We start from the raw sequence: 114,003 nt of genomic DNA, 5'->3' as shown, positions 1-114,003 counted from the left end.
CCCAGCTCCAGCCAGGCCCGGCCGGCATCGGCCACCATGACCGCGGGGGTGAGCCAGTACGCCCAGAGCGGCTCGGCCGAGGGCCGGCCCGCCCGGCTGAACTCGGCCGCGTCGTCCAGCGCCCGTTGGCAGGCCGCCTCGTCGCCGAGACTGGCATGGGCCCGGGCCTCGCGGGTGGCCAGCAGCGCCTGGCCGATGCCCATGTTCTCCTGCGCCGACCCCTTGCGGGCGATACGGATCAGCCGCAGCGCCTCCTCCGCCCGGCCGGCCCACCCGGCCCGGTAGCTCATACAGGAGATGATGTACGCGGCGAGCGGCCGGTCACCGGCGGTCCGTGCGGCGCCCAGGGCGGCCACGAAGCGGGAGCTGCTCAGCTCGTCCTGTCCCTGGTCCGCCGTCAGCCAGGCGGTGAGCTGGCCGAGTTCGGCGATGATGCGGTGCAGTTGCCGTCCGGTCGACGCGTCGTAGGAGTACTTGGCGGCCAGCTTTTCCGCCCACTGGAGGTCCTGGAGCGCCCAGTCCAGCACGAGCCCGCTGCTGCCGCTGTCGTCCAGCTGGCGCAGCTGCTGGATTCTGGCGGTCAGCATCTCGACCGCGACCCCGGGAATCTCCTCGCCGTGCGCCCGCGAGGGGGGCGGCAGCGGGTCGTCGGCCACCAGCCAGTCCACCGACGCGGTGAGCGGATCGAGGGCGGCCGGCCGCTGCACGGGCGCGGCGGGGCGCGGCTGAACGGGGCTCCGCCGTTGCGGCGGGACCGCGGACGCGAAGTGCCCGGGCCACAGCGCCTCGACCGTGATCGGCTCACCGAGGTGGTCGGACAGGATCGTCGCGATGATGTACGGCAGCCGGCGCCGCGGGCAGGCGCCCTTCAGCCAGTTGTACGGAGCCTTGCTGCTGATGGTGCCGCTGCCGCACCGCCGGTTGATCTCACGAGCCAGCCGCTCCGGTGGCCAGGACAAGCGCGCCAGGCAGGTCGCTAATACAGAGGTGTCGTTCATCGGCGGAGCACCTCGGCCGCGGCGGCGCCCGATGCTGCGGGAGGGGTGGGCGGGACCGTCGGCTCCGGCGACTGCCGGGGGTGCTCCGGAATCGGATCAGACCGGAGGGGAATCGGGCCGACGATCTGCATAGCCGCCTTCCACGCCCCCCTGCCGACAATTGCCCAGCCATAGTAGGGATTCCCCTGGGCGGGAGGCCGAATCTGTGATGACTGACACAGCTACTGCACACGGTATGCAAGTACAGGATTGAAGCATTAGGTGGCACCCTGGCCTCAGACCCTGTGCAGCTCCCGGGCCGGGCCCGTGTCCCGTACCGCCACCGGGCGCAGCGCCCTCCAGTAGAGCGTGACCCCGACCGCCAGCACGCCGACCGCGAACAGGAAGGGCGTGTCGAACGACCCGCTCACCTGCGCCAGCCAGCCGGTGAGCAGCACACCGCCCGCGGTGGCCGCCGTATTGAGAAAGTTCATCAGCCCGCTGACCGCACCGACCGCGCCCGGCGGTGCGAGCAGTCCGGGCAGCCCCCAGGCGACCGGCGCGGCGATGGCCAGCCCGGCCAGGGAGACGGACATCCAGCAGACCGCGAGGGCGGGTGATCCGGCGCTGCCCGCGGCGCCGATCGTGCCACCGAGCGCGAGTCCGCAGATCAGCACGGTTCTGCGGACCACCCACGGGTCACGGCCCCGGCGGATCAGCCGGTCCACCAGCCAGCCGCCCACGGCGAGTTCGGCCACCGTCGCCACCGCCCACGGAACCATCGAGTAGAAGCCGGACTGCAACAGCCGCACATGGAACTCCCGCTGAAGGAACTCCGGCATCCAGGTCAGCACGATATTGATGGTGTAGCCGTAACAGGCGAAACCACAGGCGACGACCCAGACCCGGCCGGAACGCAGGGCCGTGCGGAACTGCCGCAGCCCGCCCCGGTCGGTGTCCCGCGCCCCGCCCCGGAGGATGAACTCCCGCTCGGCCGGCCCCAGGGAGCGGTACTCGGACGGGTCCCGGTAGCCCCACCACCACACGGCGGTGAACAGCACACTGACCGCGGCGCAGAACAGGAACCCGGCCCGCCAGCCCCACTCGCTCATCACGAAGGCCAGCACCGGGAAGGCCACCATGTTGGCCAGCTTGGTGGCACCGTCGAACAGTGCCGTCGCCATCCCGCGCTCACTGACCGGGAACCACGCCGCGGTGGCCTTGGACGCCCCGACCATCGACGGCCCCTCGGCCACCCCGAGCAGCAGTCGCGCCAGGATGATCGGCCCGACCCCGCCGGCCACCGCGGTCAGCAGGCCCGCGACGGCCCACAGCGCGGAGGCGATCCGGGTGAGCCGCGAGACCCCCAGGAGGTCCACGAGCATGCCGGCGGGTAACTGCACCAGGCAGTACGACCACGTGAACGCCGAGAGCACCACCCCGAGTTGCTGAAGGTCCAGCCCGAATTCGTCGGCGATCGAGGAGCTCGCCACCGATATCGCCGTACGGTCAAGGAAATTGACGACGATACCGCCGGCGAGCAGTCCGCCGATCGCCCAACGGGTACGTCCACGGGGTTCCACGAGCGTGCGCCAGCCTTTCCTGGTGGGGCCTCGGAGCCGATGCCGGGCGGACGCTACTCCAGTCGCCGGGGCGGCAGCCGTCGGGGGTGTCGAGAAAAGGCGGTGGCGCGCCAGGAACGCGCCACCGCACCGCCCGCTCAGGTGTGCGGGCCCGCTGGCCGGCACCCCGAACAATGGCTGAAATTCAGGACCGGGCGCGCACCTGGCGCGCCGTCACGACACCACGTCCCGCAGCGGCTTGCCCTCCAGATGGCCGACGACGTTCTGCACCGCGGCCAGGGCGATGCGGACCAGGGTCTCCCGGGTGACGCCCGCGACGTGCGGGGAGAGCACCACATTCGGGGCCTTGAGTACGCGCAGCGCCGCCGTGGGCGGTTCCGGGTCGAAGACATCGAGCCCGGCCCCGGCGAGGGCGCCCGCCTCCAGGGCGTCGGCCAGGGCGTCCTGGTCGATGAGGGCGCCGCGTGCGGTGTTGATGACGAAGGCGGTGGGCTTGAGGAGGGCGAGGCGTCCGGCGTCCAGGAGGTGGTGGGTCCGGTCGGTGAGCGGGGCGTGCAGGGTGACGTAGTCGGAGGTGCGGAGCAGTGCGTCGAGGTCCAGGTGACGGGCGCCGCCGAGCCGGGCCTCGGTCTCCGGTCCGGCAGACCGCGGTCCCGTATAGACGATGGTCATGTCGAACGCGACGGCGCGGCGGGCCACTTCCTCGCCGATGTGGCCGAGGCCGATGATGCCGAGGGTCTTTCCGGAGAGTTCGGTCAGTGACTGCTGAAGGCGCGGCAGCGCCCAGTCGGCCTCGACCAGCGCCGTGTGGGCCGGGACCAGCTGCTTGGCGAGGGCGAGCATCAGGGCGAAGGTCTGCTCCGCCACATTCTGCTTCTCCGCGCCGCTGGAGCCGATGTTGCAGACCGGGACGCCCCGCTCGCGGGCCGCGTCCAGGTCGACGTAGTCGAAGCCGTGGCTGGCGCACTGGACGAGCTCCAGCTGCGGTGCGGCGGCGAGATGGCCCGCGGTGACCGGACTCAGCCCGGTGATCAGCAGGTGCGCTGCGCGCAGCGCCGCCGGATCCTCGTCGGCCGACTCGACGACGGTGACCCGGGCCCGGCCGGGGAACAGGCCGGCCAGCGCGGCCCCGGCGGCCCGGCCGCCGACATGCGGCGACACGACGGCGAGAACGTTCTTCACGGGCTGCGGGTCCGAGTGCGGCGCGGTGGTCATACGGATTCCTCGATGAGGTCGTCGGCGGTCAGGGTGGCGGGGCTCGCGTGCCCGGACAGCGCGAGGGTGAGATCGAACTCGGCGAGCAGACAGCGCAGGACGTGCTCCACGCCCGCCTGGCCGTCGAGGCCGAGACCGTAGGCGTAGGGCCGCCCCACCAGCACCGACTTCGCGCCCAGGGCGAGCGCCTTGAAGATGTCGTCGCCGGTGCGGATACCGCTGTCGAAGAGGACGGTGAGCCGTCCGGCGGCCGCCTCGACGACCCGGGGCAGTGCGTCGGCGGCGGCGACGGAGCCCGCCACCTGGCGGCCGCCGTGGTTGGAGACGACCACCCCGTCCACCCCGGCCTCGGCCGCCAGCAGCGCGTCATCCGGGTGCAGAATGCCCTTCAGCACGATCGGGCCGTCCCAGTTCTCCCGCAGGAACGCCAGGTCCGGCCAGGTTTTCGCGGGGTCGGCGAACATCCCCACGAAGTGCCGGACCGCCGCGTTCGGGTCCTCGTGGACCGGTTTGGCGAGCCCTGCCTGGAACGCGGGGTCGCTGAAGTAGTTGGCGGTGCCCACACCGTGCAGGAACGGCAGATATGCCTGGTCGAGATCGCGCGGCCGCCAGGCGAGGAGCGGGGTGTCGAGCGTGACGAACAGGGCGGTGTAGCCGGCCGCCTTCGCCCGGTGCAGAAAGCTCCTGGTGACCTCGCGGTCCTTCGCCCAGTACAGCTGGAACCACCGCTCCCCGTCACCCATCGCCTCGGCGACCTCCTCCATAGGCGTGCTGGAGGCGGAGGAGAGGATGTACGGCACGCCCTGGGCCGCGGCGGCCCGGGCGGCGGCGGGCTCGGCGTCCGGGTGCATGATCGACAGCACCCCGACCGGCGCGAGCGCGAGCGGCGCGGGCAGCGCGCGGCCGCACACCTCCACGGACAGATCACGTTCGTGCACATCGCGGAGCATCCGCGGGACGATCCGCCGGCGGTCCAGTGCCGCCCGGTTGGCGACGGCGGTGCTGCTGGTGCCCGCGCTGCCCGCCACATAACCGACCGGGCCGGGCCCGAGCCGCTGCTCGGCGAGCCGCTCCAGCCGGGTCAGATCCGTCGGCAGCCGCGGGACGGTGCCCGTCATGCCGTGAAGGTAGATCTCGTACTGGAAGTCCGCCCAGTGCTTCGCCATCCGTACGTCCCGCCTCTCGTCGCCGATCGTGCGTGCTCCCCGGAGATCCTGGCGACAGTGACAAGTCCCGTCCACCGCGCTGCGCACCACCCGCGGGACCGAGGACCGCCGACCGGCCCCCGCAATCCCCGTATCAGCCCTCCTTGTTGGCCTTGAGCTTCCGCCACACCGTGCTCAGCGCTTCGAGGTCCTGCCGGTCGAGGAGGTCGGTGAAGACCGGGGCCAGGCAGGCGCGCCGGGTGGCGTCGGCCGCCTCGAAGAGCTGGTGGCCTTCGGGGGTCAGGGAGACCTCGACGGAGCGGGCGTCGCGGGCCGACGGGGTGCGGGTGACCAGGCCGCGGCTCTGGAGGGCGTCGACGACGCGGGAGACCTGGCTGCGGCTGAGCATGGTGCTGTTGCCGAGCACCGAGGCCGGCACCGGATCCGGGCTGGAGGCGAGCCAGAGCATCACCTCGAACCAGGAGACCGGCAGGTCATGGGCCTTGCTCAGGGCGCGGTCCACGCGTTCGGTGAGCACGGTTCCGGCCCAGACCAGCCCGTAGAAGGCGTGATCGGCCACGGGCATCTCGGCCTGGGTGAGCTTCCTTTTCGCCATGCGACCAGGCTACCGGTTGCGTGTGCGCACACATAATGTTTAAGGTGTGTGTACACGCACCTAATCAAGCTCCGTACGGCCCGAAAGGCTCCCCATGTCTTCCCCCTCGTCCAAGGTTGTTCTGATCACCGGCACGTCCTCCGGCATCGGGCTGGCCGCCGCGGTGGCCGCGGCGCAGGCCGGCTGGCGGGTGGTGGCGACGCTGCGCGACACCGGCCGCTCCGGTGCGCTGCGCAAGGCGGCCGAGGAAGCGGGCGTGGAGCTCGATGTCCGGCAGCTGGACGTCACCGACGAGCGCTCCGTCGCCGCCGCGGTCGACGGGGTGATCGCCGATCACGGCCGCCTCGACGCCGTGATCAACAACGCGGGTGCCGGACACCTGGGCACCCTCGAAAACGAGAGCGTCGCCGAGGTGCGCGCCGTGATGGAGGTGAACTTCTTCGGCGTGCTCCATGTCTCGAAGGCGACACTGCCGCATCTGCGGGCCACCGGCGGCCGTCTGATCACCGTCACCAGCGTCGGCGGGGTCATCGGACAGCCCTTCAACGAGGCGTACTGCGCGGCCAAGTTCGCCGTCGAGGGCTACATGGAGAGCCTGGCGCCGGTGGCGGCCCGGCTCGGTGTGGCCGTGTCCGTGGTCGAGCCCGGGGCCGTGGCGACGGAGTTCGTGAACAACATCGGGGTCGACCGGGCGGCCGAGGTCGACGCCGCGGGCCCGTACGCGGACGCGTTGAAGGCGTACCTGGACCGCACCGTCGCGCAGTTCGCCAACGGCGCGCAGACTCCTGCCGAGGCCGCCGGGACCGTACTGGAGGCGCTCACCGCGGACCGGCCCGCGTTCCGCCTCCAGACCTCGGACTGGGCGCGCGAGTTCACCGGCGTCAAGCTCACCGACCTGGACGGCTCGGCGGTGGTCGGCCTCACGGGTGGCTGGGTCGGCTGACCGGGCAGGCGGGACCTCGCGCACACGCCGGATGCCGGGCGGGGGCGGGGGATCGGGCGTGCGCCTGACGTATGCGGCCTCCGGGCCCGGCCGGGCTGCTCGTGCGCGGCGGCTGCGGCCGGTGGTACGCGGTGGCTACGCCCGGTCGCGGGAGAGCGCCGGGACGCGCAGCCGGCTCGCGCTCTCGTCGTCGAAGTCCGCGCAGAAGGCGCCGAGGACGTCTTCGAGATGCTCCAGGGAGCGGACGGTGTAGAGGACGGGCTGGTAGCCGGAGATGCGGTACGGGGTGGCGGCCGCGGCGCGGAGGTCCAGGGGGCGGATCGTCCGCCCATCATGAGCGCCGATCTCGCCGTAGGACGACAGCAGGGCGGCGCCGAGGGCCTTGGGGGTGCCCGCCTCGGTGATCAGCCCGTATTCGAGGGTGAACCAGTAGACCCGGCTGAGGATGTCGAGGGCCTCTGCGGTTTCGGTCCGGTTGGCGGCCTGTCCGATGAGCCGGTACAGCCGGGCGAGGCGCGCGCACGACAGATGGACGCCATGCCCGAAGACATCGTGCAGAACGTCCGGTTCGGGCGCGTACAGCGGAACGGCGGGGTGGCGGACGAACTGCACGGCATGGAAGTAGCCGTGCTCCATCGCCCCCAGGAACCGCTCATTGGGCACCACCCCGCCGGCCAGTGTGAAGGCGAATCCGGTGCGCGCGGTGAGGGCGGCGCTGACCTCCGCGTGCTGCGGGATCCGGTCGGCGCGGATGCCCGCATCCTCACCGGCGTCCAGAACCGCACGGCAGGCGTGGGCATGGTGTGCCGGGCCGAGCGCCTGGTGAACCGCCCGCCAGGTGCGGTGCTCGTCCTCGGTGTAGTCGACGGCCGGGTAGGGCGCCCCCACCCGATGGCCTTCGGCCCGTGCGGCCAGGGCATCACGACGGCGCCGGTAGGCCGGGTCGCTGCGGCCGGGGTGCTGGTTCGCGTGCCCCAGCCGGCCGTCGGCGGAGATGGGGGTGTACTGCCACGCCGTGCTCATGTCCGTCACCTTGCTCCGCACCCAGGTGCATCGGGCGCCGTCCGCCGCCCACCGGCGTCTGCGGGGGATCGGGCGGTCGCCCTCACTTTCCTCAGGATCTCATCGAACGGGCCGGACGGCCGGGTGGCGCGCGGCCGACGAGGGGCTGGGTGGTGGACCGCTCGATACCCTTCGCCGCCGGCGCTTGCGCGCGCCCGCGAAGGGGCAATCCGTCGCAGAAATCAGCCTGCCGGGATTCCCGGGGAATTCCCTTTACTGCCGCTGTATTTGATTGTGGCGCGAGGGCGGTGATAATGCGGCGAGATTTCTCGTCATCGGGGCGGTGGCGGTGGCGGTGGCGGTCGGCGCGGCAGCTGTCCTGGTCCGGGGGACCGGCGCCGCAGCGGCTCTGCGACCCGCTCGGAAAGCTGTGTCCCGCATCTATTTTCCCGCTCTCCGTGTGGTCCGGTGCAGGGGCGAAAGGCGGCGGTCGTGTCGCCCGTGCGCTCGCGGTCCGGTGCGGTCGGACAACTCCGAGCGGATATGCCCCGGTTGACGGGTCGGTCGGCGGGGGAGTGGGTAGTGTTACCGCGCGTTACACTTCTGGATTCGAGGCCGAGTGACCGGCCGGTAAAAGGAACGTTCCGGAGTGATACGGAACGAATTGAACTTTTCGGTACTGTCCGGAACGCCCACCGGATGACGGCGGTTCAGAGAGTCAACTCACAACTCGCTTTCATATCGTTGTGACTTTGATTCTTGACGGTAGGGCCGGAGGTGGCGTTCACTTCAGCCGTTCTGGGCCGGTCAGGCGGCCCCTTTGGAGGTACCGGAAATGAATGCAATAATGCGGCGTGCCCTCACCGGCGCAGTGGCGATTTCGCTGGCAGCACCCTTGGCTGCCTGCGGAACCGACCAGAAGGATGCCGGTGCCGGCAAGGACTCCATAGGGTTGCTGCTCCCGGAGAACAAAGCGGCCCGTTATGAGAAGTTCGACCGCCGTATCATTTCCTCGCGCGTGGCCTCTCTTTGCCTCGAATGCGAGGTTGATTACCACAATGCCGAGCAGCAGGTCGACACCCAGAAGAGACAGTTCGACGCGCTGGTGAAGAAGGGCGTCAAGGTCATCATTCTGGACCCGGTCGACGCCGCGGCGGCCAAGAACTGGGTGGACTCGGCCGCCAAGAAGGGCGTCAAGGTCATCGCGTACGACCGGCTCGCCGAGGGCGATGTCGCGGCCTATGTCTCCTACGACAACGAGAAGATCGGCCGGCTCCAGGGGCAGGGGATCCTTGCCGCGCTCGGTTCCCAGGCGGCCGCTTCCGATGTCGTCATGATGAACGGCTCGCCGACCGACCCGAATGCGCCGGCCTACAAGAAGGGCGCCCACGAGGTCCTCGACGACAAGGTGAATAAGATCGTCTTCGAGAAGGACATCCCCGACTGGTCCGCGGCGGCGGCCAAGAAGGAGATGACCGATGTCATCAACGCCCAGGGCGCGACGGGCTTCGACGCGGTCTACTCGGCCAATGACGGTATGGCGGGCGGCATCGCCGCGGCGCTCAAGTCGGCCGGTATCAAGAATGTGCCGGTCGGCGGCCAGGACGCCGAACTCCCCGCGCTACAGCGGGTGGTAGCCGGAACCCAGTACTTCACCATTTACAAGGAAGTCCGGCCGGAGGCCGAAACCGCCGCCGAAATCGCCTTCCGTCTGCTGCGCGGCAAGAGCATCAAGTCCCTGACGACGACCACCGCCGACAGCAAGAGCAAGTCCGGTATCCCCGCCCGGCTGTTCAAGGCCCAGATCGTCACCAAGAAGAATATGAAGAACACCGTGGTGCGCGACGGCGCCGTCCGGACCGACCTGCTCTGCGAGGGCATCACCACCGCCTGCAAGTCCGTCGGCCTGGAGTGACGGCCCCTCATTGAGCGCCCCAAGGGCGGGAAGTGCCTGAAGGTGGCCGGGTGTTGATGCACCGGCCACCGTCGGCACGGCGCTCATCCCCCCGCCCGGCGTTCTCCACCCGGCGTCCCCCGCCCCGGCTCAGCGCGGCCCGGCGCCGCCCACCGCCTCGACCAGCGGCAGCATCCGGTGCGGCACCCGCTCCCGCAGCGCCATCTCCGTACGGGTGCGGACCACGCCCGGCAGGCTGATCAGCCGCTGGATCACATCCTCCAGATGCGCCGCGTCCCGTGCCACCACCCGGGTCAGCAGATCCCCGCCGCCGGTCGTCGAGAACGCCTCGATGATCTGCGGCACCTCCGCCAGCGCGTCGGCCACCTCCTCCAGATGCCCCTGGGTGACCTCGATGTGGATGAACGCGAGGACGGGGTGCCCGAGCGCGGCGGGGGACAGCCGGGGGCTGTAGGCGGTGATCACCCCGTCCCGTTCGAGGCGGTCGAGACGCGCCTGCACGGTGCCCCGGGCGATGCCGAGGAGGCGTGCGTACTCCCGGACGCTGGTGCGCGGCTGCTCCAGCAGCAGCCGCAGGATCTTGGCGTCCAGAGCGTCCACGGCCATGTCAACGGTCTCCTCACGAGTGGCTGAAAAGGAGCCGTCACCCTCGGTCACGCTCCTGCCCATTGGCCTGCTTCTGGCGGCCAGGAGGCCATGAGACTGTACCAATGGCCCAGCATGCACGACCTCTGTTGAGCAACCTGCCGACATGATGCTGTGATGGCCCTGTCGATGGCGCTGCGGACTTCCGCGGCGCCTTTTTCATGCGGGCTTGTCGAAGGGGCGGAAGCTGTGCTGAAGAGGGTGTTCGTGGCTCCGGATCCGGGACTGCTGCGGCTGCGCAGCGCCACCCGGTCCGTCCTCGGCATCGGCCTGGCGGTCACGGTGTGCGCGCTTACCGGCCACTCGCTCGTCGCGACCATCACCGGCGGGCTGGCCGCGCTGCTCGCCCTCTTCACGGTCACCGACGCCACCGTCCGCGGCCAGCTGATCACCACCGCGCTGCTGCCCGCGGTCGGCTTCCCGGTGCTCGCCGTCGCGGCGCTGCTGCACGACCACCCGCTGGGCCGGGACGCGGTCTTCGTCGCCGTCGTGGGCGCGGGCGTCTATGTGCGCCGCTGGGGGCCGCGCGGCCATGCCCTGGGCGTGTTCGCGTTCATGACCTTCTTCGCGACGCAGTTCCTGCACACGGTGCCGGACCAGCTGCCCGAGCTGTACACCGCGGTCACCCTCGCGCTGCTCGCCGCCGCCACCGTCCGCTTCGCCGTGTGGTGCTACGAGCTCCGGCTGCCCCCGGTGGCCGTGCCCGCCCCGCCGAGCGCCCGGGGGCTGGCCCGGACGACCACCCGCCAGGCGATCCAGGCGACCGCCGGCAGCGCCTTCGCCCTCCTCGTCGGCCAGCTGCTCTCCGAGCAGCGGTGGTACTGGGCCGTCGGCGCCACCTGGTGGATCTTCGTGAACACCACCTCGCGCGGCGAGACCCTGGTCCGCGGCTTCCGCCGGGCCCTCGGTACGGTGCTCGGCATCGCTCTCGGCCTCGTCGTCGCCGTCCCGCTGCACGGCGCGCTCGTCCCCACCGTCGCCCTTGTCGCGGTCAGCGTCTTCGGCATCTTCTACACGGCCGCGGTCTCCTACACCTGGATGATGCTCGCGGTGACGCTGATGGCCGGGCTGCTGTACGGGCTCCTGGGGGTGCTCGACCCCGCGCTGCTCACGCTGCGCCTCGCCGAGACCGGCGTGGGGGCGCTCGGCGCGGCGCTGGCCGTGCTCTTCGTGCTGCCCGTCACCACCCACGCCACCACCGACGCCTGGATCCAGCGCGCCCTGCGCTGCGTCCACCGGTGCACCGCCGAGGCCGCCGCCCGCCTCGCCGGCTCCCCGACGGCCGACCCCGCCCCGCACGTCGCCGAGCTCGCGCCGCTGCTGAGCCGGGTACGGCTCTCGCTCGCCCCGCTCGTGCACCCCCTCAGCCCGCTGCGCGCCCGTAAGGAACGGGCCCGTCAGGTGCTCGCGCTGCTCGACGACTGCGCCCGTGAGGTCCGCGGGCTGGCCTCCATCGCCGCCGACCCGGAAGCCTCCCACGACGCCCGGCTCACCGCCGCCTGCCAGCGCGTGGAAGCCGCCGTCGAGGCCCTCACCGCGCCGCGCAGCACCCGCCACCCGGTGGCCGCCGCCGTCGCGCCGTCGCAGCCGCCGGCGGCGGAACCCGCCCTCGTCCATCTGCACGGTCTGGAGCGGGCGCTGGCCGAACTCTCCGCGCCGCTGCGCAGCTCCCCGCGCTCCGAGCTGGTCGACGCCTGACCCGCGGCCCGGCCCCGCGTCCGGACGGCCCGCACCCTTCGCGGCGTCCTGCGCGCCTCCGGAGGGCGTACGGCCCGGGGCCGACGGCGGGAACCGGCCATCGCCCTGGATGCCGCCCCCGCGCCTGTTAGCGTCGCCGCAGCACCTCAACGGGCAGGCGGACGAGAGGCGGACCAGTGGGGACGAGCGCCAACGGCCGACGGGCCTACATCGGATCGTTCACCACGGCCGGCGGCCCCGGCATCACCACCGCGGCCGTCGACCCGGAGTCCGGCGCCCTCACCCCGCTGCACTCCACCGACGTCGTTCCCAACCCCTCCTACCTGGCGCCGAGCCCCGACGGCCGGTACCTCTACGCGGTCAGTGAGACCCCGGACGGCGCCGCGGCCGCCTTCGCCCTCACCCCACGCGGGCCCGAGCTGCTCGCCCCCGCCGTCCCCGTGGAGGGCGCCGACCCCACCCACCTCACCCTGGCCGACGGCCGGCTCGTCACCGCCAACTACAGCTCCGGCAGCGTCAGTACGCTCCGCGTACGGGCCGATGGCACCCTCACCGGCCCCGCCACCGTGCTCACCCACCAGGGCAGCGGCCCGCGGACCGACCGCCAGGAGGGCCCGCACGCCCATGCAGTGCTCCCCGACCCCGGCGGCCGCTGGCTGCTCAGCGTCGACCTCGGCACCGACTCGGTGCGCAGCTGCGCCCTCGGCTCCGGCGACGGGGCGCTGGCCGTACACACCGAGGCGGTCCTGCGGCCCGGCAGCGGCCCGCGGCATCTCGCCTTCCACCCGCGCGGCGACCGTGCCTATGTCGTCAATGAACTCGATCCCACGGTGACGGTCTGCCGCTGGGACGCCGACCGGGGCGTGCTGACGCCGCTGGGGGAGACCGGCCTCCTCCCGGCCGGGGCCGCCACGGAGGGCACCTTCCCCTCCGAACTGGTCATCTCCCGGGACGGCCGGTTCGCCTGGGCCGCCAACCGGGGCCACGACAGCCTCTCGGTGCTCTCCCTCGTTCCGTCCGGCGACACCGCGACGCTCGTCACCACCGTCCCCTGCGGCGGCCATTGGCCCCGTGACCTGGCGCTGCACCCCGACGGGCGGCACCTCTACGCCGCCAACGAGCGCTCCGGCGAGGTCACCTGGTTCACCGTCGACCCGGCGACCGGCATCCCGGCCCGGGGCGGATCCGTGGCGGCACCGGCCGCCTCCTGCGTGGTCTTCGTCTGACCTGTCCGGGGCCGCCTCACCCTTGCGGGAAGGTCCCGCCGAAGTACACCTGGGTCTCGGTGACCCGGCCGTCCCGCACCGTCATCACCTCGACATTGCGATGCCGCTCGCCCGTCGTCAGCTCGTACGCGTACCGGACGAAGACCTGCTCGCCATCGAGGGCCACGGCATCGAGGATCTCCTGCCGCCGGAGCCGGTCCGCCGTGGGAAAGCAGATGTCGAGGAACGCGGCCTTGCCGATGTGATCGTCCTGCGGGCTGGTGAAGACGAAGTCCTCGGCGAGCAACCGGTCCATGGCCGCGCGGTCCTGGGCGAGATAGGCCGCGAAGGCGGCGCGGACGACATCGATGGGCGACATGAATTTCCCTCCTGGGCGGCCCGCTCGCCACGAGGGACGGGCGGTCGGCGCATGGTCTTTACAGGACGTTAGACCTGGCGGGATGCCCTGACCCCTCGGTCGGCGCGTCAGGGGGACGGCAAGTGCCCTGTGCGCGTCTCTCACGGACGTAGGGCCGTCCGCCCGCCCGCACCGCCCCCTTCGCCCTGCGGCGCCGTCTGGCGGGCGTCTGCGCCGCTCGGAGCGGAATCGGACCCCTTGCCTCCGCCCGGACAAGGCGAAGGGCCGCCCCGCGCACTGCGCGCGAGGACGGCCCTTCGGAGAACGGTGTCCGGTCCCTTCGACTAGCGGACCGGAACCCCCTGCGTCTGCGTCGGAAGGGTGATCCCCACCGCCGCCGCGTAGTTCGAGAGCACCAGCCGGCCCACCGTGCCGTAGGCGCCCAGCGCCTCGGCCGACGCGCAGCCGGCTTCCGCCGCGGCCGCCCCCAGCAGGCCGTCGCTGATCTCCGGGCCGATCAGGTACGGGGCCAGCGCCAGCTGCTGCGAACCGGATTCCCGCAGCTGCTCGGCGGTACGGGAGATGGCGCCCTCCTGGTCCAGGGCGGCGGCCAGCACCGGCACCGCGAGCCGCGCGGAGAGCAGCATGCCGGTGATTCCGGCAGCCTGTACGGCCTCCTCGCCGCCCACGGTGGCGAGGATGATGCCGTCCGCGGCCGTGGCGACCGTGAACAGCCGGGCACGGTCGGCCCGCGCCAGACCGGCCTCGGACAGCCGGACGTGCAGCGCCTCGGCGAGCAGCGGGTGCGGGCCGAGGACATCGGTCAGCTCGGCACCGGAGCCGCTGTTCATCATCGCCTGGCGTATCCGGCGCAGCAGGGCGCTGTCCGGTCCGGCCAGCAGCGGCACCACCACGGCGGCGGGGCCGGGGTCGGGCTGTCCGTCGGCGCCCACCCGGTCCTTGTGCTCGGCGGCGGCGTGCGCCAGTACGGCCTCCAGGGACGGGAACTCGTCGTCGCCACCATCGACATAGCCGATCCGGGCGTCGAGGCCCGGGAGTTCGGAGCGGGCGATGCTGGAAACCTCCTCCGCCAGGCTGCGCGAGGCGCCGGACGGAGTGCCGGGTACGGCGAGCACCAGGGCGGGCGCGCCCTCGGGTGCGGCGAGCGGTTCCGGCTTGCGGTGGCGGCCGGACTGCCGCGCACGCGGCATACGTACCGGCAGACCGGGTGCGGCTCCCGGGCTCGGGGAGGCGGCGTCAAAATCGGGCGAGCCAGGTGCGGGCCCAGTGGGGGAACTCATGGCGTCGCATGCTAACGCCTCGGACCACCCCCGCGCGGAGGGAGGGTTCGGTGGAGCGGTATCCGTCCCGATTTATCCCGCGCGTCACCCCGGCGCAGGCCATGTGATCTGCAACAACTTCCGATCCGTGGGCAGCGTCAGACGGTCGCTGGCCAGTGCCGCGGCGATGGTCAGCGCCCCGTCCAGCGGGTTCCCGGCGGCGGCTGTCGTACGGGCCCGCGGTAGCCGCTCGGCGAGTGCCGTACGCAGCGGAGCCAGCAGGGGTTCACCCATGCCGAACAGCCCGCCGGTACAGGCCACCGTGCTGCCGGCGCCCGGCGGGCAGACCGCGGCCGCGGCATCGGCGACATGGCCCGCCGCGGCCCGCAGGATGCCGAGGGCCACCGCGTCGTCCCCGGTGGCGCAGCGGGCGACCTCCGGGGCGAACGAGGCCAGCACGGCGGGCCGGTCGGGGCGCGGGTAGAGCGCGCCGGGCAGCTCCGCGACCGGTCCGAGCACCGCTTCCGCGCGCGCCAGCAGGGCGGCCGAGCCGCCCGGCCGCCCGTCGTACGCGCGCAGTGCGGCCTCCAGCCCGGCGCGGCCGATCCAGGCGCCGCCGCCGCAGTCGCCCAGCAGATGGCCCCAGCCGTCCGCGCGGCGCCAACCGCCTTCCGGGGTCAGGTCGGTGCCCAGTGCGATCATGCCGGTGCCCGCGGCGACCACCGCACCGGGGCGCTGGCCCAGCGCCCCGGCGTACGCGGTGACCGCGTCCGCGGCGAGGGCGACCTGCCGCACCCCGAACGCGGTCGCCAGCGCGCCCGGCAGCCGGGCGCGGAGCTCCTCGCCCAGCGTGGCCATACCGGCCGCCCCCACGCACACCGCGGCGAACCCGTCAGCCCCGGTTTCCCGCGCCAACTCCGCTGCGGCGGGCAGGAGTTGGGACAGCAGATGCTCCGCGTCGAGGCCCGCGGGGCCGGTGCGCACCGGCTCGTCCGAGGCGCGGGTGGCCAGCGGCCGGGCCTCGGCGTCGTCGGCGCGGGCGACGGCGCACCGCAGCCCCGAGCCGCCCGAGTCGACGCCGAGGACATGGCCGGCCCGGAGGGTGTCCGGGCGGCGTCCGGCCGGCTCACCCAAAGCCGCGGGCGTCCTGCTTGAGCGCGGTGTCGACGGTCAGAGCCGTGGCGACCACCAGGCTCAGCAGCGGGTCGGGCAGCTGCTGGTGAATCTGGAGGACGTAGTTGTCCGCGCTCGTGAACATCGTCTTGGCGAGGCCCTCCCAGGTCTTGGTGATCCGGGCGACCTCGGTGTCGGCGTGGTCCACGATGGCGAAGTTCCAGGCGCGCCAGTTCTCCGCCTTGATGGCGCCGATCTGCTGGCCGTTGACCATCATCGCGAAGTTGATCTTCCCGATGGCGTTCTGCTGCACGATCTCGCCGACCGGCGAACCGTCCGGACGCTGCACGATCACCTTGGACTTGATGAACTTCGCGGGCCGGGTCAGCACCAGCTGAGGCTGGCCGTACGCGTCCCGGATCTCCAGCTTGTGGGTCATGTACTGATCGAGGCTGGAAACCACCCGGAGCACCTTCTTGGCCGTGCTCTGGCCGACCTGGACAACCGCGCCCAGGGTGTTGCCGTGCTGGTCGAAGACGCTGTACTCGTTCGTGACCTCGATGAGCTTGGCCTTCTGGTTGACCACCAGCACCGGTTCGGTGAACAGGGTGCCACCACCCGGCCCGCCGGGTGCCACGCCGGCCTGCTGCTGCACCTGCTGCTGCACCGCGGCCGGGTTCCCACCCGGCTGCCCCGCCATCGGCTGCTGTCCGTACGGCTGCTGCATCGGCTGACCGGGCATCGGCTGGCCAGGCATGGGCTGGCCAGGCATGGGCTGGCCGGGCGCCTGCTGCGGGTGGCCGTAGCCCTGGCCGTGCGGCGCGCCGCCCTGCTGCGGACCCGGATACGGCGCCTGGCCCGGTGCCTGCGCGGGCTGCTGCGGAGCGAACTGCTGCGGCATCTGCTGCTGCGGGGGCTGGTGGGTGGCCTGCTGCGCGGGCGCCTGCTGAGCCTGTTGGGGGCCGGGCTGTGGTGCCTGGCCCTGGGCGGGCGCCGCGGCCTGTTGTCCCGGGTGGGTGTGCTCCGTCCACTGGGACCCGTCCCACCAGCGAAGTTGGTGGGGGGTGCCCTGCGGGTCGGCATACCAACCCGCAGGGATGTTCGCATTCGTCATGCGGGGCACACTATCGCCCGGGGTCAGGGCAGCCTCCAGTCGACGGGCTGGGCGCCCTGCCGCACCAGGAGCTCGTTCACCCGACTGAACGGCCGTGAGCCGAAGAAGCCCCGGTCGGCGGACATGGGGGAGGGGTGGGCGGACTCGACGGCCGGCAGCTCGCCGAGCAGTGGCCGCAGATTGCGGGCGTCGCGCCCCCACAGCACCGACACCAGCGGGCGCCCACGCGCCACCAGCGCCCGGATGGCCTGCTCGGTGACCTCTTCCCAGCCCTTGCCGCGGTGCGCGGCGGGCTTGCGGGGGGCCGTGGTCAGCGCCCTGTTCAGCAGCAGTACGCCCTGGCGGGTCCACGGCGTGAGATCGCCGTTCGAAGGGCGGGGGAGTCCGAGGTCGGAGTGCAGCTCGCGGAAGATGTTCTCCAGGCTTCCGGGCAACGGGCGGACGTCCGGTGCCACGGAGAAGCTGAGTCCGACCGCATGCCCGGGGGTGGGGTAGGGGTCCTGTCCCACGATGAGGACCCGGACCTCGTCGAAGGGCTGTTGGAAGGCGCGCAGCACATGGTTGCCGGCCGGGAGATAGGTGCGTCCCGCGGCGATCTCCGCCCGCAGGAAGTCACCCATCGCGGCGATCCGTCCGGCGACCGGCTCAAGTGCCTTGGCCCAGCCCGGTTCGACAATGTCTTGGAGAGGTTGTGCAGCCACGGGATCACCCTACTGGCCGCGGCCCCCTCCTCTTCAACCGATGGCCCGAGCCCGGCCGCCCGGAGCGGCGGGACACCCCAACTGCCCTGCCCCACCGCTCCGTTACCCGGTGCTCCGGCCCTCTCCCCGCCCTCCATGCTCCCCCTCAGGCAACAGCGGCCGCCCGTACGCACAGCACATCCGGCAGATGGGAGGCGAGCTGCTGCCAGCTGTCGCCGTCGTCCGCGCTGGCGTACACCTCGCCGTTGCGGTTGCCGAAATACACCCCCGCGGGGTCGCTGTCGTCGACGGACAGCGCGTCCCTGAGCACCGTGCCGTAGTGGTCCTCGCGCGGCAGGCCCGCGCTGAGCGGCTCCCAGCTCCGGCCGGCGTCGGTGGTGCGGTAGACCCGGCAGCGGTGCTCGGCCGGCACCCGGTCGATATCGGCGGTGATCGGGAAGAGGTAGGCGACATCCCCCGTGCGCGGATGCGCGGCCACCGCGAAACCGAAGTCCGAGGGGAGTCCGCTGCCGATATCCGTCCAGGTCGCGCCCGCGTCATCGCTGCGGTAGACGCCCCAGTGGTTCTGCAGATACAGCCGGTCGCGGTTGACCGGGTCCTGTGCGATCTTGTGGACACACTGGCCGAACTCCGGATGCTGATCCGGCAGGAAGACCGCCTTGACGCCCTTGTTGGAGGGTGCCCAGCTGGCGCCCCCGTCACGGGTACGGAAGACCCCGGCCGCCGAGACGGCGACGGTGACTGCGTCGGCGTCCCGCGGGTCGGTGATCACCGTGTGGACGGCCAGTCCGCCGCCGCCCGGCACCCACTGCTCCCGGCTCGGGTGGTCCCACAGCGCCCGTACCAGCTCGAAGGTCTCGCCGCCGTCCTCGGAGCGGAACAGGCCCCCGGGCTCGGTGCCCGCGTAGACCACATCGGGGGCGGCGGGCCCGGCCGGATGCAGCTGCCACACCCGCTCCAGCGAAGTCCCGGTGTCCGGTGGGTACTTGACCGCGGGTCGGGCGGGCTCGTGCCAGGTTTCACCCAGGTCGTCGGAGTGGAACACCGACGGGCCCCAGTGGGCGCTGTCGGCGCCGGCCAGCAGCCGGGGGGTCGCGCGGCGGGTGTCGATCCCGAGGGAGTACACCGCCTGGGCGGGGAAATGGGGACCGCTCAATTCCCAGTCACCGTGCCGTCGACGGCCGATGAAGAGCCCTTTGCGCGTGCCCACCGCGAGTAGTACGTCAGTCATGCCGGAACACCTCCGGGACGCCGTTGTCTCAGATAGTGGCAAGTCTGCACCCGACCACTGACAATGGCGTCCCGGCAGGCATCCGTGCAGGTCGGACGGTGCGGCACCCGCTCTCGCCCACGGCTGCCGCACGGCCCTTGGACGACTCAGACGGCCGCCCGGTGGTACGGCTGCGGCAACGTGATCTCCGCACCCAGTTCCCGCGCCGCGTGCTGCGCGAAGCTGGGGGAGCGCAGCAGCTCACGGCCGAGCAGCACGGCGTCGGCCTGACCGTCCGCGATGATCTTCTCGGCCTGCCGCGCCTCGGTGATCAGGCCGACCGCGCCCACCGCCAGGCCGCTCTCTTTCCTGACCCGCTCCGCGAACGGCACCTGGTAGCCGGGCCCCGCGGTGATCTTGGCGTCGGGTGCGTTGCCGCCCGAGGAGGTGTCCAGCAGATCGACGCCGTGCTCCCGCAGCTCGCGGGCGAAGCGCACGGTGTCGTCGGCCGTCCAGCCCTCGCGCGCGTCGCTCTCGTCCTCGGTGAGCCAGTCGGTCGCCGAGATCCGGAAGAAGACCGGCAGTTCGTCGGGCCACACCGCCCGTACGGCGTCCACGACCTCCAGCGCGAACCGGGTCCGGTTCTCGTACGAGCCGCCGTACTCGTCGGTGCGCCGGTTGGTGAACGGGGAGAGGAACTCATTGATCAGATAACCGTGCGCACCATGGATCTCGGCCACCTGGAAGCCCGCCGCGAGCGCCCGCCGGGCCGCCGCGCCGAACTGCGCGACGCGCTCCCTGATCTGTGCCACGGACAGTTCCGCCGGCGTCGCGAACCCGTCGTCGAACGGCACCGGGCTCGGCGCGACCGGCTCCCATCCATGCCGCTGACCAGGGAGGATCGGGGCGCCGCGATCGACCCAGGTGCGCTCGGTGGACGCCTTCCGGCCGGCGTGGGCGAGCTGGATGCCCGGAACGGTGCCCTGGGTCTTGAGGAAGTCGGTGATCCGCCGGAACGCCTCGGTCTGGGTGTCGTTCCACAGCCCGAGGTCGTACGGGGTGATGCGCCCCTCGGGGCTCACCGCGGTCGCCTCCGCGAGGATGAGGCCGGTTCCGCCCGTCGCCCGCGCGGCCAGGTGCTGGAAGTGCCAGTCGCCGGGCGCCCCCTCCGCCGGGCCCTCGGGGGCCGCGGAGTACTGGCACATCGGGGCCATCCAGAGGCGGTTCGGGACGGTCAGCGAGCGAAGGGTGATGGGCTCGAACAGTGCGCTCACAGCAGGCTCCTGTACCTGAAGATGAACGGGTACCGGCCGGAACCCGCAGTCATACGATAGTCGTCGTACTACGGTGGATGTCAAACTACGAAGCTCCTCGTACAATGGGCGGGCGGGTCGGTGCGCCAGGCCCTACCGCGTCCCGCAGAACGAATCAGGAGCCGTCATGCCGACCGAAACGACCTCCCCGCGCGCCCCGTCGGGCTCCCGTTCGCTGGAGCATCCGGCCCGTGAGGACATCCGGCTCGCCGAGGTGCTGCATGCGCTCGCCGACCCGATGCGCCTGCGCATCGTCCGCGTCCTGGCGGCCGCCGAGGGCGAGCTGAACTGCGCGGACATCGAACTCCCGGTCAGCAAGTCGACCTGCACCCACCACTTCAGGGTGCTGCGCGAGCACGGCGTCATCCAGCAGCTCTACCGGGGCACGGCCAAGATGAACGGACTGCGCCGGGCCGACCTGGACGAGCTCTTCCCCGGCCTGATCGACGGAGTCCTCCGGGGGGCGGAGCTTCAGGCGAGCCGCCTCGGGGAGGGGTGAGCGGGCGCCAGCCGGTGCGCACCTCAGCGGCGGACGTGCCCGGCCCGCCCGTGTAGTCGGCTCGCCCGCGTGTCGGCCCACCCGCGTGGTCGGCCGGCCGGCCCGCCGGTCAGCTGAGCCGTTCCGCCGCGTGCGCCGCGTCCAACAGCCCTGACCAGTCCGGCAGCTTGACGGTGCCCCGCCCCAGCCCACGCCCCCACTCCGCCTCGGCGGCCTCGATGGCCAGCCAGCCCGGCCAGGTGACCGGCCGCTGCCCCGCCCGGATCAGCGCCGCCACCGGATCGCCGGCCGTGGCGTGCCCCGCCAGCGCGGGGGCGTCCGCCAACAGGGACAGCGCGGTCTCCTTCGCGCACGGCCGGTTCGTGCCGATCACCCCCGTGGGGCCCCGCTTGATCCAGCCCGCCACGTACACACCCGGGAGCGGCGCCCCGTCCCGCAGCACCCGCCCCGCCTCGTGCGGCACGGTTCCCGTCGTCTCGTCGAACGGCAGACCGGGCTGCGGTGTCCCCCGGTAGCCGACCGAACGCAGCACCAACTGCCCCTCGATCTCCTCGAATTCACCGGTGCCCGACACCCCGCCGTGCCCGTCCGGAGCCGTCCGCTCGAACCGGACCGCGCGCACGCCGCCGGCATCCCCCAGGATCTCGACCGGCCGCAGGAAGAACCGCAGATGAATACGGCGGCGACGGTGCGCCGGCGGTGACTCCGGCGCGGTGTCCGGGCGCTGCGGTCCGGCCGCCGGCCGCTCCGCCCAGCCGCGCAGCACCTCGACATTCCGCCGCGCCACCGCGGGCAGCGCGCCCGGGTCCCGGTAGGCCGGGTCCAGGGCCAGCTCCTCGGGTCGTACCCGTACGTCCGTATCCGGAAGGGAGCCCAGCTCCCGTAGCTCCTTGGTGGTGAACTTGGCCTGGGAGGGGCCGCGTCTGCCGACCATCCAGACGTCCTCGACGCGGCTGTCCGCGAGCGCGCTGAGCGGCCCCTGCGGCATGTCGGTCGCGGCGAGTTCGGCGGCGCCACGGGACAGCATCCGCGTGACGTCCACCGCCACATTCCCCACCCCGATCACCAGGGCGGACCTGGCCGCGAGGGTGAAGCGGAGTGCGGCGGCGTCCGGATGCGCGCTGTACCAGGCGACGAACTCGGTCGCCGAATGGCTGCCGGGCAGCTCCTCGCCGGGGATGCCCAGATGCCGGTCGATGGCGGCGCCCACACAGAACACCACCGCATCGAAGATCTCCCGCAACTCCGCGACGCCCAGCCCCGGTGCCCCCACCTCGACGTTCCCCACGAAGTGCGCCCGGGGGTGCTCCAGCACCGTGCGCAGATTGTTCTGCAGCGACTTGATCTTCTCGTGGTCCGGCGCCACGCCGTAGCGCACCAGACCGTACGGGCAGGGCAGGCGGTCCAGGACGTACACCTCGAGGTCCGGTACGGCCTGCTGCTCGATCAGGGACTGGGCGGTGTAGACGCCGCTGGGCCCGGAACCGATCACTGCGACACGAAGCACGAGTGGCCCCTTCCGCGGAATACCCCCAGGATCGCACCGGCAGGCACGCGACGGGAGATGCGCTATCGGGGTTGCTCCCCGTGGGATGAGCGTGCCGCGCTACTGGGCCGGGTGAGCGGGGGGCTAGGTTTTCAATGTGTCGGAAAGTGACTTTTATACCGTTAATCACCGATATGAAGCCCAGGGCGCGCCCTTGGAGTGGCCCACGTGGGAGCTTCAGGCGCACGGCTCCGCCGCGCCCGCTCCCGACCCCGCCGCTCCCGACGATCCGGCCGGCGCCGCCGGTCCCGGGTGTCCGCTGCCCCGGCTCGACCCGTTGGGCCCCTGGTGCAGCGCCCGGCTGACCTTCGCCGACGGCGCCCGGGTCGATGTCCTCGTGACGGTCTCCGACGACCACATCACCGTCGAGGACGTACGGGCCGACCCACCGCTGACCCTCGACGGCCTCGCCGACCTCGCCCGCTGGATCGAGGGCCCCCTCGACGACGCCTTCCGGGCGGCCACCGGGCAGCCACGGAAGACCCGGCCCACACCACGGCAGGCCGGCCCGGCGGACGCCCCACCGGAACGGGCCGGGGGACCGCAGGCCGGGCCGCCACCGGAGCCGGGACGCGGCGCGGCGCCCGAACCGCTGCGGGGCCCGCGGCCGGCGTCACCGCACGGGCCGACACGGCACACCCGGCCCACGGGCGGACCGGCGCCGTCGGGCGAGCCGGAATCGGCACCGAGGGCGGCCGGGGCGGAGACGGCGGCCGGAGCCGCGGAGCGCGCGACGTGTACGACGGGCGAGGCGGCCGGGTCGGGCGCGACGGGAGCGGGGGCGCGGGAAACGGGGTCAACGGGCGCGACGGGGCTCGGCCAGGGTGAGGGCGTAGTGCACCGGACCGCGCCGGAGACCGGCTTCGGCCACCGCGCCGACCCTCGTACTGCCGCGTCCGGCTCACCTGCTGAGCCGAGCTGCGAGCAGGCCGGTGAGCAGCCCGGTGAGCAGCCCGGTGAGCGAGACTCCCGGCGGTCCGCCCCCGCCGAGGCGTCCGTGCCCGCCGCGTCCCCGACGCCCCCCGACGCCGCGGAGCCGTCTCCGTCGTCTTCCTCCGCCCCGCCGGTCGAGCGTGCCCGCTCCGCCGTTCTCGCCCGGACGCGGACCGGTGAGCGTCGCAAGATCGCCGCGGACGCGTACCGGCAGGCGCAGCGGGAGGGGCGCGATCCGGTACTGGCCGTCATGCACGCCACCGGCCGTAACCGCCGAAGGTCGCTGCGGCTGATCGCCGGCGCCCGCGACGAGGGCCTGCTGACGCCCCGTCACAACAAGCGTTAGGGCCTGTCGCCCCGACCTTCGTGGGCCGGCCTGCGGTACGGAACGCCGGACCGCAGGCCCACGGGGGCCGGGGAGGCAGGCCCTGGCGGCGCGGCGTCAGCGCGTCAACTCGGGCCGGCACTCGTCCGGCGGGACCCCCAACTCCCATGCCAGCCCGTACCGGTGGAACAGTTCGGTACGCAGCCGCGCCCGCGGCATGGCCGCTCCCGGCAGCAGCATCGCTACCACCGCTCCCATCAACAGCGCCCGCAGCAACGGGTAGTCGGCATCGGGATCGGACGAGCCGTACGCCATGACCGTCTCCCGCAGCAACTGCGCAAGCCGTTGCTGCTCGGGGCACTGGATGAACCCCTCGGCCGTCAGAATCCCCGCCATATGTGTCCGCATCAGCAACGGATGATCATGCGCCAGCCCCTGGATCGCGTCGATGGCCCGTGCCATCAGCTCCTGCCCCGCCTCCGGTCCGCTCGGCCGCGGGGCGCGCTCCAGCGCCGCCTGTAGCGTGCGATGCATCAGCCGGTGCACGGCGGACTGGAGCAACTGCCGCTTGCCGGGGAAGTAGTAGGAGACCAGCCCCCGCGCGACCCCCGCCTCCCGGGCGATGTCCGCGAGCCGCGTCGCCTCATAGCCGTGCTCGCCCACCAGCTCGACCGTCGCCTGGAGCAGCCGCTCACGGGAGCGCCGCCGCAATTCTTCATTGACCGATGCGCTGCGGGGGGACATCCTGTAACTCCTGCGTTGACTGGTTGGAGGCCAACGAACTCAGTATGACTCCGGATCCCCGCACCTGGAACGGATCCGGTCAAGCTGCCCGATTCGGGCGACGCGGGGGATCGCCCGAACCGGGTGAACGTGAGGCCGGGGACGGCCTCTTGACCTGCGACTACCCAGGTCGAGGGGCCGCCCCCGACTCATGTGGGGGAGGGGCCGGTTTCTCCGGTCTCTGCCGGCGCCTCTGAACGCACCTCACCGAGCCTTGGCCGGCTCTCGTCCGCCTTCTCCAGTGCACTTCCCGAAGTTTCCTGACGGTGCGTCAGGGCAGCGCGGCGGCAGTGTGCGACACGGGGCGGAACGTCCGGAAGGTGCGGGTCAAGCGGCCAGGGCCTGCTGCCCGCCCGCTGCGCGTACACAGGAGCTGAGCGGGTCAGCGTGACGTGGCGAAGGCGGCGCGCAGTGCGGAGCCGCGAGTGATGAACGCGGCGCGGATGACGGGCAGCATGCAGACGACCTGCATCACCGCGTACCACGGAGGGCAGACACCCGGGATCAGATCGACGCCGACGATGGCGATCGGCATGATGACGGCGAGGGTGCTCACGCGCTCGAAGGCCCGTCGGGATCCCCGGGAAGCAGAGACGGTCAACCGGTGGATCAGCACGGCGACTACAGGCAGCAGGACTGCCCGGACCCACATGAACGTGTTCACCGGATGACCGCTGCTGGACACCGCGATGACCGCCAGGAGGGCGACGGCGCTGAGTGCGCCGTAGACCTTGATGCTGTTCTCCGCCGTGCCGAAGGCTGCTTGGGCGCGGGGGTTGTTGAGGAGCGCCGCCGCAGTCGTGTGCTTGTCGGTTTCCCTCGTGTGCTTGTCGGTTTCCATGCTCACCGACGCTATGAAGCGCCCGGCTGACGGGGTATCCGCCTGGACCCACGGGTGGGTGGGGCTAGCCCCACTCCCCGGCCGACCAGGCCCGTAGCGGGCTCCGCGCGGTGCACAGTGGAAGCACCGAACGGAGAGCGAAGGCAGAGACATGAGACAGCTGGGTTCGTGGCCGGCGCGGGCCGCTACGGGGTTCGTCAGGGCGTGCGTCGTGGCGGTGGTCAGCATGCTGGTCCCGTCCGTGTGGGCCGCCGCCGTGGTGCTGGGGATCTGGTGGGGGGCGGGGAACCCGTGGTCGTGGGTGGCGCCGGTCGTCATGGTGTGCGTGGGCACCCTCGCCCTGTCCCGCCCGGTCTGCCGGATGGTTCGCTTTCTCGTCGCGAGGTGGACGGCCACCGTCATCCCCGCCGGATACCGGCAGGCCCCGCCGGTGACGCGGCTGTCCACCGGGTACTGGTGGAACGGCTTCAACTACGAGCGCACCCGCCGCGACGCCCTCATGGACCAGCAGTGGCGGGTCCGGTGGAAGGACCCCGCCAACTGGCGTGATCTGCGGTTCACGGCGATCGTGCCGCTCACCGCTGGCGTGGTCGCGTGCCTGCCGCCGGCGGGCGTGGCAGCGGCGGTCCTCGGGCTCGGCCGGCCGGGGCCCACCGCGGGCCTTGTCGGGGCGCTCGGCCTGGTGGTGGCCCTCGCCTGTGCCCCGTACGCCTGGCGGTGTGTGGGGCCGGTGGCCGTCCGCTTCCTGCGCCCGTCGCCCGCGATGGCGCTGGCGGACCGGGTGGACGAGCTGACCGCCCAACGCGCGGACGCGACGGTCGCCCAGGCCGCCGAGATCCGCCGGATCGAGCGGGACCTGCACGACGGGGCACAGGCCCGCTTGGTCTCCCTCGGGCTCTCCCTGACGACCGCCGAGAAGCTGATGGAAACCGACCCCGCCCAGGCCAAGGCGCTGATGCGGGAAGCGCGGGCCGGTGCCACCGCCTCGCTGACCGAGCTCCGCGAACTGGTCAAGGGAATCAACCCACCCGTGCTGAACGACCGAGGGCTCGTCGATGCCGTGCGCGCTCTTGCCCTGGACAGCCCGCTCGAAGCAGTGGTCAGCGCAGACCTTCAACTCAGCCTGGACCCGCCGATCGAGTCCGCCCTGTACTTCGCCGTCACCGAACTGCTGACCAACGCGGTCAAGCACGCCCATGCGACCCGCGCCCGGATCTCCCTCACCCAGGACGACACCGAAATCGTCATCGATGTCGAAGACAACGGCCGCGGCGGAGCCGGCCTGCGGGCCGACGGCGGACTCGCGGGGCTGCGCCGCCGCCTCGTGGTCTTCGACGGCGCCCTGGAGATCACCAGCCCGGAGGGCGGCCCGACCCGGGTGAGGATGATGGTGCCGTGCGCATCGTTGTAGCCGAAGACCTCTACCTCCTGCGTGACGGGATGGTTCGCCTCATCGAGGCATACGGACACCAGGTGGTGGCGACCGCGGCCACCGGACCCGAGACACTGCACGCGCTGTTGACGTGGCGGCCTGATGTCGCCGTCGTTGACATCCGCATGCCACCGACCCAGTCGGACGAGGGCCTGCGCGCCGCACTTGCCGCCCGCAGCGAACTGCCCGGACTGCCCGTCCTGATCCTGTCCCAGTACGTCGAGCAGCTGTATGCCCGTGAACTCCTGGCCGACGGCTGCGGCGGCATCGGCTACTTGCTCAAGGACAGCGTGTTCGACGCCGATCAGTTCATCGACGCGCTGGAACGCGTCGCCGTCGGCGGGACCGCCATGGATCCGGCCGTCATCGCCAAACTCCTGTCCAGCGGGCCCTCGAACCGACGGCTTGAACGGCTCACCGAACGCGAACACTCCGTGCTCGGCCTCATGGCCGAAGGGCTGTCCAACCAGGCCATCGGCCAACGGCTCTTCCTCAGCGAAAGCGCCATCAGCAAGTACACCACCTCGCTGTTCGGCAAACTCGGCATCACCGATGACGGCAACAGCAACCGCCGCGTCCTCGCCGTTCTCGCCTACCTGAACAAGCCCTGACGTGCCTTGACCCCACCGTCAGTCGCGGCGTTCATGAGCATCCCGTGGCGGGTTTCTGACGTATCCGGGTCATGCTCCGTTCAGCGGCCTCGCCGAGCGCCCGGCCGCTGTGAGCTGTCGAGCGTGGTGAGCCACTGGGCGACGGTGGCGTCGATGAACTCGTCGGTGACCTGGCCACGGTCGAGGAAGAGCCGGGCCAGGACGGGCCCGTAGAGCAGGGTGAACTCGGCGTCGTCGATCTGGACGCCGGAGGGCTCCAGCAGGGTGTTGAGCGACGCGTGCCGGTCCTGGCCGATGCGCACCAGGGCCTGGGCGCTGTCGGGATCGTGATCGGCCTGGGCGGTGACGGCCAGCACCGCGGTGCGGATGGCCGGTTGGCTGATGCCGTCGCGCAGGCTCTTCAGCCAGTTGGTGGCCACGGTGCGGACATCGCTGCCCGGCTCGGGGTAGTTGCCGAGGTCCGGGCCTTCCAGGATCAGGTCGAAGAGCAGCGCGGCGCGGTTGGGCCAGTGCCGGTAGAGGGTCTGGCGGGTGACGTCGGCGCGCTCGGCCAGCAATGCGTACGTCAGCCCGGCCGGTCCGGTACGGGGCAGCAGTTCTCGCGCGACGGTCAGTACGCGGCTGCGGGTGCGTTGGACGCGCGGGTTGCCCGGCGTCGGCCGGCGGCGGTGGAGGGGCTGCTGCATGGAGCCACCCTATCCGCCAATCATACGTGCCGCGTGATTCAAGCCACACCTTGAATCATACGTCGCGTGTGATACAACGGAATCACACGCACTGGATGATTCAAGGTCGGTGCGATTCCCCCTCTCCAGGAAGTGCCTGATGTCCACTGCCATCACCTTCACCGAGTACGGCGGGCCCGAGGTCCTCACGCTGTCCCGGGTCGCCACCCCCGAACCGGGGCCCGGCCAGGTCCGCATCCGCGTGCGGGCCGGCCGCCGTCAACCCGATCGACCTGCGGATTCGCGCCGGGATCAGGCAGGGCGGCACGGCGTGCGGTTCACCGGCATGGACCCGGCCGACCGCCTCCCCGAGGCGCTGCCGGAGCTGGCCGAACTGATCGCCGCCGGTCGGCTCGACGTCCCCGTCTGGCGCGCCTACCCGCTCGCCGAGGCCGCCCGAGCCCACGCCGACCTCGAAGCCCACCGCAACCAGGGCAAGGTCGTTCTCCTCCCCTGAGCGGCCGCCTGGCCGCCCCCCCCACGACCTCTACAGCACAGCTCAGCACAGCTCAGCTCAGCAAACCACCGATAGGAACGTGACATGAAGGCCGCTCAGTTCGCCGGCTACGGCGCACCGGATGTGCTGCACCTCAACGAGGTGGACCGCCCCGCCCCCGGCAAGGGTGACGTCCTGATATCCGTCGAGGCATCAAGCGTGAACGGACTCGACACGATCGTGCGCGCGGGAGGGATGCGGATCGTGACCGGGCGCCGGTTCCCGCTCGGCGTCGGGCTGGACTTCGCCGGTGTCGTCTCCGCGACCGGCGCCGACAGCCGGCAGTACCAGGTCGGAGACCGCGTGTGGGGCACGGTGCAGCCGCTCAAGCGGCACCGCGTCGGCGCGGCCGCCGAATACGTCGTGGTCCCCGCGGACCGCATCGGGCCCGCACCGTCAGGCAGCTCGCCGGTGGAGACCGCGTCCCTGGTCGTCGCGGGAACGACAGCACTGCTCGCGCTACGGGACACGCTGCACCTCACGAAGGGTGAACGCCTCCTGGTACGCGGCGCCGCCGGCGGCGTCGGCACGGCCGCCGTGCAACTCGCCCACGCGATGGGCGCACACGTCACCGCGCTGTGCCGCGACCGCCATGCCGAGGCGCTGCGTGAGCTGGGAGCCGATGAGGTCCTCGACTACGGCACCGCCACCCCGGACCGGCTCGGCCCCTTCGACGCCATCCTGGACACGGTCGGCTCGGACCTGAACTCCTACCGGCGCCGGCTGACGCGCGAGGGCAGGATGGCCACCATCGCCCTCTCGGCCTCCTCCATGGCCGCGATCGCCGCCTCCGGCGTCCACGGCCCCCGCCGCATCCGCACCCTGAGCTCCAACCCTGACACCGCGCTGCTCCGCGACCTGGCCGCCTACGTGACCTCCGGTGAACTGCGCCCGGTCATCGACAAGGTCTTTCCCCTGACGGACATCGCCTCGGCACACCAGGCATTCGAGCGCGGCGGAGTGGTGGGCAAGCAGGTGGTGAGGGTGTCCGGGGAGTAGGCGGACGGGTTCGCGATCCCCGTCGTCTCCGGTCGTGCTCTCGCCGGCGCCTCCTGGTCAACATTGCTGATAGGGCATCAATTGCCTTACGTGGCAGTGACGTTGGACGAGTAGGTGCGGTGTCGGTCGGCTTCGAGGCGGCCCCTCAGCCCGTAGGCCCGCTCCAGTAAGCGTCCTTCCACTCCATGGCGTCGGGGCTGAACTCGACCTCGATTGTGTCGGCGGCGTCGGGCGGCAGGGAGAAGGCGTACTTCCCGATGGCCTCCTTGCCGGGGAGGACGTAGCCGGTGATGACCTTCTGGCGGCCGCTGCCGTCGATGACCAGCTCAGCGGACGCCCCGTCGGCGTCGCTGACTTCGGGGAGGCCGGTGTCCACCTTGACCCGCTCGGTGCCGGTGTTGAGTACCTTCACGATGACCTGGACGGCCTTGTTGCCCTTGGCGTGACCGAGGACGTAGTCGTCGGGGGTGTACGGCTTCGGCTCGGCGACCGTGACCTTGAGCCCGTTCTCGAAGGTGTAGGACTCGCCGAAGGACAGATGGCGGGCCTTTTCCGACGCCGAGGCGGAGGCCTTCACCTCCTTGACCTTGGCGCGCGCGTCGTCGGTGACCTTCTTCACCGCGGTGATGGTGAGGACGGCGCCGCCGGCCGCGGCCAGCAGGCCGATCACGCCCAGGATCACCCCGGCCAGGGCCATGCCCTTGTTCGTCGCCCGGCCGCGGCGTGCGTGACTCAGTCCGACGCCGCCGAAGACCACGGCCAGCAGGGCCGGCAGCCAGGACATCCAGAACAGGATGATGAGCAGGCCGAGGACGAGACCGACGATGCCGAGGACCAGGGCCGTGATGCCCATGCCGTTGCGGGCCTGCGGCGCCGCCGGGGGAACCATCGGGTACGGCTCCCAGCGGGGAGGAGGCGTCGTTCCGGGCGGTGGCGGTCTCCACGGGTCGTGGTCTTCCGGTATCCGGTCGCCGGGCTGCGGGCCGTCGGACGGAGTGGTCATGCGCAGTCCTCGAAGTAGATGAACTGAGGACCTTAGCAGTGGCTTTGCTCATTCATTACGGGATTTCGGACAGGTCCGGACAACCCGTCGGGGGCGGGACCGTGACCGGCCGGGGCGGTCGGCGGGCGAGCTGCCGTCCGACGCGCGACCATGGGACCGGAGACCGATCCAGGGAGCCCTCCATGACCACACCGCGGGACCTGCTGATCGTTGCCATGGACGCGGAGTCCGGTCACGGCCTGGAGCGGGGTGACCTGTCACTCGCGCTCGCGGGAGCCGAACTGATCGACCTTCTGAGCGCTGAGGCCGTCCGGCTGGACGGGGAGCGGATCGTGCCGGGTTACCGGCCGATGCTCCCCGACCGCCTGCTGGACCAGGCCGCGTCCCTCGTCCAGCAGTCGCCGTACGAGTCGGTCGACGACTGGCTGTGGCGCCGGGGGCACGGCCTGGCGGCGGCCTATCTGAGCGTCCTGGAGGACGACGGGGAGGCCACCCGGGAACACCGTCGCTGGCGGCCCTTCGGCGCCGGGCAGACGGTGCTGGCCGATTCGCCCGCCCGCCGCCGGGCGATGGACCGCTGGACCTCGCGGGAGACCGTCCTCACCGCCCTCGCGCGAGCCGCCAGGATCAACGGCGCGGAGACCGGAGGCGAGCCGGCCGAGGTCGACGACGCGGTGTCCACCGTGCTCGCCGCCGTCCATGACGCGGTCACGGAGCTGGAGGCGGAGCGGCAGCGCCGCGCCGTCGAGAAGGCCGCCTTCGACAACATCTGGCGGGGCGACGGCAGCTGACCGCCCCGCGTCGAGCTGCCGCGCTCACCTCTCGATGCGCCGCGCTCAGCTGCTGGCGGCGGCCCGTCGGTCGCGGCGCTGCTTGAGGTGTCCGGCGCCGGCCAGCGCCGCCACCACGACGGCCGTGCCGATGAGCTGCTGACGGCCGTCCGCACTGGCGGCCATGACGGCGAAGACACCGAGAATGGCGGCGAAGGTGAGCCAGGTCAGATAGGGGAAGGCCCACATCCGCACGGAGAGCTGCTCGGGCGCCTCGCGCTCCAGACGGCGGCGCATCTTCAGCTGGGTGAGGCACACGATGGACCAGACGACCAGCACCGAGCAGCCGGCGATGTTCAGCAGCCAGGCGAACACGGTGGTCGGCCAGACGATCCCGGCGATCACGGCCGCGAAGCCGAACACACAGGACGCCAGGACCGCGGCCGCCGGCACGCCCCTGGTGACCTTTGCCAGGAAGCGCGGGCCCTGGCCCCGGCTGACGAGCGAGTACGCCATGCGCGACGAGCCGTAGATATTGGCGTTCATCGCGGAGAGCAGGGCCACCAGCACCACGATCTGCATGATCGTGCCGGCCGCCGGGATGCCGAGCGTGTCGAGCACGGTGACGTACGGGCCGTCCTTGGCGACCTTCGGGTCGTTCCACGGCACCAGGGTGACGACCACAGCCATGGAGCCGATGTAGAAGACGGCGATGCGCCAGACGGCGGTGCGGACGGCGCGGGTCACGTTCCGGCTCGGGTTGTCGGACTCGGCCGCCGCGATGGTGACGGTCTCCAGACCGGCGAACCCGGAAATGGTGGTCAGCAGCCCGGCCGCGAGTCCGGCGACACCGGTCGGGAAGAAGCCGCCGTGGCCGGTGAGATGGCTGGTGCCGGGGGCGTCGCCGAACACCCCGAGAATGCCGAGCGCGCCCAGCACCAGAAACGCGACGATCGTGGTGACCTTGATCGCGGAGAACCAGAACTCGAATTCGCCGAAGTTCTTGACCGCGGTCAGATTGCTGGCGCAGAAGAACACCATGAAGATCGCCACCCAGCCGTAGGCGGGGATGAACGCCACCCAGGTGTGCATGATCGTGCCTGCCGCGGTGGCCTCGGCGGCCACACCGGCGCAGAGCATCAGCCAGTACATCCAGCCGGAGGTCGTCCCCGCCCAGGAGCCGACCTCCTCCTCGGCATGCACCGAGAACGAGCCGGTGGAGGGCCGGGCCGCGGACATCTCGCCGAGCATGCGCATGATCAGCATGACCAGCGCGCCGGTACCCATGAAGAGGAGGACGATGGCCGGCCCGGCCGCGGCGATGCCGACCCCGGAGCCTACGAAGAGCCCCGCGCCGATGACCCCGCCGAGGGCGATCATCGACAGATGGCGCTGCTTGAGGCCGTGCGACAACACGGCCTCGGAGTTCTGCCCGGCCTCCGGGGAGTACTGGGGCGACCGGGTGTTTGTCCGACTCATGGTCGTGCCTGTTCATTGGTGGTGACGTTCGGTGAGCCTGACGAGTGTGGGGGGACGTGTTGCGCGTACGGCGTGAACGCCCGCTATGCGGACAGTTCACTTACCTGTGGTGAAGAGGTCGACACGCAGTGAAGCGGGCCTGCTTCGGGAGGGGCCTGGTGGCGGGGGAAGGGGCGAGGGGGCGAATTGCGCGAGGGCCTCGCGTGATCGAATTCTTCGCGTGCGGAGATGACGCGTTCCGGGTTTTGCCGCAGGGACATCCGGATATGGTTCACCTCACTTGTGGGTGGGGTGACTTGAATTCGGGGGAATCATGACCGTGCCTCTGGGTGTGCCTGCGCATTTTCCTGACGACACCGGTGCCGACACGTTCGTCGCGCAGCTTCCCACGGCGGTGGCTCCCGCGGACCGCGCCTATCTGTCGACCAAGCCGCCCCTGTTCCTGTTACGGGTGCCGGGACACGGCGAGGAGTACGACAGAAGGGTGCGCCGGGTCGTTGAGGCGTTACGCCAACCGCTCGACGACATGGGGAAACTCGTGCCGCACGCCGTGCTGGAAGCCGGGGCCGCGGGCAGCGGTCTGCTGGCCGCGGTGGCGGGGGAGCGGCTCGGTTACGGGATACCCCGGCACCTGACCCCGGACCGTTTTCCGCAATTCTCCCTGCTGCGCGATGTGATCGCGGACGTCATGGAAAACGGAGCCGGGGCCGGAGCGGCCGCCGGCGCCAAGGCGCTGCGTGACCGGGCCTATGAGCAGCGGGTGCGGCGCGGCGGGCTGCCGGCCGTTCTCTGGAAGCTCGGTGGCGGTGAGAGCCCTCCGGCCGCGAGCTTCTACGGCTGGCTGCTCGGCGTTCTCTGGCTGCCGCTCACCCAGACGTTCCCACGCTGGTGGTGGGCGCTCCGCAAGACCCGGGAGCTGGTCCGGCCGATGCGTCTTTCGCCGTTCCGCCGCGCGCGGTGGCTCGGGGCCGAACTCCACGCCGAGCGCGGCAAGGAGAACCTCTTCCGGGTGCTGGACGACATGGCCCAGCGGCAGGTGCTGAGACTGGCGCTCGGCGATGCGCACCCCCAACGGGAGGAGTCGCTCCAGCGGCTGGAGGATCTGCTGGTGCGGGCGCTGCTGGAGGACCTGCGGGTGCCGCAGCCCGGCCGGCTGCTGCCCAGGCGCCGGCGCCGCACCGCCCGGCCCGTGCTGCTGGTGGAGGTGCCCCCGGAGGGAACGGCGGGCGCGGAGCAGGCCGAGCGGTTCCTGCGCGCGTTCCACCGCGCCCGTGCCGCGGCGCAGCCGCCGGGGCCGCTGGTCATCGCGGTGGGCCGGCCCTCGGACGCGCTGCTGGCGGAGCTGGGCGGCCCGGCGGAGAGCAACCTCACGCAGGCCGGACTCCAGCTGACCCAGAAAGACGGCCGCCCGGTCCTGGTGACGTTCCGCGATGAGCCCCTGACCCGGCACGGCCTGCCCATTCCGCAGGTGAACCCGAAGACTTTCAGCACCAGTTGGCAGACCACGACCTCGCTGGTGACGGCCGGCGCGGTGGTAGCCGCAGCCGTGCTCGGCGTATGGGTCGTCGGGGTGGTCCAGGGGCCGCCGGCCCATCCCTGCGTCGGCGGGGACGACTCCGTCGCCGCCTCCGCGCAGGCCGAGCCGGTCGGCGTCCGGCCCAAGGAGTGGTACGACGCCGCCACCGGTGCGATCCGCAAGGAGAACAAGCGGGCCGAGGCCCTCGCCGCGGCCGGCAGCACGGTCCGCACCGTGGTGGCCTTCGAGTCGAACCGGCCGACCACCGAGATCAACACCCGGTTCGACGGCAGCATCCCGGAACTGCGCGGTATCGCCCTGTGGCAGCGGAGGCTGAACGACGAAGCCATTTCCGACGACACCCGGGTGCCGCTGCGAGTGGAAGTACGCAGCACCGGAGAGGAATTCCGGGACGCCGAGCAGGAAGCGCGCAAGCTGGTGGCGGAGCAGAACGACGGCAGCCGTCGCAAGCCCTACGAGCAGGTCATCGGAGTCCTCGGGTACTCCCAGAGCCGGGACGAGACCCGGGCCGCCCTGAAGGTGCTCAGCGCGGCAGGCATCCCCACCGTCGGGACCACGGCCACCGCCGACGAGATGCTGGACGGGGACAACCAGAGCTACTGGCCCTTCGCCCCCGCCAACAGCACGGAGTCCCGGATCGAGGCGGACTTCGCGAGCAGATCCGACATCGTGGCGCGGCGGAACGGGGCGGGCGGCTGCACGACGGCCGCACAGGCCGTCATCGTGCAGAGTCCGGCGGACCTGTACAGCAGAAGCCTGACCGGGAAGTTCAGCCATGACTTCCCGGGAAGTTCGCAGGTGATCAATTTTGCGCAGAACGGCGACTTCCGGCGGGCGCCCGCCGGCACCCCCCGGGTCTCCAGCGCCCACGACCTGGCGGAAACGGTGTGCCGCGCGCTGAAAGCACAGCCGGATTCCATGGTGTTCTGGTCCGCGCGCGCCCGTGACTTCATCGCCTTCATCAACGCGCTGAACGCCCAGGGGACCTGTATCGAGGACGACATCACGGTGCTGGGCGGCAATGAGCTGACGATGGTGGCGCAGACCGGCTCCTTCAGCGACAAACGCTGGCTGCGGCTCTACTACTCGTCACATCGGATGCCGGTCACGGACACCCGGGCCAGTGCGAAGACCCGGGAGTTCGTCGAGGTCTATGACCGTTTCGTGCGCGACACGACGCACGGCGCCGATCCCTGGCGCCAGGACGGCCATGCGGCGGTGGCGTACGACGCCTTCCATGTCCTCTCCCGGGCGGCCGATGTGACGTACCGCGACAAGCACGCCGACCGCCGGTCCATGCTGACCGCGCTCACCAGCGGGATGAGCTTCGACGGGGCGACCGGCTACGTCTCCTACCAGGCGGGCGCCAACGCGGCGCCGGCCGACAAGACGTTTGTGCTCCTGCGGCAGGGCGCCAAGGGGGCAGTGTCCGTGGTCGCCTGCGGTGCCTACCGGCAGGGGCTGACGACCCAGGGGCAGGCCCCGCCGTGCGCCGCCGAGCAGAAACACTGACCTCAGCCGACCGGAACCGTCGTGGCGTGCTTCCGCTCCATGGAGCCCGACCAGGTGCGCCGCGGCGGGCGGCCGACGAACTTGCCGAAGAGCAGTGCCGCCGCGGTGGCCGCGAGGACCCCCGGCACCATCTCGTAGACACCGGACCGGAGCGGCCCGAGGAGCGGGTCGATGTGCTTCCACAGGACGACGGTGGCCGCCCCCGTCAGGATCCCGGCCATCGCCCCGGCCCGTGTCATCCGCGGCCAGTAGAGCGACAGCAGGATCACCGGGCCGAAGGCCGCGCCGAAGCCCGCCCAGGCGTACGCGACGATGTCCAGCACGGCACCGCCGCTGAGTGCGATGACGTAGGCCACCAGGGCGACCACGACCACCGTCGCGCGCGCCGCCAGCACCATGGACGCGTCCGAGGCCTGCCGTTTGACGAACGCCCGGTAGAAGTCCTCGGTGAGGGCCATCGCGGAGACCAGCAGCTGGCTGTCCGCGGTGGACTTGATCGCGGCCAGCACACCGACCAGCAGGATGCCGGCGACCCAGGGATTGACCAACTGGGCGCACAGCGCGATGAAGACGGTCTCCGGGTTGTCCGGCGCCTGGTCGAGCGCGGCGATTCCCACCAGTCCCACGAGCGAGGCGCCCGCCAGACAGACGACCACCCAGCCGACGCCGATCCGGCGGGCCCGGGGTATCTCGCGGGTGCTGCGGATGCTCATGAAGCGGGCCAGGATGTGCGGCTGGCCGAAGTAGCCCAGGCCCCAGGCGAGCAGGGAGATGACCGCCACCGCGCCGAGCGGCCCACCGGACGTCCACCGGCTGCCGTCGAAGCCGGCCTCCGCCCCCATGTCCAGCAGGGCGGGGCTCTTGCGGGTGAGCGCTCCGTGCAGCGCGCCGAAGCCGCCCAGCGCCGCGATGCCGATCGCGGGGAGTGCCACCGCCGCGCAGAACATCACCGTGGCCTGGATCGAGTGCGTCACACTCACCGCACGGAAGCCGCCCAGGACGGTGTAGACGACGATCACCACGGCGAAGACGGTGAGGGCGAACTCGAAGCCGCCGCCGAAGATGCCCTCGAACAGCACGCCCCCGGCCAGGAGTCCGCTCGCCACGTACACGGTGAAGAACACCACGGTGACGGTCGCCGAGACCAGGCGCAGCATTCTGCTGCCGTCCTCGAACCGTTCCTCCAGATACGCCGAGAGCGTCTTGGCGTCGCCGGCCAGCTCGGTGTACGTACGCAGCCGCGGCGCGACCAGAAGCCAGTTGAGATAGGTGCCGATGGCCAGGCCGACGGCGATCCATGAGGCGCCGATCCCGGCCGCGTACACCGCTCCCGGCAGCCCCAGGAACAGCCAGCCGGACATATCACTGGCGCCCGCGGACAGCGCCGCCAGCGGTGCGCTCAGCCGGCGCCCGCCCAGTGCGAAGTCGGAGAAGGTCACGGTGTCCTGATACGTCCAGATGCCCACGGTCACCATGGCGAGCAGGAAGATCCCGAATGTGATCATGACGGGTACGATCAGGGGTGTCACCATTGCTCCCTAGCTGCTGGCACTGCCATCGATGGCACGGGCGCCCGGGGGAGATCTCGTGCGGAGATCCCGGGGCGAGAAGGCTCCGGCGCGAGCAGACGATACGGATCTGCCACCGGGAGCGGCACCCTTTTGACAGATGTCCTTGGTGACCGCAAGCCCCCACCGCCCCCGGTCCCGGCAGACCCGGGGGCGGAACCGCGGCCAGGACCTTATCGCGGGACCCGGACCCGGGTGGCGGTCAACACCCCTTCATTGCATGGGACTTGGCGCATTCCGATGGGGTGCGGACCACTCGCCGGGGCCGGTGCGGCAGGTGTCAGGCGGTCCGGCGGCGGAGCTTCACGGTGTTGTCGGTGCGGGGGTCCGGCTTTCCGTCGTGGCCGGTCCGGAAGCTCGGGTGTTCCTCGCAGCGCAGCAGGTCCCACTCGCCGTCCGGGAGGCCGAGGTCCGCGACGACTTCCTCCGGAGTGGGCAGCGGCACCTCGGAGTCGGGCTCCCAGGCGGGCAGTCCCGCATGGCCCACGATGAGCAGCACACCGCCGGGTGCGACGGCAGCGGCGGCCTTCCGCAGGATGTCCGCGCGCGGCATGGCCTCGCTGGGGGAGTGCAGGAACTGGGCCGTGACGAGAGCGAAGGTGCCTGCCGGGAACGTCGCACCGAGATCGTGTCGCTGCCAGGTGATGCGGTCGGCGACCTCGGCCGCCGCCGCATGTCCGGCCGCCCGGCCGAGGGCGATCCCGGAGATGTCGACGGCGGTGACCTCCCAGCCCCGCTCGGCGAGCCAGATCGCGTCCGCCCCTTCCCCGCATCCCAGGTCCAGTGCGCTGCCCGGGGTGAGGTCGCCGGCCTCCCGGACCAGGGCGGAGTTGGGGCGGCCGCTCCACATCCGGTCGCTTTGCGCGTAGCGGGCGTCCCAGTACTCCTCGTCCGGGACGGTGACGTCATGGGTCATGAGAGTCCTCCTCGGTCCGTGCTCCTCGGTGAGGTGCGGCAGCGCCGTTTTTGTGGCCTGCCGCCCTTGCCGGGATGTTCCGTCCGGGCCGGCGAAAATGACAAGCTTCGTTGCCGTATCGGCAAACGAGGGGGAGAGGCACCCCTAGGGGCCATGGCCGTCGCGGCCGTTTTCGGGAGGCAGCGTCACCCGTACGGCCATAGCGTGAAGAGAGGGCCGAAGACTTCCCCTCGATGGAGCACTGGGGTGATGCGCAATGACCGAGTTCGCAGAGCGCGGGTCGCGGAACGCCGGGAGCCTGGGGCGGACGACCATCGCCGATGGTGTGGTCGCGAAGATCGCCTTCCTGGCGGCCGGTGATGTGGCAGGAGTCCATGCCCTGGGCAGCGGGCTCTCGCGGTCGGTGGGAGCCCTGCGCAAACGCGTACCCGGGGGCGGCACGACCACCACGCACGGTGTCAAGGTCGAAGTCGGCGAGAAACAGGCGGCGGTGGACCTGGACATCGTCGTCGAGTACGGCGAGGTCATCCCCGATGTGGGGCAGGCGGTGCGGGAGAACGTGATCTCCGCGGTGGAGCGGATGACCGGCCTCGAAGTCGTGGAGGTCAATATCGCGGTCAGCGATGTGCGGCTCCCCGAGGAGGAGGAAGCCGAGACGGAACGGGTGGTGTAGCGGCACGGTCCGCGCAGCCGGGCACGGTGCGTCCGGCGGGTCAGCGCGCGGGGGACGAGCCGTCCGCGCCGGGGAACGCGCAGACGGCGATGCCGCGTTCCGCGATGCTGCCCAGGGCCAGGAGATGGTCCGTGCGGCAGACACTGGTGACCATCCGGTACGGAGACCGTACGGCGCGCAGATCCCAGGCGGCGCCGCCGTCGGGGCGGACCGCCAGCACCCGCGCCGTCGGGTGCGGCGGCAGCGAGAGCCGCAGCCGCCTCAGCACCTCCCAGGCCGACCGGCGGACCCCGCGCGGCATACCGTGCAGCCACTCCACAGCGGCTGACCGCGGTCGCGCCAGGGCCACCCAGAACGCGCCGTCGGGGCCGGGGGAGATGTTGTCGGGGTAGCCGGGAAGCCCGTCGGCCAGGGTGTCGGCGGTGCCGGACCGGGGGCCGGTGAGCCGGTAGCGGCTCAGGCGGCGGGCCCCGCTCTCGGCCACGACCAGAAAGGACTCGTCCGGGGCCAGGGCCACGCCATTGGCGAACTGCAGCCCGTCCAGCAGGACTTCGGGGGAGCCGCCGGGCCGCAGACGCAGCAGCTGCCCGGTGCCGGTGTGCTCCAGGAAGTCGCCCAGCCACTCGTCGAGACCGTAACGACGGCTGGAGACGGTGAAGTAGACCGTGCCGTCCGCCGCGGCGGTCACATTGCTGGCGAACCGCAGCGGCCCGCCGGCCACCTCGTCGGCGAGCACCCGGACGGTCCCGTGCCGCGGGTCGACGCACAGCAGACCGCGCCGGGCGTCACAGACCAGCAGCTCACCGCCGGGCAGCGGTTGCAGCCCGAGCGGTCTGCCACCCGTGTGTGCCACGGCCGTTGCCTCGTCCGCCGCACCCGACGCGGAGAGGCGCAGCCGCCAGATCGCACCGTCCGCGGCCCCCGCGAAGAGGGTGCCGTCGGCATCGGCCACCACGTCCTCGGGGCCCTCGATCCCGGGCGCGACGATACGCAGCGCCGGCAGCGTCCGCGGGCCGCCCCGTCCGGCGCGGTCCGTGCGCTGCCCGTCGACGGTCACAGCGTCCCGCGACGCCGGGCGGCCTTGAGGCACCGGGTCATCTCCTCGGCGTACGGCAGCGCCACGCACACGGTGAGACCGAGTTCGGTGCCGGCCACATAGCGGGCGGTGGGGAGTGGCGGGGAGACGGAGCGGTCGGCGGGCCGGCGCCAATGGCGCCATGCGCGGGCGACCGGGCTACGGTGCAGGTCCATCTCTTGCCTCCGGAATGCTGTGGTCGACGGTTCGCGGACACCGCCCGTACCCGCCGCACGGATCATTCACCGGCCAGCCAAGCAGAACCCTCCGCATCCGGCATCCGGGAAATGCCAGGCCGGCCCGGCTGTTACGAGGTGCCGCCCACCCGGGCCACTTCGGGGGTCTCGGTGTCCAGCGGCACCGACCAGGAGCGGACCAGACCCAGCTGGACGGCCTGCCGCGGCAGCACCGCGTCCAGGAGCCAGTCGGCGGCCACCCGGACGCGGTTGCCCGGCATCGCCAGCAGGTGGTAGCCGCGGGTGACCACCCCGGCGAGCGGGCCGGACAGCGGGATGTGCAGCGGGTTCGCGGCGGCCTGGATGCCGCCCAGGTCCACCATGAAGCCCAGGTCATGGTGCTCGTAGGCCCGCGGGGTGCCCTGTCCGCAGGACGCCGCCACATTGCGCGCCGCGACCTTGCCCTGCCGCTGGGCGTGCTGGGCGGTCATCGGCGTCGTCTCGCCGGGGCGGGTCAGGTCGGGCACGGCCGCGGCGTCACCGCAGGCGAACACCCCCGGCAGGCCGGGGACGCCCAGGAACTTGTCGACGCACAGCCGTCCCTTGTCGGTAGGCAGCCCGAAGGACTCGACCAGCGGGTCCGGCCGGACGCCCACACACCAGATCAGGGAGTGGCTGCTGACGAACTCGCCGTCGTCGAGCAGCACCCCGTCCGGGGTCGCCTCCTTGACGGAGGTGCGGGTGCGGACATCGACGCCGCGGGCGCGCAGGACCCGGTCGGCGGTGCGCGACAGCCGCTCGTCGAGCTCGGGCAGCACCCGGTCGGCGAGGTCCAGCAGCAGCCAGCGGGGGCGTGGGCCGTCCCGCAGGCCGGTGTTCTGCCGGACCAGCGAGTCGGTGAACCGCACACCGTGGGCGGTGACTTCGGTCCCGGTGTAGCCGGCGCCCACGACGACGAAGGTGGTCCTGGCGGCCCGCTCGGCCGGGTCCTCGGCCGCGGCGGCCAGCTCGACCTGACGGGTGATGTGGTCGCGGAGGTACAGCGCCTCGGGCATCCCGCGGAAGCCGTGGGCATGCTCGGCGACGCCCGGGACGGGCAGCAGTTTGTTGACGCTGCCGACGGTCACCACCAGCCGGTCGTAGGACAGCGAGCCGTCCCGGTCCTCGGGGTCGGTGTAGGCCACCCGGCGGGCATCGAAGTCCACGTCATGGACCTCACCGAGGACGAGCCGGACGCCCGGCAGGGTCCCGGTGAGCGAGACCGAGATCCGGCGCGGTTCCAGGATTCCGGCCGCCACCTCCGGCAGCAGCGGCACATACAGAAAGTAGTCATGGGGGTTGATGAGCACGATCTCGGCGGCTCCCTTGGCCTGCCGGGAGAGCGTGCGGGCACATTCGTAACCGGCGAAGCCGGCTCCGACGATCACGATCCGAGGACGACGTCGCTTCACGTGGACTCCTGCGGTCGAGGATGGTGCCTGAGCGCCGGGCCGGACAGAGCCACCGTCCGTGCGGGCCGACGGCCGGCGCGGGCACACCGTGGTGTCTTGTCGGCTAACCGGTGGGCGGCCGGGTACACATGGGTCCCCTGTCATTCTGCGGGCGGCCGGCCCTGGGCGGCACGTTGGGGAAGGACGGTGTAGGCCGGGTCCCGCGCGGACGCCAGGCCGGCCGCGAAGACACCGAAGCGGGTGCAGGCCGAGCCGGCGAGCAGCGCCAGACCGGCCGCGGCGGCCGCGCCGCGGGAGCGGTGGCCGGCGAGCGCCGCGGCCGCCGCGCCACCGCCGAGAAGCACTTCGGCGGCGCGCAGCAGCCGCCCCGCCCGCCCCTCCCGGTAGGTCTCCGCCACCATCCCCAGGCGCCGTTCGGCCGCCCGGGTGGCCGCCGCGTCCGCCACGGCCGCCAGCACGGCGGCGCAGCGGGCCGGGGCGCTCTCCCGGGGCGGTGCGACCACCAGCGCCATACCGGCGGCCGCTGCGGTCGCGGAGGCGGCGAAGAGATAGGGCAGTTCGCGGTGCGCGCCGTGCCATGCCGGTACGGCGGTGTCCGCGGCGAGCACGGCGGTATAGGTGGCCACGGCCGGTCCCAGGGCCGCGGCGGCCGCGGTGGCGGCGGCACCGGCCCGGGGCAGCCGCCCGGTGACCGCGCACAGGGCCGCCGCGCCGGCCATCGGCCCGTAGCCGCCGAGCAGCCAGGAGCCGACGCTCATCGGTGAGGTCGGCTTCAGCACGCGCAGCATGTGGGTGAAGCGTGCCGGGCGGCCGAGGTCGTTGATGAGCGCGGCCACGGACAGCGACACCGCCGCCAGGGAGGACACCTTCAGCGAGGTCGCCAGGGTGGTGCGGCCGGTCAGCTGGGCACCGGCGGCGAGCACCGAGCCGGCCCCCGCGAGCCCGCCGAGGAAGAAGTAGCCGGCGATGTCGCGGGCGGCCCAGGACGGGGCCTTGATGACCGGCCGGCCGTAGTAGGAGCGGAACTCCGCCCGGGGGACCATGAGTTCCTCGCCCCTGCGGCGGCGGGTGAGTCCCCGCGCGATGCGCGGTGCCGGGCGCGTCATCGCCGTACCGTCCTTCGCAGCATCGCGGGCAGCGCGAAGGACAGCGCCAGGCCGCTCGCCAACGACAGTGCCGCCGCCCCCGCGTGCCGCCACATGGCGGGCAGGTCCCGGGTGGTGACCACCGGGTCCGGTGGCAGCCCGTAGACCTCGGGTTCGTCGAGCAGCAGGAAGAAGGCCGCGTCACCGCCGACGCCGTCCCCGGGGTCGTGACCGTAGAGCCGGGCCCCGGCCACGCCCGCCGCCTGGAGCTGGCCGACCCGCAGCGCCGCGCGGGCACGCAGTTCGTCCAGCGGACCGAACTGGATCGACTCCGTCGGACATGCCTTGGCGCAGGCCGGCTCCTGCCCGGCGCCGAGCCGGTCGTAGCACAGGGTGCACTTGAAGGCGCGGCCGTCGGAGGGGCGTTGGTCGATGACGCCGTAGGGACAGGCGGGGACGCAGTAGCCGCAGCCGTTGCAGATGTCCTCCTGGACCACGACGGTCCCGAACTCGGTGCGGAAGATCGAGCCGGTCGGGCAGACATCGAGGCAGGCCGCGTGGGTGCAGTGTTTGCAGACGTCGGAGGACATCAGCCAGCGGAGGTCGCCGCCGGCCGGTGCCTCCCCGGCCAGCGGGAGTTCGGTACGGCCCTCGGGCGCGGGGACCGGGGGAGCGGACGGCGGCGCCGACTGCTCGATGAAGGCCACATGGCGCCAGGTGGAGGCGCCGAGGCTCACGGTGTTGTCGTACGACATGCCGGTGAGCGACAGCCCGTCCTCCGGGATCGCGTTCCACTCCTTGCAGGCCACCTCGCACGCCTTGCAGCCGATGCAGACCGAGGTGTCGGTGAAGAACCCCACCCGGGGCGGGGCGCCAGCATGACCGGCGTCCCCGGCCGGGTCGGGTTCCGGGCCGCTGAGCAGGCTGTCGGTCATGACCGCTGGTCCTCTCCGGTGTGCTCGGTGATGCCCGCCCGCCGCCGGTAGTCGGCCACCAGGCGGGGGAGTGCGGGGCCGCGCGGCCGGCGTCCCGGCCGGATGTCGGCCGTGAGGGCCTTGTCCTCCTGGATATGGGAGTTGGGGTCCAGCGCGATGGCGACCAGCTCGTTCGGCGCGTCGCCGGTGACGACCCCGTTGGGCCCCCAGTGGAACGGCAGCCCGATCTGATGCACCGGACGGCCGTGCACGGTCAGGGTCCGCATGCGGTCGGTCACCGCCACCCGCGCCTCGATGGCGTTGCGGGCGGTGATGATGGTGGCCCATCCGGAGTGCTCCAGACCGCGCTCGGCGGCGAGCCGCGGCGACACCTCACAGAACAACTCGGGTTGCAGCTCGGCCAGATAGGGCGTCCAGCGGCTCATTCCGCCCGCCGTGAAGTGCTCGGTGAGCCGGTAGGTGGTCAGCACGTACGGATAGACCCCGGCCCCCGGTTCGTCGCCGCTGGGGTGGTAGCGGTTGCCCTCGCGGACGTAGAGCTGCCGGGTGGGGGAACGCGACCGGCCGGGGTGGAGGGCGCTGGTGAACGGCGAGTCCTGCGGCTCGTAATGGGTGGGCAGCGGTCCGTCGTGGAGCCCGGACGGGGCGTAGAGCCAGCCCTTGCCGTCCGCCTGCATGATGAAGGGGTCGTCGCCGCGCAGGGCGTCGGGGCCGGTCGCCCCGGGCGGCGGCACATGGTCCGGTGCCCGGTCGGGGATGAAGTCCGGGACGTCATGGCCGGTCCAGCGTCCGTGCTCGGCGTCCCACCACACATACGCCTTGCGCGCGCTCCAGGGAGTGCCGTCGGGAGCGGCCGAGGCCCGGTTGTAGAGGATCCGCCGGTTCGCGGGCCAGGACCAGGCCCAGCGTGCGGCGACCCAGTCCTGCTCGGTGTGCGGGGTGCGGCGGGCGGCCTGGTTGACGCCGTCCGCGAAGACCCCGCAGTAGATCCAGCAGCCGCACCGGGTCGAGCCGTCGTCCTTGAGCTCGGTGTATGTGCTCAGCGGCGCCCCGTCGGGGCCGTGCCCGTTGATCTCGGCGAGCACGGCCGCGGCGACCGGCTCCTGGAGCGGCCCCGCCACCGGGTAATCCCAGGTGAGGTCCTGCACCATCCGGTCCATCGGATCGGTGGACGCCGCCAGTTTCTCCTTGATGCGCCGGCCCAGGTGGTACATGAACCACAGATCACTGCGCGCGTCGCCCCGCGGCTCGACGGCGGCGTGGTGCCACTGGAGCCAGCGGTTGGTGTTGGTGAAGGAGCCGGACTTCTCGGTGTGCGAGGCCGCCGGGAGGAAGAACACCTCCGTCCCGATGTCCTCGGTGCGCAGTTCGCCCGTCTCGATCTCGGGACCGTCCTGCCACCACGTCGCCGATTCGATGAGCGAGAAGTCGCGGACCACCAGCCAGTCGAGCCGGGCCATCCCCAGCCGCTGGAGACGGGTGTTGGCGGAGCCGACCGCGGGATTCTCGCCCATCAGGAAGTAGCCCCTGCACACCCCGTCCAGCTGGGCGAGGACGGTGTCGTAGGTGCTGTGCGAACCGGTGAGCCGCGGCAGATGACCGAAGCAGAAGTCATTGGCGGGCGTGGCCGCGTCGCCGTAATACGCCTTCAGCAGACTGACGGTGTACGCCCGCATCTCCCCCCCAGAAGCCCTTGTCGGTACGGCTCGCCGCGACGAAGGTGTCCAGGTCCTGGTGGGTGTGCGCATGCGGCATCGGCAGATAGCCGGGCAGCAGGTTGAACAGGGTGGGGATGTCGCTGGAGCCCTGGATGGAGGCGTGCCCGCGCAGTGCCTGGATGCCGCCTCCGGGGCGGCCGATGTTCCCCAGCAGGAGCTGGAGCACACTGGCCGCCCGGATGTACTGCGAGCCGGTCGAGTGCTGGGTCCAGCCCACCGCGTAGACGAAGGCGCTGGTGCGCTCGCGCCCGGAGTTCTCGGTCAGGGCCCGGCACACCTCCGAGAAGGTCTCGCGCGGCACCCCGCAGGTCCGCTCGACCATCTCCGGTGTGTAGCGGGCGTAGTGCCGCTTGAGGATCTGGTAGACGCAGCGGGGGTGCCGCAGGGTGGGGTCGCTCGGCGCACCGGCGCGGGCCTGCGGACCGCCCGCGCCATGGGTCTCGGCGTGGCCCGGCGGCGGGTGGGAACCGCTCGCGGCGTCCCGCAGACGCCGGTCCCGCAGCTGCTCGACATCGCCCGCCGGGGCCTGGACGTCGGTGCCCTCGTACTGCCAGCTCTCCGGGTCATAGCGGCGCTCCGCCTCGTCCAGACCGGAGAACACACCGTCGAGGTCCTCGGTGTCGCGGAAGTCCTCGCTGACGAGGGTGGCGGCGTTCGTATAGGCGAGGACGTACTCCCGGAAGTCCTTCTCCTCGCTCAGTACGTGATGGATCAGCCCGCCGAGGAAGGCGATGTCGGTGCCCGCCCGGATCGGGACATGCAGGTCGCACAGGGCACTGGTGCGGGTGAAGCGCGGATCGACATGGATGATCTTCGCGCCACGCGCCTTGGCTTCCATGACCCACTGGAAGCCCACCGGATGCGCCTCGGCGAAATTGGAGCCCTCGATGACGATGCAGTCCGCGTGCTGGAGATCCTGCATGAAGGTGGTCGCCCCGCCGCGCCCGAACGAGGTGCCGAGACCGGCGACCGTGGAGCTGTGGCAGACCCGGGCCTGATTCTCCACCTGGACCACGCCCAGCCCGGTCAGCAGCTTCTTGATCAGGTAGTTCTCCTCGTTGTCGAGGGTGGCGCCGCCCAGGCTGGCGATGCCGAGCGTACGGGCGACCCGCCGGCCGTCCGCCTCCCACTCCCAGGTGGCCCGCCGCAGCTCGATCACCCGCTCGGCGATCATGTCCATGGCCGTGTCGAGGTCGAGCCGCTCCCACTCGGTCCCATAGGGCCGCCGGTACAGCACCTCATGGCGGCGGGCGGGTCCGGTCGTCAGCTGAAGCGTCGCCGCGCCCTTGGGACACAGCCGCCCCCTGCTGACCGGCGAGGCGGGGTCCCCCTCGATCTGCACCACCCGCTCGTCCTTGACGTAGACCTGCTGCCCGCAGCCCACCGCGCAATACGGGCAGACCGAGGCCACCACGCGGTCCGCGGTATCCGTGCGCGGACGCAGCGCCTCGGTGCGCCCGGACATCGCGGCCCGCCCCCGGCCCAGCGGGTCACCGCCCGTGAGCTGCCGGTACGCGGGCCAGCCACGCAGCAGCCGACGTACGCCCATGGTTCCTCCAGCCTCGGCTCGTCTCCCTCCACGCTCGCCCCCGCGGGCCGGGCGCGCCCCCTGGTGGGCCTGTTCACTGACCCAACCGGGCACCCGGGGGGAGGCGGGGCGGCCGCACATGCGTCGCCGGGCGCCCCGCGCGACAGTGAGAGATGCGGCCACCGGCACGAAGGGCAGGCGGGTCACATGGGTGCCGAGGACGGACTGACGGCATACCGCGGCAAGCGGCACTTCGACCGGACGCGCGAGCCGCCGGGCGCCCCGGCGGCGGCCGGCGACACCTCGTCCTTCGTCGTCCAGATCCACGACGCGAGCACCCTGCACTTCGACTTCCGGCTGGAGGTCGACGGGGTGCTGAAGTCCTGGTCCGTCCCCAAGGGGCCGTCCGACGACCCGCACGACAAGCGGCTGGCGATGCCCACCGAGGACCATCCGCTGGAGTACCGGGAATTCGAGGGCGTGATCCCGGAGGGGGAGTACGGCGCGGGCACCGTGATCGTCTGGGACCAGGGCAGCTACCGCCCGCTGCCCCGGAAGAAGAAGGGCCGCCCGCTGTCGTTCGGCCAGGCGCTGGAGGACGGTCATGTCTCCTTCTGGCTCGACGGCAGCAAGCTCCGCGGCGGCTATGCGCTGACCCGGTTCCGTACCGGTGAGGGCCCCGGGAAACGGGAGTCCTGGCTGCTGGTCAAGGAGAACGACGACCGGGCCGGGCGGGGCGGTACACCGGACGCCCGGCGGGCCCGCTCGGTACGCAGCGGCCGCACCCTGAAGCGGGTGGCCGCCGAAGAGAGCCCGGGGCAGCCCGGCTGACCGGGGACGCCATGTCCGGCAAGGCGCTCATCGTGATCGACATGCTCAATTCCTATGAGCACGCGGACGCGGAACTGCTGCTGCCCTCGGTGCGAGAGACCCTGCCGCATATCACCGCACTGATCGAACGGGCCCGAAAGAACGACGTCGAGATCATCTACGTCAATGACAATTTCGGCCTGTGGCGCTCACACCACGACGAACTTCTGGACACCGTACTGAGCGGCCCGCACGCCGATCTGGTGGAGCCGGTCCGGCCGGACGAGAAATCGCTGTTCGTGGTGAAAGCACGGCACTCGGTCTTCTATGAAACGCCGCTGGAATATCTGCTGCGGCAGCACGGCATCGACACGATCGTGCTCTGTGGCCAGGTCACCGAACAATGCGTGCTCTATTCGGCGCTCGACGCGCATATCCGGCATATTCGGGTCATCGTCGCCGAGGATGCCTGTGCGCATATCCATGAAGACCTCGCCGCCGCCGCACTGCGCATGATGGAGCGCAATATGCAGGCCCGGATCGCGCGCTCCGCGGACCCCGACGTCCTGTGAGGGCGCTCGGCGCGGCCGGGATCCGGCGGGCCGCGGGACCGGGAGATCAGGGCGGGCCGGCCGGGACACGGCAATCAGGGCGGGGCGGCCGGGGCTGGATCGGCCGGGGTTAGATCTCCCTGTCCCCGTCCCCCGCGTCGTCCCGGGCGATATGCACCGCCGCCTCCTCCGCCGACGCGGCGCCGCCGTCGATCCCGACGTCCCGGGCGGCGATGTCATTGCTGCCGCCGCGCCAGAACCCCTCGTCGGAGCCCACGAGCCGGCCCGCCCGCTCGTCGCCGCATTCGAGGTCGGTCGGTTCCCCCACCCCGCCCGGAAGATCACCGATCCCGTCGCCGTCGGGTGCGCAGACCTCCGGTACCTCCACCGACAGCCGGTGCTCCAGCGATTCACGGTCGTGCAGCTCGCGCGCGGTGGTCCCCTCGTGGTTCACCACGAAGGGCCGCTCGGGCGGCGAATAGCCGGTGTCCAGCGTCTCGTCGAGGTCCGGCTCGTCCAGAGCGTCCTCCATGTCGAGCGCGTTGGGGTTGTCCCGGGGATCGGACCTGGGCGGCTGGTAGACCTCGTCGCCCATCGCGTCGTCGGACATGACCGCCCTCCCTCTTCCCGTCCATTCGCCCGGCCGCGGGGTGCGGCAGGTGCTCTACGACCAATTGTCCGCCTCCTGGAGGCTCCCGGCAGCGCCAGGATGAGCGGACCGGGCCGGGCCTCAGGCGCGCCGGTGCTCCGTCGCGATCCCGACGGCCTCGGCGATGCTCTGCAGATTGCCGAACCGCTCGTGTTCGGGCAGCCGCTCGGCCATGGCGACCAGCCGGTCCGGTGCGTTGTTGCGCCGCAGGGTCTCGATGATCGCGTACTTGTCGGCCGGGTACAGGCTGCGCCCGAGGTGCTGGGCGAGTTCGGAGCGCAGTCCCACGTCCTCCTCGGTCATGCCGCTCGGTGTGCCGCCCCGGAACTCGCTCTCGGGGGACCACGCCGCCACCGGCTGGTCCTCGCCCGCGGGCTGGAGTTCATGCTCCTCGTCCGTGCGCAGGGCGCGCTCCGCCGTCAATTGCCCCCGTAGTTGCTTCTTCATCATCTCGTCCCGGGCGGGGCCGGTCTTGTCCGTTCCGTGTTCCATGACCATGGGTGCCTCCGGCTCCACGAGTCATACAGACCCGTCGCGTTACTCCCAGTTTCCCTGGTCCCCCAGCCCTAACAACCCGGCAGCACTGTTTCAAGCATGCCTACCGAAAACACCCGGCCAGGCACGGAACGTAGCGGCAGATGCATATGCCCTTGATGCATACGCCTTTCGGGAACGGGAATTCGTAAGGCAGCCCACCGATGACGGCCCACGCACAACAGGAGAATCCACGGAATCCGAGGAAGCCAAGGAGGCAGCGCCATGCGAATCTCGCTCCTGCAACCGGTCATCGACCGGCCAGGCCCCTGGGCATCCGTCTATGCCGATATCTCGCACAGCACCGAGGACGCCGCGAAACAGCAAGAGTTGACGGCGAGCGCCACCACGGCGCAGCTGTTCGCGCTCGGCGCGGACGAGGCCACCTGCGGTGCGGTGCACGAAGCACTGCTCACACGGCACGCGGGCGAGTCCGGGGAGCACTCTGGGCGGGTGCTGTTCGCCGCCCATGGTGAGATCGTGCTCGACACCCCGCTTCCCGGGCCTCCTGCCACCCCGTTCGCGGCCTGGGGGCCGGTGCCCAGAGTCACCCCCTTCCTGGCGGCGGTCGGCGACGACCCGGTCTGCCTGGTGGTCCGTCTGGACCGGGCGGGAGCGGACTTCGCCGTCCTCGGCGAACGGGGCACCGAGGACGCCGGCCAGGTCAGCGGCGCCGACTGGCCCCTGCACCGCACCGCCTCGGGCGACTGGTCCGAAGGCCACTTCCGCGCCAAGGTGGAGAACACCTGGGAGCACAACGCGGAAGAGATCGCCGATGCGGTGCGCAAGGCGTTCGAGGAGTGTGGCGCCGAGGCGATCATCCTGATCGGCGACGCCCGCGAACGCCATCTGGTGCACGACAAGCTGCCCGAACCGCTGCGTGCCCTCACCTACGAGAGCGAACACGGCGGGCGGGCGCCCGGCGCCGAGAGTACGCTGGTGGACCGGGACATCGCCCAGGTCAGGGCAGTTCAGGAGCGTGAGCACATCGCGCAGGTGGCGGACCGCTTCCGCACCGGTGCGGGGCCGGGAGGCAAGAGCGCCCCGCATGCCGCGGCCGGCATCCCCGCCCTGGTCGAGGCGGCCCGGGAACACCGGATCGACACCTTGCTCGTCAGTCCGCACGGCTCGGACATCGCCCGGCAGGTCTGGGTGGGCTCCGAAGCCGATCAACTCGGCGTACGGGGAACGGAGTTGCAGTACCTCGGCGAGACGCGTCCGGCCGCCGCACGGGCGGATGACGCGCTGGTGCGGTCGGCGGCCGCGAGCGGCGCCGACATCGTGGTGGTCCGTGACCCCGAGCGGGCACCGTCCGGCGGGCTCGGCGCCATCCTGCGCTGGACGGACGACACGACAACCGGGTGACCTGCCGCCCCGGCAGGCGCTCCCGGCGCAACGACCCGGCCGATGGCGGCATTTCAGGTGTGGTGCCGGACGGTCATGACGGAGGTTCACCCATGTTGCATGCGATCGCAGACGTTCTCAGGTCGATCGGTGGTGCCATCGCCACCGTCGTCACCCTGCCGTTCCGCGCCGTGGCACGGCTCTTCGGCGGGGCCGCCGACACCGCACGCGGACACCACTGACGGCGGACACCACTGACGGCGGACACCGCAACGGGCCGCCCGCCGACCGGATTCCGTGGTCGGCGGGCGGCCCGTGGTGTCCGGAGTGCGCCTCAGTCCTGTGCTTCGGCCGCCACCGGCTTCGGGATCAGGAAGGAGGTCGCGATGGCCGCGGCCAGGATGACCACGCCCGCGATCATGCCGGCGGTGTAGCCCCCGGACGCCGACGGGTCCGCCGGGGACGCGGCGGTCTTGACCGCGTACAGGAGCGCGAAGCTGAGTCCCGCGCCGAGGTTGAAGGCACCGGCGTTCAGACCGGGCAGGAAGCCCGGGTTCTCGCTGGGGGAGAGGACGATGCCCAGCCCGTTGAGGACGATGTTCGCCACGCCCGCGTAGGCGATGCCCACCAGGACGGACGTCACCAGCAGCAGGATCTGCGACTGGCTGTGCATCGTGAGCAGCATCAGCGCGACCGTCGCCACCGACCCGGCCAGGCCGCACCGCAGGACGCGGCCGTAGCCGAAGGTCGCGGCGAGACGGCCGGCCAGCGGGCCCATGGCGAGTCCGGCGAGCGCGTACGGCGCCAGCGTCCACCACGCGGACTGCTCGGCGCTCATTCCGAGACCGGCCTGGGCGTCCTGTGCGAAGGCCGGGATCAGCCCGTTCATGACGGCGAACACGCCGGTCATGGTGAGCACGGTGGTCAGCAGGGTCGCCCAGGTCGCCCGCTGCTTGAGGTGCCTGGTGGCGACCAGGGGGTGCCCGCTGCGGTTCTCGGTCCGCCAGAACAGCGCGAAGGCGGCCGCGGACAGGACGAGCAGGGCGGCGATCAGCGGCCAGTCGGCGGCGGCCAGCTTGCCCGCCTCGTTGAGCGCGATCAGCAGCGAGCCGACCGAGACCACGAGCAGCGCGACGCCGGGCCAGTCCATCCGGGTCGCGGCGGGCGCCTTCGACTCGGGGGTGAGGGTGGCGACCAGGACGGTGGCCAGGGCGGCGACGACCGCCATCGCCCAGAACACCGACTGGAAGCCGTGGCTGTCGGCCAGGTAGCCGCCCGCGAGGGAGTCGACACCGGCGATTCCGCCGTTGACGGCGGTGATCACGCCCAGCAGGGTGCCGTACCGCTTCGGCTCCTGGACCTCCACCCGCAGCATGATCAGACACAGCGGGACGACCGGACCGGAGACGCCCTGGATGACCCGGCCGGCGAACAGCATCGGCACGCTGGTCGCCAGCGCGGCGACGACACAGCCGACGACCATCAGACCGAGCATTCCGGCCAGCACCCGGCGGCGGCCGATGACATCGCCCAGCCGCGGGAGGAAGAGCGAGAACAGCGCCGCCGAGGTGAAGAACGCGGTCTGGGTGAGGCCGATCTCCGCGGAGCTGGCGCCGAGGGTGTCCTCGATGTTCTTCAGCGCGGGGCTGAGCATGCTGGCGTTGAGCTGGAAGGCGAAACAGGCCGCGAGCAGCGCGGTGACCAGCACGCCTATACGGACCCCTGACCCGCCGCCGGCCCCCTCGGCGGGGCGCAGGGTGGTGGAGGTGTTCATCTGGGAGGTGGTGTTCATCTCGGTGGGGGTGTTCATGCCTCGACGTCGCCGATCCGCTCAAGTGCGTCCACGACGAGGTTCCAGAACCGCTCGTGGTCGAGCTTGACCGCGACCTGGGTGGTGCAGTCGTCCGGCGCGGGCGCCCGGAAGTCCGTCACGGTCATCCCGACGGTCAGCGCACCGTGCAGCTCGATGTCGACCGGGGCCTTCCGTACGGTCATCACGTCCGGGTCGATGACGTAGGCGACCGCGCAGGGGTCGTGCACCGGCGGGTAGGTGAAGCCCTGGTTCTCGCGGTAGGCCTCGCGGAAGAAGTCCAGCAGCTCACCGACGAACTTGGCGGGGCGGGTGCCGACCGCGGCGATCTTCGCATCGACCTCGGGGGTCGCCAGCGCCTGGTGCGTCAGATCGAGGCCGACCATGGTGACCGGCCAGCGCTCGTTGAAGACGATGTGCGCGGCCTCGGGGTCGATCTTGATGTTGAACTCGGCGACCGCGCTCCAGTTGCCCTCGTGGTAGCCGCCGCCCATCAGCACGACCTCACGGACCCGCTCCGCGATCCGCGGCTCCTTGCGCACGGCCAGCGCGATATTCGTCAGCCCCGCGGTGGGGACGATGGTGATCTCGCCGGGCTCGTGCGACATCACGGTGTCGATGATCAGGTCCACCGCGTGCCGGCGGTCCAGCTCGATGGCCGGCTCGGGCAGCTCCGGGCCGTCCAGACCGGTCTCGCCGTGGATGTCCGGCGCCGTCTCGATGGCCCGGACCAGCGGGCGCGGGCAGCCGGCGGCGAAGGGGACGCCCGTGATCCCGGCGATCCGCGCGACGGACAGCGCGTTGCGGGTCACCTTCTCCAGCGTCTGGTTCCCGACCACGGTCGTCACGGCGACCAGCTCGACATCGGGATTGCCATGTGCCAGGAGCATGGCGATCGCATCGTCATGCCCCGGGTCGCAGTCGAGGATGATCTTTCTGGCCAACGGAAGAGCCCCTTTGCTCTGCTGCTCGGAAATGTGGTGCGGAGTGGTGGTGCGGGGCCGGCATGGGCTCCGGTGCACAGCGCGCCCGGCGGTCGCCCATGGCGAGCCCGGGCGGGAAGTCAGCCACGAGCGAGCAACATGGGAAAACGTTCTCCGGAAACTTGACCCATGGACTGGCCGGTTGTCAACGGTTCAATCTCTGGCCTACCGGACGTTTTCGGGACGAAACGCGGCCGGTGTGGTGGGGAGAACCACCTCTCGCGGGACAACGTTTGCCAGGCGGGCAACGGGGCGTATGCTCCCTCCGGTCCGGGCGGGCCGAGCGAAGGGAGCCGCGAGACGGTGGCCGAAGTCACGCTGAAGGACGTCGCGCTGGCGTCCGGCTGCTCCATCGCCACGGTCTCCCGCGTGCTGGCCGGCACCCGTCCGGTCGGCGTCGAGACCGCCCGCACCGTACGCGAGGCGGCCGAGCGGCTGGGCTACCGCCCCAACCATGTGGCCCGCGCCCTGCGCAGCCGCTCCACCGGCACCGTCGGCCTGGTCCTGCCGCAGATCACCAACCCGTTCTTCCCCTCCCTCGTCCGGGAGCTGGAGCATGCGCTGCACGCCGAGGGGCGGGCCGTGCTGCTCGCCGACTGCGACGACGACCCGGTGACCGAGGCAGCCCGGATCGGTGCCTTCCTGGGGCGGCAGGTCGACGCGCTGCTGCTGATACCCGTCGATGAGCGGCGCAGCCGGGAGGCGGTGGCGAGCGCGGCCGCCCAGGTGCCGCTGGTGCTGCTCGACCGAGGCTGCGGCCCCGGCGTCGCCGACTCCGTCGCCGTCGACAACGCGGCCGGTATGGCCCTCGTACTCGATCATCTGGCCGCCACCGGCCGCCGCCGCCCCTGCTTCGTGGGGGCCGCCGGAACCGCGTCGGCGGCGGTCGAGCGGCGTGCGGCGTACGAGGCGGGGGCTGCGGCGCTGGATCCCGAAGCCCCCGGGCGCGTCGAGCTCGGCGACTTCTCGGTGGAGTGGGGGCGTGCCGCCGTCGATCGTGTCTGGCCGTCCCGGCCGGACGCTCTGATCTGCGCCAATGACCTCATCGCCGCCGGTGCCCTCCAGCGGCTGCGGCAGCTCGGTGCGGACGTACCGGGCGAGGTCGCCGTCACCGGCTTTGACGACATCCCGCTCGCCGGCCTCGCCGACCCGGCGCTGACCACCGTGCGCCAGCCGGTCGGCGAACTGGCCGCCGAGGCCGCCCGTCTGCTGGGCCGCCGGCCGTCCGCCGCGGAGCCCGGCCCACGCCGCACGGTCCGGCTGGCGCCGCAGCTGGTGGTACGGGCCTCCAGCGCACCGGCCGGGGCCTCCTCGGCTCGCTGACCGGGCGCGGTGCAGAACTGACGCAACGTCAAGAAGGTAACAACCAGGGCCAGTTGCGCACCTGAGGAGTTGGCGCACACTCATTCGCCGCGATGGCCTGCCGTCGGCTGGCAACGCAACGTCGCGCCTCTTGACCGTACGCGGTCAGAGAGTAAAGTCTAGACCAATTGGTGTGCACCTTCGCGTCATCCACCCCCCTCAACGAGGCTTCCCCCGGGCGGACGTGCGGCGCCGCGGCGGCGTCGGGTCCGCTGCTCTCGCGGGCGGCCTCTCTCGCGAAAGGTTTGACATGCACAGGAAAAGAAAGCTGGCCCTCGCCCTCGGTGCGGGCATCGCCCCGCTGCTCGTCGTCACCCTGCCCGCCGGCCCGGCGAGCGCGCACGGCTATGTGTCCTCGCCGCCCAGCCGGCAGGCGCAGTGCGCCGCGGGCAGCGTCGAGTGCGGTCCGGTCAAGTGGGAGCCGCAGAGTGTCGAGGGCCCCAAGGGGCTGACCAGCTGTAGCGGCGGCAACAGCCGGTTCGCCGAACTCGACGATGACAGCAAGGGCTGGAAGGTCACCCCGATCGGCAGCTCACAGACCTTCAACTGGCGGCTGACCGCCCGGCATTCCACCAGCACCTGGCAGTACTTCGTCGGCGGGAGGAAGGTCGCCGAGTTCAATGACGGAGGTGCCCGGCCACCGGCGACGGTCTCGCACACCGTCAACTTCGGCGGCATCACCGGCAGGCAGAAGATCCTCGCGGTCTGGAACATCGCCGACACCGCGAATGCCTTCTACGCCTGTATCGACGTCACGATCGGCGGCTAGCCCCCGTCTCCTCCCTCATCCCTCCCGTCCCCGCCGCCCCGTCTCCCCGCGCCGGTCACCTCCGTGAGCGGCGGCGAGCAGGGCGACGAGGGCGGCGGGGCACCCGTTACGATCGGCCCATTCATGGCCGTTGTGCGTGGCCGCTGCCGGGAGGAAGAGATGGGCCTGTTCCGCCGAGGACCGAAGCGGGATTCCCGCGACCTGGCACGCGACGGGGAGTTCAGCTTCTTCTCCGAGCGCGAGGGCGGTGTCTTCAGATCACAGGTCCGGCAGGCGTTCGCGGAACGGGGGCTCGAAGTCACCGCGTACGCGGGTGTGGTCACCGACTCGGCGGGCCGGCAGTTCGGCCTCGGCAACCTCGCCGCGGTGTGCCACCGCGACCGGCGCGGGGAGCGCAGCTGGCCCGCGCTGATCCGGGATCACGTCGGCAAGGTGCTCCGCACGATGGACGGCCCGCAGCCGCTGGAGATCCTCAGCGAGGACGAGATCCGGGCCTGTCTGTACCCCCGTGTGGTCGCCCAGGAGACGTTGCCCGCCTCGGATTCCTTCCGCTACGGCCGGGCGCCGGCACCGGGGCTGCGGGAAGTGCTCGCCCTCGATCTGCCCGAGGCCGTGCAGATGCTCAGCGAGGACTCGCTGACCGATCTCGGGGACGTGGCCGAGCTGCGGATCCGGGCGATGAACAATCTGCGGGCGCTGCCGGTCGAAGGGCATGAGACGGTGCGGCGCGGCGACGGTTCGGCGTTCGAGGTGCTGCTCGGCGACTCGTTCTTCACCGCGAGCCGGGTGCTGGTCCTGGACGAGCTGGTGCAGCGGCTCATGGGCACCGGGCTCACGCCGGACGGTGCGCTGGTCGCCCTGCCCTTCCGGCACCAGCTGGCGTTCCACCGTATCCACGACGCGCAGGTCATCCCGGCGCTTCAGGCCATGGCGCAGTTCGCGGCGGCCGGTCACGAGGACGCGGCGGGGGCGATCAGCCCCAGGGTGTTCTGGTGGCGCCGGGGCGTGATGACCCCGCTGAGCGAGCCGGACGGTGACGGGCTGCGGGTGGTGGCGGACGCGGACTTCCAGAAGATGCTGGAACGGCTGGTGCAGGGCGAGACCTGAGGGACGAGGGGGACCGGCATCGCGCGGTCCGTACAAGATTTCTCGCGAAATCTTCACCGGGCGGGAACCTGAACCGCCCGCCACCCGTTTCTACCAGTGAGGCCCCACGCTCTCCCCCGTGCGTGGGGCCTCACTCCGTGCCCGCCCGGCGTCTGTCGGCGCCCGCGCGCCGCGTCAGCCGCTGAGCCCCGCGCGTTCCTCCTCGGTGAACAACCGCGAGCGGATCAGAAAGCGCACCCCTTCCGGCGCCTCCAGCGAGAACCCGCTGCCCCGCCCCGGTACGACGTCCACCGTCAGATGGGTGTGCTGCCAGCGCGCGAACTGGTCGGCCGACATCCAGAAGTCCACCGGCTCCCGCACGCCCGCCACGTCCAGCCGGGCCAGCAGTACATCCGACGATCCCGTACGGAATTCCCCCGCCGGGTAGCACATGGGGGCGCTGCCGTCGCAGCAGCCGCCGGACTGGTGGAACATCAGCGGGCCGTGCGCCTTCCGCAGCAGCCGCAGCAGTTCGGTCGCCGCCGCGGTGAGCCCGATGCGTGCCGTGCCCTCCGGGGCCGCGGGGCCCGCGGCGGCCGTCTCGCCCCCGTCGCCGCCGGCCATCAGAACCGGCCCGGCTTCGTGGCGGGGCGGCTGACCGGCAGATTCCTGGTTCCCGGTGGGTACATGTGTCGTCCTCTCCTGGGAATTCCGCTTCTGACCAGCGGAAACGGATGTCGTCGGCAGGTCGGGGCGGGCCGCCGGGGCGCGCCCGGACCGTGCCCGCCGAGCCGTCCCGGCGGCGGCGGTCCAGTTAACTCCGTGCCACGTTGCGACATGGTTGCACGCGGCGCCGAGAGGTAAGGGCAAGCGCAGGCCGTGAACGGACATCTGGGCGACCGGCTCAGGCAACCGCGGTCGTCATCGGAACGTCTCGAAGACCAGACGAGAACGACGAGAGTTGAGCAACTGGTGACGTTCGCACATTCCCGTGACGCATGCGGTGACCACTGGCCGTTGGTGGGGCGCGAACGCGAACTCGCTGCCATGGACGCCGTGGCCGCCGACGTACTGTCCGGCCGTCCTCGCGTCGTCCAGCTCGAAGGGTCGGCCGGCATCGGCAAATCGGCCCTGCTGAGCACCTGGTGGGACCGCAACGGGCAGTTCCGTGTGCTGCGGGCCCGCTGCCACCCCCTGGAGCGCGCCTTCGCCTTCGGTGCCGTCCGCCAACTGTTCAAGCCGCCGCTGGCCGCGGTCTCCGACACCGACCGGGCCCGCCTGCTGGAAGGGTCGGCGGCGGCCACGCTGCGGGCCCTGGACGACGCCGCCGCCACGGACCCGCTGCCGGAGAGCGCCGATGTGACGGCATCGACACTGCGGGAACTGGACGCACTGGTCACCCGGCTGGCCCGCCGGCAGCCCCTGCTGCTGGCCGTGGACGCCCTCCAGTGGATCGATCAGCCGTCCCTGCGCTGGCTGGTCCATTTCATCGGGCGGGCGGACAGCCTCCCCGTGCTGATCGCCGTGACCACCCGCAGCGCCGAGGGCAGACGGCTCGATCCGCTGTTCGCCGAGCTCGTCCGGCCCGCGAACTGCCACACCATCGTCGTGGAGCCGCTCGACGTGGCCGGCGTGGCGCAGTTGGTGCGGACGCTCTGGGGCGCCGAGGAACCCGACGCGGCCTTCTGCGCCGCCTGCCACGCCGCCACCGGCGGGCATCCGCTGTTCGTCCGCGCCCTGCTCCACCAGGCACAGCGCAGCGGAGTGAAACCGACGACGGAATTCCGGGACCGGATCCCCACGGTCACCCTCTCCACCCTCGGCGGGGAGATCTCGCACCGGCTCTGCCAGGCGTCCGACGAGGTCGTGGCGCTGGCGCGGGCGCTGGCCTTCCTGGGCGACCGCAAGCCGCCGGAACTGCTCGCCGCGTACTGCGGGACCGGGCGGGCCGTGGTGCAGTCCGCCGCCGAGGAGCTGCGGTCGCTCGGCCTGCTGCGGGCGGACGGCGACCCCCGCTTCACCCATCCCGTCGTCCGCGACACCGTGCTGGCCACGCTGTCACCCGAGGAGCTCGGCGTCGGCCATGCGCGGGCGGCCCAGGTGTCCTGTCTGAGCGGGCGCCCCGACGAGGAGGTCGCCGCCCATCTGCTGGCGGCCGGCCCCGTCCACGGCTCCTGGGTCCTGCCGGCGCTGCGCCGGGCGGCCACCGAGGCACTGCGCCGCGGTGCGCCGGAGACCGCCGTGACCTATCTCCGCTCCGCGTTGCACCAGCCGCTGGACGAGCCCGAACGCGCACGGGTGCTGCTGGAACTGGGCACCGCGGCCAGCCATTACGATGCCGCGCTGGCCATCTCCTGCGTCACCGGCGCGCTGGACGGGCTGACCGACGAGGCGGCCCGCAGCGACGCCCTGGGGGTGCTGGCCTACTCCCTGCTGCTCTCCCGGGGGCCCCGGACGGACCTGTCGAGCGTGGACCGGAAGATCGCGGCTTTAAGCGAACGGCCCACCTCGGGACCCGGTGCCGCCGACCGCGAGCTGGCACTGCGGATGAGTGCGCTGCGCTCGTGGATGGAGTTCGAGCGGCCGTCCGTCACCGGACCGGCACCGGCGCCGGCCCCCGGCGGGGACGACGACCTGGCCGACCGCACCGCGGGCGAACGCCAACTGCTCGCCATCCGCGCCTTCCACGCCCTGCGCGCGGCCCTGCCCGCCCCGTACGTCACCGCACTCATCGAGCGGGCGTCGGTCAATCTGCCGGCCTTCTCCCACGACCTGTTCCCGCTGCACTACTTCGTCGCCCAGACGCTGCTGTACCTCGACGAGCTCGATACGGCCGACCGGCTCAACCGCCATCTGACCCGGGAGATCTCGGGCCGGGGCATGGAACTGCTGGTCTCCTCCCTGACGGTCTACCGCGCCGTGCTGGCGCTGCGCCGCGGAAACATCCCCGAGACCCTCGCCGCGGCTCAGGACGCCGCGGACCACGCGTCCCCCACCGGGCGGCTGCCGTACGCCCTGACCCTGGACACGATCAGGATCGACGCCCTGCTCGCCCAGGGCCGGGTCGAGGCCGCCGAGCAAATCGCGGTCACGCATGCCGTGGCGGGACAGACGGAAGTGGCCTGGGAGCGGCCCCGGTTCCTGATGAGCCTGGCCGCGCTGCGGATCGCCCAGGGCGAGCCGCGGTCCGGGCTCTCGTTGCTCCGTGAGTGCGGTCACCACAGTGAGGCGCTGGGGACGGTCAGCCCGGCGATGTCCCCGTGGCGCTCCCGCGCGGTCCCGGTCCATCTCGCCCTGGGGGAGGCCGAGTCGGCCCAGGCGCTGGCCGAGCAGGAGCTGGACCTCGCCCGGCGCTGCCGGCTCCCCCGGGCCCTCGGGGTGGCGCTGCGGGCGGCGGGGGCGGCGGCAGCGGGCTCCCGGGGGCTCGACCTGCTGGCCGAGGCCGTGACCGTACTCCGGCCCACCCCCGCACGCCTCGAACTCGCCCGCGCCTGCCATGACTTCGGTATCGCCCTGCTGCGCCGGGACGACAAACGCGGCGCCCGCAGGACCTTGCGCGAGGGCCTGGACCTCGCCGTCGGGTGCGGGGCCACGGTGCTCGCCACACGACTGGAAGAGGGGCTGCACCTGGCCGGCGGACGTGTCGCACGCTCCGGGAGCCAGGGCATCCGGGGACTGACCGCCGGGGAGGAACGCGTCGGCATCCTCGCCGCTCAGGGCTACAGCAACAAGCAGATCGCCGAACTCCTCGTCGTTTCGCTGCGGACCGTGGAAACCCATCTCACCGGTGCCTACCGCAAGCTCGGCATCACCGGACGCCCCCACCTGGCGGCGGCGATGGCTGAAGCGGGCCGGCCTCGTGGGGGGAGCGATCCGGCGGATTCCTGAGCGCGGTCGCACGGTCAACGGCCCTCGCACCCACGTCATAAGCCCCTCACTGTTCCTCGGGTGAGGGGCTTTCGGTATGTCCGTGGGCGGCCGGCGTTCCTGTGGTCCGCCGACCGCGGAAACCGTGGTTCCTCGTGGTCGGAAGCCGTGGTTCCCACCTGCCCGCAGCTTTTCTCGTGGTTGCCCCGAAGGGGAATCTCCGGGGACCGAAGTCTTAGCCGGATCCAATTGATTCGGCAGCTCTCTCATGACTTACTCATCGCACGGCGTCGCATTCTTCCGGCGCCACCGGACAGTGCAAGAGGGAGCAACAACCGTGAAGATCAACCATCGGGCTGTATTCGGTCTTCTCGCGGTGGGGGCCGCGTGCTTCTCCACCGTACTCTCCGCACCCGCCGCTTATGCGGGTTCCCAGAACTACATCCAGATCACCAACCACGCCGGCATCCTCGCCAATACCTGCTACAAGTGGCGTGATGCCGAGGGCAAGAACTACTGCCACAACGTCCGCCCGGTGAACGACACCTGGAAGGCGTATTTCCCCGAGGAAGCGACCGGCGCAAAGATCGATCTCAGCACCAGCATCGTCGACTACGCCACGGTGGACACCGCCGCGGTCACCGACACCAACCGCAACCACTGCTTCGAGATCACCGGGCTCGTCGACCGGCCGAAGCTCCAGGAAACGGGCTGCTGAACCACCCGGAATCCGCAGGGAGCGCCGCCGTCACGCCTTCCTGCGCAATGACCCAGAACAGAGCGAGGAAACGTTGATCTCCACATCCACCTCCGCATCCCGCATGGCGCTCACCCTCGGCGCCGTCGCCGCCGCGCTCGCCCTGGCGGCGCCCGCGGCATCCGCCGCCCAGGGCTCCGCCCTCCCCGACGTCAATGGCCACACCGACAAGTGGGTGGAGGAAGGCAGCCCCTCCGTCACCTACGACAACGGATACCAGGTGAATTCCGCGGAAGAGGTCAAGCGCGCACTGGAACAGTGCAATAACGGCAATGTGTCCTGCTCGTCGACGACCCTGGAATCCAAGCAGGTGACCAAGTGGTTCGACGTGGACAACGCCGGTATGGGCATCGGCCCCATTCAGAACTGCAGTCCCGGCGCCGCGGAGATAAACCAGACGCTGAGCGGTACCCGCACCTTCAGCTGGGGCTGGAATGTCGGTGCCAGTGTCGATATCACCCTGATCAAGGACAAGCTGGGCGTGGGCGCCTCCGCGCAGTACAGCGAGACCAACACCGAGTCGAAGAGCGGCGACATCAGGATCACCGTCAAGCCGGGTCAGAAGGGGATGCTCCTGCTGGGCCATGACATGGAACAGCGGGTCTCCGATGTGACCATCCAGGGCGGCGAGTTCGGCGGCGCGAAGATCTCCGGACTGCGCACCGAAATCCCGCTCAACACCACGGCACGCGCCGACACCGACGTGGTCGCCTGCGGCGCCACCCTCAAGAACGGGCGCTGAGCCAACGCTCCCACGCGCGACACACTCACGAAGGGTCCTCCTGTGCGGAACATCAAGAAGTCGGCGGCCTACGGGGTCGCCGCACTGGGCCTCGCGCTGGTCGGCGGCGCGATGACAGCGCCGCCCGCCGCGGCCGCGGGCTCGGGCAAGTACATCAGTTTCTCCAACAAAGGCTGGTTCATCGCCGAGACCTGCTATCACTGGGCGTCCTCGACCACCCCGGACTCCTGCGACAAGGGCAAGGCCATCGGCACGGACTGGCGGGTGGAAATCCCCGATGACGCCCAGGGCGTCAAGGTCGAGGTGACGGTCGACGGGCAAATAGCGGGTGACAACGTGTCGCCGCACATCACCGACCTGAGCCGCGACTACTGCTACGAGCTGAGTGGCTACACCTGGGGCCCGAAGAGAACCGACAAGACCTGCTAGGGCGTGCCCGGACCATTGAAGCGAGAGGTGAACTCCAGCATGCGAAGCAAGAAGCGTTCCCTGGCATACGGTGCTGCCACTCTGGGCCTCGCCCTGGCCGGCGCGGTACTGACGGCACCCTCCGCCACTGCCGCCTCGGACAACTACCTCCAGTTCGACCACCAGGCGGCGTCGCTCATCGACACCTGCTATGAGTGGAAGGGCCCGGAGGGCATCGAGAAGAAGAACTACTGCCACAACTACCGGCCGGTGGGCGACAGCTGGAAAGCATATTTCCCCGCGGAAGCAACCGGGGTCACGGTCCAGGTGCACTGGTCGGGCGGCTCCACACCGCTGTACATCAACGAGCCCGACAAGAACCACTGCTACCGGATCGAAGGAATACTCCCCAACATCCACGTCCTCGATTTGAAGTGCTGACCGGCTGATGCCGGGGCCCGTCGGTGTCTCCTGCCGACGGGCCCCGTGCATTCCACCGGGCGGCACTTCCCGGCCGAATTGCCCGCCGGAAACCTGGACACGGCACCCCCGCCTCCATAAGGTCCTCACCATGGTCCACAAAATCGAACCCGCCGCCGAGCCCCCGGTGACTCTCACCAGCCCCTACGACCTGCTGACCGGCTATCTCGATTTCTACCGGAACGCCGTGCTGCGCAAGCTGGAGGGAATGCCCGACGCGGAGCTGAGGGCCAGCCGCATGCCCACCGGATGGACGCCCCTCGGATTGTTGAAGCACTTGGCCTGTGTGGAATTGCGATGGCTGCAATGGGGATTCGAGGGTGAACAGATCGAAGAACCCTGGGCCGACTTCAAGACCCGTCCCGGACCGTGGCACGTGGACCCCGAAGAATCATTCGAGGACTGCCGAAAATTCTTCCTGGAGCAGTGCGACCGGTCCCGCGCCATCGTCGCGGCGGCCCGCCTGGAGGACCGGGCAGCCACCCTCGGCGGAAAAGTCCCGCCCGACGAGGACCGCCCCACCCTGATCTGGATCCTCTTCCACCTCCTTCAGGAGTACGCCCGCCACGCCGGCCATCTCGACATCGCCCGAGAGCTGGCCGATGGGGCGGTGGGGGAGTAGGAGGGCGTTTCCCGGCGGGACGGAAACGGCCTCATGTCGCGGCCGGCACCGCGCTATACCGTGTGGCCATGTCGGCGTTCATACAACAGCTCCCCGCCCTGATCGGCGTCGTACTCGGCGCCCTGGGGTCGTACTTCGTCAGCATGCGCGGCGATCAGGTCCGCTTCCGTCGCGAGCAGGCGGCCCATTGGGACGAGCGGCGGCTGACGACCTACGCCGACTTCGCCAGGGCGCTGAAGAAGAGTGTCACCCTGACGTACCGGATCGCCGCCCACCTCGGCAACGATCCTCACCCGCACCCCTTGTCACCCGACGAAGCGGCGCCACACCTGGCCGAGGCCACCGATGCCCGGGACCCGGCCGGGGAGGCACTGCTGATGCTGGGCAGCCCTGACGTGGTGGAGAAGGCCCGGGAATGGGTCGTCGTGGTGATGGAGATGGAAGGGTTCCTGCGCGACCGGACGCACAGCCCGGAGACATGGTCAGCCATGCTTCAGCGCCAACGCACCGCACGCGAGGGGTACTACGCGGCCGTGCGCCGAGACCTGGCGCTCCCCCCTGGCCACTCCGGCGAATGGCAGCTTGCGCCGCCCCGGACCGGCTGAGTACGCAGTGCCTTGGCGGGCCGGGCCGTCGCGCGCGGGGCGCCGATCCCGAGCGCCCCAAGGCATGCCCGGGTGAGCCGCGTCTCACCCCCGCGGTGCCTCTTGTCTATGCAACGAGTTGCATAGAAGGATCGGGATATGGCGCTTGAGCACGCGATTCTTGTCTCCCTGCTGGAGAAGCCGGGCTCCGGCTATGAGCTGGCCCGGCGGTTCGAGCGGTCCATCGGGTACTTCTGGACCGCCACCCACCAGCAGATTTATCGCGTCCTCAAGCGCATGGAGAGCGACGGCTGGATCGATGTCCGCGAGGTGCCGCAGCAGGCCCGGCCGGACAAGAAGGAGTACTCCGTCGCCGCTCTCGGCCGGACGGCGCTCGCCGAGTGGCTGCACGAGCCGATTGAACCGGAGAGCGTCCGGCACGACCTCGCGGTGAAGATCCGCGGTGCGGCCTTCGACGATCCCGCCGCGCTGATCCGTGAGGTCGAGCGGCACCATCAGATCCACTCCGACCGCCTCGCGCACTACCTGGCGGGGGAGCGGCGTGACTTCACCGGCCCCGAGGCACCTGCCACGCCCGACGCGGGCCAGGAACTCCAGCACGTCGTACTGCGCGGCGGCATCGCCTACGAGCGTATGACACTCGACTGGCTGGACGACGTACTCGCCACCCTCCGCCGACTCCGACCCGAGCGCTGAACCGGCGCCCGGGTGAGCAACACGTGTGCCCGGCCGCCGCGTTCGGGTCAGCTCCCGAGCTTTCCCCGTCCACCACCGCAATCCCCACCCGAGCCGGAAAGGCGAACACCATGGCCGACCCGCTGCTGTTCAACCCCCGCACCTACGACCCGGCGCACTTCGACCCCGAGACCCGCCGGCTGCTGCGCGCCACCGTCGACTGGTTCGAGAACCGCGGCAAGCGCCGGCTGATCGAGGACTACCGCTCCCGCGCCTGGCTGTCGGAGTTCCTCGAATTCTCCAGCAGGGAAGGGCTGTTCGCGACCTTCCTCACCCCGGCCTCGGCCGCCGAAGGGAACCAGGACAAGCGCTGGGACACCGCCCGGATAGCCGCCCTCAACGAGATCTTCGGCTTCTACGGGCTCGACTACTGGTACGCCTGGCAGGTCACCATCCTCGGCCTCGGCCCGGTCTGGCAGAGCGACAACGCCGCCGTCCGCAGCCGCGCGGCGGAACTCCTCTCCCAGGGCGAGGTGTTCGCCTTCGGCCTGTCCGAGAAGGCTCACGGCGCCGACATCTACTCCACCGACATGCTCCTGGAGCCCGACGGTGACGGCGGCTTCCGCGCCAGCGGATCCAAGTACTACATCGGCAACGGCAACGCCGCCGGACTCGTCTCCGTCTTCGGCCGCCGCACCGACATCGAGGGCCCGGACGGCTATGTCTTCTTCGCCGCCGACAGCCGCCACCCGGCCTACCACCTGGTGAAGAACGTCGTCGACTCCTCCAAGTACGTCAGCGAATTCCGCCTGGAGGACTACCCGGTCGCCGAGGCCGACATCCTGCACACCGGCCGGGCCGCCTTCGACGCCGCCCTCAACACCGTCAACGTCGGCAAGTTCAACCTCTGCACCGGCGCGATCGGCATCTGCGAGCACGCGATGTACGAGGCCGTCACCCATGCGCAGAACCGCATCCTCTACGGCCGCCCCGTCACCGCCTTCCCGCACGTCCGCCGCGAACTGACCGACGCCTACGTCCGCCTCGTCGGGATGAAGCTGTTCAGCGACCGCGCGGTCGACTACTTCCGCTCCGCCGGCCCCGACGACCGCCGCTACCTCCTCTTCAACCCGATGACGAAGATGAAGGTGACCACAGAGGGCGAGAAGGTCATCGACCTGATGTGGGACGTGATCGCGGCCAAGGGCTTCGAGAAGGACACCTACTTCGCCCAGGCCGCCACCGAGATCCGCGGGCTGCCCAAGCTGGAGGGCACCGTCCACGTCAACCTCGCCCTGATCCTCAAGTTCATGGGCAACCACCTGCTGAACCCGGCTGAGTACGCGCCCGTGCCGACCCGCCTCGACGCCGCCGATGACGCGTTCCTCTTCCGGCAGGGACCGGCCCGCGGTCTGGGCGCCGTACGCTTCCACGACTGGCGCACCGCCTACGACGCCTTCGCCGGGGTGGCGAACGTCGCCCGCTTCCGCGAACAGGCCGACGCCCTTTGCGAGTTCGTCACCACCGCCGCCCCCGACGAGGAGCAGAGCCGCGACCTCGATCTGCTGCTCGCCATCGGCCAGCTGTTCGCGCTGGTCGTCCACGGCCAGCTGATCCTGGAGCAGGCGCAGCTGACCGGCCTCGACGAGGACGTGCTCGACGAGCTGTTCGCCGTCCTCGTCCGGGACTTCTCCGCACACGCCGTCGAGCTGCACGGCAAGGACTCCGCCACCGAGGCGCAGCAGAACTGGGCGCTGGGCGCGGTCCGCCGCCCGGTCGTCGACGACGCCCGTTCGACCCGCGTCTGGCAGCGCGTGGAGGCACTGTCCGGGGCGTACGAGATGGCCCCGTAAGCACGCCGCAATCCGCCGCCGGCGCCTCGGTCCGGCAGGCTCAGCCCCGTCCGCACAGGTCGGCTGAGCCTGCCGCGCCGGGGCGCCGCTGCGCGAGCGCCGCCCTTCGCACCGACGGACGCCCGGGACTTTTCCGGCCTCCGCACACGCACCCGGAGACCCCTCTAGTATCGGCATCCTGATCAGTTCGCGCAGCGGGCGCAGGCCCGGGAGAGGGGTACGCGAGCGTGCAGCCCCTGAGGTGCCCGCAGCCGTCCGGAGACGGAGCCGGGGGAGACCGAACGGATCAGGGATCACCGTGACGATCCTCCCTGACCCCGCTGCCTCGCAGGCCCTTCTCATCGGCGTCCATGACTACGAGAGCATGCCGGCCCTGCCTGCCGTCGAGCGCAATCTGGCCGGGCTCACCGGGGCGTTCACCGACCCGGAGTTATGGGGACTGCCGCCCTCGCACTGCGTCGCCCTGTCCCAGCCGCCGAGCGCCCAGGAGGTGCTCGACACCCTCAGCCGCGTCGCCCTGTGCGCCACCGACACCTTGGTCGTCTACTACGCCGGGCATGGACTCATCGACCCGTACAGCGACGAGCTGTATCTGGCGCTGCCCGGCTCGGACCCGGAGCGGCTCTACAGCGCGCTGCCCTTCGAGTGGGTGCGGAGGGCGGTCCTGGACCCGCGGATCGGCGCCCGGCACAAGGTGGTGATTCTGGACTGCTGTTACAGCGGGCGGGCCCTGGTGGGCGGCATGAGCGGCACCACGCAGGTGGCCGATCACGCGCTGATCGACGGCACGTCCCTGCTGGCGGCCTCCGCACGGACACGGAAGGCGCTGTCCCCGCCGGGTGAGGAATTCACCGCGTTCAGCGGCGAATTGATCACCGCGCTGACCGAGGGGATCGCCGACGGGCCGCCCCTGCTGGACATGCAGACCCTCTACCGGCACCTCTACACCGCGCTGGCGGCCAAGGCCAGACCACTGCCCCAGCAGCGCAACCGCAACACCGGCGGGCTGATCGCCCTGGCCCGGAACCGGGCCCACCCCACCCACGCCGCCCCGCGCCCTCAGCCGCCGGCCGAGCAGTCACCGCCACCGGCCGAGCCGTCACCGCCACCGGCCGAACCGGCCCCCACGGCCACTCCCGCCCCCACCCCCGACCCGCGCAGCGAGGACCGCCCGCGGCCGCAGCCCCCAGCACCCCGGCCGCACCCGACGCCGAATACCGCCCGCGCCGCCGACGGGCGGAGTTCCCCGGGAGGTCCGGCCTCCGTCCGGACCAGGACCATCGCGGTGGTGTCGGCGGCACTCCTGGTCGCGGGGGTCTCCACCACCCTCGCTCTGCTGAATGGTGCGCAGGGAGCATCCGACGGAAAGTCCAAGGACGGCGCCACCGGGGCCACCTACAACGCCGCCGTCGGCCACATCCTCAAGCGAGGGGGCGCCAAGGGCGGCACGCTGAAGTTCGGCAGCGTCGCCGATGCCGATTCCTGGGACCCGCAGCGCAGCTACTCCAGCTCCGTAGCGAACTTCGCCCGTTACTACACGCGGCAACTGGTGACCTACGACCCCAAGGCGAAGGGCACCGCACTCACACCGGACCTGGCCACGTCCAAGGCCAAGATCACCGACCGCGGCCGGACCTACACCTATACCCTGCGCAAAGGGGTCACCTGGGAGGACGGGTCGCCCGTCACCTCCGAGGACATCAAGTACGGCATCGAGCGGCTCTGGGCGACGGACGTCATCACCGGCGGACCGAGCTACCTGAGGGAGGTGCTCGACCCCGAGGGAACCTATCGGGGCCCGTACCAGGACACCTCGGCGAAGGGCCTGACAGCGATCGAGACGCGCGGTCCCGGAACCATCGTCTTCAAACTGCCCCGGCCCAACGGTGACTTCGAGCAGATGCTGGCCATGATCGCCGCCTCGCCCGTGAAGAAGAGCCAGGACACCAAGGCCAAATACGGTCTCAGGCCGTTCTCCAGCGGCCCGTACACCTTCCGTTCGTACCATCCCGGAGAATCGCTGGAGCTGGTGCGCAATCCCCACTGGAAGCGGGGGGCCGACCCGATCCGTAATGCCCTCCCGGAAACCATCACGGTCCGGATCACCGGCAACCAGGAATCCCTGGACAGTGGTCTGACCAGAGGCGATTTCGACCTGGCGCTGGGCACCACAGGGCTGGGACCGGCCACCCGAGCCAAGGTGCTGCCGGACCGCGACCTCAGCAAGAACCTGGACAACCCGCGGTCCGGCTTCGTGCGCTACGCGGCCTTTCCGCAGACGGTCGAGCCGATGGGGAACCTCCACTGCCGCAAGGCGGTTGCCTACGCCGCCGACCGCCGGAGTCTTCAGACCGCGCTCGGTGGCGCCGCAGCGGGTGGCGACCTCGCACCGAGTCTGCTCCCGCCCGGCATCAGGGGCGCCGACCCCGCTTTCGATCCGTACGGCGTGCTCAAGAAGAACGGCGGCGCGCCGGATCTGGCGAAGGCCAGGGACGAGCTGAAGAAGTGCGGCCGGCCGAACGGCTTCCCGACCACCATCGCGGTGCGCAACAACCGGCCGTCGGAGATCGACGCCGCCGAAGCGCTGACGAGTGCGCTGGGCAGGGTCGGCATCGAGGCGAAGGTCGACCGGTTCGACGCGGCGCGAACGTCCACCCTCGTCGGGTCGCCGAACGAGGTGCGGAAGCGGGGCTACGGCATCGTCATCACGAGCTGGGGTGCCGACTTCCCGACGGGGCAGGCCTTCTGGCGCCCGCTCGTCGACAGCCGGATGCACCCGCCGAGCGGCAACGCCAATCTGGCCGACGTCGACTCCCCGGCGCTCGACAAGCTCCTCGACAAGGCCGTCGCCGAAACCGACCCGGACGCGGCCGGAGAGACCTACGAGGAGATCAACCGCAAGGTCTCCGAGGAGGTCTTCTACCTGCCGTTCGTGCACGGCAGGTACGTCAGCTGGCGCAGCCCACGGTTGACCGATGTCCATGTCGCCGATGTCTACGGTGGCTACGACTATGTGCGGCTGGGCGTCCGCGGAGCCTGACGCCGCAGGCTTCACGGGACAAGCCGTCTGATCCCTACCTTTCGGGCATATCGGATATCTCCGGCTGTGCGGTGGAGCGCAGCGACTATCATCCGGACAAGCTCAGCCCGCACCACGACTGGAAGAGATGTGCTTCTGCTCCGCTCCTTGCAATCGCCGGGGCCGGTACGGATGACGTCGCTCGCACTTGCGGCGACGGGCATCGTGGCGCTGGTGGGCGGCTGCACGGGGAGCGGGGAGCCGCTGAGCGCCGGCCCCACCCCGGCCGCCTCCGCCCCGGTGCGGCTGTGGCCGGATCGCAAGCCCGCGCCGCAGCCCGAGCGGGGCAGGGGCGAGAACCTCCCTGCCGCCGTTCCCGGGGTGCCCCGGGTGCCGTCCGGGGACATCCGCAAGGCCCCGCTGCTCACCGTCGTCAAGGCGCAGGTGGATGCCGGCTCCGCGCTCGACGGCGGACGGCAATTCGACTCCGCCACCGAGAGCAGGATCAATGCCTGCGCCGACGCCCCGGACCACTGCCCGGTGCGAAAACCGCAGTACCAGGATCTGACCGGTGACGGGAAGCCCGAATTGATCGTGGGCATCGAGGCGCTGGACGACTCCCTGGCGCTCTGGGTCTTCACCCTGCGCCACGGGGCGGTGACCCGGATCATGGACGCCGGCGCGACTCCGCTCTCGGTGGAGGTCGCCAACGGCGATCTGATCCTGCGGGAGCCCACGGGCACCCCCGGGTACGCCACCCGCACCGTCTACGAGTGGGACCCCCGGACGCAGGCCATGACGCTGCGGGCCATGGAGTTCGACGAAGCGGACTCCGCCCCCTCCGCACCGAAGAGGAAGCCATGAGCGCCGGCCGGCCCCGTGCGCGGCTGCGGCTGCCCGCATGGACGGCGACGCTGTACTGGAAGTTCGCCGTCTTCGTCATCGTCATGTGCTGTGTGCTCGCCACGGTGGTCGGTGTGCTGGTGCACGTCCTGGTCGGCAGGCAGTCCGAAGACCAGGCCCGCAGCGCCGCCCTGGCCCAGCTCGACACCGTCGCGGCGGCGTATGTCGCCGGGGAGCCGCTCGGCCGCGACGCCGCGGTGAACCCCGCCGACCTCCCCGCCTCGCTCCGCACCATGGCGCGGCACGGCGAGCGCGGCACCCAGCTCGGCGAACACCGCGGCCGCCCGGTGATGTGGGCCGTCACTCCCGCCGACGGCAAGGCGCTGGCCGTCCACCTCGACCACACCCAGCGAGCCGCCGCGCTCCGCGGGCTGGACCGGGCCATCATCGGCTCCTCGGCGTTCGCGATCGCCCTCACCCTCCTCGTCGGGCTGTTCGCCGTCTCCCGAATCACCCGTCGGCTGCACCGCACGGCTCAGGTCGCCCGCAGGATCAGCACCGGCGATCTCGACGCCCGGGTGGACGATCCCCGGGTCCTGCGTCCCGACCAGGCCCAGGACGAGGCCGCCGCGGTGGCGGCCGCGCTCGACGCGATGGCCGCCGCACTCCAGGCCAAGCTGAACAGCGAGCAGCGTTTCACCGCCGATGTGGCGCATGAGCTGCGCACCCCGCTGACCGGGCTGCGGGTGGCGGCCGAGCTGCTGCCGCCCGGCCGCCCGACCGAGATGGTGCAGGACCGGATCGGGACCATGAGCCGGCTGACCGAGGACCTGCTGGAGATCTCCCGTCTCGACGCGGAGGTGGAGCAGGCCGACATCGACCTGCATCAGCTGGGGCCGCTGGCCGAGCGTGCGGTGCCGGCCACCGGGCCGGCGGCCGAGGTCCGCATCGAGCGGGACGCCCGCGTGGAGACCGACCAGCGCAGGCTCCAGCGAGTGCTCGGAAACCTCGTCGCCAACGCCCACAAGCACGGCCGCCCGCCGGTGATCCTGACCGTCGACGGCCTGACCATCACCGTGCGGGACCACGGCGACGGCTACCCCGACCGGCTCCTCGACCACGGACCCCAGCGCTTCAGCAGCCACTCCGGAAGCGGCAAGAAGACCGGCCACGGCCTCGGCCTGACCATCGCCGTCGGCCAGGCCAGGGTCCTCGGCGCCACCCTCCACTTCTCCAACGCCCCCGACGGCGGAGCCATCGCCGAACTCACCCTCCCCCCATCGCCCCCGTCCCGGGGCCTCCAACAGCCGAGGGGCGGGGACGACTCCTAGGCGTATTGACCATCGGGTCGTCCACGTAACCCCATCGGCACACGATCAACCCGCCCAGCACGCAGGCCCGGCCGGCAGTCTCACCTGCCGGCCGGGCCCCGCACCGCTCGGGCGCGTCGGAGGGGTCTCAGAACAGACCCTGCGTCAACGCGACCGAGTCGGGTACCGCGACCTCCTCGGGGGCGGTCAGGGGCATGATGCCCAGGATCTGGTGGACGACGTAGTGGGCCGACATCATGGCGCCTTCCTGCCAGCCGGGCAGGGGGGAGATCTGGTCGCCGGTGACGAAGAAGGCGTCGGTGCCCTCGGGTTGGAGCAGGCGTTTGTATGCCTTCTTGTGGGCGGGCTGTTGTGGTTTCCAGGCTGCCCAGCCGCCCAGTTGGTAGGGCACCTTGTGCCAGGCGATGGAGATGCCCTGCTTGTCGGGGACGAGCTCCTTGTTCTTGAATTCCGGGTGCAGCTGGATGGCGCCTTCGCGGGCCAGTTGCAGGCGCCTCTCGGGGGTGAGCTTGCCGAGGGTCTCGGCCGCGGTCCCGAAGTTGTAGGCGCCGGTCAGGGTTCCCTTGTTGGAGAAGTAGTCGTTGGACGGGTACCACATCTGGGTGATGTTGTGGCCGGTCCAGCTGATTCCGCCGTAGATGCCCTCGGTGTCGTCGGAGCCGCCGAGGTCGCCTTCCCAGAAGCGGCGGTTCGCCTGCCAGCCGACCTTGCAGGTCTTCTCGAACTCCACGGCGCGGAGCGCCTGCTCGAAGGGGTCCGAGAAATGGGTCAGTTTGATTTTGCGGAGCACCGGGACCGGGATGTTGCTGACGCAGTAGCGGGCGTCGTCCTGGAGCTCGTCGTCGCCCTTGCGGTACTTGAGGCTGACACCGAGGCCGCTCGCACCGATTTCGATCTCGCGGACCTCGGCGCCCAGCACGATCTTCGCCCCGGCCCGTTTGGCCTCCCGCGCCAGTGCCTTGACGATGTGGTCCATGCCGCCGACCGGCTGGAACATCGTCGCCTGCCACAGATAGTCGACGGGCTGGTAGAAGCGGGTCTTCCAGAAGCCCGAGTGCACCAGGTCCTCGAAGGACAGCGGCGGGGCCGGGGCCGGCCACTCCGCGATCTCGGGGCTGTCCAGATAGCCGGAGCGCGTCGAGCCCCGGTACTTGCCGTTGGCGTCGAGCGCGCCGAACACCCTCAGCAGATCACGGAGTTCACTGGTGAAGGTGTCCCCGCCGGTCAGCGTCTCGGCGAGCCTGGCCGCGAGGTGACCGCGGGTGTCGTTCGCCACCCGCCGGTTGGGCCAGGTCACCTCGGCATGCGGCGGCCGGACCCGGTTCGCCGTGGTCTCCATGACGTACGGCTCCAGCGCCACACCGAAGTCCCGGCAGTACTTGAGCACCCGGCGGTGGTGGTACGGGATACGGCCGGGCCCGAGGTTGAGGTACAGGCCCTCGTCGAACTCGCAGCGGTGGGTCGGCTTGGGCGTGCCGTGCTCATCGAGTTCGTAGAGCTGGTCGCCGTGGCGGGCGGTGCGGTTACGTCCGCCGATGCGGTCCTGCGCTTCGAGGACGGTGACCCGGTAGCCGGCCGTGCTCAGCTCGTACGCGGCTGTCAGGCCCGCCACACCGGCGCCCAGGATCAGCACCTTCGCGCCCGCTCCCGGGGTTCCGGCGGGCCGTACGGTGCCGGTCCACCCGGTGGCCTCCGGCCCGGACAGCCCGCTCATGGCGTGCCGCAGCGCCTTCGCCGAGTCGTCCACGGGGGCCTCCGCCACGGGCCGCCCGGCGCCCCGGCCGGTCATCGCCTGCTCCGTTCCGACGCCGCACGGGCGGGCGGCGGACAGTTCTCGGCGACCTTGTACTTGAGCGCCTCGGGATAGTCGTGCCGGTCCAGCTGCACCCGCACCACGATCGGGCCCTGGTTGACCGCGTCGCTGGGTTCGGCGATCCGCGCCAGCAGGGTGGTGAGTTCGTCGTGCCGGCGGACCGCGAAGCCGTGCATCGGGTGCTTGGCGGAGCCGAAGACATCCGCGAGCTTCTCGTACCGCCAGGGGTGCAGTTCGTTGTAGAACTCGGCGCCGTCGGAGCGCGGTGCGCCCTCCTGGTAGTAGCAGGGGTGGACCAGCATCTGCTCGATGCCGTAGAACGCCTCGTTGTCCAGGACGAACACCACCGGGCGCAGACCGTGCCGCACATGCGTGGACATCTCCTGGCACGTCTCCTGGAACGAGCCGTCGCCGACGAAGACCATCGGCCGCTTCTTCGCCTGGCTCCGGCCGAGCGCCACCCCGGTGGCCGCGCCGACCGAGTAGCCGATGGACAGCCAGCTGTTCTGTGCCACGTACGAGGCGCGCTCGGCCATCCGCAGATTCATCGAGCCGATCAGCGCGAACGCGGCGTCGCACACCACCGTGAACGGGTTGCTGCGCTCGTCCGGCGGCTCACTGGTCTGCGCTTCGAGGAAGGCGTTGAGGTGCCGGAAGAGACTGTCGTACGTCAGGTTCTCCGGGTACGGTCCGCCGGTCTGGGTGGCCAGGTAGGCGTCGGTGCTGTCGGGGACCGCGAGGCCCGCCTGATGGGCACGGGCGAAGTAGTCCGCGGCGAAGGCACCGTCTCCGAACTCGGCCAGCAGGCGCTCCCGCAGCGCGGGGAGGAACCGGGCGAGCTGCACATCGGGGAAGTACGACGCGCCGACATGCACCCCGTCGTGGGCGGCGACCGCCCAGTCGTCACCGATCGACCGCACGCCGCCGAGGTTCTTGGAGGTCGCCCACGAGCCGAGGCCGATACGGCAGCCCGCGTTGTTGAAGACCTCGGCGACCTTCGGGTTGCTGGCCTTGCCGTTGTAGACGCCGGAGAAGCCCGGGGTGTACTCGGACACCACGGATTTGGCGCCGATGGTGGTGCAGAACGGGATGCGGGTCTCGTGCACCAGCCGCTCGAACTCGTCGGACAGCCGGAAGCGGTCGATCTCCTCACCGGCCCACAGGATCGGGTTGCCGTACCGCCGGATCAGTTCCACACAGGCGTCGACCGCGCGGTCGAGCATCTGCTGCTTCTGCACGGTGACGGGCCGCTCGCGCCGCGTCAGCCGGCCCTGCGGCGCGGGACACTGCGCTCCCCAGACGTCATCCATGACCTCCAGATAGACCGGCCGCCGGTGCGAGAGGCACGCGGTGATCGCGCTGTCGATCTGGCTGGGGGCCAGCCCGGGGTTGGAGATGGCCTGGGCGTCCACGGTCACCTGGCGGTAGACCTCCAGGTTGCTCTCCGGGCGCTGTGACATATGTGAGGTGAGCAGGCCGATCGCCTGCTGGTTGAGCCACTGCTCGTAGGAGGGAGCGGCGTTGATCGCGATCAGCGGCACATACTCGGCGAAGGCCCCGCCGATCGAGTTGAGCAGGTTGAACGCGCCCACGCTGTAGGTGACCGCGACCGCGCCGATGCCCTGCTCGCCGAGCGCGATCTCCGCGTCGGCGGACTTCACCCGGGCATATCCGTCCGCGGCCTGGCCCGCGCCGCCCTCGGTGGGGGTGCCCACCCAGCGCACCGTGGTCTTCTCGTGCAGGGTCGACAGGAACGGGCCCAGGTGGTCGCCCGGAACGCCGAACAGATGGGTGATACCGAGCTGTTCCAGCCGGCGGGCCAGATACTCGGCCACCGTGCAGGTCGGGGAGGTGGTCATGACGTCAGCACCCCCTCGCGCGGCTGATCCGGCGATCCGGCGGCGGCCCGGCGCTCGCGGGGAGCCGTGGCCCGTGCGCCCATGGTGCTCTCGTCCGCCGCGGGCGCTTCGTGGACGGCGAGGGCGGCACGTACGGCCGTCTCCACCGCACCCTCGATCCAGGCGTGCTTGAGCGACACATGCTCACCCGCGAAGTGCACCGGCCCCTCGGGCCGCACCACATCGAGGTGGAAGCTGGTCATCTGATGCGGGGTGTAGACCGCGGCCTCTCCGCAGGCGTACGGGTCGCGCAGCCAGCTCTGGGTCTGGCCGGCCCCGGTGTAGAAGACCTCGATCCGGCGGCCGTGCACCGACTGGAGGTTGAGCAGGGCGTAGCTGTAGCGCTCGGCGTCCTCGAAGGAGTCCCAGCGCGCGGCGTCGTCCGACCAGGAGTAGCCCGCCAGCACCACGCCGCCCTGACTGCCGGGGACGGGGTGCGAGGGGTAGTACATGAAGCGGTTGGGGTTGTCGGTGGTGGAACCGCCGCCGTAGGCATGTGTGGCCGGGCGAACGCCGGCGCCCAGCGGGGAGTTGCGGTAGTACTCCACCTGCTGCGGGCTGATGCGCTTCTCGTCCACGCTGGGGTGGGCGCCCAGCAGCCCCGTGGGCAGCTCCCGCAGGCTCTGCGGAACGGCCAGCGCGGCCTCCGCGTCGTCCTCGCCCTGCTGCTGGTAGTAGTCGTACAGCCCCGGCGCGATGGCGTCGAGCTCCCGCTTCCAGTCCTCCTCGGTGAACTCCCACCAGCGACGGGAGAATTCCAGCAGCACCTTGGTCGCCTGGTCGTAGTGCGTCTCGATGACGGCCCGGCGCTTCTTGTACGAGAACGGCGGGGTCACGGTGGTGAACCGCAGGCTGGAGAACGGGATGGTGACGATCGCCAGGTCCCCGGTCCAGGTCTCCACCGGGCCGTTCGGGTCGCCCTCGGGCACGGTCTGGATGGCGACGGCGGGACCGCCCGGTCCGGCGAGCCCACCGTGATGGCCGTCGCGTCCCGGGTCGTAGTACTCCAGCCGGACCATCCGCTGGCCCATCACGATCTGGTCGCGCAGATCCTTGGCGAGCGCCTCCGGGAGCTTCCGGCTGCCGCCCTCGATCTCCCAGTAGGTGGCGGCGGGATCGATGTCGCTGCGGCCCAGGAAGCTGTGGAAGAAGGCGAGGTGCAGCCGCGAGGTCATGTTCTCGATCGTGCCGATCGCCTCGATGGCCTCATCGCTGAACCCGGCGTACTCGCGCAGGAAGCGGCCCATGGAGAAGCCGTCGAAGTCGCGGACGACCCCGGCCCAGCCGTCCAGCCACTCCTTGAACGGCTTGTTGACGCGCTTTCCGTCGCTCTGCAGCACCGAGTAGTAGTCGCGCACCGGCTCCAGCGCCTGGTTGACCATCTCGGACACGGTCAGCCGCGATTCGCAGCCGGTAAGGTGGAAGCCCTCGTTGATCTGGGACGGGTCCTTGGCGTAGTGGGCGCGGCGCACCTGGGCACGGTTGGTGCGGATCCAGGTCTGGTTGCGCTTGTCCGGCTCCCGGAACTCGGGGCTGGGGTCGCCGTACGTCCAGATCTTGCCGTCCTTGAACGACTTGTAGATCACCGGCGGCACGGGAGCGGTCTGATTGCCCGTCGACGGATCGATGTCGACATTGAAGAACAGCCGCCGCTTCAGGCCGAGTTTGTCGATCAGCGCCAGCGTCAGCGGATGGAAGCTGGGCAGGCGCATCGCCCCGGCCTCCGCGTACTGCGCGGGGTCGGTGAAGGGCGGCGGCTCGCCCTTCTTGGCGTGGAAGGTCTTGATGCGGCCGCCGACCCGGTTGGCGTTGGCCTCCAGGATGGTCACATCGTGACCGGCACGGGTCAGCAGATCGCCGGCCACCAGACCGGCGATGCCCGCTCCGACGATCAGGATGCGCTTGGGGACGGCGGGGCGCTCCAGCCCCTTGTCGATGAGCACTTCGAGGTAGCGCAGCTTGAGGTCCTCGTTGGCCGGCTCGGGGCCGACCAGCAGCAGTTCACGGGCGAGCTGCTGATAGGTCTTCTCGTTGGTGCGCTCGGCTCCGGTGCGCTCATCGCGGAGGTCACGGCGGATGTCGCTCATGGCGCTCAGCCCTTCCCTTCCAGGGACTCGTTCGCGGCGAGGCGGCGCAGCGTGCTGATGGAAGGAGTGAAGGCGTACACCGCACCGGTGGTCTGCACGAACCGGTTCATCGAAACGGTGCCTTCCTCGCCGTCGGCCAGCACGATATGGGCGTCCGGGCTGCCGGAACCGCCCTGCCGGATGGTGCCGGTCACCTTGTCGATGCCGTTGGGGGACCCGGGATCGCCCGGCAGGAAGTTGGGGTTGTTCGACCAGGCGCGCTGGAGGAACTCGAACTGCCGCTCCAGCGAGGTGCCGTAGCACACGAACATCAGGCCGCGGTCCGTGTCCGCCTTGCCCGCCGAGTACGCGGGGCCGTACGGAATGCCGCGGCGCATGACGCGGTGCTTCTGGGTGGCCTCGAAGTGCCGGGGATGCGACCTGCGGATGTGCGCGGCGCACGGGGTCTGCTTCCCCTGGCCGTCGTTCTCGTAGGTGAAGTCGTTGCGCTCCGGACCGACTCCGGTCACCGGGTTCTCGCCCTGCGCGAGGGGCGTGCCGTCCTTCTTGCGGCCGACCAGACACGCGCCCAGCAGCTCGGCGGAGATGGCGTGCGGCCGGAACTTGGCCGCTTCACGTTCCACCGCCTCGTTCCAGCCGGGGACGTCCTGCCGCAGTCGGCGCACCACCTGGAGGGAACCGTTGTCCATCCACGTGGGTGCCTCGGGCGGTGCTCCGCTCTCACTCTGGTGACCGAAGACGAACTCGCCGGGCTCGACCAGGGTCGACCCGGGTCGGTTGTCCCGGACACCGGGATTCTCCCGGTCCTCACGGTGGAAATCCTTGACGCCCGGCTGTGAAATGCCGTCCTTGTACCCGAAGTGCTCATGCCCCCGCAGATCTCCGGTCAGGGTGCGGCCGTCGTCCTGATGGACCAGGGTCACCCCGTGCGCCGAATCAGCGGCGGCGATATTCCGGAGCTTTTCGTTCAGCGCTTCCTCCGTGTCCGCGGCGACGATCAGTACGGCGTGTACGCCGTTCCGGTCCGAGCCGAAATGCCAGTGCTCGGGGGCGCTCGTCCCGTCGTCGCCGAGGTCCGGGGCCCGTCCGGCCGCACCCTTCACAAACGACTCGAACGGCGCCAGATCCGTCTTCACCTTCTCGGGTTCCCGGGCCACCTGGAGCAGGCCCTGGAACGTCAGGGACACTCCGACCCAGGTCGCGACGAGGAACGGATCCTGGCCGTAGGCCCGGCGGGAAATCGAGAACTCCTCATTGAAGTCCTCGACCGTGGCGGTCACCGAGACCGTATTGAGCATGACGGACAGCCAGCCACGGCCACCCGCACCGTCGGGGAAGCGGACATAGCGGAACGCCATATAGTCCTTGTTGAAACCGGAAAGAATGTTGCCCTGGATTTCCATGGATCTGCGCAGGGGCGGTTCCGGAAGCTGCTCGATGTCCGGGGCACCGGTCGGGCGCAACGAGGTAGTGGTCACTTCTCTCCTTCAGGGAGCGGCGGGTGCTCCAGGAGCCTCGGGGAATTCGCACGCGGGCGAAGCCGGCTCCCGGCACGCGGAGGCGGAGGTCGATACGGAAGAGGTACAGGGGGCACACCAAAGACAGCCGGTGCACGGCTTGTGTCGCCAGCCCAGCACCGAACCTGCCACCTCGCAGGACCACCGACGCCAATCGGAGCACCCGGTCACCCGTACCGGTGACCGACCCCGCCCACCCCGGTGCCGCGGGACCCCGCCCACCCGGCGCCGCGAATCGGAGAATCTACCCGCCTGGGCGGTGCCCTCAAGCCCCCAGCCGCTCCGCACGGAAGCACCGGTCCGCCGCGGCTGCCGCGGGCGCCCTGACCGCATCCGGGGCAGGGGCCGCACAAGGCCGGGAGCGCCATGAATGCGCCCCTCTTCGCGCCCCCGGATCACTACGTTTGCGCTGTTCACCACCCGTACCGAGGGTCGGTCCGCAGCCCGGTTCGGGCGTGGGTGCGGGCCGTCACACCTTCTGTTGAAGGCCCTGGGGCGCGGCCTCGGAGCGACGGGAATTCAGCAGATCCTGCTCCGTGGTCGGGCGCGCTGCGCGCCCACGACGGAAGGACACGGCTATGCGACGCACCATCGTCGGCACCTGCGCTGCCCTCGGGGCACTGGCCATCGGGCTGGCCGGCCCGGCCACTGCCGCCCCGGTTCCGGTGACGGCGCTCAACTGCGATGGCGACACCTATCAGTGCACGGCCAGCCTTCACTTCGGTGACAACAATTGGAAGGCCAGCTGGGGTGCGAACATCTTCCACCAGACGCCCCGGTCCGCCTCTCGTGCGCCGGTTCCGGTGACCGCGTTGAATTGCGATGGCGACACCGGAAAGTGCATCGCCAACCTGCAATTCGGTGATGGATATTGGCGGGCGAGCTGGTCCGCCACCATCTTCCACCAGGGGCTCCGCTCCGCCGACGGCACCCGGCTGGCGGCTCCGGTCCCGGCGAACAGCCTGAACTGTGACGGCAACATCGGCAGGTGTTCCGTCAACCTCCAGTTCGGCGACGGCAATTGGAAGGCCAACTGGGCCGCCACCATCTATCACCTGTAATCGGCCTTCCCCTCGGTGAGGGGATCGAGCAGCAGGACCGTGAAGGGGCCCGGGGACGCGCACCATCCGTCCCCGGGCCCGTGCGCACACCTCCGCGGTGGCCGTCCGTGCGCAGCGGAAACGGCCGTATCCCCGCACGCCCGCCGGCCGCACCCGCGGCGTGGAAAACGGGGCGGCGGAATACCCGCGTACGCCGGGAAGCGATGCGGGCGTGACGCTCATCTACGTATTGTCATTTTGATCGCCGAACGCATCATTGCTGTCACGTACACGCCTTTTTCGGATCCGCCGGGAACCCTACCGTCGCAGGACCCAAACATTCGACGGCGGCAACTTCCGCTCCGCGAGAGCCCGTTCATGAATCGACTCGTGAAAGGGCGGCGGAGTGGCGGCTGCCCAGGGAGAAGTCATGTCCGAAGTCATACAGCAGCAAGAAAATCCGCAGGCCCTGGGCTCCTGGCCCGGCGGAGACGGGGGCGGGGGAGACTGGCCCAGATATCCCAGACTCTACGACGCCATTCCGGCCTCCGGACCGACCACCGGGGGAAACACCGTCCTGCTCACCGGGTCCGGCCTCCTGGGCACGAGTCTGGTCACCTTCGGCGGCGTCCCCGCCACCATCGTCGCCCAGGACCCTTACGGCAATTCGGTCACCGTCCTCGCACCGGCGCACGCCGCGGGCACCGTCCAGGTCATCGCCACCACATCCCGGGGCATCTCCAATGCGGTGAGCTACACCTACACGGTCACCCCGCCGACCGGTCCGACGGTCACCGCCCTCGTGCCCAACACCGGGCCCACCGCGGGCGGCACCGCGTTCGCCATCCTCGGCAGCAACCTCACCGGCGCGACGGTCACCTTCAACGGTGTCGCGGCCCTCGGCGTGTCCATCAACGCCGCGGGCACCGTGCTCACCGGCACCACACCGCCCGGCCCGGCCGGCAACGTCCCGGTCGTGGTCACCACACCGGCCGGCAGCACCACCGTCCCCGGCGGCTTCACCTACACGGCACCGCCGCCCGTCGCCACGTCACTGTCGCCGTCGTCGGGCAGTACCGCGGGCGGAACGGCGTTCGTGATCACGGGGAGCAATCTGAACGGGGCGACGGTCACGTTCAACGGTGTTGCGGCGAGCGGGGTTTCGGTCAACGCGTCGGGTACGGCGCTGGTCGGCTTCACCCCGGCCGGTGCGCTCGGCAACGTCCCGGTCGTGGTCACCACACCGGCCGGCAGCACCACCGTCGCCGGCGGGTACACCTACACGGCACCGCCCCCGCCGGTGGTGACCCTGCTGTCGCCGCCGGCGGGCAGCGCCGCGGGTGGTACGGCGTTCGTGATCACGGGGAGCAATCTGAACGGGGCGACGGTCACGTTCAACGGGGTTGCGGCGAGCGGGGTTTCGGTCAACGCGTCGGGCACGGCTCTGGTCGGCTTCACCCCGGCCGGCCCGCTCGGCAACGTCCCCGTCGTGGTCACCACCCTGGCCGGCAGCACGCTCGTCGGCGGCGGATACACCTACGTGTGAGCGGCCGCTTCCCCGGCGGCCCCATGGAGCCCGGGGCCCGGGGGAGTCCGCTGCCGCGATGACCCGGCGAGCAGTGCCACCGCGCCCCGGCAGGGATCGTCCCCTTCCGTTCCTGGCGGACCGCGGCCCGGGCGTGTCCTCCCGGTGTGTGGGTGACGGGTGACACGCCCGGGGTGGCACTCCGGCGAGGTGAGGGCCTTCCGGCCCGGTGTGGAGGACGACCTCCGCGCCGGCGGCGGGAGGCCCTTGCGTGTGTGCGGGCGGCCGACGGGCGGGCGGTGCGGCTGCCCGCACCGCCCGCCCCGGCGTGTGATCCGCGTCACTTACGTCGCGGGCGGTCCGTCAACGCCGCAGGTCAGAAGCTCAACGTAAGCGGGCCACTGCGCAAGGTCATTTTGGTCCGCGGATCTGATTAACAATCACGGCCTGGCGAGCGGTCTAGGGGCAAGAGATGCGGTCTTCTCCGGCGTCATCCGGACGCTGGGGAGTTCACCGCGAACAGCGAAAGGAGAGGCAGTGGACCACCAGTGGCCCTGGGACACGCCAGCCATGGGCGGCGCGGCCAGGACGATCCCGGCTGTGCTCCGCGCCCGGGCGCGCGAGAGCACCCACACCGCCTCGCGGATCTGCGGCCCGTCGGCCGCCAGCACCTTGTGTGACCCGGACCGTGGAAGCCGGTGCGGTGCGGAACGGGACCTTCCGGCGCAGGTCCACCCCGGTGCCGTCCGTCCGCCCGTGGCGGGCCGAGGGATGGCCGCCCGGTGAGCGATTACGGAGACGGACAGCAGTTGCGCCCCGACCCGATGGACGGCCTACGGGGCGACTTCACCGCCTTCTTCAAGGAGGCGCAGTACGGCTACCTCGGCTATGCGTACCAGTGGCTGCGCCACCGTCAGGACGCCGAGGACGTGGTGCAGATAGCCGGGATGAAGATCCATGCGAAATGGGACGAGTTCCAGTCGCACCCCAACTTCCGGGCCCTGTGCCTGCGCGTCCTGCGGGACGCCATCAAGGACCACATCCGCTCGCGTAACCGGGCGACCCGCCGTGAACGGGCCGCAGCCGCGGAAGCCGGGCTCCACCAGTCCTGCGTCGACCAGATTCTGCACCTGGGCACCTTCGACGCGCTGGACCGCGCCATGGATGAACTGGCCCGCCGGGAGCCGGTGCAGGCGGACTGCGTCCGGCTCCGCGTGGCGCAGCTGAGCTATGAGGAGATCGCCGAGACCCTCGGCATCACCCCGGGCACGGCGCGCACCTACTACTCCCGCGGCCGCCAGCTCGCCAAGGAACTCGCGGCCTCCTATCTCCGGAACGATCAGGAAGGAGAACCGTCGTGACCATCGAAGACATTCTGCAGGCCGAAGCCGATGAGGTGGGAAGCGTACTGGCCGACCACGACCCGGAAGCCTTCACGCGAAGACTGGCCGAGCGGATCGCCGAGGCCGAGCGGCAGACGCCACCCACGGCGCGCCCGGTGTCCGAAGGGCGGCATGACCGCGGCCCGGTCCCGGCGCACCCCGGCCGGGCCCGGCCGCTGCCCAGACGTCCGCGGCCCCGGCCCGTGCCGAGCGCCACGGCGGGCCCGGAGGAGCTGCGCCGGCACCTGCACACCCTGTGTGAGTCGGTGCTGCGCGGGGGGCACATGGGGCGGCTGGAGAAGTTCGCCCGGGACTACGACGCGGCCGGCGCCCGGACCTTCGCCTGCCTGCTCTACTCCATCAACCGGCGGGAGGCGGCGGTCTTCTGGTGGCGGTTCGCCGCCGGCGCCGAGGACCAGCTCTCCGCGCACTGCCTGGCGATCCACCACGCGGCCGACGACAACCTCATCGACGCGCGCCTGTGGCGCACCATCGCCACCGCCCTGGGCTACTCACCGCGCCGGCATCTGCCCAACCCGGCCCCCGGCGCCCCGCTCCCGGACCCCGGCTGGCTGCTGGCGCGTTCCGGGCCCGAGCTCCAGCAGTTCGCCGAGCCGCAGGCCCCGCTGTCCGCGGGGTGCGCGGGGCGCTGACGCGGCCGGGCAGGCGAACCCGGCCCTCCCCGGAAGCCCGGCGGCGAGCCGCGGCCCCGGGGGCCGGCATGTACCACCACCCACCACCGATCAAGGAGACGCCCATGAAGGATCATGCGGAGGCCCGGCAAGCCCCACCGCGTGTTCCCGCGGAGCCACGGCGCCCGTGGCTCAGGAAGTACGCCCGCTTCACCGCCGCCCATGCCATCGAGGGGGTGGCCGGGGCCGTCATCTCCGCCCTGCTGCTGTACCTGACCCAGCGGTAGACGGGACCGGCCCCCGGGCGCTGTGTCCGCCGCCGGCCCCGAACGGGCCGGCGGCTCCGGTCGCGGTTAGTGGCTCCGCCGCCGGGGATGGTTTCCCCGTACCCAGTCGTCTTGGGGCAGGGCCACGACGGGCAGGAGGCCGGATGACAACCGAACCGATGGGAACCGTTGAACTGGCGGCAATGGGCGAGGACTTCGTCCGCGACCCCTTCGAGGTGTACGCGCGGCTGCGCGAGCGAGGCCCGGTGCATCGCGTACGCCTCCCGGAGGGCACGGTCGTCTGGCTGGTCGTCGGCTACGACGAGGTACGCGCGACGCTCAGCGACCCCCGGCTGTCGAAGGAGTGGCGGCATGCCTCGTCCGCGCAGCCGATGCAGCCGGTGTCCAGCGGCGTGTCGATGCTCCGCTCCAACGCGCCGCAACACACCCGGCTGCGCGGCCTGGTGGCCCGCGCCTTCACCGCGCGCCGGGTGGCGTCCCTCGCGCCGCGCGTCCAGGAGCTGACCGATGAGCTTCTGGCGGGCATGCTCGCCGCCCCCGACGGCCGCGCCGATCTCGTCGAGGCGCTGGCCTTCCCGCTCCCGATCACCGTCATCTGCGAGTTATTGGGTGTGCCCTTCCTGGAGCGGGACACCTTCCGTACCTGGACCGACATCCTGATGGTCGGCGCCCCCACGCCGCGGACCAAGGAAGTCCTCACGGCCATGACCGGCTACCTCGACGACCTGGTGGAGACCAAGCGCGCGCACCCAGGCGACGACCTGCTGAGCGATCTGATCGCGGTGAGCGACGGGGACGGCGACCGGCTCAGCCACGAAGAACTCCTGGGCATGGCCCAGCTGTTGCTGATCGCCGGCTACGAGACCACCGGCAATCTCATCGCCAACGGCGTGCTGGCGCTGCTCACCCACCCGGAGCAACTCGCCGCGCTGCGCGCCGATCCGTCCCTCATCGACGGCGCGGTCGAGGAGATGCTGCGCTACGACGGACCGCTGGAGACCGCCACCTTCCGCTTCACCCTCGACCCGGTCGACATCGCCGGCACGGTGATCCCCGGTGGCGGCGAGGTCGTGCTCCCCGTGATCGCCGACTCCGGACGCGACCCCCTCCGCTTCGACGACCCCGACCGCTTCGACATCACCCGCGACGCCCGCGGCCATGTCGCCTTCGGCCACGGCATCCACTTCTGTCTGGGTGCCCCGCTCGCCCGTCTGGAGGCCCGGATCGCGGTGCGCACCCTCCTGGAACGCTGCCCGAAGCTGGAGTTGGACGCCCACCCGGCCGACCTGCGCTGGCGGCTGGGTGCCTTGCTCCGCGGCCCACGGCATCTCCCGGTCCGCTGGTCGTGACGGCCCGCTGTGCCTACGGCCGGGGGCATGGCGGGGAGCCAATTGGCCCAGCCCCTGATCCGCCGGACGGGCGGCCGTCACCCTCCGGGGCGAGCCTGACTGCCGTCGTGCCGGGGGAAACGCACAAGGTGATCGCGGAGAACCGATACGGCGCGCTGTCCGCCGGATACCGGCGTTCTCCCGTTCCGTATCACCGAACCGCGTGCGAGGGAGAAACGTATGACCAAGGCTCAGCCCGCAAGGGACGGAACCATGGCGGCCGGGGTGGCCGGTGGCCCGGACCGGATGCGGGAATACCGTCCCGGAGCGACGGCCGACCTTCGGCGTACGGGAATCCATCCGAATTTCTGGTATCCGGTCGCGGTTTCCGGAAGCGTCCCGAAGAACAAGACCTTCGCCACCGCCTTCGCGGGGGAGCGGATCGTGCTCTATCGCGCCGCGAGCGGTACGGTCTTCGCGCTGGAGGACCGGTGCGCCCACCGCCAGGTGCCGCTGAGCCTGGGTGTCGTGGAAGGCGAGCTGCTGCGCTGCTGCTACCACGCGTGGGCCTATCGCGGGAACGGCCGGATCTCGCAGATTCCGTATCTTCCCAAGGGGGTCGACCGGCCGCCGCGCGGGGTGCGCTCCTATCCGGTCCGGGAATTGTACGGCCTGGTGTTCGTCTTCCCGGGTGATCCGGAGAAAGCGGCCACCACCCCGCTGCCCGAGCTGCCGGAATACGATTCCGCCAAGCACAAGACCATGGTGTTTTCGCGCACGGTGCGCTGCCACTACTCGTTCATGCACGAAAATCTGCTGGATATGAACCACCAGTTCCTGCACCGCGGTGTCCTCGGCAAGATCCAGCCCAAGCTCCTCGGGTACGACACCGGTCCGGAATTCGTGGAGGCCCGTTATCTGTTCACTTCCGCCGGTGGGAAGAAGGACCGCGGTGCCGGACTGCTGTCCGGTGAGGGCTTCGGCGGCGGCGAGTCGCCCGACGTCATCACCGTCCGCACCGAGTACCCGTATCAGACCCTCCAAGCGGTTCCCGAGAAGTCCGACCTCCCGTCCTTCTCCCTCTGGGCCGCTTACGTACCGGAGGACACGGAGCAGCGCACCAACCACGCCTATGGCCTGCTCATGATCGCGAAGCCGCCGGTCCCGGGAGCGCTGCATCTGGCCTGGCCGCTCATCCGGCGCTTCACCGAGCGGGTGTTCGCGGAGGACCGGATGGCGGTCGAGGCCGAGCAGCGGGCCTGGGACGAGCAGGGCGAGGACTGGAACCAGGAGGTCTTCCCACTGATCCTCGATGTCCGTGACGTGCTGCGCACCAACGGGGTCCCGATCCGTCCCGAATCCGCGCTCTGTGGCGCCGCCGCGCTGTGCGACGGCGCGCCGCGGGCCGGCGCCGCATCGGAGGCCGGCTCGCACCGGCCGGGCTGACCGGCCGGGCGTGCGGTGGCCGGTGGCCGGGCTCGCGCAGCTGCCGTCTGACCGCAATCACCGCAGGTCAGGCGGCCTCCGTCGGTGACGTTCGGTGGGTGCGCGGGTGCAGCCGGTGGTGGGCCGACGGTGGGCGGGGGATCGTGGCAAGGTGGTGGGTGAGGTGCCTCCCTCGCCCATCCCCCGATTCCGATGTGGAGGCTCGCATGGACGACAAGGAGTTCTTCCGGGCAGTGGCGGAGCGCGCGGGGCTCTCGCGGCAAGAGGGGGCCGATCTCACCCGCGCCACCCTCGAAACGCTGGCCCTGCGTCTGAGCGACGGCGAAGCCCGCGATCTGGCCCTCGAACTTCCCGAGCCGCTGCGTGTCTCGCTGAAGCGGGAGCGGCGGGAGATGGAGATCTTCGGGCCGGACGAGTCGATCCGCAGGGTGCGGGCGCGCACCGGCCTGTCCGCGTCGGAAGCCGACCGCGGTGTACGGGCGGTCCTCGGCACGCTCCAAGAGGCCATCTCCCGCAAGGAGTTCGAGCACGCCATGTCGCAACTCGGCAAGGAGTACGCGCAGTTGGTGGAGGCCACGCGCTGACGGCCGGCTCCACGGCCCGCGCGTGGCGAGTGGGCCGCAATATCGGCCAACACGCCACCGGCTGAGGGGTGGGGACGGACAGCCTGGCCGGTCGGCGTAGCTCCCGAGGGGGTAACCGGGCGAGCCCCACCCGATCCGTCTGCCCCGCCGTTCCGCTTGAAGGTGTTCCTCGCACACACCTTGTGGCTCGCGTCACTGTCTGGCTAAGCTCCGGCACGATTCGGGCACATTTCCTCCGTAAGTTGACCTATTGGTGTGGTTGATCTTCATGATCTGCCCACATGTGTGAGGTGGCTTCGCATGGAACGGTCAACGGAATCCCCGGCAGGCGGCGCACCCTACGGCTTACCGCGCGTCTCCTCCCGGGGCGTGCCGGCGGACGGCCCGACACGCGGCCGCACCAGCGGCCGTACGCACCCCGGCCGCACCGGCGCCCGTATGCCACGCCCGGCACGGACCACGCACGGCGCTGCCCGCCGCGGCGCCGCGCGACCGGCCCCGGGCCGTCCCTGATGACCGGGACCGCGCCGGCGGTGGCACCGGCCGCACCGCTGCCCCACGTCCGCCGCGACATCCGGCTGTTCTGGTGGGCGGGCACCTGCGACGCCCTGGGCAGCCAGACCTCCGGGCTGGTCCTGCCGTTGCTGCTGCTGACCCTCGGCCGGTCACCCGCCGAGGTCGGGGCCCTCGCCGGACTCTCCGCGGTCGCGACCCTGCTGCTCGGCCCGTTCGCCGCCGTCCCCGCCGACCGCGGGGCCCGCAAGCGTCTGATGGTGGGCTCCGCACTGGTCTCCGCCGCCGCGATGGCCGGGGTCACCGTCGCCGTCGCGGCGGGCCCGGTCCCGTTGGCGGTGCTCATCGCCGCCGTGCTCGTCGAGCGGTGCGCGACGTCCTGCTACGAGGCCGCGGCGCTCGGCACCGTCGCCCTGGTGTGCCCGCCCGGGGAGTACCGGCGGGTCCTGTCCCGATTACAGGCGGGGGAGCGGGGCGCCCTCGTGCTGGGGCCCGCACTGGGCGGGCTGCTCTTCCACGCCGAACGCTGGCTGCCGTTCCTCGCGGACGCCCTCTCCTATGCCGTGGCGGCGGGCTGTATCGGCGCCATGCGGGCGAGCCTCGCTGCGCCCCGTGAGCAGAAGGCTCCGGCCGGAGCGGTACGCCGAGGGCTGCGGTCCCGGGCCGCCGAAGCAGCGGCCGGACTGGCGCTGATCCGCCGCGAACCCTTCCTGCGGCTGGCGCTCCTGTGGATCTCGGCCGTCAACGCCCTGCTCGTCGCGCTGTATTACACGACGGTGTTCGCGCTTCAGCACGACGGCCGGGGCGCGGCACCGCTGGGCCTGGTCCTCGCGCTCGCCGGAGCGGCCGGTCTGGCCGGATCGCTCGCCGCACCCCGGATCGCCGGCCGGCGCTCCGCGGGCCGGATGCTGGTGACGGTCTCCTGGCTGATGGTGCCGCCCGCCGCGGCCCTCGCGATGGCCCGCGACGCCTGGCACTTCGGCCTGCTCTTCGGTCTGCTGTGTCTGCTGACGCCGGTGGCCACCGTGGCGCTGCAGGCCCGGATCATCCAGGCCGTCCCACCCGGACTCCAGGCCCGCACCGGGACCGTTATGGCCACCGTGTCGGGCGCGGCCGCCGCCGTGGCGCCCGCCCTGGCCGGGCTGTCCGCCGACCGGGCCGGGGCCGCCGTCACCCTCATGGGCTGCGCCGCGCTGCTGGCCGTGCTCGCGCTCCACACGACCTGCGTGGCACCGGCCCGCACCCGCTGCGCCGATTCGGAGCCCGCATGAGCACGCCCACGGCACACCTCACCGCACTGCCGCCGTCCGGCACCGGCTTCCGGGTCTACCACCCGGCGCTGCCCGAGGTCTGTCCACGCGACCCGGCGCGGATGGCGCTGGCCGCGGACGCCGACGGCCGCTGCGAGATCTTCACCTGGAACGCCGCCACCGGCACCGCGCGCCAGGTCACCGACAGCCCGCACGGCACCCTGCACTGCGCCCTCGACGCCGACGCCCGGGTGTGGTGGTTCGCGGAGGACCGCCACGGCCACGGCCTGTGGTACTTCCAGGACTTCGAGGGCGGAGCGCGGCGGCCGGGCCTGACCGGCCTGCCGCCGGGCCGCCCGCACGGCCTCGCCGTCAGCGACGCCGGGACCGTGGCCCTCGGCCTCGGGGACGGCAGCGGAATGACCGTCCATCTCGGGAGGCCGGGCGGTCCGGCACGGCAGGTGTGGACCGTCGACGGGCAGGCGCTGCTGACCGGCATCTCGCCCTCGGGCGGGCTGCTGGCCGTGTCCGGGGCGGCCGGCTCCGACCGGGCGGTCACGCTTGTGACCTGCTCAGGGTCGGTGCTCGACCAGCTCTCCGGCCACCACGGCCGGCTCTGGGCGCTCGGCTTCGCACCGTCCCCGGCAGGCACCGAACTGCTGCTGGTCCAGGAGCACGACGACCGCTACCGGCTGGCGACATGGCGGCCCGGCAGCGGGCTGGTGCCCCAGGACTGGTGCTGCTTCGACACCGAGATCACCGCGCGCTGGTACCCCGTGGGGCGCCGCGTCCTCATCCGCCAGGACCGCCACGGGCGTTCCACCCTCGCCGCGGCCGACCTCGACCGGCGCACCCTGACCCCGGTACCGTCCCCGCCCGGCACCCTGCTCGACGCCGCGCCGCACCCGGGCGACGAGGTGCACTACCTCTGGACCGACAGCGCCACCCCGCCCCGGATGTGCTCCACCGCCGGCACCCGTCTCCCGGAGCTCGCCACCCTGCCGACCCCCGCGCCCGGCCGGCACCGTGAACTGTGGACCCCCGGCCCGGACGGGCCCGTGCACACCCTGCTCAGCGAACCGGAACCGGTCACCGGCCGCCGGCCCCCGCTGGTCTTCCTGGTGCACGGCGGTCCCGCCGACCACGACCGTGACGCCTACGACCCGGAGGTGCACTCCCTGGTCGCTTCCGGGTTCGCCGTAGCCCGGGTCAACTACCGCGGCTCCACCGGCTACGGCCCCCGCTGGCGCGCCGCGTACGGCGCGGGCGTCGGGCTCACCCAGGTCGCCGACCTCGTCGCGGTCCGCGGCGATCTGCTCCGCCGCGGCCTGGCCCGCGCGGACGCGATCGGCCTGTGGGGCACCTCCTGGGGCGGCTATCTGGCCCTGCTCGCGCTCGGCACCCGGCCGGACCTCTGGCAGGCGGGCGTCGCCGTCAAACCCGTCGCCGACTGCGCGGCGGCGTACCGCACCGGTACCCCCGCCCTGCGGGCCCTGGACGAGCGGCTGTTCGGCGGCACGCCGGACACCGTGCCCGAGCGCTACGCCCGGAGCTCACCCCTCCACTACGCCGCCGACGTCCGTGCCCCGCTGCTGGTGATCGCCGCCACCCTCGACGCCAAATGCCCGCCCGGCCAGGTACGGAGCTACCTCGGCGCACTGCGGCGGGCCGGGGCGGCACACGAGTCGATGTGGCTGGAGACCGGCCACGACGGCTACACCGGCGCCCACCACGTGGCCGTACTGCACCGCGCGCTGGGCTTTCTGGACCAGCATCTGCGCCGCGTTCCCGCGGCCCACCGAACCCCCCGTCCCCCGGTGGACGGGGTCTCCGGAGGCACCGGCCCGTCCGGGGCCCCCGGAGCGTAAGAACCGTTCCGCAACCGGCAGAAGAGGAGAAGCAGCATGCAGAAGGACATCATCCACAACGACCCGCTCGCGGGTGACGAGGAGAACCGCAGACCGAGCATCGGTGTCACGGTGACCGTCCCGTTCCGTAATGCCGAGGACACCGAGGAGGACTGACCCTCCCCGGCCGGCCCGGTGACACACCGGGCCGGCCGGACCGCCGCACCGCACCGGCCGGCCGCCGGCCACCTCCCACCCCACCCGTCGCACGAGGAGCCGCCATGCGCGTCCTGCTGGTCAACATGCCCTGGTCCCCGATCGACCTGCCGTCCCTCGCCCTCGGCATCCTGAGACGAAGCGTCGACGAGCGCACCTCCGGCCGGGCCGATGTCCTGCACGCGAACCTGGAGTTCACCGACTGGATCACCCGGCGGACCGAGTTCACCGCGGACGACTACCAGTACTACGCACTCTCCTCGTACTTCATGGGATGCGGCGACTGGGTGTTCTCCTCCGCCCTCTACGACGACCCCGAGTGGCGGGTGAAGGAGTTCACCGCCTCGATGCGCGGCAAACTGCGCGAGGAACGGCTGGAGATGTCCAAGCAACTGCACCGCGTGGTACCGGAGTTCGTGCGGGAGACCGCCGAGCGGATCGTCGCGGCCGGCCCCGACGTCGTCGGTTTCACCTCCACCTTCCAGCAGAACACCGCCGCGCTCGCCGCCGCCAAGTACGTCAAACGCCTCGCCCCGCACATCAGAACCGTCATGGGCGGCGCCAACTGCGACGCCGAGCAGGGCCACGCCACCCACCGCAACTTCCCGTTCGTGGACTTCGTGGTCCGCGGCGAGGGCGAGGCCGCCTTCCCCCAGCTGCTCACCGCGCTCGACGAGGGCGGCGACCTGTCCGCCGTCCCCGGGCTGTGCCACCGCGACACCGACGGCGAAAGCGTCGCGAACCCGATGAGCACCAGACCGCTGCCGCCCGCGACCATCCTGCCGCCCGACTACAGCGGCTACTTCGAGCGACTGGCGTCCTCCGTCGCCCGCAACTGGGTGGAGCCCAAACTCGTCGTCGAGGGGGCCCGCGGCTGCTGGTGGGGGGAGAAGCACCACTGCACCTTCTGCGGACTCAACGGCTCCTTCATGCAGTTCCGCAGCAAGAGCCCGGAGACCTTCTACGAAGAGATCATGGAGCTGGCCCGCCGGCACCGGGTGCTGGACATGTACCTCGTCGACAACATCCTCGACATGGGCTACCTCACCACCGTCCTGCCCCGCATCATCGACAGCGGCTACGACCTGCGGATGCACATCGAGATCAAGGCCAATATGCGCAGGACCCAGCTGCGCACCCTCGCCCAGGCCGGGATGATCTACGTTCAGCCGGGCATCGAGAGCCTCAACAGCCGGGTGCTGGACCTGATGGACAAGGGCGTCAGCGGCTGCCAGAACGTCCGCATGCTCCGGGACGGAGCCGAGACCGGGCTCTCCGTCTCCTGGAACTACCTCCACGGCTTCCCCGGGGAGAGCGCCTCGGACTACGAGCCCGTCATCGCCCAGATACCGGCCCTGGAACATCTCGACCCGCCGGTCGACCTGTCCGCCCGAATCGCCATCGAACGCTTCAGCCCGTACTTCAACCGCCCTGAACTCGGCTTCACCGGTCTGCGCCCCGAGGAGCACTACCGCTTCACGTACGACCTGCCCGAATCCGAACTCCTCGATATGGCCTACGTCTTCGAGGCGCCCGAACGTGGCATCACCAAGCCCACCGTCACCGCGCTCAACGACGCCCTCGCCGCCTGGAAGAAGTACCACGCGGACAGCAGACTCACCCACGCGGACCTCGGCGACCGCATCGTGCTCGTCAGCCGCCGGCGCGCCTTCGACTGGGGCGCCCTGGAACTCACCGCACCCATCGAGATCGCCGCCTTCCGGCTGCTCGACCAGCCGCACGCCCCCGCCGCGCTGACCCGCAAGCTCGCCGCCCGGCTCCCCGAGCACCCCGTCGACGAGGCCGCCGTCCACGCCCTCCTCCAGCACTGGGTGACGCTCGGGCTGGTCTTCACCGACGGCGGCCAGTACGTCCACCTGGCACCGGCCGCCGTCAACGAGGACCTGCTGCGCCTCGACTTCATGCGGCACACCCACGCCGCGGCAGCCCGGCCGGAGCGGCCCGACGACGACGCCCGAGCCCTCGTCGCCCACGTCTGATCCCCGCCCGGCCCGTAGCAGGACTCTGATGCCCCGCAGGAGAACGCCATGATCAGCACCGCCGCCCCCTCCTCCCGAGCGCTGACCCTCCACGCCTGGCGCGACTACGACAAGGACGCCTGCGCCCTGCCGGGCATGAGCCTGGGCGCCGTCGACCTGACCGCGCCGCCGGACGACCAGGCCGCCCGGCTGTGGGAACTCGGGGCCCGCCGGGTGGAGTTCACCGGGGAGATCGATCTCACCGCGGTCGACGACCTCGCCGACGCCGACCGGGCCGTCCGGAGCCTGTGCCTGATCCGCGATCTGACCGCCCGTGCCGTACTGGTGCAGTGGCAGCTGCGGCTGCCCCCGGAGCCCGATGACGGCTGGCGCGACCTCAGCCACCTCCAGCCGCCCCGTACCCTCACCGGCCCCGCCGACCCCGCGGCCGCGCTGGCCGAGTGGCGCAACGGGCACTATCTCTGCAAGTGCCTGTGGCGCCAGGGCCCCGGCTTCGTCCAGATCCGCGACCGCCGCTGGGGCGAACTGCGCCGCTTCACCGCCGAGGAGCCCGCATACCAGCAGGCGATCGCCCAGCTCTCCTACGGGGCACCGCTCCGGGACGTCCCCCCGGCCATTGCCGCCGACTTCCTGGCGGAGCGCCTGGTCTCCCGCACGGGGCCGCTGCTGTGGTGGCTCCCGTACCGGGTGAACCGGTGGATCCAGGAGGCGATGGCCGTCTGAGGACCGCGCGGAGCGCCGGCGCCTGCACAGCTCCGGTTCGGCGGATGCGGCAGGTATCCGCCGAACGTCTCGTGGCATGCTGCCGGGTTCCGATGTCGGTCCTGAGACAGCACGGGGGTTCGGATGGCTGTCCGGTTCGCTCCGCTCGACGACGACGATCCGGCCCGGGTGGCCGGATGACGCCGAGACCTTCACATCCGTGTGCTCCCAGGCCGCGTCCGCTTCAGGGTGGGCCCGCACGACCCGTGCGGGCCCGCCTTCTGGCTCAGCCGTTGCAGTTCGTGAAGTCCGGGCTGGTCTGCGCCAGATAGATGCTGGCACGGCCCTGGTCATCGTTGCGCAGCGGAACCGTGACCGTGTCCTGCGCCTTCCACGGGAAGCCGTTCGCGTCGAAGGTCCACTCACCGGTCACCTTCGTCGCCAGCTCCGACAGCGCCACCCAGCCGTACTGATGCGACGGCACGCTGATCACCAGGCTGTTGCCGAGATCCGTCCGCAGATCGTAGGTGACCTGGCCGGAGAGGGTGAGGCTGACGCTGGTCTGCACCGGGCTCGCCATGCCGGTGCCGAGAGTGGAGGTGAAGGACACCCCGAGCTGGCTCGACCAGCCGCTGGAGGTGCTCAGCGAGAACGTCCAGGGCACCGGCGCCTCGGTGCCGTTGTACCAGACGGGAGAGACGCACTGCTTGGGAAGCGGCTCGGCCGGGGCCTGCGAGCCCTTCGTCCACGAGCAGGTCGCGGCGTCCTTCTGGCAGCGCTTCGACGCGTAGGTCACCGCGGCCTTGAACACGGCGCCGGTGGCCGACGAGGGGATCCTCCACTGCTGCGCCTTGCTGCCGTTGCAGCCGTAGGTCTGGGTCCATGCGTCGTTGTACTGGGCGCCCAGCACGACGTCGACGCACTTGTTGTCACCGGCGTTGCGGATCATGAAAGTGTCGCTGGTGCCGCTCACGGGTTGGAAGTACCAGCGCAGACCGGACGCTCCGGAACAGGTCTGCTGCCTGAGCGGATAGCCCGCTCCGACTCACTTGCCCGTGGCGTCGTTGACGAGGGTGAACGAGCCATCGGCCTGAAGGCCGGCGTTCCACTTCTGGTGGTAGCCCGGCGCGGAGTTGGTGACGATGAAGACACCGTCCCCGGTGTTGCCGTTCTGCACATCCAGGTTCCGGCCGTTGTTGACCGAGGTGAACGTCAGACCGTTCAGGCCCGAGCCGTCATCGGCCCGGGCCGTCCCGGTCTGTGTGGTCAGGCCGAGGGCGACGGTGAGCACGGCGATGAAGACGGTGAGTGTTCTGCGTAAACCGCTGTGTCCGGTCGGTTTCATGCCAGAACAACCCCCTTATCTGATCGGAGTGTTGGTGGGATGGTCCACCGTGTTCCGCACGCTATCGCCCCCGATGCCCCGGCGGCAGTGCTCAGCCGGCAGTGCGCCGCGCGGACTCCGCCGGCTCCTCCGCCCGCGCGCCCGCACCACTGCCTGGTGCGTCCTCCGGGACCCGCGGCTGCGCCTTCCCCCGCATCCGCGACACCGCCACCCCGGACAGGCAGAGGAGACCACCGAGGAGCGTCAGCCAGCCGGGTATCTCGCCGAGGAACAGCCACGACAGGAAGACGACCAGCACCGGTACCGCGTACGTCGTGGCACCCATCTTCCCGACGGTCGTACGGGACACCGCATAGGCCCACGTGGTGAACGCAAGGGCGGTCGGGAACACCCCCAGGTACACCATCTGCAAGGTCGCCGAGAGCGGGGCCCGGCTCACCTGGGACACCAACTGCCCGGCGAACGGCAGACAGGCCACCGCTCCGGCGAGCGCGCCGAACGTCGTCACCTGCATCGGTGTGGCGTGCTTCAGGGTCGGCTTCTGAAGCACCACACCCACCGCGTACGCCAGCGCCGCGAACAGACACAGCAGTACGCCGACGAGAGACGACGTGCCCCCACCGGACATGGACAGTCCGACCACCACGGCCCCGGCGAACGACACCGCCATGCCCGCCATCAGCTTCGGCGGAAAGCCCTCCTTCAGCAGCCACCCGCCCAGCAGCGCCATCAGGATCGGCCCGACATTGACGACGAGGGAAGCCGTGCCGGCATCCACATGCCGCTCACCCCAGTTCAACGCGACCATGTACGCGCCGAACCACAGGACTCCGGAGGCGAGGATGCCCGGCCAGGCCTCGCGGGCCGGGAATCCACCACGCCGGGCCAGCAGGAGGGCGCTCAACACGACGGACGCCACCACCAGCCGGCCCAGCGCGAGCGCGCCCGGCCCGAAATCCGCAGCGGAACTACGGATCGCGATGAACGACGACGCCCACAGCACCACGGTGACGGAGGCCGCAGCGAGCGCTCGCCCGTTGGCCCGGCTCCCTGACCCGGCATCGCCGTCCACCGCTGTTGTTCCCACCCGCCGGCTCACTCCGGTGTCCTCCCCAAGCTCGTTGCGTACGCCCTGCGCGCGCACATGAGCCGCCAGCTTGTTAGAGGCCGCACCGCACTGACAAGCGAATACCGGGGCCGGCCGGGCCATGCCGACCCGCGCAGCTTCCCGGACCGCCCTGGAGCGTGTCCCTAGGCATCGCCCGATCGGCGCGGCTCGCGTCGCATCGCCCACAACGTCGGCCCGCCGCCCGGCAGCTGGAGCTCCTGCCGCACGGTGAACCCGAAGTGCTCGTAGAACGGAAGGTTGGACCGCTTCGACGACTCCAGGGCGACGGGCAGACCCGCCGCGTCGGCCTTGGCCAGCCCCGAGCGCAGCAGGGCGGCCCCGTGCCCCTGGCCCTGCGCTGCGGGGTCGGCGCCGAGCACCGCCAGATGCCACTGCGGTTCCTGCGGGGCGTGCTCGGCCGCCGCTTCGACGGCCTCCCGGAAGAGGGCGGCCCGGTCGCCCAGGATGTCCTGGAGCTCCTCGACGGTCTCCGCGTCGGGCACGGCCTTGGCCAGCGCCTCCGGTTGCACCCAGAAAGCAGCCGCCGCCCCGGTGCGCTCACACACGCCGTGCCGGCCGTACTGCCGGGTGAAGAGGGTGCTGAAGTAACGGACGAGCCCTGCCGGACGGGTGGCGTCGTCGGGGAAGAACCAGCGCATCATCGGGTCGTCGTCAAAGGCGTCGGCGAGGATACGGCTGATGACCGGCGCGTCGTCGAGCGCGGCCGTCATCGGGGTGTTTGTGGGGTTGTTCCGGTTCGTTATCGGCATACGGGTCATTCTGCACCCTGGATGATCTTGAGTGGCGCGGGGGCTCGGGTGTGGCGTGGCCCGTGGCAACGGACGGCTACCCCGCTCCACGGCGCGAGTGGTCACCGCTGATGAGCTCGGCCAACCGCCGGGCCATTTCCGAGGGGTTGGCGGCGTGGACGAGTTCGGTGCGGTGGATCAGCCGGGGCTCCGCCACCGGCACGGCGGTGCCGCCGAGGGCCGTGGCGAGGGGGAGCGGGAGGGCGGTGAGGCCGTGGCCGGTGGTGGCGAGTGCGGCGAGACCGTGCAGGTCGGTGCCGCGGTGCCGGATCCGCGCACGGAAGCCGTCGGTGCGGCAGAGGTCGCGCAGCCGGTCGAGGGGTATCGCGGTGTCCGGGGCGTCGATCCAGTGGGCTTGTGCCAGGTCGGTCAGGCGCACTGTGCGGCGCCGTGCCAGGGGATGGTGGTCCGGGAAGAGCACGGCCAGGGGCTCCTCGGCCGCGGCGAGGGTGGTGGCCGGCCCGAGGTCGGGCAGCGGGAGCGGGTCGCTGGGGGCGGCGGCGCCGTCGACGAGGCCGAGGTCGGCGCGTCCGGTGAGCACCTCCGCGAGCACCGCCTCCCGGCCCAGCGTATGCACCTCCAGCTCCAACGAGTGGGCGTCGGCGCGCAGTTGGGCCAGGGTCTGGGTGATAGCGGGCGTCAGACTGGCGGGCGAGCAGGCCAGGGTCAGGTGGGTGGAGCGGGCCTGCCGCAGGCGGGAGATGTCGGTGCGGGCCGCGTCCAGGCGCAGCAGCAGGGCGGGAGCGTGCTCCATCAGCCGGGCTCCGGCCGGGGTGGGAGCCACCGGGCGGCGTTCGACCAGCCGGGTTCCCAGATCGGCTTCGAGGGCGGCGATGTGCTGGGAGACCGCGGACTGCGTATAGCCGAGGGCCGAGGCGGCGACGGAGAACGAGCGGTGGTCGAGCACCGCGACGAAGGTGCGCAGCAAATGGGGATCCATGGGCATCAGGATCGCTAATGACGGGTGCACACATCATCGTTGGACCTGATGCGCCCCGGGTTGCAGGATCGTCGCCATGAACCCCACCGCACGTATCGCCCTGGTCGGCGACCGCTCCGACGCCATCCGGTCCCATGCCCGTATCCCCGGCCTGCTGGAGGCGCTGCGGGTGCGGGACGGGCTGGATCTGGACGCCTACTGGATCCCCACCCAGGACGCCGGCCAGGGCATGGACGGCTTCGACGCGGTCTGGGTGCTGCCCGGCAGTCCCTACCGCAGCGAGAGCGGCGTCCTGGCAGCGATCCGGGCCGCACGCGAAGCCGGCATCCCCTTTCTGGGCACCTGCGGCGGCTTCCAGCACGCGCTGCTGGAATTCGCCCGCAGCGTCTGCGGCGTGCCCCGCGCCGGCCACGCCGAGAACGTCCCGGAAACCGCTGACGAGGACGCCGTCATCGTCCCGCTCGCCTGCTCCCTGGTCGGCCACGAAGGCATCGTCAAGGTCACGTCGGGCTCCCGGGCCGCCCAACTCCTCGGCGCCGACCGTACGCCGGCCCGCTATCACTGCAACTACGGCCCCCACCCCGGCTACCTCGATGTCCTGCGGGCACATGGACTGGCCTTCACCGGCACCGATGAATCCGGCGACCCGCGCATCGCCGAACTGCCCGCCCACCCCTTCTTCCTGGCCACCCTCTTCCAGCCCGAGCTGGACGGCGGCGGCACCCGGGCGCACCCGCTGATCACCGGCCTGGCCTCGGCTGCCGTGGACCACGCCGGCACACGATGAGCGCACCGGGCCGGCCCATAGGGAGCCGGCCGCTCCCGGAACGGACCCGGACACTCCCGGACGAGTTCCGGCCATTGGGCGGCGGAGTCGTCCCCACCGGTCACGGGTGCGGTAGGAAAGGGGCCGGTCCGCGGAAACCTCCCATCCAGGGAGGTTGGGGGAGTTCTCGGTACGTCACGGACGTGTGTGTGGCGTGCCCAAGGCGGCCGGGGGCGGGGCAACCGCTCCGCGCGGCCGTGAGATCCGGTGCTCGGCCTCCTTCTCTCCCGTGAGCGCACCGAACGAACAGCTCCAGTCCGGCGTTGCCGGGTCCTTCCCGTCATGCACCGGCTCCTTGAGGTGCCGACGGGGGACCTTCCCGTGTTCTCGGAAACGGAGACCATGATGCGAAGACCTATCCGTGCCGCGGTGGCGGTGGTCGCGACCGCGTTCCTCATGCCCCTGCTGACGGCGAGTCCGGCGCCCGCCTCGTCGGGCCGGCCCACCGACGGCGCCCGTAAGCCCGCGGACTGCCGGCCCGCCCTCCAGGTCCTGGCCTCTCTGCCGGGCACAGGCGACAGCCAGGTCAAGGGACTCGGGCCGAAAGCCCTGGCGGTGGGGGCATCGCGCGGGCTGCCCGTCTACTGGACGGGGACCCGGGTCCACCGCGTACCGCTGCCCGCCGGATTCACCGGCGGTGAGGTCGCGGCCGTCAACGCGAAGGGGCTGATGGTCGGTTCGCTGCGCGGCGCGGGCCGTACCGCCGCCTTCAGCTTCCGGGCCGGCGCCCGCGCGGTGACCCTGCTGCCGGAAGGGGGCCACGCGGCGGACGTCAACGACCAGGGTCGGATCGTCGGTGACGTGTTCAAGGACGGCACGCTCATCGGCCTCGAATGGGAAGGCACGCGGATCCGACGCCGGCTCGCGCCGCCGGCCGGCTACTCGCTGTCCTCGGTCACCGCCCTCAACAACGCGGGACAGATCGCCGGTTCCGGTGAGGCCGTCAAGGACGACGAGTCGTGGTCGGCGGGCCTCGTCTGGCCCGCCGGGAGGGGCGCCGCGGCCGTACCGCTCCAGCGGTTCTGGCCCGCTGGAGTGCCCTACGACTTCTGGTCCCCCCGTGACATCGACCGCACCGGACGCATCGTGGGCACCCACGACTTCACCCGGCTGGACACCCGGACTCCCACCCAGTGGCTGCCCCCGTACACGACCGAGAGCGAACCGGGGCTGCTCGGGGAGCGCACCAGCGGCACCTTCGAAGCCATCAGCCCCACCACCAACGTGAGTGTGGGCACCGCCTCGGACAGCCACATCGTCGGGCCCTTCCCGCCGGAGACGGCGCCCCCGGAGCAGGCGCAGATATGGCCGGGCACCGGCCCCCTGCTGGCACTGCCCCGGCTCTCCCCGGAGGGCGCCTCCCACGCGTACGCCGTCAGCGACGACCAGCGCGTCGGCGGCTCCGCGGCCGATGCCGGGGCGACCACCCGCGCCGTCATCTGGACGTGTGCCCTGCGGCAGGCATACCGGCCCTGACGCCGGTCCCGGTGACGGGCCTCAGGCGCCGTATGTGACACCGGGGCGCCCGGCGAGCAAGCCGGCGCCGGGCGCCCCGACCCGTTCAGCCGCGGCGCGATATCGCGTTCTCGTCCGGCTCGCGTACTTCGCTGAGCAGCCGACCGCCGTGTGAGCAGCGCCGGGCGGTGGTGAGCAGCGCCTGGAGCTGAATGCTGAATTGACCGGCGTCGGTGAGCGTCTTGTGGAAGGGCAGCCGGACGTCGCGGTGGCCGAGCGGGTACTCCACGCGGAGGCTGATGCCGTAGCGATCGATGGCCAGCGGCACCACACGTTCCATGAGTTGCAGGAAGCGGGGCTCCACCAGTCGCAGCAGAAGCGGGATGTAGTGACTGTGTTCCTCGGCCAGGTGGGTGAGGATGTCGGCTTCATAGGTGGCCAAGGGGTCCGCGGGGGCGGCCATCAAGTCGTCAAGACCGATGCGGGCCTTGCACATTGACGTTTCGAGCACCGCGGTGGCGAACTCCATGCAGTCACCGGCGGGCGAGGCCGCCTTGTCCCGGGAGGTCAGCCACCCCATCACGGTGACGCGTGCACGCACCCGGTCACGCACGGGAAGCGGGGCGACATCCGTGAACTGCAGGGTGGCGGGCACCCGTTCACCCGCCCCGGCCGCGCCGGTGAGACCGGCGTCCGCGGGGGAGGGGTGCAGGTGGACGTGCTGTCTCGCTCCCGGCCCGTTTCCGCGGGACACCTCGGTGCTGCGGCCCTCGGCCACCATCGTCATCGAGTGCGCCGAGGCCAGGATCGCCCGGACTCTCTCGGCGCTGGTCGGCTGCCGCTCCGCACCACCGAAGATACGCATACAGACTCCTGAAGGTTAGGTAAGGCTTACCTTATCAGTCCGAGCGGGCCTGGTGGGGAGGCGGACGGGCGCGGTCCCGGCCTTTCCCGTGAGGGGCCGGGCGACCGGGTGGAGTGCCGCGTACTCCAGGGGTGCCGACGGGTCGATCGAGACATCGAGGGGCGCGGGTGCGGCGCCCGCCCGGACCAGGAGGTCCCCGATGGCGGCGATCATCGCGCCGTTGTCGGTGCACAGCTTCAGCGGCGGGACGCGCAGGGTGAGGCCGGCCGCCGCGCACCGTTCCTCCGCCAGCGCCCGCACCCGGGAGTTGGCGGCGACCCCGCCGACCACGACGAGGGTGTCGACCCCGTGTGCGGTGCAGGCGGCGACCGCCTTACGGGTCAGCACCTCGGCGATCGCCTCCTGAAGCGCGGCAGCCCCGTCGGCCACCGGCAGGGCCTGTCCCCGGTGCCGCTCCGCCCACCGTGCCGCGGCGGTCTTCAGCCCGGAGAACGAGAAGGCATACGGATCGTCGTGCGGCCCGGTGAGCGGCCGGGGGAAGGTGACCGCGCGGGCGTCGCCCTCGCGCGCCGCCCGGTCGATGGCCGGCCCGCCGGGATACGGCAGCCCGAAGACCCGCGCGACCTTGTCGAAGCACTCGCCCGCCGCGTCGTCGAGGGTGTCGCCGAGGTGGGTGATCGGATCGCGGGCCAGATCGCGGACGAGCAGCAGCGAGGTGTGGCCGCCGGAGACGATCAGCACCACGCAGGGGTCGGGCAGCGGCCCGTGCGCCAAGGTGTCGGCGGCGACATGACCCGCCAAGTGGTGCACGCCGTACAGCGGAACGCCCAGCGCATACGCCAGCCCCTTCGCACCGGCCAGCCCGACCTGCAGCGCGCCGGAGAGCCCCGGCCCGGTGGTCACCGCGACCGCCCCGATGTCGGACAGCCGCAACCCGGCCTCCGTCAACGCCCGTTGCACGACCGGAGTGAACGCGTGGACATGGGCACGGGCCGCGATCTCCGGCACCACCCCGCCGAACCGGGCGTGCTCCGCCATGCTCGACGCCACCGCATGCCCCAGCAGCCGGCCGCCGCGCACCAGCCCCACCCCTGTTTCGTCGCAGGACGATTCGATGCCCAGCACCACGGGCGTTCCCTGCATGCCGTTCCCTTCTCGCGCACCACGACTCCTACTATTGCCGCGGTCTTGTTATTGCGAAGAATATGCAATAAGGGTTCCCTCTCGTCCGTGCCGTGCCCTATCGGGTGGCCGAGTGAGTTCTCCGCCGATCAGCCCACGTGCCCGCTCCGCCAAGCGCTTTCGTCAGGGCCGCCCCAGGCCGGTCGGTGGAGTTGCGGAAGGATGCGGTAGGTGACCATCACGCGGACGTGTGAGACGTGCGGCACCGAGCTGCGCTCAACCACCCCACGCGCGCGGGACGGCAAGGACCGGGGCGGGCGGCCGGCCCGCTACTGCTCCGGAGCCTGCCGGCAACGCGCGTTCCGGCAACGCGCCGGCCGTCAGGGCGTCGGCAAGCAGGGCGCCGGGCGGCAGGACGCGAGGGAGCCGGTGGACGGTACGGCGCCACGGGACGGTGCGGCGGACAGGCCGGGCCACGGGATGCCGCAGCCGCTCGACGAATTCGTCGGCCGGGAGCGTGAACTGGTGCGCCTGCGCACGCTGTTGGGTTCGTCCCGGCTGCTGACACTGGTCGGTCCCGGCGGGGTCGGCAAGACCCGGCTCGCGCTGGAGCTCGCGAGCCGGGTGCGCAGCGGCCGCCCGGGACGCGCCCAGCTGGTCGAGCTGGCCTCGCTCCGTGACGGGGAACTGCTGCCGCAGGCCGTGGCCGTCGCCCTCGGCGTCGGCGAGCGCGGCGGCCGGGCGGGCGTCGAGGCGCTCGTCCACGCGCTGGGCACCCGCCGCATGCTGCTCGTGCTGGACAACGCCGAGCATGTGATCGAGGCGGGCGCCACGCTGGCCGCAACCCTGCTGAGCCGTTGCCCCGGTCTGCGGATTCTCACCACCAGCCGGGAGGCGCTGCGGGTGCCCGGCGAGGTGGTGTTCCGTGTGGGGGTGCTCGCGCTGGCCCCCGACGACGAGGAGCCCGGTGCGGACGGGCAGCAGCCCGTGGAGGCGGTCCGGCTGTTCGTCGCGCGGGCCCGGACCTGCGCCCCGGATTTCACCCTGGGGCCCGGCAACGCCCATACCGTGGCAGAGATCTGCCGGCGGCTGGACGGCCTGCCGCTGGCCGTCGAACTCGCGGCCCGCAGGGTCGGTTCCCTGACCCCGGCGGACATTCTGCGCGGGCTGGACGACCAGCTCGGCCTTCTCACCGACGGCAGCCGGACGGGACCGGGCCGCCATCGCGAACTCGGCGCGGCGATCGACTGGAGCCACCGGCTGCTGGACCCCGCGGAGCGGATCGTCTTCCGTCGCCTGTCGGTGCTGGAAGGCGGCTTCGACGCCGCCGGGGCGGCCGCGGTCTGTGCCGGCGGTACGGAACCCGGCATCGAGGCGGGGGAGGAGACCGGCGACGGCGCGACGCCGGTCGCCGGGGTGCCTTCCGGGCAGGTGCTGCGGGTGCTCTGCGCGCTGGAGGCCAAGTCCCTGATCGTCCGGGTGCCCGGCGACGAACCGCACGCGGCCCGGTTCCGGCAGCTGAGCGCGATCCGCGCGTACGGAAGGAACCGGCTCACCGAGGCGGGAGAGCTGCACGCCACCTGGCACCGCGCGCTCGACCGGCTGGCCGGCCGGGCGGCCGAGGACCACGGCTCGGTCTTCGCCGACGCCACGGTGCGTCCGCCGGTCAGGGAACGGGAGAACCTCGTGGCAGCCGTCGCGTACACCACGGACCGGCCCGACCCCCGTTATGTCCCGCTCGCGCTCGCCCTGGCCCGACTGCACTACCACCAGGAACAGTTGACACTTGCCCGCGCACTGCTGACCGGAGTGCTGGCCCGGGCACGGGACGCCGGTGCCCGGGGCGCGGCGCTGGCGCTGGCAACCCGTGCGGCCTGCCTCCAGGCGGATCACGGGGCCGCTCTCGCCTTCGCGGAGGAGGCGGTCGCCGTGGCCCGCACCCAGCGCCGCCCCGCCGCGACGGCCAATGCGCTGGACGCGCTGGGGGCCGCCCGGCTGTGCCGGGGCGAATTCGCCGAGGCGGTCGCCGCCTTCGCCGAGTGCCTCGACGTGGTCCGCCCGCTCGGCCGTCCGCTGGACACCGCGCTGTGTCTGCACCACCTGGCCTGGGCGCAGCTCCAGACGGGCCGGGTGGCCGCGTCCGACGCGCTGATGGCCGAATGCCTGCCCACACTGCGCGCCGAGGCCCCTCCAGGGCAGTTGACAGCAGCACTGCACACCGCCGGTGCCATCCGGCTGGCCCAGGGCGACACCGGCGGCGCGGAGGAATTATTCGCGGAGGTGCTCCACCAGGCGCCCATGGAGAGCTACCACTCGCTGTATCCGCTGGAGGGCCTCGCCATGGCGGCGGCTGGACGAGGCGAGGCGGAGCGGGCGCTGCGGCTGTGGGCGGCGGCCTCGGAGATGCGACGGCGGATCGACACGGAGCCCGAGCCGCACTGGCAGCGGCAGGTGACCACCGCCACCGCACGAGCGCGGGAGCGCTTGCGCCCCGCCACCGCGGACCGGGCCGTGGCCGCCGGCCGACGGCTGCGCGGAGAGCGGCTGACCGGGTACGCCCTGCGCCGCACGGACAGCGCATCCGCAGGCAGCAAAGCCCCCGCGGACGACTACCGCTCCTCCGACGCCGAAGGACCCGTGCCCGGCCCGCCCGAGGGCCTCGGCGGCGCGGACCACTACGGATACCCGGGCGCCGGACCGGCGTTGACGGCACGTGAAGCGACGGTCGCCCGACTGGTCGCCGAGGGCCTGACCAACCGGCAGATCGCCACGCACCTGGGCCTTTCCCCGAGCACCGTGGGCGGCCATCTCGACCGGGTCCGCGACAAGTCGGGGCTCCGTACCCGCACGCAGATCGCCCTGTGGATCACTGGACGGAGCCCTCGGCCCCCTCGGTGAGGCATTGCGGTCCAGCGGTCCAGCGGTCCAGCAGTCCAGCGGTCCTGCGCCTGCTGATGACTGCGGTCCTGCGCCTGCTGATGACTGCGGTCCTGCGCCTGCTGATGACTGACGAACGGGCCCCGGCCCCGCCGTTTCGTTACGCGCGCAAGTCACCCGTCATCCGACCCGTGTACGGAACGCCGCGGCCCCGGAAACTGTGCGGAACGGGGCGCTCCGGGGCTGCCGGACCGGCGGCTTCCTACCCAACGAGGAGCCCCACCCACCGAGTTGGAGCCGATGCCCCGGCTCGACGCCGATTCCACCAGGAGGCGCAATGCGGTACGACGACGAAGCGAAAGCGCCGGACGCCCACGGCGGCGCCCGGCGCCCGGACGCCACGCACGTCCCGGACGGCACGGACGCAACGGACGGCAAGCGGGGCAACTCCCGAAGGGCGTTCCTCCGGACCACTTCCGCGGGCGTGACCTCCGCCGCCCTGGCGGCAACGGCCGGCGTCGCGGCCCCCTCGGCCGCCTCGGCGCAGCAGACCGCACCGGCCACCGCGCCGAAGCAGCCGTCACGGGTGCGCCCCGCAGGACTCACGAAGCCCGTCACGCCCGCCTGCTCGGGCCAGGAGACCCCGGCGTCGATCGAAGGCCCGCTCTTCAAACCCGCCTCCCCCGAGCGCGGTGATCTCGTCACTCCCGGCACCCAGGGGGTGCGGATCGACCTCGCCGGCGTCGTCTACGACACCTCCTGCACCCCGCTGCCGGGCACCCTCATCGAATTCTGGCAGTGCGATCAGAACGGTGATTACGACACCTCGGGATTCGCCCTCCGCGGCCATCAGTACACCAACAACCGGGGCGCCTATCTGCTCCGGACCATCATCCCCCGTGACTACTGGGGCCGTTGGGGACAACGGGCACCGCATATCCACACCCAGGTCCAGGCTCCCGGCAGCCCCGTCCTGGTCACCCAGCTGTATTTCCCCGATGACACCGAGGCGTACGGCCGGGACTTCGCCGCCCTCAACGCCGCGGACCGGCTGCTCAACCGCGCCTGCACCCTCACCCTCACCGCACGGCCCGGCGGGGGCTACTCCGGCACCTTCGACTTCGTCCTCAAAACCACCGCCTGAGCCCCCGCCCACCGCCCATGACTCCCCACCCGACGGAGGACCCCATGACGCCCGCACACCCCTCCACCACCCCGGCACGGGAGCCGAGGCGCCGCCGGGCGCCCGTGCTCGTGGCGCTCGCCGCCGCCGTTGTCGCCGCGCCCCTCGGCCTGGCCGCCCTGGCCGGCGACCCCGCCGCGTCGGCCGCGCCCGCGACACCCGTAGCGGCCGCCGCGCACACCGGCACCTGGCAGCGCACACCGGTACCCGTGGCGAAGGGCGACCTGACCGCCATCGCCGCACTCAGTGACACCCGGGCCTGGGCCGTGGGCTACCGGCTGAAGAGCGCCACCGCCCTCGAAGCGGTCGCCCTGCGCTGGAACGGCACCACCTGGACGCAGGAATCCACGCTGCCGGCGAACAGCTTTCCGCAGGCCCTCGCCGTCCGGTCGGCCGACGACATCTGGGCGGTCGGTGCCGCGACGGAGCACTGGGACGGCAGTACCTGGACCACCCGTCCCCTGGACCGGGATCCGGCGGGCCGGGTCGTCCCGGACGCCGTGGCGAGCGCGCCCGGCGGCCGGGCATGGACGGTGGGGCGGGCCATGTCCCGCTCGGTCAAGGACGGCGTGCCGGCCGTCCAGCTGTGGGACGGCACGTCGTGGAAGCGACAGACCCTGCCCGACGTGGGCACCGGGGAGCTGAGCGGAGTGACCGTCGTCGCCGCCGATGACGTATGGGCCGTGGGCACGTCGTACACCACGGATGAGAAGACGCCACAGACCGCTCTGTTGCTGCACTGGGACGGCACCGCTTGGAAGGAGATCACCGCGCCCGGTCCGGCAGGCGCCCACCAGTGGCTGACCGGCGTCACCGCGCTCGGTGCCGAGGACATCTGGGCGGTCGGCGGCACTGCGTCAGGCGGCTCCGAGCGCCCGTACGTGGTCCACTGGGACGGCACGAAGTGGATCACGACCACGACCCCCGACGTCCCGGACGGCCGGCTGCGCGCCGTGGGCCGGGCCGCGGACGGCACGCTGCGGGCAGTGGGCGGGAAAGGGAGCGCTCCCGTGGCCCTGCAATGGAACGCACCGGCCGAGCGGTGGCAGCAAACCACCGGCCCAGGCATCGTCGTCCGCGGATTCACCACCGTCCCGAAGAGCTCCCGGCTGTGGGCCGCGGGCATCGCCACCCACGGCGACCTCGTCCCGGCCATCACCCGCTTCCCGGGCACGTACCGCAAGTAGCCCGCCGCGCCGTGCGTCTCCGTGGCGTGGGTTGTCACCCTGATCGAGGCCACGAATCCTGGCCCAACAGGCCGTTCACAGCAGACCTTTCGCGACCGACGAGGCGGCGTCACCCGAATCAGGTGACGCCGCCTTGACGTGACGGCCCGCGGCTCGCCCTGCTGCTCTACGGCCTCTTCCCAGCCGGCCGGCCCCGCCCAGGGCCCGTGCCCCGGACCCGGCGGGGTGGCCTCAGACGGAGGCCATCGGGCGGGCGTCGTCGGGGGTGGCGAGGGTGGCCGGGTCGGCTTCCGCGGTGGTCGGAGCGCTGGTCAGGCCGTGTGCGTGGGCCTTGACTCCGGAGCGGACGGCCCAGAAGTAGAAGACCGGGGCGGTGACCGCGATCAGGGCGGTGCCGAGTACGCCGGGGAGGACGCCCCGGCCGCCGAACTCCTCGCCGCCCAGGGCGGACACCGTGGCCGTCCACACCAGGAAGGCGATCATCCACCAGGCCGGCGCGAACTGCCGCAGCAGCTGCCGCTCGCCCCGGCGCCACAGCACCAGGGCCGCGACCGGTGCGGCCACCAGCGTCAGCACGGTGATCTTTCCGGTCTCCGGCCACTTCGACCAGTACAGCGCGCAGGCGGCGAAGGCGAAGGTGACCGGGCACAGCACCCCGGCGGCCGGCAGCCGGAACGGACGGGGCAGCTCCGGGCGGGTCCGCCGCAGCACGCCCACCGCGATCGGGCCGATCAGATACGAGATGACCATGGCCGCCGACACCACTCCGGCCAGCGCCTGCCAGCTGCGGCCGACGGTGAGCAGCAGCACGACGGAGAAGGCGAGGTTGAGCCACATCGCGGGGCGGGCGGTGCCGTAGCGGGGGTGCACGGCCGCCAGCTTCCGGGGGAAGAATCCGGTCTCGGCGAGGTTGGTGACCATGTACGCGGCCGAGGCGACATTGGCGATGTTGGACCCGGCCGGCGAGATGAACGCGCCGAACTGGAGCATGGTGACCACCCAGTGCAGCATCAGCAGCCCCGCCAGGTCGGCGAACGGCGAGTTGAGGTTCACGCCCTGCCACCCGCCGGCCCGCTCCAGCAGCTCGGGCGGCACCGACCCCAGGTACGCGACCTGGAGCGCCGAATAGATCACCAGGCCCAGTGCGAGCGCACCGATCAGCGCGACCGGGATGGCCCGGCCCGGGTTCTTCGCCGCCCCGCCGAGGTTGACCACGGCCTGGAAGCCGTTGAAGGCGAAGACCACACCGCAGGTGGTGACGGCGGTGAGCACGGCCGGCCAGCCGTACGGGGCGAAGCCGCCGTGATCGGTGAAGTTCGAGGTGTGGAAGCCGGACCCGACCAGGGCGAGCACCGCCAGCACCGGGATGGCGAACTTGACCAGGGTGAGCACGGTGTTGGCGCGGGCCAGCAGCTGCACCGACCAGAAGCAGGTCAGCCAGAGCGCGAGGGTCAGGACCAGCGACACCGCCGTGCCGGAGAGGGTCAGCTGGTGGGTGGCCGGATCGACCAGGCCCTTCGCCCAGCCGAAGCTCCACGACGTCATGTACTGGGTGGCCGCGATCGACTCGATCGGAATCAGCGAGGCGGTCGCGATCCACACCGCCCAGCCGGTCAGGAAACCGAGCACCGGCCCGTGCGAGAGGTGCCCGTAGCGGGCCATGCCGCCGGGGATCGGGTAGGCCGAACCGACCTCCGCGTACGACATCGCGATCATCCCGATGAAGATGACGCCGATCACCCAGGCGACCAGCGCCGCGGGGCCCGCCACCTGGGCAGCGGAGCCGGCCCCGAAGAGCCAGCCGGAGCCGAAGATCGAACCGATGCCGATCATGATGAGGGCGAAGAGGCTGAGCCCCTTGCGCTCGCCGGCGCTCATATCCATGGGAAGTGTTGTCCGTCCTGGTCGTGCGCATACCCCCGCACTCTCGGCGGGGCCGCTCTCGTCTGCCGGCGACCACCTTATTTCCGGCCACACCGCGCGAACGCCCGCTGAGCTGCCGGAACACCCCGCGTCCCGGCCCCGCCGGCCCACGCCCCCGACGCCAACAGCCCCGCACATACGGCCCGTTCACTCCCCGACGGCCACTCATCGACGACCCGGGAGATCACCGCATGAGACGCGTCACAGCGAGGGGTGGAGGGGGGCGTTGTCCGGGCGTGGGGGCGTCATCGCGCGAGCGCGGTGCCACATCACTGCCACATCACTGCCACATCAGAGCGGCGGCGGGCACCGCGGGGCCGACGACGTGGCCGTCGTCGGGGGCTTCAAGGGGTAACCGCCGTACGGCCGCGGAGATCAATAAACCGAAGTATTTCCCTGGCCGAATTCCTCATTCCGTAAGCGCAATTCGGCCTCAGTGGCCGAGAAACGCCGCCCCGGCCCGTGATGTGGGTCACGTTTCGACGTCGATGCGCCCCATTTGAGGGGTTTTGCCGAAGGCTCAAAGTCGCCCCTACTTCAACAACCCACCATTTCGGCCATGTCGGGCGGCTCGTGCGACGAATTCCCGTGTGAATAGAGTCCTGGTGTCCGGCGGGAGTTCGCCGGTTGCCCTTGAGAGCGGAAATTCTGATTCCCCTTCGCGGATTTCTGGATTCCGTTTGAATGGGCCGTCGCGCTACGGCAAGGGGGTGCCATTATGCGTTACGCGTACTGAGGTATATGAGGCGTCGGCCGGGGTCACTGGACCCCGGCCCGCGCGACTTTTGCTTTACGCAGCCCCCGTGTTCCTCTCACTCGCTCAGGACGGAATGTGTCTGACTACGATCCGCTTGACGCGGCCACGGTGGCCGATCCGTATCCCGTCTATGAGCGGCTGCGGAAGAATTCGCCGGTGTTTTGGAGTGAGCGTTTCGGCTCGTGGATCGTGACGCGCTACGCGGATTGTCACCGCGTGCTCAGCGATGTGGACGTATTCGCCAGCGACTGGCGCAGGGCGGGGCATGAGGCGCCGCCCACCGCGGCCCTGAGCATGCAGGAACTCGACCCGCCCGACCACACACCCGTCCGCCGGCTTTTCACCACCGCCCTCCGCGACCAGGACCTCGATGCGATAGCGGCCTTCGCGGTCCGGGACACGGCCGCGGTCTTCGAGCAGCTGGCCGATGCGCCCTCCTTCGACTTCACCGCCGAAGTGGCCCGCCCGGTGGCGCTCCAGGCCGTATGCCGTCTGCTCGGTGTGGACCCTCCGCCGGTCGCCGCGTTCGCCGAACTGTCCGACGCGCTCGTACGCGGCATGGACGCGGGCCTGCTGCCGGAGGTGCTGGAACCGGCGATGGCGGCCCGAGGCCGGATCAACGAGCTCATGACCGAGTGGTTCACCGCCCACCGCAGGCCGGGCCTGCTCACCCAGGTCCTCCACGGCGCGGCCGCCGCGGGCGTCACGGAAGACGCGGTGTGGAACAACGTCCGCGTGCTCTTTCTGGCCGGATTCAGTACCACCGTCGGCGCGGCCGCCAACGCCGTGCTCGCCCTCCTTGAACATCCCGGCGCGCTGGAACGCCTGCGTGACCCGGCCCTGCTGGATTCCGGAGTGGAGGAACTCCTCCGGTACGACGGCCCGGTTCAGGGCACCACCCGCGCCTGCGTCGAAGCCACCGAGATCGACGGCGTCACCGTGGAGCGCGGCCGGCTGGTGCTGGCGCTCTTCGGCGCCGCCAACCGCGACCCCGAACGGTTCGCGTCCCCCGACGAGTTGCTGCTGGACCGGCATCCCAACCGGCATCTCTCCCTGGGCTGGGGCCCGCATGCCTGCTCGGGCGCCCTCCTCGCCCGGATCATCATCAGGGCGCTCGTCCAGCAGCTGCTGGACGCCCCCGCGCCCCCGCGACTCGCCGCCCCGCCCGTCAGGGTGCCGCGTGCCACCCTGCGCTACCCGGACCGGCTGCCCGTCACGTTCCAGAACGCTGAGCCCGAACGCTGAGAGTGAGAGCCATGACCACTGACGCCGCAGTCGAATACCACCCACTCGACCCGCACACCCTGCTCGACCCGTATCCGGTGTACGCGTCCCTGCGGGCGACCGGCGCACCCGTGTGGAACCAGAAGCTCGACAGCTGGGTGCTCACCTCGTACCGGGACTGCCGCCAAGTCCTCCTGGACCACGAGAACTTCGCGGCCGACTGGCGGCGGGCGGGCGAGACCGTCCCCGAACCCGCGCTGGACGTCCACACCATCGACCCGCCCGACCACACCGCGATCTACGGAGTGCTCGCCGACTCACTGCGGGACATGGCTTCGGACGGCCTCGCCGCCCGCACCAGGAAACACATCGCGGCCATGCTCGACGAGCGGCCGGCCGGGCCCTTCAACGCGATCACCGAATTCACCGAGCCGCTGGCACGCTGGTTCATCCCCGAGGCCATCGGGGTTCCCCCCTTCGATCTGACCACCGTCCGGCCGATGGCGGAGGCCATCACCCAGGCCATGGACTCCGGCCTCAACCCGGCAGCCAGGGAGCCGGGCGTGGCGGCACAGCGTCAACTGGCCGCGATGATCGAGGATTGGGTGACCGGGATGGACGCGGGCCACCCGATCCGCGAACTGGTGGCGAATGCCATGGCCGCCGGCGTCCCACGGCATATCGCGATGAACTCGCTGCGCACCCTGGTCGTCAACGGATTCACCGCCGTACCGGCCTCCCTCGGCAACGCGCTGAACGTGCTGTCCAGGGATCCGGGCCTGCTGGCCGATCAGCTCGACAGCCCCGAGGCGATCGACCGGGCGCCTCATGAGTTCTTCCGTTACGAGGCGCCCATCCAGGGGACCACCCGCCTGGCCGTCCGGGACATCGCATTCAACGGGGTACAGGTGCGCCGCGGCCAGGGAATGCTGATGCTCTTCGCCGCCGCCAACCGCGACCCCGAACAATTCGACGCCCCCGACACCGTACGGCTCGACCGGTGGCCGAACCACCATCTCACCTTCGGCTACGGCGCCCATGCCTGCACCGGCTCGCTGCTCGCCCATCTGCTCCTGCGGGAGTTGCTGACCGTACTGGTGGAGCGCGGCACCACTCTCACGCCGGCCGGGCCCGCCGTACACAAGAAACTCGCCACCGTCCGCACCCTCGCAGAACTTCCCCTGGAAATCGGTAAATGAGCAGGTACCGCACTGCGCTGGGCATCCGCGAATTCCGGGCGATTTTCACGGCACATGTCGTCTCCATGGCGGGAGCGGTCACCGCGAATTTCGCGCTGGCCGTGCTCGTCTACTCCCGCACCGGCTCGTCGCTGCTGTCCGCACTGGTCTTCGCACTGGTCCTCGCACCACATCTGATCGCGGGCACCCTGCTGTCCGCGCTCATCGACCGGCTTCCGGCCCGGCGGCTGCTGGTCTGCTGCAATCTGCTCTCCGCGGCGCTCGTCCTCGTCATCTCGCTGTCCGGCACCCCGGTGCCCGCCGTACTGGCGCTGGCCTTCGCCCTCGGCCTGATCGAGCCGGTGTTCTCCGGCGCCCGCGCGGCCACCCTGCCCGACGTACTTCCCGGCGACGCCTACGTGCCGGGCCGCAGCCTCATGCGGCTGGTCGCCCAGGGCGCGCAACTGGGCGGATTCGCGGTCGGCGGCCTGCTGATGGCGGCCTTCTCGCCGCAGGTGATGCTGCTCATCAACGCGGGCTGCTTCCTCTTCTCGGCCCTCGTACTGCGGCTGGGAACCAAGGAACGCAGGCTGCACCCCGACGACGGCACCACCGCGCGGACCTCCCTGCTGCGCGACTCCCTCAACGGGATCGGGGCGGTGATGCGGGTGCCGGCCGTACGCCGCACACTGCTCCTCGGCTGGGCGGTCCCCGCACTGGGAGTGATACCGGAGGCCCTGGCGGTGCCGTACACCGCCGGACTCGGGGGAGGGGCGACCGCCGCGGGCCTGCTGCTCACCGCGATCCCGCTGGGGACCGTGGCCGGCGAGGTCCTCACCAACTGGCTGGTCCCGAAGGAACGGCAGATCCGCATGATCGGGCCGGCCGCCCTGCTGGTGTTCGTCCCGATGCTCCTCTTCGCGCTCCGCCCCGGCCTGGTGCCCGCGATCGCTGTGCTGTTCGTGTGCGGCCTGGGGTTCAGCACCCAGCTCGGCCAGGACCGGCTGCTGCTCCAGGTGGTGCCCGAGGAACTGCGGGCCAGGACGCTCAGCCTCCAGACGGCCGGACTCATGTTCTGGCAGGGGCTCGGCTTCGCCGCGGGTGGCGCGGTGGCCGAGCTGTTCAGTCCGAGCGCCGTGATCTGCGCGGGGGCGGTGGCCGGCCTGTGCGCCGTCCTTCTGCTGCTGCGCGGCGCGGTGTTCGACACCGAGAAATGGAGTCCCAGGAGTGCGGGCGGAGTCGTCAGTGGCTGACATGGGTGACATGGGTGACATGGGTGACGGGGGCGATGAGGAGCGGTGGAAGGCACGCATCGGCGTCGCCCATGTGACGGTGCCCCGCTGGGCCCGCGATGCCCCCGACCGCTGTGTCTACCGGTCGAACGCCAC

The 114,003-nt window shown here is 71.4% G+C and carries 96 protein-coding genes and 2 pseudogenes (2 of these 98 running past the window's edge); 53 read left to right on the top strand and 45 right to left on the bottom strand.

The genetic code is table 11. The annotated features are described in order from the left end of the window. The 5 genes from ACZ4XD_RS05205 to ACZ4XD_RS05185 all read right to left on the bottom strand — a co-directional run. Positions 1 to 998 carry the 5' portion of a hypothetical protein gene (locus ACZ4XD_RS05205; RefSeq protein ID WP_468038330.1) on the bottom strand. Its footprint begins 310 nt before the window's first position, so the window shows 998 of its 1,308 coding nt (coding positions 1–998); its start codon is at positions 996 to 998; its stop codon lies off the left edge, out of view. A gap of 275 nt (positions 999 to 1,273) precedes the next feature. Further along, on the bottom strand, positions 1,274 to 2,560 hold the full coding sequence (locus ACZ4XD_RS05200; protein WP_468038328.1) for an MFS transporter: 1,287 nt from the start codon (positions 2,558 to 2,560) through the stop codon (positions 1,274 to 1,276). Positions 2,561 to 2,773: 213 nt separating this feature from the next. Further along, complete coding sequence (locus tag ACZ4XD_RS05195; protein WP_468038326.1) at positions 2,774 to 3,775, bottom strand: 2-hydroxyacid dehydrogenase; 1,002 nt, start codon at positions 3,773 to 3,775, stop codon at positions 2,774 to 2,776. Next, entirely contained in the window at positions 3,772 to 4,941 is a 1,170-nt protein-coding gene (locus ACZ4XD_RS05190; RefSeq protein ID WP_468038325.1) for a lactate 2-monooxygenase, read from the bottom strand. The genes ACZ4XD_RS05195 and ACZ4XD_RS05190 overlap by 4 nt, the downstream gene beginning before the upstream one ends. Positions 4,942 to 5,074: 133 nt before the next feature. Beyond that, positions 5,075 to 5,536, bottom strand: coding sequence for a MarR family winged helix-turn-helix transcriptional regulator (locus tag ACZ4XD_RS05185; RefSeq protein ID WP_468038323.1), 462 nt, complete (start codon positions 5,534 to 5,536; stop codon positions 5,075 to 5,077). A gap of 94 nt (positions 5,537 to 5,630) precedes the next feature. Between ACZ4XD_RS05185 and ACZ4XD_RS05180 the strand changes: the two genes are divergently transcribed. Further along, the gene (locus tag ACZ4XD_RS05180) at positions 5,631 to 6,479 is read left to right on the top strand and encodes an SDR family oxidoreductase (RefSeq protein WP_468038321.1); all 849 of its coding nucleotides are present in this window, start codon (positions 5,631 to 5,633) and stop codon (positions 6,477 to 6,479) included. Between the two features lie 135 nt (positions 6,480 to 6,614). Here ACZ4XD_RS05180 and ACZ4XD_RS05175 read toward each other — a convergent pair whose 3' ends face one another. Further along, on the bottom strand, positions 6,615 to 7,502 hold the full coding sequence (locus tag ACZ4XD_RS05175) for a phenylalanine 4-monooxygenase (protein WP_468038319.1): 888 nt from the start codon (positions 7,500 to 7,502) through the stop codon (positions 6,615 to 6,617). An 814-nt stretch (positions 7,503 to 8,316) separates the two neighbouring features. On the opposite strand from ACZ4XD_RS05175, the gene ACZ4XD_RS05170 reads away from it, so the two are divergent. Then, complete coding sequence (locus ACZ4XD_RS05170) at positions 8,317 to 9,396, top strand: sugar ABC transporter substrate-binding protein (protein ID WP_468038317.1); 1,080 nt, start codon at positions 8,317 to 8,319, stop codon at positions 9,394 to 9,396. Between the two features lie 129 nt (positions 9,397 to 9,525). Here the strand turns inward: ACZ4XD_RS05170 and ACZ4XD_RS05165 are convergent, their stop codons facing one another. Continuing rightward, positions 9,526 to 10,002, bottom strand: coding sequence for an Lrp/AsnC family transcriptional regulator (locus tag ACZ4XD_RS05165; RefSeq protein ID WP_468038315.1), 477 nt, complete (start codon positions 10,000 to 10,002; stop codon positions 9,526 to 9,528). A 228-nt stretch (positions 10,003 to 10,230) separates the two neighbouring features. Here ACZ4XD_RS05165 and ACZ4XD_RS05160 point away from each other — a divergent pair, with 228 nt between their 5' ends. Together ACZ4XD_RS05160 and ACZ4XD_RS05155 are read left to right on the top strand one after the other, a co-directional pair. Beyond that, positions 10,231 to 11,739 (top strand): FUSC family protein, encoded by a 1,509-nt coding sequence (locus tag ACZ4XD_RS05160; RefSeq protein WP_468038313.1) that lies wholly within the window; start codon positions 10,231 to 10,233, stop codon positions 11,737 to 11,739. Between the two features lie 176 nt (positions 11,740 to 11,915). Then, the gene (locus tag ACZ4XD_RS05155; protein ID WP_468038311.1) at positions 11,916 to 12,965 is read left to right on the top strand and encodes a lactonase family protein; all 1,050 of its coding nucleotides are present in this window, start codon (positions 11,916 to 11,918) and stop codon (positions 12,963 to 12,965) included. Positions 12,966 to 12,981: 16 nt separating this feature from the next. On the opposite strand, the gene ACZ4XD_RS05150 is transcribed toward ACZ4XD_RS05155, so the two are convergent. The 7 genes from ACZ4XD_RS05150 to ACZ4XD_RS05120 form a co-directional block, all read right to left on the bottom strand. Continuing rightward, the gene (locus ACZ4XD_RS05150; RefSeq protein ID WP_468038309.1) at positions 12,982 to 13,323 is read right to left on the bottom strand and encodes a nuclear transport factor 2 family protein; all 342 of its coding nucleotides are present in this window, start codon (positions 13,321 to 13,323) and stop codon (positions 12,982 to 12,984) included. 323 nt (positions 13,324 to 13,646) lie between these two features. Further along, positions 13,647 to 14,603, bottom strand: coding sequence for a sirohydrochlorin chelatase (locus ACZ4XD_RS05145; RefSeq protein ID WP_370682754.1), 957 nt, complete (start codon positions 14,601 to 14,603; stop codon positions 13,647 to 13,649). 84 nt (positions 14,604 to 14,687) lie between these two features. Then, positions 14,688 to 15,716, bottom strand: a complete 1,029-nt coding sequence (locus ACZ4XD_RS05140; RefSeq protein ID WP_468038307.1) for an N-acetylglucosamine kinase — start codon at positions 15,714 to 15,716, stop codon at positions 14,688 to 14,690. Further along, positions 15,709 to 16,809 carry an LURP-one-related family protein gene (locus tag ACZ4XD_RS05135; RefSeq protein WP_468038305.1) on the bottom strand — a complete coding sequence of 367 codons (1,101 nt, stop codon included), beginning with the start codon at positions 16,807 to 16,809 and terminating at the stop codon, positions 15,709 to 15,711. The genes ACZ4XD_RS05140 and ACZ4XD_RS05135 overlap by 8 nt, the downstream gene beginning before the upstream one ends. Before the next feature lie 23 nt (positions 16,810 to 16,832). Beyond that, positions 16,833 to 17,510: a uracil-DNA glycosylase gene (locus tag ACZ4XD_RS05130; RefSeq protein ID WP_468038303.1), complete on the bottom strand. Its 678-nt coding sequence runs from the start codon at positions 17,508 to 17,510 to the stop codon at positions 16,833 to 16,835. Between the two features lie 145 nt (positions 17,511 to 17,655). Then, positions 17,656 to 18,741 carry a WD40/YVTN/BNR-like repeat-containing protein gene (locus tag ACZ4XD_RS05125; RefSeq protein WP_468038301.1) on the bottom strand — a complete coding sequence of 362 codons (1,086 nt, stop codon included), beginning with the start codon at positions 18,739 to 18,741 and terminating at the stop codon, positions 17,656 to 17,658. A 146-nt stretch (positions 18,742 to 18,887) separates the two neighbouring features. Then, positions 18,888 to 19,994 carry an NADH:flavin oxidoreductase/NADH oxidase gene (locus tag ACZ4XD_RS05120; protein ID WP_468038299.1) on the bottom strand — a complete coding sequence of 369 codons (1,107 nt, stop codon included), beginning with the start codon at positions 19,992 to 19,994 and terminating at the stop codon, positions 18,888 to 18,890. A gap of 166 nt (positions 19,995 to 20,160) precedes the next feature. Here ACZ4XD_RS05120 and ACZ4XD_RS05115 point away from each other — a divergent pair, with 166 nt between their 5' ends. Continuing rightward, the gene (locus tag ACZ4XD_RS05115) at positions 20,161 to 20,532 is read left to right on the top strand and encodes an ArsR/SmtB family transcription factor (protein ID WP_468038297.1); all 372 of its coding nucleotides are present in this window, start codon (positions 20,161 to 20,163) and stop codon (positions 20,530 to 20,532) included. 109 nt (positions 20,533 to 20,641) lie between these two features. On the opposite strand, the gene ACZ4XD_RS05110 is transcribed toward ACZ4XD_RS05115, so the two are convergent. Then, positions 20,642 to 22,039 (bottom strand): FAD-dependent oxidoreductase, encoded by a 1,398-nt coding sequence (locus ACZ4XD_RS05110; RefSeq protein WP_468038296.1) that lies wholly within the window; start codon positions 22,037 to 22,039, stop codon positions 20,642 to 20,644. A gap of 193 nt (positions 22,040 to 22,232) precedes the next feature. Between ACZ4XD_RS05110 and ACZ4XD_RS05105 the strand changes: the two genes are divergently transcribed. Further along, a complete protein-coding gene (locus ACZ4XD_RS05105) occupies positions 22,233 to 23,357 on the top strand; it encodes a DUF6214 family protein (RefSeq protein ID WP_468038294.1) in 1,125 nt (374 codons plus the stop codon). Between the two features lie 96 nt (positions 23,358 to 23,453). Here ACZ4XD_RS05105 and ACZ4XD_RS05100 read toward each other — a convergent pair whose 3' ends face one another. Both ACZ4XD_RS05100 and ACZ4XD_RS05095 read right to left on the bottom strand, forming a co-directional pair. Beyond that, positions 23,454 to 24,080: a TetR/AcrR family transcriptional regulator gene (locus tag ACZ4XD_RS05100; RefSeq protein ID WP_468038292.1), complete on the bottom strand. Its 627-nt coding sequence runs from the start codon at positions 24,078 to 24,080 to the stop codon at positions 23,454 to 23,456. A gap of 421 nt (positions 24,081 to 24,501) precedes the next feature. Continuing rightward, complete coding sequence (locus tag ACZ4XD_RS05095) at positions 24,502 to 24,960, bottom strand: hypothetical protein (protein WP_468038290.1); 459 nt, start codon at positions 24,958 to 24,960, stop codon at positions 24,502 to 24,504. 151 nt (positions 24,961 to 25,111) lie between these two features. On the opposite strand from ACZ4XD_RS05095, the gene ACZ4XD_RS05090 reads away from it, so the two are divergent. Together ACZ4XD_RS05090 and ACZ4XD_RS05085 are read left to right on the top strand one after the other, a co-directional pair. Next, positions 25,112 to 26,371, top strand: a complete 1,260-nt coding sequence (locus ACZ4XD_RS05090) for a sensor histidine kinase (RefSeq protein WP_468038288.1) — start codon at positions 25,112 to 25,114, stop codon at positions 26,369 to 26,371. After that, on the top strand, positions 26,356 to 27,003 hold the full coding sequence (locus tag ACZ4XD_RS05085; RefSeq protein ID WP_468038286.1) for a response regulator transcription factor: 648 nt from the start codon (positions 26,356 to 26,358) through the stop codon (positions 27,001 to 27,003). Before ACZ4XD_RS05090 ends, ACZ4XD_RS05085 begins: the two co-directional genes overlap by 16 nt. An 80-nt stretch (positions 27,004 to 27,083) precedes the next feature. Here the strand turns inward: ACZ4XD_RS05085 and ACZ4XD_RS05080 are convergent, their stop codons facing one another. Beyond that, positions 27,084 to 27,689 (bottom strand): TetR/AcrR family transcriptional regulator, encoded by a 606-nt coding sequence (locus ACZ4XD_RS05080; RefSeq protein ID WP_468038284.1) that lies wholly within the window; start codon positions 27,687 to 27,689, stop codon positions 27,084 to 27,086. A 139-nt stretch (positions 27,690 to 27,828) separates the two neighbouring features. Here ACZ4XD_RS05080 and ACZ4XD_RS05075 point away from each other — a divergent pair, with 139 nt between their 5' ends. Further along, a complete protein-coding gene (locus ACZ4XD_RS05075) occupies positions 27,829 to 28,185 on the top strand; it encodes a zinc-binding dehydrogenase (protein ID WP_468038282.1) in 357 nt (118 codons plus the stop codon). Between the two features lie 84 nt (positions 28,186 to 28,269). Then, a complete protein-coding gene (locus tag ACZ4XD_RS05070) occupies positions 28,270 to 29,223 on the top strand; it encodes an NAD(P)-dependent alcohol dehydrogenase (protein ID WP_468038280.1) in 954 nt (317 codons plus the stop codon). Positions 29,224 to 29,368: 145 nt separating this feature from the next. Here the strand turns inward: ACZ4XD_RS05070 and ACZ4XD_RS05065 are convergent, their stop codons facing one another. Then, complete coding sequence (locus ACZ4XD_RS05065) at positions 29,369 to 30,226, bottom strand: DUF4190 domain-containing protein (protein WP_468038278.1); 858 nt, start codon at positions 30,224 to 30,226, stop codon at positions 29,369 to 29,371. A 197-nt stretch (positions 30,227 to 30,423) separates the two neighbouring features. On the opposite strand from ACZ4XD_RS05065, the pseudogene ACZ4XD_RS05060 reads away from it, so the two are divergent. Continuing rightward, positions 30,424 to 31,017: pseudogene (locus ACZ4XD_RS05060) on the top strand (GOLPH3/VPS74 family protein); the annotation flags it as partial. 45 nt (positions 31,018 to 31,062) lie between these two features. Here ACZ4XD_RS05060 and ACZ4XD_RS05055 read toward each other — a convergent pair. After that, a complete protein-coding gene (locus tag ACZ4XD_RS05055; RefSeq protein WP_468038276.1) occupies positions 31,063 to 32,475 on the bottom strand; it encodes an amino acid permease in 1,413 nt (470 codons plus the stop codon). 313 nt (positions 32,476 to 32,788) lie between these two features. Here ACZ4XD_RS05055 and ACZ4XD_RS05050 point away from each other — a divergent pair, with 313 nt between their 5' ends. Continuing rightward, positions 32,789 to 35,524: a type 1 periplasmic-binding domain-containing protein gene (locus ACZ4XD_RS05050; protein ID WP_468038274.1), complete on the top strand. Its 2,736-nt coding sequence runs from the start codon at positions 32,789 to 32,791 to the stop codon at positions 35,522 to 35,524. Positions 35,525 to 35,526: 2 nt separating this feature from the next. On the opposite strand, the gene putP is transcribed toward ACZ4XD_RS05050, so the two are convergent. Together putP and ACZ4XD_RS05040 are read right to left on the bottom strand one after the other, a co-directional pair. After that, entirely contained in the window at positions 35,527 to 37,029 is a 1,503-nt protein-coding gene (putP, locus tag ACZ4XD_RS05045; RefSeq protein ID WP_468038272.1) for a sodium/proline symporter PutP, read from the bottom strand. 343 nt (positions 37,030 to 37,372) lie between these two features. Beyond that, a complete protein-coding gene (locus ACZ4XD_RS05040; protein WP_468038270.1) occupies positions 37,373 to 38,008 on the bottom strand; it encodes a class I SAM-dependent methyltransferase in 636 nt (211 codons plus the stop codon). A 256-nt stretch (positions 38,009 to 38,264) separates the two neighbouring features. Here ACZ4XD_RS05040 and ACZ4XD_RS05035 point away from each other — a divergent pair, with 256 nt between their 5' ends. Continuing rightward, a complete protein-coding gene (locus ACZ4XD_RS05035) occupies positions 38,265 to 38,681 on the top strand; it encodes an Asp23/Gls24 family envelope stress response protein (RefSeq protein WP_468038268.1) in 417 nt (138 codons plus the stop codon). Positions 38,682 to 38,721: 40 nt separating this feature from the next. On the opposite strand, the gene ACZ4XD_RS05030 is transcribed toward ACZ4XD_RS05035, so the two are convergent. From ACZ4XD_RS05030 to fdh, 6 genes and pseudogenes are all read right to left on the bottom strand, one after another. Then, positions 38,722 to 39,771 (bottom strand): SMP-30/gluconolactonase/LRE family protein, encoded by a 1,050-nt coding sequence (locus ACZ4XD_RS05030; protein WP_468038266.1) that lies wholly within the window; start codon positions 39,769 to 39,771, stop codon positions 38,722 to 38,724. Then, on the bottom strand, positions 39,735 to 39,932 hold the full coding sequence (locus tag ACZ4XD_RS05025) for a hypothetical protein (protein ID WP_468038264.1): 198 nt from the start codon (positions 39,930 to 39,932) through the stop codon (positions 39,735 to 39,737). Before ACZ4XD_RS05025 ends, ACZ4XD_RS05030 begins: the two co-directional genes overlap by 37 nt. Before the next feature lie 131 nt (positions 39,933 to 40,063). Beyond that, complete coding sequence (locus ACZ4XD_RS05020) at positions 40,064 to 41,359, bottom strand: NAD(P)/FAD-dependent oxidoreductase (RefSeq protein ID WP_468038362.1); 1,296 nt, start codon at positions 41,357 to 41,359, stop codon at positions 40,064 to 40,066. Positions 41,360 to 41,523: 164 nt separating this feature from the next. Beyond that, the gene (gene nrfD / locus ACZ4XD_RS05015) at positions 41,524 to 42,489 is read right to left on the bottom strand and encodes an NrfD/PsrC family molybdoenzyme membrane anchor subunit (RefSeq protein ID WP_468038262.1); all 966 of its coding nucleotides are present in this window, start codon (positions 42,487 to 42,489) and stop codon (positions 41,524 to 41,526) included. Next, positions 42,486 to 43,403 (bottom strand): 4Fe-4S dicluster domain-containing protein, encoded by a 918-nt coding sequence (locus ACZ4XD_RS05010; protein ID WP_468038260.1) that lies wholly within the window; start codon positions 43,401 to 43,403, stop codon positions 42,486 to 42,488. The genes nrfD and ACZ4XD_RS05010 overlap by 4 nt, the downstream gene beginning before the upstream one ends. Then, a pseudogene (gene fdh, locus ACZ4XD_RS05005) lies at positions 43,400 to 46,670 on the bottom strand (formate dehydrogenase). Before fdh ends, ACZ4XD_RS05010 begins: the two are co-directional and overlap by 4 nt. A gap of 186 nt (positions 46,671 to 46,856) precedes the next feature. Between fdh and ACZ4XD_RS05000 the strand changes: the two are divergent. Both ACZ4XD_RS05000 and ACZ4XD_RS04995 read left to right on the top strand, forming a co-directional pair. Next, the gene (locus tag ACZ4XD_RS05000) at positions 46,857 to 47,480 is read left to right on the top strand and encodes a DNA polymerase ligase N-terminal domain-containing protein (RefSeq protein ID WP_468038258.1); all 624 of its coding nucleotides are present in this window, start codon (positions 46,857 to 46,859) and stop codon (positions 47,478 to 47,480) included. An 11-nt stretch (positions 47,481 to 47,491) separates the two neighbouring features. Continuing rightward, positions 47,492 to 48,031, top strand: coding sequence for a cysteine hydrolase family protein (locus ACZ4XD_RS04995; RefSeq protein ID WP_468038256.1), 540 nt, complete (start codon positions 47,492 to 47,494; stop codon positions 48,029 to 48,031). Positions 48,032 to 48,140: 109 nt separating this feature from the next. On the opposite strand, the gene ACZ4XD_RS04990 is transcribed toward ACZ4XD_RS04995, so the two are convergent. Both ACZ4XD_RS04990 and ACZ4XD_RS04985 read right to left on the bottom strand, forming a co-directional pair. Continuing rightward, complete coding sequence (locus ACZ4XD_RS04990) at positions 48,141 to 48,620, bottom strand: DUF5709 domain-containing protein (RefSeq protein ID WP_468038254.1); 480 nt, start codon at positions 48,618 to 48,620, stop codon at positions 48,141 to 48,143. A 120-nt stretch (positions 48,621 to 48,740) separates the two neighbouring features. Next, positions 48,741 to 49,151: a DUF2795 domain-containing protein gene (locus ACZ4XD_RS04985; protein ID WP_468038252.1), complete on the bottom strand. Its 411-nt coding sequence runs from the start codon at positions 49,149 to 49,151 to the stop codon at positions 48,741 to 48,743. A 267-nt stretch (positions 49,152 to 49,418) separates the two neighbouring features. Here ACZ4XD_RS04985 and ACZ4XD_RS04980 point away from each other — a divergent pair, with 267 nt between their 5' ends. Together ACZ4XD_RS04980 and ACZ4XD_RS04975 are read left to right on the top strand one after the other, a co-directional pair. Continuing rightward, a complete protein-coding gene (locus ACZ4XD_RS04980) occupies positions 49,419 to 50,558 on the top strand; it encodes a baeRF2 domain-containing protein (protein ID WP_468038250.1) in 1,140 nt (379 codons plus the stop codon). A gap of 92 nt (positions 50,559 to 50,650) precedes the next feature. Beyond that, positions 50,651 to 50,779, top strand: coding sequence for an LPFR motif small protein (locus ACZ4XD_RS04975; protein ID WP_406482198.1), 129 nt, complete (start codon positions 50,651 to 50,653; stop codon positions 50,777 to 50,779). Positions 50,780 to 50,871: 92 nt separating this feature from the next. Here the strand turns inward: ACZ4XD_RS04975 and uriT are convergent, their stop codons facing one another. Further along, positions 50,872 to 52,311: a uridine transporter UriT gene (uriT, locus tag ACZ4XD_RS04970; RefSeq protein WP_468038360.1), complete on the bottom strand. Its 1,440-nt coding sequence runs from the start codon at positions 52,309 to 52,311 to the stop codon at positions 50,872 to 50,874. A gap of 32 nt (positions 52,312 to 52,343) precedes the next feature. Beyond that, on the bottom strand, positions 52,344 to 53,291 hold the full coding sequence (gene uriH / locus ACZ4XD_RS04965) for a uridine-preferring nucleoside hydrolase UriH (protein ID WP_468038248.1): 948 nt from the start codon (positions 53,289 to 53,291) through the stop codon (positions 52,344 to 52,346). 342 nt (positions 53,292 to 53,633) lie between these two features. On the opposite strand from uriH, the gene ACZ4XD_RS04960 reads away from it, so the two are divergent. From ACZ4XD_RS04960 to ACZ4XD_RS04950, 3 genes are all read left to right on the top strand, one after another. After that, on the top strand, positions 53,634 to 54,653 hold the full coding sequence (locus ACZ4XD_RS04960) for a LacI family DNA-binding transcriptional regulator (protein ID WP_468038246.1): 1,020 nt from the start codon (positions 53,634 to 53,636) through the stop codon (positions 54,651 to 54,653). A gap of 289 nt (positions 54,654 to 54,942) precedes the next feature. After that, positions 54,943 to 55,461 (top strand): lytic polysaccharide monooxygenase auxiliary activity family 9 protein, encoded by a 519-nt coding sequence (locus tag ACZ4XD_RS04955; protein WP_468038244.1) that lies wholly within the window; start codon positions 54,943 to 54,945, stop codon positions 55,459 to 55,461. 159 nt (positions 55,462 to 55,620) lie between these two features. After that, positions 55,621 to 56,568: a hypothetical protein gene (locus tag ACZ4XD_RS04950; RefSeq protein ID WP_042157981.1), complete on the top strand. Its 948-nt coding sequence runs from the start codon at positions 55,621 to 55,623 to the stop codon at positions 56,566 to 56,568. A gap of 174 nt (positions 56,569 to 56,742) precedes the next feature. On the opposite strand, the gene ACZ4XD_RS04945 is transcribed toward ACZ4XD_RS04950, so the two are convergent. Beyond that, the gene (locus tag ACZ4XD_RS04945) at positions 56,743 to 57,171 is read right to left on the bottom strand and encodes a DUF779 domain-containing protein (protein ID WP_468038242.1); all 429 of its coding nucleotides are present in this window, start codon (positions 57,169 to 57,171) and stop codon (positions 56,743 to 56,745) included. Positions 57,172 to 57,519: 348 nt separating this feature from the next. On the opposite strand from ACZ4XD_RS04945, the gene ACZ4XD_RS04940 reads away from it, so the two are divergent. The 12 genes from ACZ4XD_RS04940 (at position 57,520) to ACZ4XD_RS04885 (ending at position 71,749) form a co-directional block, all read left to right on the top strand. Then, a complete protein-coding gene (locus tag ACZ4XD_RS04940; RefSeq protein WP_468038240.1) occupies positions 57,520 to 60,435 on the top strand; it encodes a helix-turn-helix transcriptional regulator in 2,916 nt (971 codons plus the stop codon). Between the two features lie 316 nt (positions 60,436 to 60,751). Next, the gene (locus ACZ4XD_RS04935; RefSeq protein WP_467120143.1) at positions 60,752 to 61,132 is read left to right on the top strand and encodes a hypothetical protein; all 381 of its coding nucleotides are present in this window, start codon (positions 60,752 to 60,754) and stop codon (positions 61,130 to 61,132) included. Between the two features lie 73 nt (positions 61,133 to 61,205). After that, positions 61,206 to 61,913: a hypothetical protein gene (locus ACZ4XD_RS04930; protein WP_468038238.1), complete on the top strand. Its 708-nt coding sequence runs from the start codon at positions 61,206 to 61,208 to the stop codon at positions 61,911 to 61,913. Between the two features lie 42 nt (positions 61,914 to 61,955). Continuing rightward, a complete protein-coding gene (locus ACZ4XD_RS04925; protein WP_468038236.1) occupies positions 61,956 to 62,342 on the top strand; it encodes a hypothetical protein in 387 nt (128 codons plus the stop codon). 39 nt (positions 62,343 to 62,381) lie between these two features. Beyond that, positions 62,382 to 62,762, top strand: a complete 381-nt coding sequence (locus ACZ4XD_RS04920; RefSeq protein ID WP_468038234.1) for a hypothetical protein — start codon at positions 62,382 to 62,384, stop codon at positions 62,760 to 62,762. Positions 62,763 to 62,892: 130 nt separating this feature from the next. After that, positions 62,893 to 63,423, top strand: a complete 531-nt coding sequence (locus ACZ4XD_RS04915; RefSeq protein ID WP_468038232.1) for a DinB family protein — start codon at positions 62,893 to 62,895, stop codon at positions 63,421 to 63,423. A gap of 68 nt (positions 63,424 to 63,491) precedes the next feature. Continuing rightward, positions 63,492 to 64,028, top strand: coding sequence for a hypothetical protein (locus tag ACZ4XD_RS04910; protein WP_468038230.1), 537 nt, complete (start codon positions 63,492 to 63,494; stop codon positions 64,026 to 64,028). A gap of 138 nt (positions 64,029 to 64,166) precedes the next feature. Then, a complete protein-coding gene (locus tag ACZ4XD_RS04905; RefSeq protein WP_042157996.1) occupies positions 64,167 to 64,724 on the top strand; it encodes a PadR family transcriptional regulator in 558 nt (185 codons plus the stop codon). 110 nt (positions 64,725 to 64,834) lie between these two features. Beyond that, positions 64,835 to 66,556 (top strand): acyl-CoA dehydrogenase family protein, encoded by a 1,722-nt coding sequence (locus tag ACZ4XD_RS04900; RefSeq protein WP_468038228.1) that lies wholly within the window; start codon positions 64,835 to 64,837, stop codon positions 66,554 to 66,556. Positions 66,557 to 66,854: 298 nt separating this feature from the next. Continuing rightward, on the top strand, positions 66,855 to 69,596 hold the full coding sequence (locus ACZ4XD_RS04895) for a caspase, EACC1-associated type (protein ID WP_468038226.1): 2,742 nt from the start codon (positions 66,855 to 66,857) through the stop codon (positions 69,594 to 69,596). 171 nt (positions 69,597 to 69,767) lie between these two features. Continuing rightward, positions 69,768 to 70,439: a hypothetical protein gene (locus ACZ4XD_RS04890; protein WP_468038224.1), complete on the top strand. Its 672-nt coding sequence runs from the start codon at positions 69,768 to 69,770 to the stop codon at positions 70,437 to 70,439. Further along, positions 70,436 to 71,749, top strand: coding sequence for a sensor histidine kinase (locus tag ACZ4XD_RS04885; protein ID WP_468038222.1), 1,314 nt, complete (start codon positions 70,436 to 70,438; stop codon positions 71,747 to 71,749). The genes ACZ4XD_RS04890 and ACZ4XD_RS04885 overlap by 4 nt, the downstream gene beginning before the upstream one ends. 127 nt (positions 71,750 to 71,876) lie before the next feature. Here the strand turns inward: ACZ4XD_RS04885 and ACZ4XD_RS04880 are convergent, their stop codons facing one another. The 4 genes from ACZ4XD_RS04880 to ACZ4XD_RS04865 are packed head-to-tail and all read right to left on the bottom strand — an operon-like array spanning position 71,877 to position 79,025. Beyond that, positions 71,877 to 73,538 (bottom strand): flavin monoamine oxidase family protein, encoded by a 1,662-nt coding sequence (locus tag ACZ4XD_RS04880; RefSeq protein ID WP_468038221.1) that lies wholly within the window; start codon positions 73,536 to 73,538, stop codon positions 71,877 to 71,879. Beyond that, positions 73,535 to 75,421, bottom strand: coding sequence for an alpha-keto acid decarboxylase family protein (locus ACZ4XD_RS04875; protein ID WP_468038219.1), 1,887 nt, complete (start codon positions 75,419 to 75,421; stop codon positions 73,535 to 73,537). Before ACZ4XD_RS04875 ends, ACZ4XD_RS04880 begins: the two co-directional genes overlap by 4 nt. Next, positions 75,418 to 77,547: a flavin monoamine oxidase family protein gene (locus ACZ4XD_RS04870; protein ID WP_468038217.1), complete on the bottom strand. Its 2,130-nt coding sequence runs from the start codon at positions 77,545 to 77,547 to the stop codon at positions 75,418 to 75,420. The genes ACZ4XD_RS04875 and ACZ4XD_RS04870 overlap by 4 nt, the downstream gene beginning before the upstream one ends. A 5-nt stretch (positions 77,548 to 77,552) precedes the next feature. Further along, a complete protein-coding gene (locus tag ACZ4XD_RS04865) occupies positions 77,553 to 79,025 on the bottom strand; it encodes a Dyp-type peroxidase (RefSeq protein WP_468038215.1) in 1,473 nt (490 codons plus the stop codon). A gap of 617 nt (positions 79,026 to 79,642) precedes the next feature. Here ACZ4XD_RS04865 and ACZ4XD_RS04860 point away from each other — a divergent pair. From ACZ4XD_RS04860 to ACZ4XD_RS04805, 12 genes are all read left to right on the top strand, one after another. Then, a complete protein-coding gene (locus ACZ4XD_RS04860) occupies positions 79,643 to 80,125 on the top strand; it encodes a hypothetical protein (RefSeq protein ID WP_468038213.1) in 483 nt (160 codons plus the stop codon). Positions 80,126 to 80,534: 409 nt separating this feature from the next. Next, on the top strand, positions 80,535 to 81,650 hold the full coding sequence (locus ACZ4XD_RS04855) for an IPT/TIG domain-containing protein (RefSeq protein WP_468038211.1): 1,116 nt from the start codon (positions 80,535 to 80,537) through the stop codon (positions 81,648 to 81,650). Positions 81,651 to 82,411: 761 nt separating this feature from the next. Next, a complete protein-coding gene (locus ACZ4XD_RS04850) occupies positions 82,412 to 82,990 on the top strand; it encodes an RNA polymerase sigma factor (RefSeq protein WP_158894626.1) in 579 nt (192 codons plus the stop codon). Then, positions 82,987 to 83,664 carry a hypothetical protein gene (locus tag ACZ4XD_RS04845; RefSeq protein ID WP_468038209.1) on the top strand — a complete coding sequence of 226 codons (678 nt, stop codon included), beginning with the start codon at positions 82,987 to 82,989 and terminating at the stop codon, positions 83,662 to 83,664. Before ACZ4XD_RS04850 ends, ACZ4XD_RS04845 begins: the two co-directional genes overlap by 4 nt. 104 nt (positions 83,665 to 83,768) lie before the next feature. Then, positions 83,769 to 83,930 carry a hypothetical protein gene (locus ACZ4XD_RS04840; protein WP_158894629.1) on the top strand — a complete coding sequence of 54 codons (162 nt, stop codon included), beginning with the start codon at positions 83,769 to 83,771 and terminating at the stop codon, positions 83,928 to 83,930. A gap of 158 nt (positions 83,931 to 84,088) precedes the next feature. Beyond that, positions 84,089 to 85,279, top strand: a complete 1,191-nt coding sequence (locus ACZ4XD_RS04835) for a cytochrome P450 family protein (protein ID WP_468038358.1) — start codon at positions 84,089 to 84,091, stop codon at positions 85,277 to 85,279. Positions 85,280 to 85,498: 219 nt separating this feature from the next. Further along, a complete protein-coding gene (locus ACZ4XD_RS04830; protein WP_468038207.1) occupies positions 85,499 to 86,704 on the top strand; it encodes a Rieske 2Fe-2S domain-containing protein in 1,206 nt (401 codons plus the stop codon). A 206-nt stretch (positions 86,705 to 86,910) separates the two neighbouring features. Continuing rightward, positions 86,911 to 87,288: a DUF2267 domain-containing protein gene (locus ACZ4XD_RS04825; protein WP_468038205.1), complete on the top strand. Its 378-nt coding sequence runs from the start codon at positions 86,911 to 86,913 to the stop codon at positions 87,286 to 87,288. A 512-nt stretch (positions 87,289 to 87,800) separates the two neighbouring features. After that, entirely contained in the window at positions 87,801 to 89,072 is a 1,272-nt protein-coding gene (locus ACZ4XD_RS04820; RefSeq protein ID WP_468038204.1) for an MFS transporter, read from the top strand. Further along, a complete protein-coding gene (locus ACZ4XD_RS04815; RefSeq protein ID WP_468038202.1) occupies positions 89,069 to 90,919 on the top strand; it encodes a S9 family peptidase in 1,851 nt (616 codons plus the stop codon). The genes ACZ4XD_RS04820 and ACZ4XD_RS04815 overlap by 4 nt, the downstream gene beginning before the upstream one ends. Positions 90,920 to 91,179: 260 nt before the next feature. After that, on the top strand, positions 91,180 to 93,114 hold the full coding sequence (locus ACZ4XD_RS04810; RefSeq protein ID WP_468038200.1) for a RiPP maturation radical SAM C-methyltransferase: 1,935 nt from the start codon (positions 91,180 to 91,182) through the stop codon (positions 93,112 to 93,114). Positions 93,115 to 93,162: 48 nt separating this feature from the next. After that, positions 93,163 to 93,837: a DUF5825 family protein gene (locus ACZ4XD_RS04805; protein ID WP_468038198.1), complete on the top strand. Its 675-nt coding sequence runs from the start codon at positions 93,163 to 93,165 to the stop codon at positions 93,835 to 93,837. A 265-nt stretch (positions 93,838 to 94,102) separates the two neighbouring features. On the opposite strand, the gene ACZ4XD_RS04800 is transcribed toward ACZ4XD_RS04805, so the two are convergent. The 5 genes from ACZ4XD_RS04800 to ACZ4XD_RS04780 all read right to left on the bottom strand — a co-directional run bounded on the left by ACZ4XD_RS04800 (position 94,103) and on the right by ACZ4XD_RS04780 (position 98,018). Continuing rightward, positions 94,103 to 94,810, bottom strand: a complete 708-nt coding sequence (locus ACZ4XD_RS04800) for an RICIN domain-containing protein (protein WP_468038356.1) — start codon at positions 94,808 to 94,810, stop codon at positions 94,103 to 94,105. Between the two features lie 51 nt (positions 94,811 to 94,861). Then, complete coding sequence (locus ACZ4XD_RS04795; RefSeq protein ID WP_468038196.1) at positions 94,862 to 95,107, bottom strand: RICIN domain-containing protein; 246 nt, start codon at positions 95,105 to 95,107, stop codon at positions 94,862 to 94,864. A 145-nt stretch (positions 95,108 to 95,252) separates the two neighbouring features. After that, a complete protein-coding gene (locus tag ACZ4XD_RS04790) occupies positions 95,253 to 96,248 on the bottom strand; it encodes a DMT family transporter (protein WP_468038354.1) in 996 nt (331 codons plus the stop codon). A 164-nt stretch (positions 96,249 to 96,412) separates the two neighbouring features. Beyond that, positions 96,413 to 97,048 carry a GNAT family N-acetyltransferase gene (locus ACZ4XD_RS04785; RefSeq protein ID WP_468038194.1) on the bottom strand — a complete coding sequence of 212 codons (636 nt, stop codon included), beginning with the start codon at positions 97,046 to 97,048 and terminating at the stop codon, positions 96,413 to 96,415. Positions 97,049 to 97,115: 67 nt separating this feature from the next. Then, positions 97,116 to 98,018, bottom strand: a complete 903-nt coding sequence (locus ACZ4XD_RS04780) for a LysR family transcriptional regulator (protein WP_468038192.1) — start codon at positions 98,016 to 98,018, stop codon at positions 97,116 to 97,118. 76 nt (positions 98,019 to 98,094) lie between these two features. Here ACZ4XD_RS04780 and ACZ4XD_RS04775 point away from each other — a divergent pair, with 76 nt between their 5' ends. Together ACZ4XD_RS04775 and ACZ4XD_RS04770 are read left to right on the top strand one after the other, a co-directional pair. Further along, positions 98,095 to 98,805: a CTP synthase C-terminal region-related (seleno)protein gene (locus ACZ4XD_RS04775; RefSeq protein ID WP_468038190.1), complete on the top strand. Its 711-nt coding sequence runs from the start codon at positions 98,095 to 98,097 to the stop codon at positions 98,803 to 98,805. Between the two features lie 381 nt (positions 98,806 to 99,186). Next, positions 99,187 to 100,320, top strand: coding sequence for a hypothetical protein (locus tag ACZ4XD_RS04770; RefSeq protein WP_468038188.1), 1,134 nt, complete (start codon positions 99,187 to 99,189; stop codon positions 100,318 to 100,320). An 85-nt stretch (positions 100,321 to 100,405) separates the two neighbouring features. Here ACZ4XD_RS04770 and ACZ4XD_RS04765 read toward each other — a convergent pair whose 3' ends face one another. Together ACZ4XD_RS04765 and tsaD are read right to left on the bottom strand one after the other, a co-directional pair. Further along, positions 100,406 to 101,164, bottom strand: coding sequence for a DUF2470 domain-containing protein (locus ACZ4XD_RS04765; protein ID WP_468038186.1), 759 nt, complete (start codon positions 101,162 to 101,164; stop codon positions 100,406 to 100,408). A 15-nt stretch (positions 101,165 to 101,179) separates the two neighbouring features. Next, the gene (gene tsaD / locus ACZ4XD_RS04760; protein WP_468038184.1) at positions 101,180 to 102,307 is read right to left on the bottom strand and encodes a tRNA (adenosine(37)-N6)-threonylcarbamoyltransferase complex transferase subunit TsaD; all 1,128 of its coding nucleotides are present in this window, start codon (positions 102,305 to 102,307) and stop codon (positions 101,180 to 101,182) included. Positions 102,308 to 102,517: 210 nt separating this feature from the next. Between tsaD and ACZ4XD_RS04755 the strand changes: the two genes are divergently transcribed. The 3 genes from ACZ4XD_RS04755 to ACZ4XD_RS04745 all read left to right on the top strand — a co-directional run bounded on the left by ACZ4XD_RS04755 (position 102,518) and on the right by ACZ4XD_RS04745 (position 107,533). Further along, entirely contained in the window at positions 102,518 to 105,184 is a 2,667-nt protein-coding gene (locus tag ACZ4XD_RS04755; RefSeq protein WP_468038182.1) for a helix-turn-helix transcriptional regulator, read from the top strand. 316 nt (positions 105,185 to 105,500) lie between these two features. Continuing rightward, positions 105,501 to 106,307, top strand: a complete 807-nt coding sequence (locus ACZ4XD_RS04750; protein WP_468038180.1) for a dioxygenase family protein — start codon at positions 105,501 to 105,503, stop codon at positions 106,305 to 106,307. 44 nt (positions 106,308 to 106,351) lie between these two features. Continuing rightward, on the top strand, positions 106,352 to 107,533 hold the full coding sequence (locus tag ACZ4XD_RS04745; protein WP_468038178.1) for a hypothetical protein: 1,182 nt from the start codon (positions 106,352 to 106,354) through the stop codon (positions 107,531 to 107,533). A 231-nt stretch (positions 107,534 to 107,764) separates the two neighbouring features. Here the strand turns inward: ACZ4XD_RS04745 and ACZ4XD_RS04740 are convergent, their stop codons facing one another. Beyond that, complete coding sequence (locus ACZ4XD_RS04740; protein WP_468038176.1) at positions 107,765 to 109,417, bottom strand: APC family permease; 1,653 nt, start codon at positions 109,415 to 109,417, stop codon at positions 107,765 to 107,767. Positions 109,418 to 110,288: 871 nt separating this feature from the next. On the opposite strand from ACZ4XD_RS04740, the gene ACZ4XD_RS04735 reads away from it, so the two are divergent. The 4 genes in view from ACZ4XD_RS04735 to ACZ4XD_RS04720 are tightly spaced (at most 11 nt apart) and all read left to right on the top strand, a layout consistent with a single transcriptional unit that may run on beyond the window. Next, positions 110,289 to 111,458, top strand: coding sequence for a cytochrome P450 (locus ACZ4XD_RS04735; RefSeq protein ID WP_468038174.1), 1,170 nt, complete (start codon positions 110,289 to 110,291; stop codon positions 111,456 to 111,458). An 11-nt stretch (positions 111,459 to 111,469) separates the two neighbouring features. Next, positions 111,470 to 112,636, top strand: coding sequence for a cytochrome P450 (locus ACZ4XD_RS04730; RefSeq protein ID WP_468038172.1), 1,167 nt, complete (start codon positions 111,470 to 111,472; stop codon positions 112,634 to 112,636). Then, positions 112,633 to 113,868 (top strand): MFS transporter, encoded by a 1,236-nt coding sequence (locus tag ACZ4XD_RS04725; protein ID WP_468038170.1) that lies wholly within the window; start codon positions 112,633 to 112,635, stop codon positions 113,866 to 113,868. Before ACZ4XD_RS04730 ends, ACZ4XD_RS04725 begins: the two co-directional genes overlap by 4 nt. Position 113,869: 1 nt before the next feature. Then, positions 113,870 to 114,003, top strand: partial view of an alpha/beta hydrolase family protein gene (locus tag ACZ4XD_RS04720; RefSeq protein ID WP_468038352.1) — the beginning only. 1,735 nt of this gene lie beyond the right edge of the window; the window shows 134 of its 1,869 coding nt (coding positions 1–134); the start codon lies at positions 113,870 to 113,872; its stop codon lies beyond the right edge, outside the window.

The sequence above is a fragment of the Streptomyces sp. NPDC029466 genome (genome assembly GCF_055574515.1).
Note: the sequence above shows the minus strand (reverse complement) of the source record. Positions and strands in the feature narration are given on the sequence as shown.

What these genes read in the sequence shown, in the direction of transcription:
- ACZ4XD_RS05195 (WP_468038326.1), bottom strand. Translation starts at nt 3,775, where the DNA reads ATGACCACCGCGCCGCACTCGGACCCGCAGCCCGTGAAGAACGTTCTC.
- ACZ4XD_RS05190 (WP_468038325.1), bottom strand. Translation starts at nt 4,941, where the DNA reads ATGGCGAAGCACTGGGCGGACTTCCAGTACGAGATCTACCTTCACGGC.
- ACZ4XD_RS05185 (WP_468038323.1), bottom strand. Translation starts at nt 5,536, where the DNA reads ATGGCGAAAAGGAAGCTCACCCAGGCCGAGATGCCCGTGGCCGATCAC.
- ACZ4XD_RS05180 (WP_468038321.1), top strand. Translation starts at nt 5,631, where the DNA reads ATGTCTTCCCCCTCGTCCAAGGTTGTTCTGATCACCGGCACGTCCTCC.
- ACZ4XD_RS05175 (WP_468038319.1), bottom strand. Translation starts at nt 7,502, where the DNA reads ATGAGCACGGCGTGGCAGTACACCCCCATCTCCGCCGACGGCCGGCTG.
- ACZ4XD_RS05170 (WP_468038317.1), top strand. Translation starts at nt 8,317, where the DNA reads ATGAATGCAATAATGCGGCGTGCCCTCACCGGCGCAGTGGCGATTTCG.
- ACZ4XD_RS05165 (WP_468038315.1), bottom strand. Translation starts at nt 10,002, where the DNA reads ATGGCCGTGGACGCTCTGGACGCCAAGATCCTGCGGCTGCTGCTGGAG.
- ACZ4XD_RS05150 (WP_468038309.1), bottom strand. Translation starts at nt 13,323, where the DNA reads ATGTCGCCCATCGATGTCGTCCGCGCCGCCTTCGCGGCCTATCTCGCC.
- ACZ4XD_RS05145 (WP_370682754.1), bottom strand. Translation starts at nt 14,603, where the DNA reads ATGAGTTCCCCCACTGGGCCCGCACCTGGCTCGCCCGATTTTGACGCC.
- ACZ4XD_RS05135 (WP_468038305.1), bottom strand. Translation starts at nt 16,809, where the DNA reads ATGACGAATGCGAACATCCCTGCGGGTTGGTATGCCGACCCGCAGGGC.
- ACZ4XD_RS05125 (WP_468038301.1), bottom strand. Translation starts at nt 18,741, where the DNA reads ATGACTGACGTACTACTCGCGGTGGGCACGCGCAAAGGGCTCTTCATC.
- ACZ4XD_RS05115 (WP_468038297.1), top strand. Translation starts at nt 20,161, where the DNA reads ATGCCGACCGAAACGACCTCCCCGCGCGCCCCGTCGGGCTCCCGTTCG.
- ACZ4XD_RS05100 (WP_468038292.1), bottom strand. Translation starts at nt 24,080, where the DNA reads ATGTCCCCCCGCAGCGCATCGGTCAATGAAGAATTGCGGCGGCGCTCC.
- ACZ4XD_RS05095 (WP_468038290.1), bottom strand. Translation starts at nt 24,960, where the DNA reads ATGGAAACCGACAAGCACACGAGGGAAACCGACAAGCACACGACTGCG.
- ACZ4XD_RS05090 (WP_468038288.1), top strand. Translation starts at nt 25,112, where the DNA reads ATGAGACAGCTGGGTTCGTGGCCGGCGCGGGCCGCTACGGGGTTCGTC.
- ACZ4XD_RS05080 (WP_468038284.1), bottom strand. Translation starts at nt 27,689, where the DNA reads ATGCAGCAGCCCCTCCACCGCCGCCGGCCGACGCCGGGCAACCCGCGC.
- ACZ4XD_RS05075 (WP_468038282.1), top strand. Translation starts at nt 27,829, where the DNA reads ATGTCCACTGCCATCACCTTCACCGAGTACGGCGGGCCCGAGGTCCTC.
- ACZ4XD_RS05070 (WP_468038280.1), top strand. Translation starts at nt 28,270, where the DNA reads ATGAAGGCCGCTCAGTTCGCCGGCTACGGCGCACCGGATGTGCTGCAC.
- ACZ4XD_RS05065 (WP_468038278.1), bottom strand. Translation starts at nt 30,226, where the DNA reads ATGACCACTCCGTCCGACGGCCCGCAGCCCGGCGACCGGATACCGGAA.
- ACZ4XD_RS05055 (WP_468038276.1), bottom strand. Translation starts at nt 32,475, where the DNA reads ATGAGTCGGACAAACACCCGGTCGCCCCAGTACTCCCCGGAGGCCGGG.
- ACZ4XD_RS05050 (WP_468038274.1), top strand. Translation starts at nt 32,789, where the DNA reads ATGACCGTGCCTCTGGGTGTGCCTGCGCATTTTCCTGACGACACCGGT.
- putP (WP_468038272.1), bottom strand. Translation starts at nt 37,029, where the DNA reads ATGATCACATTCGGGATCTTCCTGCTCGCCATGGTGACCGTGGGCATC.
- ACZ4XD_RS05040 (WP_468038270.1), bottom strand. Translation starts at nt 38,008, where the DNA reads ATGACCCATGACGTCACCGTCCCGGACGAGGAGTACTGGGACGCCCGC.
- ACZ4XD_RS05035 (WP_468038268.1), top strand. Translation starts at nt 38,265, where the DNA reads ATGACCGAGTTCGCAGAGCGCGGGTCGCGGAACGCCGGGAGCCTGGGG.
- ACZ4XD_RS05025 (WP_468038264.1), bottom strand. Translation starts at nt 39,932, where the DNA reads ATGGACCTGCACCGTAGCCCGGTCGCCCGCGCATGGCGCCATTGGCGC.
- nrfD (WP_468038262.1), bottom strand. Translation starts at nt 42,489, where the DNA reads ATGACGCGCCCGGCACCGCGCATCGCGCGGGGACTCACCCGCCGCCGC.
- ACZ4XD_RS05010 (WP_468038260.1), bottom strand. Translation starts at nt 43,403, where the DNA reads ATGACCGACAGCCTGCTCAGCGGCCCGGAACCCGACCCGGCCGGGGAC.
- ACZ4XD_RS05000 (WP_468038258.1), top strand. Translation starts at nt 46,857, where the DNA reads ATGGGTGCCGAGGACGGACTGACGGCATACCGCGGCAAGCGGCACTTC.
- ACZ4XD_RS04995 (WP_468038256.1), top strand. Translation starts at nt 47,492, where the DNA reads ATGTCCGGCAAGGCGCTCATCGTGATCGACATGCTCAATTCCTATGAG.
- ACZ4XD_RS04990 (WP_468038254.1), bottom strand. Translation starts at nt 48,620, where the DNA reads ATGTCCGACGACGCGATGGGCGACGAGGTCTACCAGCCGCCCAGGTCC.
- ACZ4XD_RS04985 (WP_468038252.1), bottom strand. Translation starts at nt 49,151, where the DNA reads ATGGAACACGGAACGGACAAGACCGGCCCCGCCCGGGACGAGATGATG.
- ACZ4XD_RS04980 (WP_468038250.1), top strand. Translation starts at nt 49,419, where the DNA reads ATGCGAATCTCGCTCCTGCAACCGGTCATCGACCGGCCAGGCCCCTGG.
- ACZ4XD_RS04975 (WP_406482198.1), top strand. Translation starts at nt 50,651, where the DNA reads ATGTTGCATGCGATCGCAGACGTTCTCAGGTCGATCGGTGGTGCCATC.
- uriT (WP_468038360.1), bottom strand. Translation starts at nt 52,311, where the DNA reads ATGAACACCTCCACCACCCTGCGCCCCGCCGAGGGGGCCGGCGGCGGG.
- ACZ4XD_RS04955 (WP_468038244.1), top strand. Translation starts at nt 54,943, where the DNA reads ATGCACAGGAAAAGAAAGCTGGCCCTCGCCCTCGGTGCGGGCATCGCC.
- ACZ4XD_RS04950 (WP_042157981.1), top strand. Translation starts at nt 55,621, where the DNA reads ATGGGCCTGTTCCGCCGAGGACCGAAGCGGGATTCCCGCGACCTGGCA.
- ACZ4XD_RS04945 (WP_468038242.1), bottom strand. Translation starts at nt 57,171, where the DNA reads ATGGCCGGCGGCGACGGGGGCGAGACGGCCGCCGCGGGCCCCGCGGCC.
- ACZ4XD_RS04920 (WP_468038234.1), top strand. Translation starts at nt 62,382, where the DNA reads ATGCGAAGCAAGAAGCGTTCCCTGGCATACGGTGCTGCCACTCTGGGC.
- ACZ4XD_RS04915 (WP_468038232.1), top strand. Translation starts at nt 62,893, where the DNA reads ATGGTCCACAAAATCGAACCCGCCGCCGAGCCCCCGGTGACTCTCACC.
- ACZ4XD_RS04910 (WP_468038230.1), top strand. Translation starts at nt 63,492, where the DNA reads ATGTCGGCGTTCATACAACAGCTCCCCGCCCTGATCGGCGTCGTACTC.
- ACZ4XD_RS04905 (WP_042157996.1), top strand. Translation starts at nt 64,167, where the DNA reads ATGGCGCTTGAGCACGCGATTCTTGTCTCCCTGCTGGAGAAGCCGGGC.
- ACZ4XD_RS04900 (WP_468038228.1), top strand. Translation starts at nt 64,835, where the DNA reads ATGGCCGACCCGCTGCTGTTCAACCCCCGCACCTACGACCCGGCGCAC.
- ACZ4XD_RS04890 (WP_468038224.1), top strand. Translation starts at nt 69,768, where the DNA reads ATGACGTCGCTCGCACTTGCGGCGACGGGCATCGTGGCGCTGGTGGGC.
- ACZ4XD_RS04885 (WP_468038222.1), top strand. Translation starts at nt 70,436, where the DNA reads ATGAGCGCCGGCCGGCCCCGTGCGCGGCTGCGGCTGCCCGCATGGACG.
- ACZ4XD_RS04880 (WP_468038221.1), bottom strand. Translation starts at nt 73,538, where the DNA reads ATGACCGGCCGGGGCGCCGGGCGGCCCGTGGCGGAGGCCCCCGTGGAC.
- ACZ4XD_RS04875 (WP_468038219.1), bottom strand. Translation starts at nt 75,421, where the DNA reads ATGACCACCTCCCCGACCTGCACGGTGGCCGAGTATCTGGCCCGCCGG.
- ACZ4XD_RS04870 (WP_468038217.1), bottom strand. Translation starts at nt 77,547, where the DNA reads ATGAGCGACATCCGCCGTGACCTCCGCGATGAGCGCACCGGAGCCGAG.
- ACZ4XD_RS04860 (WP_468038213.1), top strand. Translation starts at nt 79,643, where the DNA reads ATGCGACGCACCATCGTCGGCACCTGCGCTGCCCTCGGGGCACTGGCC.
- ACZ4XD_RS04855 (WP_468038211.1), top strand. Translation starts at nt 80,535, where the DNA reads ATGTCCGAAGTCATACAGCAGCAAGAAAATCCGCAGGCCCTGGGCTCC.
- ACZ4XD_RS04840 (WP_158894629.1), top strand. Translation starts at nt 83,769, where the DNA reads ATGAAGGATCATGCGGAGGCCCGGCAAGCCCCACCGCGTGTTCCCGCG.
- ACZ4XD_RS04835 (WP_468038358.1), top strand. Translation starts at nt 84,089, where the DNA reads ATGGGAACCGTTGAACTGGCGGCAATGGGCGAGGACTTCGTCCGCGAC.
- ACZ4XD_RS04830 (WP_468038207.1), top strand. Translation starts at nt 85,499, where the DNA reads ATGACCAAGGCTCAGCCCGCAAGGGACGGAACCATGGCGGCCGGGGTG.
- ACZ4XD_RS04825 (WP_468038205.1), top strand. Translation starts at nt 86,911, where the DNA reads ATGGACGACAAGGAGTTCTTCCGGGCAGTGGCGGAGCGCGCGGGGCTC.
- ACZ4XD_RS04820 (WP_468038204.1), top strand. Translation starts at nt 87,801, where the DNA reads ATGACCGGGACCGCGCCGGCGGTGGCACCGGCCGCACCGCTGCCCCAC.
- ACZ4XD_RS04815 (WP_468038202.1), top strand. Translation starts at nt 89,069, where the DNA reads ATGAGCACGCCCACGGCACACCTCACCGCACTGCCGCCGTCCGGCACC.
- ACZ4XD_RS04810 (WP_468038200.1), top strand. Translation starts at nt 91,180, where the DNA reads ATGCGCGTCCTGCTGGTCAACATGCCCTGGTCCCCGATCGACCTGCCG.
- ACZ4XD_RS04805 (WP_468038198.1), top strand. Translation starts at nt 93,163, where the DNA reads ATGATCAGCACCGCCGCCCCCTCCTCCCGAGCGCTGACCCTCCACGCC.
- ACZ4XD_RS04785 (WP_468038194.1), bottom strand. Translation starts at nt 97,048, where the DNA reads ATGACCCGTATGCCGATAACGAACCGGAACAACCCCACAAACACCCCG.
- ACZ4XD_RS04780 (WP_468038192.1), bottom strand. Translation starts at nt 98,018, where the DNA reads ATGGATCCCCATTTGCTGCGCACCTTCGTCGCGGTGCTCGACCACCGC.
- ACZ4XD_RS04775 (WP_468038190.1), top strand. Translation starts at nt 98,095, where the DNA reads ATGAACCCCACCGCACGTATCGCCCTGGTCGGCGACCGCTCCGACGCC.
- ACZ4XD_RS04770 (WP_468038188.1), top strand. Translation starts at nt 99,187, where the DNA reads ATGATGCGAAGACCTATCCGTGCCGCGGTGGCGGTGGTCGCGACCGCG.
- ACZ4XD_RS04765 (WP_468038186.1), bottom strand. Translation starts at nt 101,164, where the DNA reads ATGCGTATCTTCGGTGGTGCGGAGCGGCAGCCGACCAGCGCCGAGAGA.
- tsaD (WP_468038184.1), bottom strand. Translation starts at nt 102,307, where the DNA reads ATGCAGGGAACGCCCGTGGTGCTGGGCATCGAATCGTCCTGCGACGAA.
- ACZ4XD_RS04750 (WP_468038180.1), top strand. Translation starts at nt 105,501, where the DNA reads ATGCGGTACGACGACGAAGCGAAAGCGCCGGACGCCCACGGCGGCGCC.
- ACZ4XD_RS04745 (WP_468038178.1), top strand. Translation starts at nt 106,352, where the DNA reads ATGACGCCCGCACACCCCTCCACCACCCCGGCACGGGAGCCGAGGCGC.
- ACZ4XD_RS04740 (WP_468038176.1), bottom strand. Translation starts at nt 109,417, where the DNA reads ATGGATATGAGCGCCGGCGAGCGCAAGGGGCTCAGCCTCTTCGCCCTC.
- ACZ4XD_RS04730 (WP_468038172.1), top strand. Translation starts at nt 111,470, where the DNA reads ATGACCACTGACGCCGCAGTCGAATACCACCCACTCGACCCGCACACC.
- ACZ4XD_RS04725 (WP_468038170.1), top strand. Translation starts at nt 112,633, where the DNA reads ATGAGCAGGTACCGCACTGCGCTGGGCATCCGCGAATTCCGGGCGATT.